Raw genomic sequence first — 113,492 nt, 5'->3', positions numbered from 1 at the left:
CTTCCTCCACGGTCATGAAATAGCGGACCACGTCGGGATGCGTTACCGTGACCGGACCGCCGCGCTCGATCTGGGCGCGGAAGAGCGGAATGACCGACCCGGAGGAGCCCAGCACATTGCCGAAACGAACCGCCATCAGCCGCATGTCCGTTGAGGCTGGGGCCAAGCATTCGGCCTGCAGCAGCCGTTCGGCCAGACGCTTGCTCGCGCCCATGACATTGGTGGGCCGCACGGCCTTGTCCGTGGAGACCAGCAACAGACTCTCCACCCCGCAGCCCCTGGCCGCATCCAGCAGGTGGACCATGCCCAGCACGTTGTTGGTCACGGCCTGCCAGGGGTGCAGCTCCAGCATGGGCACATGCTTGTAGGCTGCGGCATGAAAAATCACCTGCGGCGCATGCGTTTCCAGGGCCCAGCGGGACCAGTCCGCATCGGCCAGGGAGCCCAGCAGAGGACGGCTGCGACGAAACTGGCGGTCGTAGGCCAGTTCCATCTGAATGGCGTAGAGGGCGCTCTCGCTCATGTCCAGAAGCTGCAGCTCGGCCGGGGCAAAGGCTGTCAGCTGGCGGCACAGTTCCGAGCCGATGGACCCGCCGGCGCCAGTAACCAGCACACGCCTGCCGGCCACGGCCTCGCGGATGCTGGCCGGGTCCGGGCGGGCTTCCTCCCGGGGCAGGAGATCGCGATAATCCACATCGCGCAGGGCCTTGACGCTCACCCGGCCCTGGGCCAGCTCCCGCAGGCTGGGAATGGTCCGGCAGGGCAGCCGGGCCTCCTCGCACACGGTCACGATGCGCCGCATGGCCGGCCCCGAGGCCGACGGCATGGCGATGAGCGCCTCCTGCGCGCCGATGCGCCCGCTGGCCACCCAGGTCGGCAAGGTTTCGATGGCGTCCAGCACGGGCACCCCATGCAGGGTCTTGCCGCGCTTGCCGGGGTCGTCGTCAAACATGCCCGTGAGCCGCACGCCGCTTTCGGGGTTGGAGAGGATGTCCCGCACCAGCTTCTCGCCAGCCTCGCCCGCGCCCAGGATGACGCAGTCCCGCACCGGCCCGGCAGGCCCGGCGGCGGCCCGCAGGGAACTCATGCGGAAGGCCGGCCCCTTGTGCAGGCGAATGGCCAGCCGCACCCCGCAAAAGGCCAGCAGCGTGTACAGCCAGTCCAGCAGAAAGACCGAGCGGGAATAGCCCTCGAACCGGTGCGCCACCAGCAGGATGGACATCATGAGCAATGAGGACAAGGTCACCGCGCCGGCAATGCGTCCGACGTCCGGCAGGCTGGTGTAGCGCCACATGCCGCGGTAGCAGTCAAAGGCTGCCATGCAGAGCAGCTTCACGGCCACGGCCCAGGCCACCCAGGCAAAAAAGTTGGCCCACTGCGCCCCGGGCAGCGCGCCTTCAAAGCGGGTCAGATAGGCCAGCAGATGCGCGCCCAGGGCCAGCAGCCCGTCCATGGCCAGCAGCAGCCAGGCGGTGCGGTGGCGGGGAAAACGCGGCAGGCGGAGACGGGCCATCGCTACGCACCCTGCCGGCTAGCCGCGTTCCGGCGTCATGGACGCCAGGGCCAGCTGAAGACACGCGCAGATGCGGTCCTGATCCGTCGGGGTCAGGGCCGTGCCTGAGGGCAGGGCCAGCCCGCGGGCGAAGAGATCATCCCCCACGGCGCCGCCTTCCACCCACTCCGGCCCCAGCAGGCCGGCCAGGGCCGGCTGGCGGTGCAGGGGAGTCCAGAGGGCCCGGGCCTCGATGGCTTCCCGCTCCAGAGCCAGCCGCACCGCCTCGCGCTGGGCGTGCGTGGCAAAGAGCACGCAGGTCAGCCAATGGTTGGACACGCCCCAGGCCGGGTCCGGCTCGGGCAGGAACTCCAGCCCCTCAACCCCCGCCAATCGCTCCCGATACCCCTCCACTACCTGCTTTTTCCGGGCAAGCCGCTCGGGGAGCACCGCCAGCTGGGCCCGGCCCAGGGCGGCCAGGAGGTTGCTCATGCGGTAGCTGTAGCCCAGGAAGGAGTGGGTGTAGAACGGGCCGGGGTCACGGGCCATGGTGGCCAGGGCCAGGGCCTTCTCGGCCTGCGCCGGATCCCTGCACACGAGCATGCCGCCGCCGGAGGTGGTGATGAGTTTGTTGCCGTTGAAGGAAAGAATGCCGTAGTCGCCCATAGTCCCGGTGTGGCGGCCCAGCGCCGTGGCTGCCAGGGACTCGGCGGCGTCCTCGATGAGTGTCAGGCCGAAGCGGTCCCGCAGCGTCAGAAACCGGTCCATGCGCGCCGGGCGGCCGTAGCCGTGCACCACCAGCAGGGCTTTGGCCGGGCGGCCGGCCTTTTCCAGGCGGACCAGCGCGGCCTCGGCCAGGTCGGGATCCATGTTCCAGGTGCTGCGTTCGGCATCCACCACACAGGGTTGCGCGCCCAGCTGGACCACGGGCGCGGCCGAGGCGATGAAGGCAAAATCCGGACAGAGCACCACATCCCCGGCCCCCACCCCCGCCAGCAACAAGGCCAGGTGAATGCCGGCCGCACCGGAATTCAGGGCCAGGAGCCGCCGCCGGCCGTCATCAGGCAATTCCAGCAGTCGAGCCACGGCGGCCTCAAAGGCGTCCAAATCCGGCCCCACGGGGGCAAGGTAGTTGCTCTCCAGGGCCCGTTGCAAAAACTCCAGCTCGTTGCCGGCAAGGTGCGGCGGGGAAAGAAAAATCCGTCCAGCCATAAAAGGCTCCTGTTGCAGAGGGATCCAGGGTGTTGCCGTCAGACCACTTCCCGCGGCGGCAGTTTGCGCACCACCACGGCCGGCACGCCCAGGGCCAGGCTGTCGTCGGCGATGTCCTTGACCACCGCCGCGCCTGCGCCCACCACACAGTGCCCGCCCACGCGCATTTCCTGGATGACGCAGCTGCCAATGCCCAGGTGCGTGCAATCCCCCACATGCACCCCGCCGGCCAGATGGACGCCGGGGGAACAGTGGACGCCATCACCCAGGACACAGTCATGATCAATGCTGGCGGAAGTGTTGACGATGCAGGCCCGGCCCAGGGTCGCGCCGGGCTGGATCGCCGCCATGGCAAAGACCACCGTACCCGCGCCAAGCGCGGCATGGGGCGACACCCAGGCCCGCGGGTGCACCACCGTGGGGACCAGATAGCCTTGGGCGGCCAGGTCAAGCGTCAGGGCCAGCCGGCGATGATTGTCTCCAATGGCCGGCAGCACGGCCACCGCCGGACCGGGTGCGGGCAGGGCCTCATCCCCGCCCAGGACGGGAACGCCCATGATCCGCGTGCCGTGCAGGGTGGCGTTGCCATCCAGAAACACACAGGCGGCGAACTGCCCGCTGGCCTGAGCCGATTCCAGCACCACGCGGCCATGGCCGCCCGCGCCGAGGATGTAACAGGTGGGAAATGTCATTGGGTTCGATCGCTTCCTTGAAACGGCATGCGCGTGGCCTGCCCCGGCTGGCTGACGCCGCGACGCTGCAGCACCAGCCCCACCGTGCGCCACAAGATGCGGATATCCAACAGAAAGGAGCAATTGTCCACATATTCCACATCCAGACGGAACTGCTCCTCCCAGCTGCAGGCATTGCGGCCGCAGATCTGGGCCAGACCGGTCAGTCCTGGTCGGACCAAGTGCCGTCGCCGCTGCGTTGCATCGTACTTGTCCAGATAGTCCATGAGCAAGGGGCGCGGGCCGACCAGACTCATCTCTCCCCGCAGCACCAGCAGCAGCTCGGGCAGTTCATCGAGGCTGGTGGCCCGAAGCCAGCGGCCCAGGGGAGTGAGTCGCGCCGCGTCCGCACCGGGCCCTTCCCGCATGGTCCGGAACTTGCGCAGCAGGAACGGCCGTTCCAGCAACCCCGGCCGCAACTGTCGGAAAAACACCGGGCTGCCCAGCCCCACGCGCACCACCACCCCGACCACCACCAGCAACGGCAGCCACAGCGGCGCGGCCAGCAGGGTCAGCGTCAGGTCCAGCGGGCGTTTCCACCAGAAATATCGCGGTGTTTTCCCAATCATTTCCCTTCAGATAGCCGCTTTCCCGGGTTGCGGCAACACGTCCCCGGGAGTCCTGCCCATTGCCTCGAAACATGACCCGGCGTGGCTTGTCTTTTTGCGCCGGCGTGTTAAGTAGTAGCCAACCCTCTTCGACGTTTTTCTATCACGTCGATAGTATATCTGGAGATAAGGAGATCTGCATGGACCCCAAAACCATATTGTGGCCCACGGACCTGAGCAGCGAATCCATCGCCTCCGCCCCCAAAGTGCTTGCGCTTTCCCAAAAGTATAACGCAGCCATTGTCATGCTCTACGTTGCCGTGGACCTCTGTTCCTACTTCCCGGCCTACGGCAACTTTCCCTCCAACGAGGTGGTGGATCACTTCCGCCTCTGGGAAATCAAGCACGCCAAGGCGCTGATGGAAGACATCTGCGAAAAGGACCTCAAGGCCTGCCCGCACCTGGAAATTGAACTGGCCAACGGCGATCCCGTGGAGGAAATCTTCAAGATGGCCACCAAAAAGAACGCCGACCTCATCGTCATGCACGTCGCCCACGGTCGACACGCCCTGGAAGGCCCCGGCCTGGGCCACGTGGCCGAAGCCGTGGCCGCCCGCGGCGAGCTGCCGGTGCTGTTTTTGAGCGAATAAAAAACGGCGATAAAGAAAACCGGGGGAACTGAGTTCCCCCGGGCCCCTCCGGTGGGTAGTTTTCTGGTGCGGGTGTCGCCACCCGCACCAGAAAACTACCCATCAGGGGGTCCAGGGGGGATTATCCCCCCCCTGGCTCTTCTTTTTTCTTCTCTTTTCCTCTCTCCCTACCCGTCCGCCCAGCGCGGGGCGTGGGGGTCGGGGAGGCCGAGGTGATCCAGCAGCCGGGTGGCCAGATGCCGGGTGAGGTCGTCGATGGTCTTGGGCCGGTGGTAGAAGCCCGGCGCCGCGGCGATGATGGTGGCCCCGGCGTCGTGGGCGGCCAGCATGTTCTGCAGGTGGACACGGTTGAAGGGCGTTTCCCGGACCACGAGCAGCAGCGGCCGGCGCTCCTTGAGCGTCACGTCCGCGGCGCGATGCAGGAGGTTGGAGCCCAGGCCCTGGGCGATGGCGGCCAGGGAAGCCATGGAACAGGGGCAGACGACCATGCCCGCATGTCGCCAGGAGCCCGAGGCCGGGCCGGCGCCGATCTCCTGCTGGCTGTAGCGGCGCTCGCAGCGGGCGTCCAGGTGCGCTTCCACGTCGGCGCGGGCAAGGCCCATCTCCACCTGCAGCACTTCCCAGGCCCCGTCGGAGACGATGCAATGCACGGCCACGTCCGGCCGCGCGGCCAGCAGATCCAGCAGCATCAGCGCATAAGGCATGCCACTGGCCCCGGAGAGGCCGAGGACGATGCGTGTCTTCATGCCGAGGTCACCCCCGTATAATGATTTAGGGGAGGGGGAGCGCGAGGGGGAGCCCCCTTTGTACTGGGTTTCCCCCTCGCATCCTCTTGCTTCTTGTTATTTCTTCGTCAGCGGAATGCCCAGCTTGGGCCAGAGGCCGGCGATTTTGCGTTTGACCGCCGGGTCCATGGTCAGGGAGTCGGGCCATTCGCGGAAGTGGCCGTCGTCCGGGCCTTTCTTGGTGGCGTCTATGCCCATCTTGGCGCCGTAAAAGGCCGTGGGGGAGGAGTGGTCCAGGGCATCCAGGGGGCCTTCCAGGATGACGATGTCCCGCCGCGGATCCACGTTGTTGCCCAGCCGCCAGAGGACTTCCGACGTGTTCTGGACATTCACATCCTTGTCCACAATGACGATGATCTTGGTGAACATCATCTGCCCCAGGCCCCACAGGGCATACATGACCTTGCGGGTCTGGCCGGGGTAGCGCTTGTCGATGGAGACGAAGCAGAGGTTGTGGAACACGCCTTCCAGGGGCAGATTCATGTCCACCACTTCGGGCAGCTGCTTCTTGATCAGCGGCAGGAAGATGCGCTCCGTGGCCTTGCCCATGAAGCAGTCTTCCATGGGCGGCGGGCCCACAAGGGTGGCTGGGTAAATGGCGTCGGTGCGATGGGTCAGGGCCGTGACGTGGAAGACGGGATAGTCGTCGGCCAGGGAGTAATAGCCCGTGTGGTCGCCAAAAGGGCCTTCGCGCCGGCGCTCGCCGGGCTCCACATAGCCTTCCAGCACGAACATGGAATTGGCCGGGACCTCCAGATCCACGGTCTTGCACTTGACGTACTCCACCGGGGACTGCCGCAGGAAGCCGGCAAAGAGGAACTCGTCCATCTCGTCGGGGATGGGCGCGGTGGCGGCATACGTCACGGCCGGATCCGGCCCGATGGCCACGGCCACTTCCAGCCGCTGGCCCTTCTTTTCGGCCAGATGGTAGTGATAAGCCCCGCCCTTGTGGCGGTGCCAGTGCATGCCTGTGGTATTCTTGTCAAACACCTGCATGCGATACATGCCCATATTGCGCATGCCGGTTTCGGGATTCTTGGTGATGACCAGCGGCAGGGTGATGAACGGGCCGGCATCGCCGGGCCAGGTGGTCAGCACGGGAAGGATGCCCAGGTCCACGTCGTCGCCGGTGTACACCACGTCCTGGCAGGCTGCCCTGGTCACTTCCTTGGGGAAGATGTTGGCCATTTTGGCCAGCTTGGGCAGGAGCTTGAGCTTTTTGATGATGGAGTCGGGCTTTTCGATCTCCATGTACTCCTGAATCTGCTCGGCCACGGCGTCCAGGCTCTCCACCTCCAGCGCCATATGCATGCGCTGGTAGGAGCCAAAGGCATTGGTCAGCACGGGGAACTTGGAGCCCTTGACGTTTTCGAAGAGCAGCGCCGGGCCAAAGCCCTTGGAAGTCCGGTCCGTGACCTCGGCGATTTCCAGATACGGGTCCAGCGGCTCCTTGATGCGCACCAGCTCCTTGTGTTCGTCCAGGCGCTTCAGAAAGGCGTGCAGGTCTTTGTAGGCCATGATTCTTCCTGGTGATTCCAGAATGGTTCGGGAGGGAAACATGAATGAAAATGAACAAAGACTCTACCCCGAAGCCCGGCGGGATGCAATCCAGGCTCCTGGGGCCGGACTCAGCCATCCTGCTCCAGCCGGCACCACTGGGCGTAATAGGCAGCCTGGCCGCCGAGATCGGCCTCATGGGGTTCGATTAGGGCGTTCACGCCCCAGCCACGGGAAAGCCAGCCGCCGCGGGGCACGAGCACAGTTTCGGGATGCAGGCCGGGCTTGAGCGCCAGCCGCACGGGCATCGCCCCCAGGGGGGTCGCCAGCCTGGCCGGCCTGGAACAATCCAGCCGGGCGGCCCAGGGCGAATCCGGGGCCATGCGCGCCACGGGCAGGTCGGCCATCTGCTCGGGCGTGCGCCGGGAAAGCAGCACGCCGCGCTCCACAAAGGTCAGCAACCGCAGGGGATAGCCCGGCGCAGGCGAGGGCTCCGGTGTGAGGGTCTGGACCAGATGGAAGCGGCCGTTCCGGGTGGCGAAGGGACCCTCGGCCCAGGGCTCGGGCTGCGGCTGGGCCTGCAGCCAGCCCCGGGCGCGCAGCTGGTCCAGGGAGCCGGCCGGTGTGGCTGTGTGCAGCGCCTCCGTCATGACCTGCTCCGCGTCCGGAAAGTCGATCCCCAGCCGCGCGGCCAACTGCGCCTGAATCTGGAAATTGCTGCGCACCCCGGCCGGCGGCCTGTGCCAATCCGCAGGCAAGGGGCGGCCGTGCATGACAAAATCGTGTCCGGCAGCCCGGGCGAGGTCCTCGCTTTCAAAGAGCAGGGTCGGCGGCAGAATCACCGTGGCGCAGGCGGCGGTGTCGGTCATGAAGGGCTCCACAGCCACGTGGAAACGCGCCTGCAAGGCCTGGCCGATGCGCGCGGCGTCCGGCGCGGTGGCCAAGGGGTTCCAGCCCTCGGTCCATACAAAATCCACTGGCGGCTCAGCCGCTTGCAGCGCCTGCCCCAGGGAGGCAAAGGGCAGCATCCGACGACGAGGCGCACCTGCTGGCGCCTGCGGGGGTTTGGTCCAGCTGTATGAGAGGTGCCCTTTGTCCCCTCCCACAAAGGAAATGCCCCCGCCCACCCGGCCAACCTGCCCGCTGAGCAGGGCCAGGGCATTGATCCAGCGGACATTCTCCCCGCCCAGGGCATAGCGCTGCAGCCCGCGGCCGAGCATGACGTGCGTTGCCCCCGCGGTGCCGGAAGCCATCCAGTCCGCCAGCAGATGGATGCTCTCGGAGGGCACATCGCAGGCTGCCGCCAATGACTCCAGGCTCTGCCCGTCAAGGAGCGCCAGCAGGCCCTCCGCCCCGGTGCTCCGGGCCAGGGCATCCTGATTTATCCTTCCGTCATCCTTCAATATTTTCAGCACCGCGGCAGCCAGGAAGCGATCCGAGCCAGGGCGGACCCGGATGGCCTGGTCGGCAAAGGCGGCGTAGCCGCCATCCCCGGGATGGATGGCCAGGACGGGCGTTCCCTGCTTGCGGGCCTGCTGGACGATCCGCCCGGCGTGCGGGGTTTGCGCGGCCAGATTGCGTCCCCAGAGCACGATCCGCCCGGCCTTGAGAGGGGCGGACCAGTGCGGCTCGCGATGCGTGCCAAAATCCTTGCCAATGGCTGCGCCCATGGCCCGGACACAGGAACCGCCGGCGAGCCCTGCCGCGCCCAGGCGGCCGAAGACATACTCGCTGGCCCGGTGCAGCACACCGAAGGTGGCGTAATCGATATGATGCAGGATGCGCTCCGGCGTCTGCCGCAGGGTCTGGAGCTTCCCGGCAATCAGATCCAGGGCTTCGTCCCAGTCAGCGGGTCTAAACCGGCCGCCTTCCTTGAGTAATGGCGTGGTGATGCGGTCCGGGCGATGCAGGGTGTGCTGGACGTAGTCCTTCATCTTGGCGCAGCAAAAGCCGGCGGTGAAGGGATGGTCCGGATCACCCCGCAGGGTCACGCGGCCATCGTCGGCGCGTTCGGCAAGCAAGGCGCATCCATCGTGGCAATGGGAGAGACAGGCGGTGCGGAAGGCAGTCATCAAGATATCCTCAATGCGGTGATTGCGGGTGGACCAGCCGCGCCGGTGTGCTCAGCGCCTCCAGGCTGCAGGCGGCGGTTTCGTGTCCCGTCACCCGGTCCGGACCGGACAGCACCCTCGCCCCGCTGCGGCGGCCGATTTCCCGGAGCATGCCCTTGAAGATGCGCAGGTGCAATGGAAACGTGGCCCACCAGTACGCCAACCCGGCCAGGCCACGGGGCAGAAACCGCGAGCGCTGCACCAGCTCCGTCCGCTCCCCGCCCGCACCGGCGCCGCCCTGGAGTCGGGACAGCCGAAACTCCAGCAGGGCTTCCCCGGGCAGGCGCATCTCGGCCAGGAGCATCAGCCGGGCCTGCTGCGAGGTGCCGGGCGCCTGGACATCCAGCACGCGCCAGAAATCCAGGGCATCGCCAATGAAGAGCTGCTCAGGATCCCGCCGGCCGCGGCGCAGGCCAGGCCCGCCGGCCAGTGTATCCAGCCATCCTCGCAATCTCCAAAGATAATTATCAAACAACCAGCCATTCTCCCCGCCAATGCGCACCACCTGTTGCCATACCTGCTCCACCGGGGCCTCCAGCACCAGGCGGAAGGTCTCCCCCAGCACCGTGCCGCCGGCATAGGGCGCATCGCCACAGGCCAGCCACTCGGGCACGCGTGCTTCACCGGCATCGCTCCAGCAGGTCTCCACCGTGTGTTGGCGGACCTTGTCCAGGGCCAGCGTCATGGCCTCGCGCACGGGCGTGGGCCTGTGCCCCAGCAGCTCCATCAGCCGGTTGTCCCGGGCCACCACCCGGGTTTTGAGCCCCTGCACCAGCGGTCGGGCCAGGCTGGCCGGGATGGGCGTGACCAGCCCCACCCACAGTGACGACAGGAAGGGCGTCAGCACCGGCACGGGAATGAGCCGCGGCCGCGGCAGGCCGGCCACCTCGCAATACAGCCGGAACAACTGCTTGTAGGTCAGGACGTCCGGCCCGGCGATATCATACTCTTCCCCTGCTGTTTCAGGATGTTCCAGACATCCGGCCAGGCAGTGCAGCACATCCCGCACGGCCACGGGCTGCGCCTGGGTGTACACCCAGCGAGGACAAATCATCAGCGGCAGGCGGTCGGCAAGATACCGGATAATCTCAAAGCTGGCGCTGCCTGAGCCAAGGATCTGGGCTGCCCGCAACACCGTGGCCCTGGGCTCGCCTCCGGCCAGGATGCTCGCGACCTCATTCCGGGATTGCAAATGATGGGACAATCCTCCGTCATCATTTACTATCCCTCCAAGGTACAATACCCGCTCCACCCCCTCGCGCTCACAGGCCCGCATCATGATGTGCGCCGCCAGCCGGTCGGCGGCAGCGTAGTCGCGTTCCTGAGGGTTCATGGAATGGATCAGATAGACCACCGCCCGGCAGCCGGACACGGCGCGACGCACCGCGGGATACGAAAAGACATCCGCCTCGGCTACCTCCAGCTCCGGATGCCCGGCCCAGGGCCGGCAGCCCAGCTTGGCTGCGGAACGGACCATCACCCGCACCCGGTGCCCTCGCTCCAGCAGCAATGGCGCCAGCCGTCCCCCGATATACCCCGTGGCCCCTGTCACCAACACCGGCCGAGTATCGCGCATGGGAACTCCAGGAAAAAGATGAACCAGGAGGAAAATCCCCCCTCCCCCTGTTCGTGCATGCGGAGGGAACGCAGTTCCCCCCGCATGCCTTGCCTCTTATTTCTTCACCCAATACGGGTGCGCCAGATCCTCAAACGCGCTCAGGGCGGCCACGGAGCCTTCCCCGATGGCCGTGACGATCTGTTGCACCCCACCGGTGACGTCACCGGCGGCGTACACGCGGGGGATATTGGTCCGCATGGCCCGATCCACCTTGATGAAGCCCTGTTCGTCCAGCTGCACGCCCAGATCCTGGGCCAGGGAGGTGTTGGGAATGACGCCCACAGCCACGAAGACGGCGTCCACGGCCAGTTCGTTTTCCTCAGCAGTGACGGTATCGCGCAGGCGCAGGCCGGTCACATGGCCGTCCTTGCCCAGAATCTCCAGCACTTCCTTGTTCCAGAGCACGGGGATTCCCTGGCTGGCGACGCTATCCTGCAGGTGCTGCTGGGCGCGGAAGCTGTCCCGCCGGTGGAGGATGGTCACCTTGGCGCCGAGATTCTTCAGATGCAGCGCATCGGTAAGAGCCGAATTCCCCCCGCCGACCACAGCCACGGTGCGGTCGCGGTACAGGTAGCCATCGCAGGAGGAACAATAGCTGACGCCAAAGCCGGCATACAGATCCTCGCCTATGGCCCCGATTTTCTTCCAGGAAGCCCCGGTGCACAAAAGGACGGCCCTGGCCAGGAAAATGCCGCGCTGGGTGTGCACTTCCACCTGTTTGCCGAGCTTGATTTCGGAGACGTCTTCATCCTCGCGGATATCGCAGTAGCTGCGGGCCTGTTCTGCCATGATTTCCATGAGTTTCTTGCCGGGAATATTGGCAAAGCCCGGATAATTCTCCACCACTGGCGTGATGGCCACCGCGCCGCCGAGCACATGCTTTTCCAGAATGACCGCCTTCAGGCCGCTGCGGGCCACGTAAATCCCCGCCGTCAGCCCGGCAGGCCCGGAGCCGATAATCACCACGTCCACAGTTTCCACGGGCACGTGCTCGTGCTGGTGCTCATGGTCGTGCTCGCCCAGAATGTCCTGCGCGCTTTGCAGACTGACCAGCTCGACGATAAATCGCTCCTCCGGCTCCAGGCCCAGCAGGTGCACGGCATCGTTAATAATAGTGTGCGGCACGGAGCCGATGCCGTACTCGTCGGCCAGGACGGTGTGCTGGGCGCTGTCCACGCACTCAGCCTGCACCAGATCCGGCCGCTCCACGGCAGCCTTGAAGGCATTGAAGACCTGGCCCGGGCAATACGGGCAGCTGGGACTGACGAACACCCGCACCTGCCGCGGCTCCTCCAGCTGCTTGAGGAGCTGCCTGGAGGTGGGGGAGAGGTGACTTTCTGCCGTGGAAGCCAGCAGGATGGCCTGGATGAAGCTGCGGCCTTCCTCGCCCAGGGGCGCGCCAAGATAGCGCAGGTGATATTTTTCCGGGGCAATGCACAAGGTGGGCGAAAAATCCACCCCCAGCTCCCGGGCACGTTCGCTGTCCAATGCATGATATACCGGCTTGAGCCTGGCATCCAACCTGGCTACATCCCGAACGAATTTTCGCAAAAAATCGTTGTACTGTTCGTTGACGTCCTTGTTGGTGAAAACTTCCAGCGTCACCTCGTCCTTGAGGGCCTTGAAGGTCTCCTTGAGGGCGATGCGGGCGTCCTCGGGCAAAAACCAGGCGTCTTCTTCAGCCTCGGCAGGCTTCTTGGCAAAAAAGGGGCTCATGGCAGTTCCAGGGTTGAGGGTCGATGCTGCCTGTCCCATATCACACGGCGCGTGACGCATACAAGCACGCGTGGATGACAAGCCAGCCCCCTGCGCGTATAACCCGACGCATGCGTACCTATACTCTGTTTTGTCTGGATTTCGACGGCACCATCATGGACAGCATGCCCGCCTTCATCCACAGCATGCGCGGCGCGGCCGGACGTCTGGGGTATGAACCACCGCCCAATGCCCGCATCGCCCTGGCCATGGGGGTGGGATCATTGGCCAAATGCGTCACCTTTCTCTTTCCGGATATCCCGGAGGACCAGACTGCCCCCTGGGTGGAGGCCTACCGGGACATCTACCGCACCGAAGGCGCAGCCCTGGCCACGCCCTACCCCGGCGTGCCCGATGTCCTGGATACCCTGCTCGCCGCTGGCAAGCGTCTGGCCGTGACCAGCAACAAAGGCGAGACCCTGCTGCGCTCCGGTCTGGCTGACCATGATCTGCTGGACCGTTTTGAGCTGGTCATCGGCGAAAAGCCCGGCGAACCCAAAAAGCCGAATCCAGACACTTGGCAACGCCGCGTGGCGCCACACTTCCCCGGCCTGTCCCTGGAAGAGGTGCTGGTGGTGGGCGACGGCGAGCCGGACATGGCCTTTGCCCAAGCCTTGGGAACCGCAGCCTGCCTTGCGAAGTACGGCTACGGCCCCATGGATCGTCTAGTTGAATATAATCCAAAATTTCAGATAGATGCATTCACCGACATCCTGAATCACCTGTAATAATAATTGCGATTCATGACGAATCGCAATTTAACCTCCGCCTCATCGCAAGGAGCGCGCATGCAATTCCTGCACACGGACAAGGCCCCCAAGGCCATCGGCCCTTACTCTCAGTCGGTCGTTGCTGGTGGCTTTTTGTTCATGTCCGGCCAGATTCCCCTGATCCCCGGCACTACCGAACTGGCCGGCACGGACATTGAAAGCCAGACCCGGCAGGTCCTGGCCAATATCGCCGCCGTGCTGGAATCCGCCGGCTGCACCCCGGCCGATGTGATCCAGTCCCGCGTGTTCCTGGCCGATCTGAAGGATTTCCAGGCCATGAACGCCCTGTATGCCACCTTCTTTGGCGAGCACAAGCCCGTGCGCACCACGGTGCAGGTTGCGGGCCTGCCCATGGGCGCACTGGTGGAAATCGAATGCCTTGCGGAAAAGAAGTAAGAAAACCAGTGGACTGAATGGGGCATCTGCAACTATGGCGCTCCATGCCTTGATGCGATGTTGCGATTCTTATCGCAACATCGCAGTTTACCCCAGCTCAAACGTGGTCACGCCATAAATCCGCTCCAGAGGCAACTGCTGTGGCGGACCCATGTGGATGCGCGCGGTTTCGAAGACAGGCTTGAGGCCATGTCGCGCGGCCAGGGCCAAAGCGGCGGCGTTTGGCGCCGGGGTGTCCAGATACAGCGGGCCGGAACGGGCCTGGGCGGCCAATCCCTGAAAGAGCAGGGCCGCGGCCTCGGGATGCGGGGCAAAGAGCGGACCGATCTTCCAGCCGCGCACACAGGGGCGGACCACACCGTAGCCTGTGAGCCGCCCATCTTCCACCCAGGCCAGCCCTTCGCCATGGCTTGCATCGACCCAGCATCGCAAAAAGGCTTCCCGCCGTGCGCCGAAATGTTCGGCATCCAGATCTGCAAGCGCCTCGAACGGTGCCTCTGTCAGCGGCTGCACCCGGGCATCCCCGGGCATGGAGCCTCCGGCTTCGCCTTCGTGGCGGATATTACCGTAGGCCTTGGTAAAGCCGGCCTGCAGATACTTGGGCACCATGGCCAGCACGCCATCGGCAGCCATGGTGGTCACGCCCAGGTCGGCGAGGCGGGCCCTGATGGCATGGAACAGCTGCAGGCCGTACCCCGCGCCGCGATATTCCGGGCGCACGACATAACATCCCAGAAATGCAAAATTATTTGTGTATTGCACCCCTGAGATGCAGGCCACAGGCACACCGTTCAGAAGGCCCAGCAAAAACCCTTGCGGATCCGCAGCAAGGAAGCACTGCCCATCGTACAGGCCAGGATTCCAGCCTTCCCCGGTGATCATTTCCAGCAGGAAGGGCAGCTCTTCTCTGGCCAGGGTGCGGATTACCAAGTTCGACATGAAGAACCCTCCGGACTTGCGGGAGATTTTGGAGTGCAAGGCGGCCTGGGCCAGGGGTCACGGCCCGGACCAAGCCGGGCGAGGCGGGGCCGGCGCTGTTCCGCACCATACCCGGCTTTGCCGCATCGAACCAGCCTTGCCGGCACAGCAACTGCCCACGGCAACAGGCTCACGCAAAAAAAATGAGCCCTTCGCAAAAAAACACTTGCCAGCCAAAACGAATGAAGCTAGATACGACTTTCTTCAACGCGCCGAGGTAGCTCAGTTGGTAGAGCAGGGGACTGAAAATCCCCGTGTGGGGGGTTCAATTCCCTCCCTCGGCACCAGAAAGTTCAAGGGCTTATGGAGCAATTCCATAGGCCCTTTTTCTGTTTCAACCGGGTGCTCCGCCCTTCAGCAGGGTGAGCCTCGCCGGTGATTTGAGTTTCAGACAACCGCCCGCTTACCCAATCCCCCCCGCCAAGGTCAGTTCTGACGATGCGTGGCACCGCGTCCTGCGAGCGGCCCGTTCAAGGGGAGGATTCTTCCCTCCGCTTGAAAAGCGAGAGACAACATCTCGCCGTTCCCCCTGCCGCACCTCCACGCTGATTTCTCATTGTTATTCGGTTCTCTTCTTGCCTCAACCCTGTTTTACCCGTATAATTCTTTCCACTTTTTCACTCCGTGTCCGGGGCATGTGGCGCCGGACACTGGAAAAACGATGGCCTGCTGGCGCACGGAGCCAATTGGCCGTCTTTTCGGTTGGATTCAGACAAGTTACGGGAGGGGATTTTACCATGCGGCTGCGTTCCATCAAACAGACCATCGCACTCATGGGCGGGGTGTGTCTGTTCATTAGTTCTGCATCCTTGGTGCTCTACGGCGTCATTGCCACGGAGAATACCCAGGAGCATATCACCGGGCAGGTCAACACGATGCTTGAAGACAGCGCCAGGCAAATCCTGGGAGCGCTGGCTTCAAGTCAGGCGGCTGTTGTTCAAAGCGCCTTGCAAGACAACCTGGATACCGCCCGGACCCTGGCCAAAACATTTGAGGTGCTCCGCGAACGCCATCAGGCCGATCCCTCTGGCCTGCGTGATACCTTCAACGCCATCCTGCTGGCCGTGCTGGAGAACAACCCCGAATACCTGGGCACGTATTCCGCCTGGGAGCCCAACGCCCTGGATGGCCTGGATGCGCAGTTTGCCGGCTCCGCCTCTGCCTCGGGCTATGACCCCACGGGCCGTTTTGTCCCCTACTGGAACCGGGACAGCGCAGGCAAAATCGCCAGACAGGCCCTGGTGGAGTTCGAAAGTCAGGACCGCCACCCCAACGGCGTCCGCAAAGGGGGCTGGTACCTGAACCCCAAGGAAACCGGCCGCGAAAATGTCCTCGACCCGTTCCCCTACATTGTGCAGGGCAAACAGGACTGGCTGACCACCTTGTCCGTACCTATTAAAAAAGATGGGAAATTCCTGGGCCTTGCCGGGACGGACCTGCGGCTGGGCTTCCTGCAGGAACTTGCCGTGTCCGTGAATGGCAAACTCTACGGCGGCGAGGGCGAAGTGCTCATCGTCAGCTATGACGGCCTGATTGTCGCCAACAGCCGGGACGCGAACACCATCGGCCAGCCTGGCAAGGCGGTGTTCAAGAATGTTCAGGAAGTGCTGGCCAACGTCCAGGGCGGAAAATCCTCTTCCGGACTCAACAAGGAAACCGGCCTGATGGAAGCCTATGCCCCCATCAAGCTCGGGCGGACGGAAAAACCCTGGTCCGTCCTTATTCGCGTGCCGGCGGACATCGTGCTGGCCGATGTGCACGCGCTCAATGCCGAGCTGACCAACCGCGCCCGCGACAGCGTGTACTGGCAAATCGGCGTGGGCCTGGGCATTACAGCCCTGGCCATCGGGGTGATCTGGTTCTTCACCGGCGGCATTGCCCGCCCCATCCGCAAAGCGGCGGACTTTGCCCAGGCCGTGGCCAGTGGCGACTTCACCCACCAGCTTGATGTGCACCAGCATGATGAAGTGGGCGTCCTGGCCGACTCGTTGCGCACCATGGTGGACAATCTCAAAGCCAAAATCGCTGAGGCAGAAGCCAAGGGATTGGATGCCCAGCGGGAAACGGAAAACGCCCGCACCGCCACTGCCGAGGCTGAGGCCGCCCGCGCCCGCGCAGATCAGGCCAAGACCGAAGGCATGCTCCACGCGGCCGCCCAGCTGGAGGGCGTGGTGGCGGTGGCCTCCGAAGCGGCAGACCGCCTGGGCGCCCAGGTGGAGGTTGCCAGCCGCGGCGCCGAAGAACAGTCCCACCGCGTGAGCGAAACCGCCACCGCCATGGAAGAAATGAACGCCACGGTGCTGGAAGTGGCCCGCAACGCCTCCCATGCCGCGGAAATTTCCGATACGGCCAGCAAAAAGGCCCAGGAAGGCGCCAGCATCGTCGGCCAGGTGGTCAGAGGCATCGGCGATGTGGACCGGCAGTCCCGGGAACTCAAGCAAGACATGGCAGCCCTTGGCCTGCAGGCCGAGAGCATCGGCCAGGTGATGAACGTCATTTCTGACATCGCCGACCAGACCAATCTCCTGGCGCTGAATGCCGCCATCGAGGCCGCCCGCGCCGGCGATGCGGGGCGCGGCTTTGCCGTGGTGGCCGACGAGGTCCGCAAGCTGGCCGAGAAAACCATGCAGGCCACCAAGGAAGTGGGCGCGGCCATCCGCGGCATCCAGGACGGCACCCGCAAAAACATGACCAATGTGGACACCTCGGCCAGGAACATCGAGGAAGCCACCCAGCTGGCCAATCGTTCCGGGGACACCCTCAAGGAAATCGTCTCCCTGGTGAATCAGACCTCCGACCAGGTCCGCTCCATCGCCGCGGCCTCGGAACAGCAGTCCGCGGCCAGCGAGGAGATCAATCACTCCATCGAACAGGTCGCCAGCATTTCAAGCGAAACCGCCCAGGCCATGGGCCTGGCCTCCCGGGCCGTCGCCGAACTGGCCACCCAGAACCAGGTGCTCCAGCGGCTCATCGTGGAGATGAAATCTTCAGGCAAGACCAGCTGATAGCCGGTCCGCCCGTCGGCACCCGACCAACACGCAGGGCGATCCACCACTTGGGGAGGATCGCCCGGCCAGATACGTCATCCGGCCAGATACGTTGCCACATCCCGGAAAGCGCCCTTGCCGCCGAGCAGGGCCCCGGCAAAGCCGCCCCCGGGGTTGCCCCAGGCGCTGGCCAGGAACAGGCCGGGCAGAGCCTGGGCATTGGGCAGGCGGGTCATGAAGGCGTTGTCCACGGTGGGGGCGTAGCCATAGATGCTGCCGTAGGTGTTGCCGGTAAAGCGCAGGTTGGTCAGGGGCGTGGATTCCTCGCGCATGACGATCATCTGCGAGAGCCCCGGCAGGGCCAGCTGTTCCACGCGTTGGATAAGCAGATCGGCCACCCGGCGTTTCTCCTGCAGATACGCCTCCTTGCGATCAGCCAGGTAATCCAGTTCAAAGCGTTGCCACGGATCGTAGCCGGAAAGACACATGATGCAGAGTGTGGAGCAGCCGGGCGGGGAGAAGCCGGGAACGAGGTTGTCATAGACCATCATGGAACAGGAGACGCGCTCGTACTCGCCCTTGAGGCTGGCGGCAAAGCTCTGCTCCGGGTCAAGGCCGGCGTAAAAGGACTGCTCCGGGGTGGGGCAGGTTTTGGTGATGTCCTGATTGAGGCCCAGCCAGACGATGCAGCAGCCCGGGCTGGGCGTGCCGGCTTCCAGGCGGGTCCGGGCCTGGGCCGGCAGACTGCCCTCGGGCAGGAGCGATTCCAGCAGCTGGGGCGCGCTGGCATTGCAGACCACGGCGCGGGCACGATGCTGCTGGCCGTCGCTGGTGGTCACGCCCACGGCCCGGCCCTGTTCCACAAGAATGGAGTCCACCGCCACATGGGTGCGCACCGTGCCGCCCGCAGCCTTGATGGCCGCGCCCAGGGCATTGGACAGGGATTGGGACGTGCCTTTCAGATAGGCCCCACCGAATTCCAGGTACTCGCCGGTGGGCACCAGATAGAAAAAGGCCGAGAGCGTGGAGGGAGGCAGGCCGTAGTAGCCGCAGCTCTGGGTCAGCACGGCCTGGACCCTGGGGTTGGTGATGTGGGCATCCACCAGCTGGCCCACGCTTTTGTCCCGGATGGCCCAGAGTGCAGGATAGGTGGTGGGGAACGCCGCCTGCGAGGCGCCAGACGCCTCCGTCGGACCATGGGCAGCCTGCGCATCCAGCGCGGCCACTTCGCGCATGACCTTTCGCCAGAGGTCAAAATAGGCGGCAATGCCCTGGGCGTCATTGGGGAAGACAGCCGTAAGCTGGTGCTCGAAGCCGTCCAGCCCGGCCTTGTGCGGGATCTCAAAACTGAAGTCCGGAAAGTGGGAACACCAGGCATGCTTGTGGGGGACGAGTTCCAGGGAATCCCACACCCCGAGTTCCTGGAGCATGCTTTTGGTCCCGGGCGCGGCCAGGGCCGAGGCATGCAGGGAAACCTCGCAGGTGAATGCGCCAGCTCCCCCTGCTCCCCCGGCTTCTGCGGCTTTTGCGGCCAGCCCCTCCCCGTGGCGGGGGAAGGACGTCGCATACCCGCCCAGGCGATAGTGCTGCTCCAGGAGCAGCACCTTGAAGCCATTGCGGGCCAGATGCGCCGCGCAGCTCAGGCCACCCAGGCCGGCGCCGATGATGATCACGTCGTGCAGGCCCGGTGCGGCCTGGGCCGGGGCGGGGCCGGCAAAGCGCCAGCGCACCAGCGCCGACGCCGCGGTCATGGCCGCGCACTGCAGGAAAAATCGACGTTCCATGCGCCCCCCCTGGGTTTTGCACAAAATACCCGCGCAACAGGGCCGTTGACAAGGGGATGCCCAGCCCCTGCGACACAATTTCCCTCGCCCGGCAACTTCGAACAACCAGATCCTCTGCACGGCCGGCGCACATTCCCATTGCCCGTGCCGGGTCCTGGATCTATGCTGTGTGGATGCTCACCCGCACCTTCAGCCATGCCCCCGGCCTGGGGCCAGCCCTGGAAGCCAAGCTTTGGGCTGCCGGCATCACCGACTGGGACACCCTGCTCGACGCCCCCCAAAGCGACTGGCTCGTGCCACCGGCCCGGCGTGGCCTGCTGCGCGATACCGTGGAGGAGTCCCGCATCCGCCTGAGGAGCGCCACGCCGGCCGACGCTGCCTGGTTTGCCGACCGTCTGCCCTCCCGCGAACACTGGCGGCTCTGGACCGCCTTTCGCGACCATGCCGCCTATGTGGACATCGAAACCACCGGCCTGGGCATTGAGGAAGACCACATCACCACCATCGCCTGCCGCGATGCCCACGGCCTGCGTACCTACGTGCACGGCCACACCCTGCCCGACTTTCGCGATGCCCTGGACGACTGCCGCCTGCTGGTGACCTTCAACGGCAAGTGCTTCGACGCGCCCTGCATCGAACGCCAGCTGGACATGGCCCTGGACATGGCCCACCTGGATCTGCGGTATCCCCTCAAAAAGGCCGGCCTGCGCGGCGGACTCAAAGCCATCGAAAAGACGCTGGGCCTGGATCGCGGCGAGCTGGACGGCGTGGATGGCTACGCCGCCGTGCTCTTCTGGCAAGGGTACCGGGCCACGCAGGACACGCGCTGGCTGGAAACCCTGCTTTCCTATAATGCCGCCGACGTCCTCTCCCTGGAGCGCCTCTGCGCCCGCACCCACAACCTGCTGGTGGAAGGCACGCCCTTCGACCTCCTGGAGCAGGTGCCCGAACCCGTTCCACCCGAAAACCCCATCCCGGCCCATGCCGAGATCGTCCGCAGTGTGCTGGCGCGCATGGGCAAATGATTGCCTTGCGGCCGGGCTTGCGGTACCCGGAAGGAAGTTGCGCGGAGCCCGAAAGATGACCTGTCGTCACCGGCCTTCTGGCCTTTCTGGAAAAGGGAAAAGGGAGAAACCGTCATGATAGAGTTCGACCGCAATCCCGTGCTTGCCGCGCTCAAGCAGCGGCGCAGCATCCGCGCCTTCACTCCCGAGCCGGTCACCCGCGAGGGAGTGCGGATCATCCTGGAAGCCGGCCGCTGGGCCCCCAGCGGGCGCAACAACCAGCCCTGGCGCTTCCTGGTGGTCATGGCCGAGGATCCCCGGAAAAGAGCCCTGGAATCCTGCACCCAGTATGAGCACCTGATCCGCGACTGCCAGGTCTGCATCTGCGTCTTTCTGGAAAAGTCAAAAAAATACAGCGATCTGAAAGACTACCAGGGCGCAGGCGCCTGCATCCAGAACATGCTGCTGGCTGCGCACGCCCTGGGGCTTGGCGCTGTCTGGATCGGGCAGATTGTCAATGAACCCGAGCCGGTCTTCAAGGCCCTGGGCCTGGATGGCTCCACCTACGAGCTCATGGCCGTGGTGGCTGTGGGCCGGCCGGACGAAACGCCCTCCTCGCGCCGGCTGCCCCTGGAAGCCTTGTGCCTTGAGGAATTGTAAGAGGATCTTCATGGAAGTGCATATGTTCCCCATGGGCCCGCTGGAGGTGAACTGCTACCTCCTCCTGGGCCAGACGGAAAACGGGCTGGAAGCCGTGGCCATCGACCCCGGAGGTAATCCCCACAAGGCCCTGGACTTGCTTGATAAAACAGGCGCAAAGCTGACGCATGTGCTGATCACCCACCTGCATTTTGACCACACCGGCGGCGTCCGCGCCCTGGCCGAGGCCACCGGAGCCACGGTGTATGCCAGCTCCAGGGATGCCTCCCTGCTGGATTCCGAACTGGGCCGCGGTGGCTTTATGGGCCTGCCGGAAATCGAGCTCTTCGAGTTCATGGCCCTGGCTCCGGGTGAGCATCGCTTTGTGGGCGAACGGTGCCTTGTCCTGGCCACGCCTGGACATTCCGCAGGCAGCCTCTCGTTTTACTTTCCCGCGCAACACCGTGTGTTTGTGGGCGATCTGCTCTTCAACCGCTCCGTGGGCCGCACGGATTTTCCCGGCGGGGACTACAACACGCTCATCCGTTCCATCAAGGAGCAGATCTTCACCCTGCCCGGGGACACCATTGTGCACAGCGGCCATGGCGACCCGACCACCGTGCAGGACGAACGCATGCACAATCCATATTTGACTGAATTTTAAGGATATTACCATGATTCCTGACTGCGTGCGCGTGAATCTGCTGGATAAATGTTGACGCCTGACGCTGGAGATCGGGTGGCATCTCCGTCAAGCCGACGCTTCGTGCGTGGAAGTGCTGGTGCACCGCCGGCACCGGGAGGAATGTTATGAGGTTCTGCACCTGGAACCCTACTGGCGGGTGGAGGAGGTTCGTGATGCGAACCTCCCGGACGGAATCCCGGACGACGCAGCCTGCTTCGTGTATCGCCGGCAGACCCGCAGCTGAGCCGCCGGCATGACCCCCCCCTCTTCTCCGCCCGCACCGGCCGAACCGGCCAAACTGGCCAAACTGGCCGAACTGGCCACACCGGCCGCGGCTCTTGCCGGGTATGCCTGCAGCCCGCGCCCCAAGGGCAATAGTGACACCGCCCTCTCCCTGTTCCTGGAGGCTCTGCAGGCTGCCGGGCAGCCCACGGAACGGTTGGCCCTGCGCAATTGCTGCGTGCTGCCCTGCCTGGGCTGTCAGCGTTGCGCCCTGCCGCCGGGCGGGGTGTGCGTGCAATCGCCCAAGGATCAAAGCGCCCTGCTCTTTGCCCCGCTGCTGCAGGCGCGGGCCGTGTGTTTTGCCGCGCCCATCTATTTCTACCACCTGCCCTCAGGCTTCAAGGCCCTCATCGACCGGGCGCAGAGCTTCTACGCCCGCAAGGAACACCAGGACCCGGCCATGCTGGCCCTGCCGCCGCGCAAGGCTTACGTGATCCTCGTGGCCGGACGGGCCAAGGGAGAGCGGCTTTTTGAGGGATCACTGCTGACCCTCAAGTATTTCCTGAAGCCTTTCAACATCACCCTGGCCGAGCCCTGCCTGTTGCGCGGCGTGGATCAGCCGGGCGATGTGTCGCACAAGGCTGCAACCGAGATTGCCGCGTATGCCCAGATGGCCGCGCGAGAACTGCTGACCATCTCGGCCTAGCGAGACCGGGCGGGCTGTATGGACATTTTTCCCGCCTCACTCCACACGGAAGACCCCGGTGCGGCGCTATCCTGGCGGGCGCGCGTGACGCAGGAAGCACTGCGCATGGCCCGGCTGCTGGGCATTGCCCCGGGGCGCTGCCGGCTCTGTGGCCGTGCCCAGGGCGCTGTCCTTTCAGGACACGATGCCGGCCTGGGCCTTTGCCAGGACTGCGCTGCGGCCCTGCCCTTTCGCAGCGCCGGCCATTGCAGCTGTTGCGGCGAGTTGTTCGAGCGGGAAGAGGATCCCCCGCGGCGCTGCGGCGCCTGCCTTGCGCATCCTCCGCCTTATTCCAGCGTGCTGTTTCACGGGGTCTACGATGGCGCATTGCAAGACGCCATCATTCAGTATAAATACCATGGCAGGCACGCCGTGGAGCGGCTCCTGCAAGAGTTGCTGTTGCAGCGCTATACACTGGAACTGGCTGCGTCAGGGACGGCGCTGCATGACTGCATCGTCCCCATGCCCCTGCACCCGGCCAGACTCAGGGAACGCGGATTCAACCAGAGCCTGGAGCTGGCCCGCCCCCTGGCCCGGCGCTGGCGCATTGCCCTGCTGCCTGCGGCGTTGGTCCGCGCCCGGCGCACCACGCCCCAGGCCGGCCTTTCCCGCAACGAGCGGCAGGAAAATGTGCGCCACGCCTTCCTTGCCCCGCGGCCTGAACTGCTGGTCGGGCGCAGGGTGCTCCTGGTGGATGATGTCATGACCACCGGGGCCACGGCCGCCGAAGCCGCGCGCAGCTGTCTCGCGGCCGGCGCACTTAAGGTAGATTGTTGCATGCTGGCCAGGGCTTAGAACCTCCAGCCGGAAGTGGAGATGTTGTCGATGCAAGACGTTGTGCGAGCCCCTGCCCCCTTTCCATTGCGCGCCCTCCTTCCGCGTGGCCGCCGCGCCGCAGGATTTGCCCTGGCCCTGCTGCTCGCCCTGTGCTGCTGCGCCATGGGCTCGCCTGCAGCCGCCGTGACGGTCAAGGGCGCAAACTGGATCGATCCCGTCTGGTTCCCCCTCATGAACCAGCTCACCAAGGACGGCTTCGACCCTCGAGAGGTCCGCGGCTATTTCTCTTCCCATGGCCTGACCTACGGTCCTGAATACATGGGTAAAAAGATGCGGGCCCTGTACATCTCCAAATATTCCCCCAGCCTGCCGGCCAAGCTCACCGCCCTTGACCCCAACCGCCGCAAACGCAGCATCTACGATGTCCATGTCCCGCCGGACCGCCTGGCCAAAATCCGATTCATGTATTGGAAATACCAGGATGTGCTGGCCCGGGCGGAGCGTGAATTCGGCGTCCCGCGGGAAGTTGTCCTGGCCTTCATGGTCATTGAAACCCGCGTGGGTGACTACCTGGGCGAGCAAAATGCCTTCCGGGCCCTGGCCAGCATGGCCGCCACCCGCAGCTACGCGCCCGTGGCCGCGCACTTCAAGCAACTCACCGTCACCCCGACGCAACTGCAATGGGTCGAAGAACGCATGGGTGAAAAGGCCGACTGGGCCTATACCCAGCTCAAAGCCCTGCTGACGTATGCCAAGGCCAATCACATGGACCCACTGCGAATCCCCGGCTCCATCTACGGCGCCTTTGGCCTGTGCCAGTTCATCCCCACCAGCGCCCTGGAACGCGGCGTGGACGGCGACGGTGACGGCCGCTGCAATCTCTTCGTCCCTGCGGACGCCATCATGAGCATCGGTAACTTTTTGAAGATGGTCGGCTGGAAACCCGGCTTAAACCGCGCCGGCAAGCTCGCAGTCATCAAACGGTACAACCAGGACGACGCTTACGCCAGCATGGTCCTCGAAATTGCCGCACGGTTGTAAGCCGCTGTTTCCTCACCGCATGAAATTTCTTCGCTCGCTGTTTCTCATCGGCCTGTTGATTGCTGGCGCGGCCGAGCTGGCGGCCTGGCTCTTCTGCACCCTGTATCAGGACCGCTTCCGCAATGCCGACCTGGCCGCCCTGGTGCCCACCCAGGAGCGCCTGGACATCGAGCGCGATGTGTTCCACCCCGAACTCGGCTGGAAGCGCCGCTTTCCCACCGCCTATGGCCAGCGACCCCAGGCCCGGCTCCATGACCGTGCCCTCCTGGCCACCTATGGCGATTCCTTTACCTACGGCGACGAGGTCCTGGGCTTCGAGACCTGGCAAACGCATCTGGCCGCCCTCCTCGACGCCGACGTGCTCAACTTCGGCAATGGCGGCTATGGACCGGATCAGGCCTATCTGCGTTTTTTACAGGATCAGCCCGCCGCGGGCACCCCGTACGTTGTCCTGAGCCTCATTGGCGAGAACATCGCCCGCGTGGTCAACGTCTACCGCCGTTTCTACCTGCCGGAAGAAGGGAATGCCCTGACCAAGCCGCGGTTTCACCTGGAATCCGGCCGGCTGGTCCTGGAGCCCAACCCCACCCCCACGCGCGAGTCCCGCCAGCGGCTCCTGGATCCGGCGTTCCTGGAGGCCGTGGGCCAGCGCGACTACTGGCACCAGCGCCACAACCAGCGCATGACCTCGTTCCCGTATTCAACGGTGTTTCTACGCGTCAACGCCCTGCAGGAACTCATCAACAATATCCAATGGATGAGCCTGTGGGACGAGCCCGAACCCCGGGAATTGATGCTGGCCATCCTGGACGCCTTCATCCGGGACGCCCGGGCCATGGGCGCCAGACCCATCGTGGCTGTTCTGCCCATGCAGTTCGACCTGCTGCGCATGGCCAAGGGTGGCGGCCTGCCAGATTATGTGCGCCTTGTGGGTGAGCATTGCCGGAGCCAGGGCGTGCCCTGTTTCGACGCCGTGAGCGCCATGGCCTTTCAGGACGGGATTCCCCAAGCCGGAACTGGCACAGCCGGCCTGAGAGACGCCCAGGCCGTGCGCGAGTTGTTTCGCATCACGCATTATTCGCCCCTGGGGAACGAGCGCCTGGCCCTGGCCTGGTTCCACTTTCTCCGCACGGCCATGCCCGGGGACTTTGCCCAACTGCCGCCCATTTCCACCCGGCTGCGCAGCCTGGACACGGCCAAGGCATCCCCGGCATTCCTGCCTCGCACCCGCGGGGTGACACCGCTGTGGGATGCAGTTCCCGCGCCCCCACCCTCCGTGGAGAACGCCACGGCCTTTGCCGCCCGGCTCCTGGCCCTGGGCGGGGAGGATGCGTCCGTCATCACGCCGCAGGCCCTGGAATTTGCCGTGCACTACCTGACGGTGCTGCAGCGCCCGGCCTCGGAACTGGCCGAGAAGATCTTTCTGGACAAGACGTACCTGCAGCGGCCGGGCCAGCGGCCAAAACCGGAGACGGCACAGGGGCAGGAAGGCGTGACGGACGAGTCTTTCGTCGCCCTGACGGACGAACACTTCGTTACCCTGGCGGTCAGGGCGCTCTGGGGCGCCCCGCCCTCACCCGAGGAGGCCGCGCGGCTCGTTGCCCTGCTGCAGCCAGACGAAACCGGGCAGGGAGCTGCTGGCGCGTCCTCCCCCGGAACGCGGGCCACGCGCGCGGATATCTTCTATGAAATCCTCTGGGATGCCCGCTTCCGGGACCGTTGCGCCAGTTCCGGCGTGCCGGCCTATTGATTCTTCGCCAAAGGTGTCACCGTTCCTGCTTGAGGGGCTCCCGCTCGTCGCCCACCACCAGTTCGTAATAGGCCGGGGGCTCCGCGTGCAGGGTGCCGTTTGTGGCCGCCTCCCGCAGGCGTCGTGCGTCCAGAGACAGGGGATACACGCCCGCCACCGCCCAGCTTTGGCCTTGCAAATCCAGCAGGGTGGTGCGCCAGGCGCTGCCGGGGCGGATGAGCAGCCATTCCGTCTCCGGATCGGTATCGGCCTGCAAGGCCGTCAGCATCACCGGCCGCTCCCTGGAATACCGTTCGCCCCGGACCTCGGCAACCGCAAGCTCCAATACGGCTGCCGGCGCGGCGGCGCCTTCGGGCAGCACGGCAATGTCCTCAGCGGTAAGATCCGGCTGCGACCGTGCCGGCTGGGTGCTGTCCAGGGCCGTTTCATACGCTATGCCCAGCTGTGCGACCTGCTCGGCGGTATACACACCCGCGGCTTCCAGTTCGGGCAGTCTGGCCTTGAACGCCATCGCCGCCTCCCGTCCCTCCGGTCCCAATCCGGACAGCAACTCCTGGAACCGATAGCGCGCCACATCCACCCGGCCGGTTTCCAGTAGGGCGATCTGGTTGCGCACCGTCAGTCCGAGGGGGTCAGCCAGGGGCGTATGCAGCAGCACCGAGACGAGCACCGTGGCCAGGGCCACGCCCCAGGCGGCCAAGGACGCTGAAGGGATTGAGGAAGCCGAGAAGGCAAAGGAGGTCCCGGGCGCAGGGGCCGCGCCTCCCAGCCACCTTTCGTCACGCCGCAACACATCCGCCAATGCGGCCAGCCACAGGCCCAAGGTAGCCACCGCCGCCAGGCCGCACAGGGCCGCGGCATGCACGCGCGAGGGGGTCAGCCCATACTGATCGATGCGCAGCCAGAGGGCGTACACAGCCAGCGCCGTGAGGATCGGCAGCACCAGCAGCAGGGCGTCCGCGCTGTAACGGACGAGGGGGGGCACCGCCGGGGCCTGCGTCTCGCCGGCAGATCTGAGGGGCACGGCCAGCATGGTCGCGATCACCACCAGACTCTGCATCCCGAGCAGGATGGAGGTGGCCGCCTGTGTCTTCCACAGTGGCTCCACCCCCTGCACCGCCAGACCGACCAGGAAGATCCCCACCAGCACCGCCATGACCGGCAGCAGCGCCCGGGCCAGCCCGGCTTCCAGTCTGCCGGCAACCCCGGCCACCTGCGACAGGGAGGGCAGCTCCTTGGCCTGTCTCACATTCTGCCGGCGCACTCCGCGCACGCCCAGCCCCCAGGCCAGGGGCAGCAGCACCGCCGTGCCTTCCTTGCTGAACACCAAATCCTGGATATCCACCCCCACCAGATCCAGCAAGGCCACGCCGGCCAGCAGCACCAGATAGACCACCCCGGTCACAGCCAGGGCGGCCAGATTCTGGTGCAGCGTGACGCGCAGCCAGTGCAGCCGCAGGGGGGCCGCGTTCCCTTGCCGGCTCTCCCCCGCCGCCGCAGCCAGGGACACACCGCACCACACCAGCCCCACGCCCCAAAGGGTCAGGCTGAGCAGGCGGTCATCCCGACCCAGGTCTGGCGCATCGCCAAAGCCCTGGTCCGCGACCACCCAGGCGGCGCAGCCAGCCAGGGCCGCCGTGAGGAGGCCCAGCCACAGGAGAAAGCGGGCCGGCCGGGCCGAGGGCCAGGCCTGCTGGAGTCCAATCCCCATGGCCAACACCGCTGCCGCAACCCCGCTAACCAGCGCGGCGCTCAGAGGGGTATCTCTCGGCGCTTCCAGCAGCATCCGGAACACGAAGCCCTGGGCCAGGGCCGTCCACAGCCAGAGCAGGGAAGCTCCCTGCCAGGAGAATTGTCCCGTTTGCTGTGTTGCCATGACGGGTTACCGCCAGCCCACGTCCAGTTGCATATCCCCGGGCGCGGTGAGGGTGACACCGTGGGTGATGACGAACTTCTCGCCCGCCTTGAGCTCCTTGCCCCACACCAGGGTCTGTTCCTCGGACCTGGCTGCCGGAGGGGCGGAGGTGATCTGCACGTCCATGCGCTCGTCGCGCCGCTGGGGAGCTGGCTCTTCCACCCGGACGGTGGCGGGCGTCTTGCCGAGATTCTCCACGGTGAATTTCCAGTTCCAACGATGCGTCTGCTTGCTGCTGAGGAAGCCCTTTTCCCCGGACTCGCGGGCCAGGAGTTCCGTGGAGATCTTGATGAAGGGCGCCTCGCCGAAGAACAAATCCGTCTGATTGCCGGCCAGGGCAAAGTGCTGACGCCCGGCCAGGGCGCCGTCCACCAGGAAGAGCGCCTCGCCCCCGGGAAGATCCTGGGGAGTGGGCAGGGTGGCGTTGGCCGTCAGCCAGGCTTCGGGCCCCTGGGAGGGGCGGATGGTGTACCGGAAGGCGGCCGGCCAGCTCTCGGCGGCCACTTCCAGCCGCGGGGCCTCGCCGGCGGCGATGCTGCGCAGGCCCATATCCCAGGCGGTGTAGGTGGCGCGCTCCTCCTGTACCGGGGAGGCCGCCGCACCGGCGCCGCCAACCATCTCAGGAACCGCCGCATCCAGGGCCTGCATGGCCGGCGCAGGCGCCATGCGCATGGCCTTGGCCATGGGCCGGGGTTCGGGGCGCTGCTGGATGATCCAATCCGGCAGCGGCGAGGGTGCCAATCCGGCTTCGGGCAGCGCCGTGGCCAGGGTCAGGCGAACATCCTTCCAGTCCGTGCCGGTGCGTTGCCAGACCTGCGCCTCGTAGGAGAACTCCACGTCTTTTCTGGCCGGCCGGGCGTTCAACCGATAGGAAGGCTCCCACCCGCAGTCGGCCAGGGGGTAGGTGGCGTTGGCCTGGAAGGCCCGCGTCCCCTTGGGTGCGTCAAAATGGACCGTCACTTCCCAGGCCTGGCGTGTGGGGCCGGTCTGCTGGTTCAGCTGCTCCTGCAAGCGGACCACCTCGCGATCCAGCTGGGCTTTTTCCTCCACCAGCGGCAACTTCTGGGCACCCAGCTCGGCCAGACGGCGGCCCATGTACTCGGCAGCGTCCAGGGCCTCCTTGGCCAGATCCGGCGCAAAGCCCGGCATGGTCTTGAGGAATTCGCTCTGGGCATCGATGGCCATGAGCTGGGCGGCCAGACCGTCGCGGCGCAGGCGGGCGGCGTTCAGTTCCGCACGCAGAGCCGCCACCTGGGCGGCGTCCACCAGGGGCACGCGCTTCCAGGAAAGCGCACCCAGGGACGCCCCAGCCAGCTCGGCCGCCAGGGCCAGGGATTCCGGCGAGGCCGAGGCAGGCAGCAAAAACCGCGCGGTGCCACCTTCCGGAATGGCCACAGCCTCCGTGACCAGACACCGCTGCGGCGATACCGTGACCGCCACCGGCCGGCTCGACGCCAGTGGCGCGTCTGCAAGTGGCGCGGCATGCACGGGATGGGCGATGAGACACACTGTCAGACTCAGCACAGACAGAGAAAGCACTGTCCAGACACGCATGGCAACTCCAGTAAGATCAGGTTGCAGGAACAAACCTTCCAGTACCGTACACCACCTGCTGCCACCGCGTCGAGTCGCGTTGCGCAAAAGTTACGTATCCTGAAGCAGGGTGTCTTCATGGGAATAGGCCGGGCTGCAGCAACAGAGCACGACCAGCGGGACGGCGCCGGTGTTTTCCAGCGCGTGGATGGTGCCCGGCGGTATATGCACCGTCTCGCCAGGAGCAATGGGGAAGGTTTCGTCACCCAGGCGCATCATCCCCTGGCCGGAAACCACGTGATACAGTTCCTCGGATACTGCATGCACATGCGCAAACGTGTTCGTACCAGGAGGCACGGTGGCCTCGGCCAGACTCTGGTTGCGGTTGCCATGCACAGCAGGGTGCATAAGCTCTCGAATCTCAGAGCCATCCTTGGTGACATATGCCGGGACGGCGTCTCGTTTGGTGTGTTGCATGGAGCGCCCCTGCAGGATCACGCCGGGTTCTCAAGCCAGTTCTGCCAGGCCGGGAGGCGCAGTCCGGGCAACGCCCTGGACTCCAGCACCTCGCCTGGGGCGGCGCTTTGGTAGAGCTTGAGCTTGTGTTCATGGTTCAGCCGGAAGGCATGCACCAGAAGGCCTGCGGCGTCCACAATCCAGTACTCCTGAACCCGCAACACCTCGTAGAGATGCAGGTGGCGGGTCGTATCCCGCAACAGGGTTTCCGGCTCCAGGATCTCCACCACCAGCGTCGGCACACGCGGATCCCTGCCGCAGACCACGGCGATGTCCGGCGCAATGCCGTCGTGCTCCTCTGCGTCCAGCATGGTGCAGAAAGCGTCCCCATGCAGCATGGGGCATGGCGCGGGCAGGATGCGACAATCCGTGTCGGCCAGGGCCTCGCCCAGTGCGCCATGCAGGACATGGCGAAGGTGGTCGTGCGTCTCTTTGGACCGGGAGCCGGCCAGCCGGACCTGCTCATTGCCAAAACGGTGCATGTGCGTCCCCTGTTTCGGTTTTCCACGGGTGTACCATGGTCTGCCGGTCGGGGGAACAGATTCCTGCACAATTTCTGTTCCGCATCACCACTGAATGCCGCCGCGCCGGAATCGCTCCCGATAAATACGACGCGTCTCTTCCAAAACCATTTTTAAGTAATTGATATTTTTGAAAATAGCTTCCTCATATGGGTCTGTATCCAGACCCCAGCGGGCCCGAAAGTGGCTGCGCATGTACCGGCTCACGCCATCAAGATCGCGGGCCAGGCGCACCTTGACGGTGCGTTCATAAAAGCCCTCGGTCTTTTCCAGCAACATGAATTCCGAATCGCACCCGCCCACACCGGCTTCCTCGAATTCGCGGTACAGCAAAAAGAGCTTTTCCAGATAGGCGCGGTCGGCCATCTGGGCATAAATGTTGGCCACGCCCAGCATGCGGCCCAGGGTGGCGAGCTCCGGGGTGCGGAAGGGGATATCCGCCACAGGCTTGTCCATGATGGTGCAGGCAATCAGGTCGGCGCTGTCTCGCCAGTCTTCTTCCGGCGCCCCGCGCTCGGCAAAATAGTCCTCCAGCAGGCGGATGGAGCGGGCCTCGTGTCCCACGGTGTATTTGGCCCCGGTGCCCACGGTATCGTCCACGGTCTGGATCAGTCCGGCGTCGTGAAACAGGGCGCAGGTAAGCAGCAGCCGCACCCCCCGGGAGCTCAGCACCACGGCCTCGACTGTTGCGCCATGAGCCAGACGGGCTGCCGCCAGAAACACGGCATTGACATGCTCCAGATTGTGGTACCCCGTGTTGCTGGCCCGGTAGCCTGGATACTGACCATTATACAGACGAATGACATCCTGCTGCACCACCACAAGGTGCTCCTTGATATCATCCATGTGCATGGCATTCATCAGGGTTAGCACTTCCATGCGCACGGCCGCAGAATCGGCCGCATCCACAGTGGGGCACTGCGCATGGGGGTCATGCACTGCATGCGTTGTGTGTGTTTGGGGATGATGTGTCGCCACCGGCTGCCACCTCGCTGGGCGTTCAAGAGTCATTGAATCCCATTTTTATATTGCTGTAAAAGGAATGGCCGTGGAAGACAAGGGCTGTGACCAGCACCGCAGGAGAATGCCGGAAAAAATCCACACGCTTCTTGCCCCTTGCCCCTGGCCGCCAAAGGACGTACATATCTCATGGAAGCCCAGCCACATCCCCGTACAGCATGAGGGCCTGTTTGCATGAACCGGCATTTTCTCGTCACCGTCAGCGATGATCCCCAGGCGATGTTTGCCATCCGCTTCCTGGGGCATTTCTTCGCGCACAAGGAAGGCCTGGAGTGCACGCTGTTTTATGTGGCCCCGCGCGATCAGGACAGCCCCACCGCCATGATCAAGCCTGACGCCCGCGAGCTGGCCAAGGGCACCGCCTCCCTGCAGGAGGCCCGGGACAAGCTGCAGCACCTGGGCTGGCCTGCGGCACACATCCACCTGAAAACACACACGCAACGGCACTCCACGGCCATGGAGATCGTGGACGAGGCCAATCGCGGCCGTTACGACGCCGTGGTGCTCGGCCGCCGGGGCATCACTAGCTTTGAGGCCTTCATGGGCTCTTCCATCAGCCATGAGCTCCTGGAAGAACGCATCGGCTTCCCCGTCTGGCTGTGTCGCATGCCCGAAGCCTCCCGCAAGGGGGTGCTCTGCTGCGTGGACGGCTCTGAGCAGGCGTTTCGCATTGTGGACCATGCCGGCTTTATCCTTGCGGGCCGGCGCGAGCACCACATCACGCTCTGCTGTGTGGAAAACGGCCAGCGGCCCGAAGTGGACGGCATTTTTGCCCGCTGCCGGGAAATTCTGGCGGGAAACGGGGTATTGCCAGAAATGATCCGCACCAAACGGCTTTCCGGCGAATCCCCGGCCAAGGCCCTGCGTACCGAGTTGCACGCCGGCGGGTACGCCGTCATTGCCATGGGACGTACAGGGGCAGGTGGCGGCGCGCTGCGAAAACTGTTCTTCGGCTCCGTGTCCAGCGACCTCATCCAGACCGCCCCACCGGCCACAGTCTGGATCTCCCGTTAACCTCCGTTGCGCTTTCGCATCACGAGTATGTCCAGCGAACCTGCCTCCCCCTGCTCCCTCTCTCGCCTCCCGTCTGCCGCCCTGCTGCGCGCGGGCTGCCTTGCCGCCTGCCTGGCTGTGCTGATGCTGCTGCCCGGCTGCGCCAGGTTCCAGAAAGTGGATGTGGAGCGCGAGTTCAAGAACTTCATTGCCTTGTACAAAGAGCTGACCACCTTTACCGAAGCCATCTTTCTGATGGAGCACAGCCAGGTGATCAGCAAGGATGTCTCCGATTTCCTGCAGCAGCGTACCTTTGAGACCAAGCTGCAGCTGGAGACGGTCATCGACATCATCTTTTTCTACAAGTACTCGGATTTTCGAAACTACGAGAATTACATGGTGGTCTACCGCTATGTGAACCAGCGGCTGGACACGGTGCTCCAGGGCTTTACCGCCCAGGAGAAATTCATCGCCGTGGTGGCGGAAAGCCACAGCCATTCCCCAACCATGACCCGGTTTGCCAGGGAGTACCGGCAGTACCTGACGCGCATCATCGCCCAGATCCACGAGCTCAAGGAGAAGACCAAATGATCCCCGCCCCTCAGGTCAACACCATCATCGCCGCCGTGGACATGAGCCCGGTGACCGCCCGGGTGGTGGGTTGGGCGCTGGCCCAGGCCAAGGCCTTCAATGCCCGGCTGGAACTCCTCTATGTCACCGCGCCCGAACCCGACTTCATTGGCTACACTCCCGGCCCCCAGCATGAGCGTCAGGCCGTGGCCTGCCGCATTCAGGAAGAACAGCGCGCCCTGGCCGCCCTCAAGGCCCAGGTGGCCGAGGCGGATCTTGCGGTGACCGAGCACGTCTTCCCGGGCGTACCCGAGGAGAAAATCCTCCAGGAAGCCGAACGCCTGCAGGCTGATCTGATCATCTGCGGCCGCCACAGCCACGACTTTTTCTACCGGCTCTTCGTGGGCAGCGTGGGTGAGGAACTGCTCAAGCGTTCCCCCTGCCCCATTCTGTTTGTGCCCGCCGATGAAGGCGCGGAGCAACAGGCCGCCACGGCATGACCCGCCGCCTGATTCAGGCGATCCTCCTGCTCTGCATCGTGCTCGCCGCCGCCACCCAGGCGGCGGCCGAGTCCTGGCTGGTGTATGAACCAGCGCGGCAGGCGATGCTCCTCGAATCCCGGGCCGACGAGCGTCGCGCTCCGGCGTCCCTGGTCAAATGCATGACCGCCCTGCTGGTCTGCGAGGCCGTGGCCAATGGCACCTTCGCCATGACCGACCTCGTGGCCGCGCCGCCGGAGGTGGCCCATGCCACCGGTGCGCGCCTTGGCCTTGTCCCCGGCCAGACGCTCTCCGTCAGCGAGCTCCTGACAGCCATGCTTCTTGGCTCGGCCAACGACGCCGCCCTGGCCCTGGCTGCCCACCTTGCCCCGCACGCAGGCGGCGTTCCGGCCTTTGTGGAAGTCATGAACGCCAAGGCCGCAGCCCTGGGGCTGGCCAACACCCGCTTTGCCACGCCTCATGGCCTGCCCGCGCCCAATCAATACAGCACAGCCCGCGATCTTGCGATCCTGACTGCGAATATTCTTGCGACTCATCCACAACTTCTTGCAATCACGTCTGAACGGACTGCGATTGTCCTTGGCAGAACTCTGCATAATCGCAACGAGCTGCTCGGCCTTCCCGGGGTGGACGGGCTCAAGACCGGCTCCACCGCCGCGGCCGGGGCCTGCATCATCGTCACAGCCCGGCGCGAGGGCCGACGGCTCATCGTCGTGCTCCTGGGTGCTGCGGACCCCGCCACCCGTGCCCAGCGCGCCGCCGCGCTGCTGGAGCAGGGCTTTGCGGTGGCACCGTAACCGGCGCCCGCCCGCCAGGTTTCGCATTATCCTTCCGCAGCCTGGGCGGCTTGTTGCTGCGCCTTTTGCCGCGCCGCCGAAGAAGCGGCTGCGGCTTCCGCCTCGCCTTCCCCGCCCTTGGCCGTGGTGTACACCGTGACGCCGGGCGCGGCGAAGGTCAGGCCGTGTTTCTTGAATTCCTTGTACAACCGGGAGAAGACCTCCCGCCGGATGGCGAACTGCTTGCCGGGTTTGGTCATGTATTTGATGCCAAAGATGAGCGTGGAATCCTCGATACGCTTGACGCCCTGGCTCTTGATCGGCTCCACCAGATCGTCCTTGAATTCCTCGTCGGCCATGATGCTTTCATTGACCTTCTTGCAGATTTTCTTGAAGATTTTGGGATCTGTCTCCAGAGGCATGGGGATTTTGATCTTCATGACGATGGGATTGCGCGAATAGTTCACCACATCCTTGATCTGGCCAAAGGGCAGAATCTGCACGTATCCCAGGGTGTGCTGCAGGGTGATGTTGCGCACGCTCATCTTGATGACATAGCCCTCGGTCTTGCCCATCTGGATGTAATCGCCCACGCGGAAGGCATCATCCAGCAGGAAAAACACGCCGGCCACCACGTCCTTGACCAGGGTCTGGGATCCCATGCCAATGGCCAGGCCAAACACCCCGGCGCTGGCCAGCAACGGGCCGATCTGCACGCCAAGCTGCGAGAGGATCATGAGCACGGTGCTCAGGAGCAGGAACACACCCAGCACTTTTTGCAGCAACGGCAGCAGGGTGTTCAGCCGCGGATTGTCCAGTTCCGAAGCGGTCTTTGGCAGGAGCGACCGTTGGATGCCGGTTTTGGCGGCCTCCCAGATTCCCAGGCCCGCCGCCAGAATGAGCAATATGCCAAAGCCGTGCACCGTGATGGCCTGCGTCCAGGCCGTGCCCATGCCCCAGACCTCGCACATGGCCGCGAGCACAAACAGCAGCAGCCCGGCCCGCATCCAGGCGCGCGCCGGACCGAACAGGCGCATGGTTTCCACATCCGGCGGCGGCGCGGCCTTGATTACCGTGGCCGCGCCCATGGGTTGGCCATCCTCGTCCAGCTTGGGCGGCGTGGCCGTATCCACGGGCCGGCGCTGGAACATGGAAAAAATGCGCTTGAGCAACAGCCGGCCGCCGCGGTCCAGCAGCACGAAAGTCGGAATGGCCAGAAGCGCCCCGCCCAGGACCCCGCGAGGCCCCTCGTAGCCCTCCAGCAGCAGGAGCGCATACCAGACCACGGCCACGCATCCCAGGTACAGCAGCGCCAGCAGGTGCCAGATTGCCGCGAATTGCCTGCGCAGGGGCCCCGGAGTCTCCCCACCAAACGAAAGGATCCAGCCCGCCACCCGGCTGCGCTGGGTCAGGATCACCCCTGTCATGAAGACCAGGCCGGCCAGACCCACCAGCCCCCGCAGCAGGATCAGACTCGCGGCGTCCAGGCCTGCCGCAGCCAGGGCGTGCAACACATGCAGCCGCATCACCGTCAGCCCGAGAATCACGGCCAGAATGCGATACCAGGTCCTGGCGGCGGCGTCCCCCATAGGCACAGGGCGGAGCCGGCCCTGACCAGGGGCAAACAGCCAGTCCAGCAGCGCCAGGGCCACGCGCAGGCTTCCGCCCGCGGCCAGAAGGCCCGTGGTGAGCGGCCGGGAGGGCCAGGCAGGGTCAAAGCACAAGGCATACCCGGCAAGGGCCACGAGGGCAAAAATCGTCAGGCCGGTCAACCTGCCGGCCAAGGCAACGAGGTGTTGCCGGAACCGCGACAGGCCGGACGCCAGCTCCTCGGCCGTGGCAGCGCGGTGGCGGAGCAGCTGCAGCCGCCGCGCCGCCAGCCGCTCCACACGCCAGGCCAGCACCAGCAGCAGCAGCACTCCCAGGGCGTCCGGCACCAGCCAGGAGGTTCCTTGCGTGCCACCCAGCGCGGCCAGCGCCTGGCCCAGCGCGGCGGGCAGGCCAGGAAAGGCGCGAGCCATGGCGTGCAGCCGTTCCTTGCTGGTGGCCGCCACCGCCACCAGCCGTTCTTCCAAAGAGGGTGGCGTCGTGGCGGACGAAGCCACCTTGGCCTGGGCCTGACGCCGCAGATCCTCCCGCAGCACGGCGCGCACCTGGGCGTCGGTAAGCTTGGCCAGCAGATCGTCCACCGTGTCCGGCGCCATGGGCGCTTCCAGTATGGCTGCCGGAGTGGCGGCCGCATCGTGCGCGCCTTTGTCCTTGGCCTGCGACTTTGACAGTTCCTTGGCCAGCAAGGATGAGGAAGCCGCCGCCGCGCTGGGGATGGCCAGCGCGAGCAGGAGGCAACACACCAGCAACCCGCCAAACACCCCTCTCCCGTGCATGCTTCCCCCCATGAATTCCCAGGGTTCCCGGATTTCTCGTCATCTGCCCCTGCTGTTGAGTCTAGCCTAATTCCCCACCGCAGGACAGAGAAAGCACCAACGCGGCGTGGACAATATCCAAAAAACGCGCTTGATCTTCCCTTGGGATTGGGTAGAACTGTGAGAATCCTGCCATGGGGGGCACGAACCTGAGCGAGTGTATGGCCAATTTATCCAAACAATACCGGCTGCTGCTGGTAGAAGATGACGTTGTTTCCGCAAAGACCATTGCCTTTATGCTTAAACGGTTAGGGCATGATCTTGTGGAGGTGGCTTCCTCCGGACAACAGGCGCTGGCTGCCGCTGACACGCATACCCCGGACATGGTCCTTCTGGATATCCGCCTGGATGGCGACATGGACGGTCTGGAAGTGGCGAACCTCTTGCGGGCCAATCCGGCCACCCGGCACATAGGCATCATGTTCCTCACGGGGATGGAACCTTATGAGCAGATGGAGAACGCCCTCACCATTGCGGACTGCTTTATTCAAAAACCTGTGAAGTTTGCCGACCTTTCGGCAAACCTGCACATCTGCATCCAGCGCCGGCGTCTGGAAAGCCGTCTGGCCGCCAGCGAACGCCGGTATCAGGAACTGGTACAGGATGCGCCCGTAGGGATTTACCAGAGCCGCCTGGATGGCTCGCTGGTTACCGTCAATCCGGCCTTTGCCAACATGCTTGGCTTCGCTTCGCCCGAGGAGGCGCTGGCCTCCAATATCCTGCACGCGGGCATGCCCTATGTGGATGAAACCCGGCGGGAAGCCTTTATGACCCTGCTGGCACGCGAAGGTGCTGTGCGGGATTTCGAGTCCGAGGTCTACGGCCGGGATGGGGATATCTTCTGGATTCAGGAACAGGCCGCCCGCACGGTGCATGCCGCCGGGGAAACGCTGGTGGAAGGCTTTGTCACGGACATCACCGCCCGCAAGGACGCCGAGCTGGAACGCGACATCACCATGCACCTGCTGCGGCAAACCCTGGATGCCCTGCCCGACCCCCTGGCCCTGCTGGACGAGCAACAGCACCTCATTCTGGGCAACAGCGCCCTGCGCAAGGCCATTGGCCCGGCCCGGGCGCGGGAACTGGCCAGCCTGCGCTTTGCCGACCTCCTGGCCCCGCGCAGCCGCAAGGCCTGGGCCACCGTGTTCTCCCGCTTTGCCGAGGATGGCCACATGCGGCAGGTGCGTCTCTTGCTGGCGGACAGCGCCGGCTGGTATGTTTTCACCATCTCGCCCTATGGCAACCCCTCGGGCGAACGCATCGGGGCCGTCTGCCAGGGCCGGTTCGTGGCCCCGGAAGTCATGCCGGCATCGGTGGAACACGCCTGCTGAGCCATCCAACGCAGGCCACAGCCCACTCCATGCGCAAACATCAGTTTATCAAAGAAAAATGCGAGTGCTCCCGCCGGGCCACCCGCTTTATCTGCCGTTATTGCAAGGCGCTGGAATATCTGAGCAGTCGGGAAATCCGCCAGCTCACTCTGCAACAGGCCCGGTGCGACCACCCCGAGGCGCCGGAGATACCGTCCACGGAACTCTTCCGGGCCCGGCTGGGTGGCCCGGTCAACTGCCTGGCCCCGGACTGGGAGACGCACAACGAAAGCCACGATACCGGGGAATGCCCGCAGTGTTGAACGTCTCCAAGTCTGGTCCGCCCAAGCAGGCGGCGGGGCCGGACACCACCGCTACTGGGTGCCGCCACGGCGCGAGCGGCGCAGCTCCTTCACTTGTTCCATGCGGGCGACCAGTTCTTCCTGGGTCAGGACACCGTCCTTGTTGGCATCGGTCTGTTCGAACCGCTGCTGCATGGCGGCATGGTACTCCTGCTGGTCCACCTTGCCATCGCCGTTGGCGTCCATTCTCTGGAACAGAAAGTCCCGGACCGCGCCACCGCCGGGCTGGGCCGCGACCGGGGCGGCGATGATCATGGCGGCCAGTACAATCAGAATTATCAGTGTGTTGCTCATGGGACATTCTCCTTTGGAGCAGTCGATGCACTATGCGGCAGGTTAGCAAGTGGCGTTCCAAATTGTCATCCACCTGATATCCTGGAATAATCTTCCACATCTCCCGCCTCGCGGGCATGTTCCGGTGCAAGCAGCTGCACATCCGCGCGCTTGTGCAACCCCCAGTGCAGGAGCCGTGGAGCCGACAGGTCCGGCGGCAGGAAAACGGCTTTTCCATCGCGCGGGGCTGGGGTAGGGTCTGGCCATGGCTCAATTCGATCTGATGCGGCACCTTGCGGAGTCCACCCTGGTGGTCCAGCTGGAATACCTGTTACTGCTGGGCATGAGCGCGGGCTCCTGGGCAACGATATTTTGGAAAATCCTGCAATACCGGTGGGCTGGCCGGATGATCCGCCGGGATCTCCACAGTTTTCGCCGCGCAGGCCGGCTGCCCGAGGCCGTGCAGGCCGTGGGGCGGGAGAAGGATTCGCCTTCCCTGGCCGTGGTCCGCGAAGGCGTTCATGAGTACAAGCAGCTGGAGAAACTGGAGGCCACCCCCGGCGAGGTGGCCCGCATTGTGCTGGAAAACGTCCGCTGGGGCCTGCGGGACGAGCAGGCCGCCCAGACCAGCCGGCTGGCCGTGGCCCTGAGCTTTCTGGCCATGTGCACCAGTGCCGCGCCCCTGCTGGGGCTTTTTGGCACAGTTTGGGGTATTTTTAATTCCTTTCAGGGATTTGCCGAACTCACTCCCGGCACGCTGCAGATTGTGGGCAAGGGACTGGCCGAGGCCCTGGGCACCACCATTGCGGGCATGCTCGTGGCCATTCCCGCGGCCATCGGGCACAACATGCTGGCCAGCTGGCTCGCTGATCTGGACGCCGACCTGGGAGATCTGGGCACTCGGTTTCTTTTCCTGTTACGCCAGGAGCTTGGCGGGTCCAAAGAAACTGGCGAGGCAGAAGCGCACCCGGTGCCATCGCCGGGCAAGTCCCGGCATCCCCTGTTCCGCCTGCCGGGCATGGCTCGCGCCGCCCGGGGCAGTCAGGATGATTTTCCCGAATAAGTCATTCATCTTAGAGGAAACGCATGCACGTCAGCCCCACCCTGCATACCGGCCAGCGCCAGACCTTCAACGCCCAGGGCGAGCCATTGGCAGAACTCGACCCTGTCCAGGACGGCCCGCATGCGCCGGGCAGGCAGCTGGAGACGGGCCGTTTCGTCGTGCAGGGCGATGTGGTGGAGGATCGCCTGACCGGCCTGCACTGGCCGCAGCAGGCCCAGCCGTTCGGGACCTCCCTGCGCTGGGCCGAGGCTGCCGCACGCATTACCGACTGGAATGCCGAGGCCCGCTTCGGCCATGCGGACTGGCGACTGCCAACCCGCCGCGAGCTGCGCACCCTCATTGATCACAGTCGCGCCCGGCCAGCCCTCCCGGCGCAACACCCCTTTCTCCATGTCTTTCCCGGCTGGCACTGGACCGCCACCACCTGGGCCGATGACCCGCGCTATGCCTGGCGGCTGCAGCTGGAAGGCGGGCGGCTTTTCTTCGGCCAGAAAGAGGAGGAGGCCATCGCCCTGCCCGTGCGTGGCCGCTGCGAGTTTCTGCCGGCCACGGGCGATCCGGCCGATGTGCCCTTCGGCACGCCCTGGCCGGAGCCACGCTTTACTCTGGAAGACGGCCTCGTGCGCGACCATCTGACCAACCTGCTCTGGGACCGCGACGCCGGCGGCATGCGCATGACCACCTGGAACATGGCCCTTTCCCTGGCCCATGCCCGGCGGCAGGCCACGGGCCAGCCCTGGCGGCTGCCAACCATCAATGAGCTGGAAACCCTGGTGGACGCCTCCCGGGCCTACCCGGCCCTGCCCACCGGCCACCCCTTCGGCCGCGTGGCCGATGCCTGCTGGTCCGGCACCAGCAGCGGCCTGGATCCGGCCTGGGCCTACTGCCTGTACACGGGCAAGGGCGCTGTGGGCGTGGGCTACAAGCCGCATCCGGAATTCACCGTCTGGCTGGTGTGCTGAGCCGCTGTGCGCTGGCGGCCAGGGGCCGGCCTCCGGTGCGTTGCCACCCCTGCGGCCGGCGTGATACGGGGCGGAATGTGGCTGACATGAACCACCAGGAGTGCCCATGCCTTCCGCCCCTGCCAGCCTGGCCCAGGACAGCGCGCTGTCCTTGTTGATGCTGACTCTGGAGAGCGAGTCCGCCGAATTGCTGCTGCTGGACGACGCCGGCGTTGTCCTGGCTGCCTGGCCCGAGACATCCCTGGCGGCGTCCTTCGTGCCATCAGGAAGCCTGTCCCTGCCCCAGCGCCTGCCCCAGGCCGAGGCCGCCATCCTTGCCAATGCCCTGGCCAGCCGGCAGCCCTTCACCGCCACCTGCATGGTGGAGCAGGTGCCGGTCCTGATTCATGGCCGTCCGCTGCCGGCCGGACTGGCGCCGCCGGCCTGTTACGCCTGCTGGCTGCGTCCTAATCCCCTGGCCGACGCCCGGGCCGAGCTCCAGGCGCGCGAGGCCCTGCTGGAGGCCGAACGCCAGACCTTGCGGCAGGAGCAGGCCCACTGCAAGAGCGCCAAGGAAGTGCTGACCCTGGCCAAGGTCATTGTGGAAAAGAGCCCGGTGGTGCTTTTCCGCCGGCTCAATGATGCGCAGTCCACCCTGGTCTATGTCTCGGAAAACATCCAGCGCTTCGGCTATGCCGCCCGCGAGTTTCTGGAAGGCCGGCGCGAGTTTGCCGACATCGTCCACCCCGACGACCGCGAGCGTCTGCATGCCGAGATTCAAGCCTATGCCGACGCGGGCCAGCTCGAATACACCCAGGAATACCGGCTGCTCAGCCCGGACGGCACCGTGTTCTGGGTCCATGACGAAACCCTGGCCGAACGCGACGGGGCTGGCCACATCACCCATTATCAGGGTATCCTTATGGACGTCACGGCCCGCCGGCAGGCCGAGGAAGCCCTGCGGCAGGCCAATTTCATCGTGGAGCGCAGTCCGGTCATCCTCTTCAAGCGCCGCGCCGGCGCGGCAGGCCTGACCTACGTCTCCCAGAACGTTTCCCGGTATGGCTACGATCCCGAGGCCTTGCGCACTGGCGCGCTGGCCTTCATGGATATCGTCCACCCCGACGACCGCGAAGACCTGCAGCGCCAGGTCCGGGAAGCCGCCGCCGAACACAAGGACGAGTATCGCATGCGCTACCGCGTCCGCACGGCTGCCGGCGAGGAGCGCTGGATTGACGACGTGACCACCGTGGACCGCGACGAGCACGGCGCCCCGCGGCATTACCAGGGCGTGCTGGCCGACGTCACCGAACAGGTCCGCGCCGAGGAGGCCCTGCGGCAGGCCAACGTCATTGTGGAACAGAGCCCTATCATCCTGTTCAAATTCACCTTCGGCTCACCAGGGCTGGACTACGTTTCCCAGAACGTCTCCCGCTACGGCTACGATCCCGAAGATCTGCGCACCGGCCGGCTCACCTTTGCCGATCTCGTCCATCCCGACGACCGCGCCGAGCTGGACCGCCAGGTGCAAACCGCCCTTGCCGCACGGCAGACTGTCTATTCCAAACGATACCGGATTCTTACCTCCAGAGGGGAAGAGCGCTGGATTGAAGGCGCCACCACCGTGGATTACGATGATGAAGGCGCTCCCAGGCACTATCAGGGCGTGCTGGCCGACATCACCGAACGCGTCCGGGCCAAGGAGGCCCTGCACAAGAGCGAGGAAAAATACCGCCGCATCCTGGAAACCGCTGCCGAAGGCTTCATCATGATGGATGAAGACCTGCACCTGACGTATTGCAACGATGCCTACGCCTCCATGATCGGCTACGCGCCCGAAGATCTCATCGGTCGCCGGCCGCATGAGTGGTCCACCCCGGAATTTCGCTCGTTTCTCACTGCCAACCGCGAGCGCCTGCTGGCCCAGGAACGCCGGTCTTTCGAGGGCGCGCTGGTGGCCAGGGACGGCACCGTGGTGCCTGTGCTGGTCCATGGTAACTCGCTGCGCGACGCGCACGGCGCGTTCCTGCACAATATCGCCTTTGTCGCCGACATCACGGAGCAGAAAAAGGCCCTGGCCCTGGCCGAGGAGGTGCAGCGCAGCCTGCTCCCCGCCGCACCTCCCGTGCGCCGCGGCCTGGAGGTGGCCGGCCGCATGACCCCCAGCGAGAGCATCGGCGGGGATTATTACGACTACTTCGACCTCCCCAGCAGCTATCCCGGCTGGCTGGGTGTGGTGGTGGGGGATATTGCCGGCCATGGCGTGGATGCGGCCCTGCTTATGACCACGGCCCGGGCCTTTTTGCGCCAGCGCGTCCAACGTCCCGGTGAACTGGCCGAGATGATGATGGATCTGAATCGCGCCCTGGTGGAAGACATGGCCGACAGCGGCCGGTTCATGACCTGCTTCCAACTGCTCATCGACTGCTGCGAACACGAGCCGGACACCATGGGCCGGCTGCACTGGGTCCGCGCCGGGCATGACCCCGCCCTGCTCTACGATCCGCAAGCCGACTGCTTCGCCGAACTGGACGGCCCCGGCCTGCCCCTGGGTATCCTGGACGATTTTCCCTTTGAATCGCGGGCCCTCGACGTCGTGAAGCCCGGCATGCTCATTGCCGTGGGCACGGACGGCATCTGGGAAGCCATGGACACCCAGGGCCGGCTGTATGGCAAGGAACGCTTCAAGGACGTGCTGCGCAGGCACCACAACCAGCCCGCCACCGACATTGTGGAAGCGGTCTTCCAGGATCTCGGCGCGTTCTGCCAGGGAGTGCGCTTTCAGGACGATGTGACCCTGGTGATCATCAAACTGGTGGGAGAACCAGACCATGACTGACCCGGCATCACCCGCTTCCTCCTTTCCAATTCATCTGACCGATTCAGCCAAAGCCATGCTGACCCGGTATTTCCAGGAACACCCTGCCACGCCCATTCGCCTGGAATATGCCGAAGGCGGTTGTGCCGGCCCCCGGCTGCAGCTCCGGCTGGCCAGCACCGCCGCCCAGCTCAACGACCTGCGCCTGGAGTGCGACGGGTTTGCATTTATCGTGGATGCCGCGCTGCTGCAGGCGGCCGCGCCCGTCACCATCGATGCCGGCCGGCTGACCTTTGCCATCACCTCCCGCCTGCAACTGGAAGGCGCGGCCTGCGGCTCCTGCAAGGGGTGCTCCTAGGTGCGGCTCACGCGGCTGGCCCTGCTGCTTCTCCTACTCGCACCGCTCGCTGGCGGTGTGCCCGGCACAGTCAGCACAGTCGCAGCTGAGGAGATCCCCGGCATCCTCAGGCCCGTACTCATTGGTGGCGACCGCGACTATCCGCCCTATGAATTCCTGGACAAGGACGGGCATCCGGCCGGCTTCAACGTGGACATCAGCCGCGCCGTGGCCGAGGCCATGGGACTCAAGGTGGAGTTCCACCTCGGCACCTGGTCGGACATGCGCTCCGGCCTCATGCATGGCACAATCGACATTCTGCAGGGCATGTCCTACTCCGAAGAACGCAGCCAGGAAGTGGACTTCGCCCCGCACACCATCGTCAACCACGCCATTTTCGCCCGCCGGGGCTTTGCACCCGTTTCCAACCTGGATGAACTGGCCGGCAAAAAGGTCATCGTCCACCGCAGCGGCATCATGCACGACACCCTGCGCGGCAAGGGGTTCGAGCAGGATCTCATCCTCACGGATACCCCGGCCGACGGCTTGCGGCTCCTGGCCTCGGGCCAGGGGGACTTTGCGGTGGTGGCCATGCTGCCGGGGATCTACATCATCCGGGAACACAAGCTGGACAACGTGCAGATTGTCGCCAGAACGGTCTTCACCGTGCGCTACGGCTATGCCGTCAAAAAGGGCAACGAGGCGCTGCTGGCCCGCTTTAGCGAGGGGCTGGCCATTCTGCGGGAAACAGGCCGGTACCAGGCCATCCACGACAAATGGCTGGGCGTGCTGGAGAGCCGGCGCTTTCCCTGGGGAACGGTGGGCGGGGCTGTGGGCGTGGTGGTGGCGCCGCTGCTCCTGCTGCTGGTGGGGTCCATGATCTGGACGCGCAGCCTGCGCCGCCAGGTGGCCCAGCGCACGGAATCCCTGACCCAGGCCATGGAGGAACTCTCGCGCAACCAGCGTCAGCTGGTCCAGGCAGACAAGATGGCCGCCCTGGGGATTCTCGTTTCCGGGGTGGCGCATGAAATCAACAATCCCAATGGGCTGATTCTTTTGAATATCCCCATTCTGCGCAAAGCCCAGGCCGATGCCGGCCGGCTCTTGGACGAACGCTATGCACAGGATGGCGACTTCACCCTGGGCGGCATCCCGTACAGCCGCATGCGCCACGAGCTGCCCCGCATGCTGGAGGAGATGCAGGAAGGCGCCCAGCGCATCAAGCGTATTGTCAATGATTTAAAGGATTTTGCCCGTCTGGAAGAAGGCGCGGGCCGCTCGCTCATCGACGTCAACGACGCCTCGGCCAAGGCTGTGCGGCTGGTGGAACCGACGATCCGCAAGTGCACGGAACACTTCACCACCCACTATCTGGCCGATCTGCCCCTGGTCTGGGGCAATTCCCAGCGCATTGAGCAGGTTATTGTCAATCTGGTGCTCAATGCCTGCCAGGCCCTGCCGGACCGCAGCAAGAGCATTGCACTCTATACCAAACACCACGCTGCGGCGGGCAAGGTCGTCCTGTGTGTGCGGGACCAGGGCGTGGGCATTGCCCCGGAGCACCTGCCGCACCTGACCGACCCGTTTTTCACCACCAAACGCGACACCGGCGGCACCGGGCTGGGGCTTTCTGTCTCTGCCGGAATCCTCAAGGAATACGGCGGGCAACTGACGTTTGAATCTGTCCCTGGCCATGGGACCACGGCCTGCATCGAACTTCCCGCTGCCCGTGAAGACGCCGGCGAGCCCCTGCCGAGTAAGGACGGGGCAACGGATCCCGACCTGGAGCGCTCGTCATGACCTCCACCCCCTTTCCCAGCTTCGGCATCCTGCTGGTGGACGATGAGCCGGCCTGGCTCCGCTCCCTTTCCCTGACCCTGGAGTCTTCCGCCGGCATCACCAACACCTTCCTCTGCCAGAACAGCGCCGACGTGCCGGCCCTGCTGGACAAGGGCGGCATCGGCCTGGTGCTGCTGGACCTGACCATGCCCGGCCCTTCTGGCGAAGAGCTGCTGGAACACATCGCCGAGCGCCATCCCGAGATTGCCTGTATCATCATCAGCGGCGTCAGCCAGTTGGACACCGCCGTGCGCTGCATGAAGCTCGGGGCCTTTGATTACTTCGTCAAAACCGACGAGGAAGACCGCATCGTCAGCGGCGTCCTGCGGGCCGTACGCATGCTGGAGCTGCGCGAGGAAAACCGGGCCGTTTCCAGCCGGCTGGCCGCCGGCGGGCCGGCGCATCCCGAAGCCTTTGCCTCCATTGTCACCTGCTCCCGGACCATGCTGGCCGCCTTTGCCTACATCGAAGCCGTGGCCAAAAGCAGCCAGCCCCTGCTGGTGACGGGCGAGTCCGGCGTGGGTAAGGAGAACATCGTCCGCGCGGCGCACACCCTGAGCGGCCGGCAAGGTCGTTTTGTGGCCGTGAACGTGGCCGGGCTGGACGACACCATGTTCGCCGACACCCTCTTTGGCCATGTGCGCGGGGCCTACACCGGCGCGGACACGGCCCGGAAGGGCATGGTGGAGGAAGCCGCCGGGGGCACGCTCTTTCTGGATGAAATCGGGGATCTGAGTCCGGCCTCGCAGGTCAAGCTGCTGCGGTTGTTGCAGGAGGGCGAGTTCTATCCCCTGGGCAGCGACCAGCCCAAGCGGCTCAGGGCGCGGGTCATCGTGGCCACGCACCGCAATCTGCCCGCCGCCGAAGCCGCAGGGACGTTGCGACGGGATCTGTATTACCGCTTACGCACCCATCACGTGCACATCCCGGCCCTGCGCGAGCGCAAGGAAGATATCGAGCCGCTGCTGCATCATTTCCTGCGCGAGGCCGCGGCCGAGATGGGCAAGCCCAAGCCCACCCCGCCGCGGGAGCTGGCCGCCTGTCTGGCAGCCTACGGGTTTCCTGGCAATATCCGCGAGTTGCGGGCCATGGTCTACGACGCGGTGAGCCTGCACAAGGGCCGCGTGCTGTCCATGGCCAGCTTCCTGGACGCCATGGGACTGAACGGCCAGACCCAGCTCTGTGCGCACCAGCCGCCGCCCAACCCCTTCCAGCACTGCGACCGCCTGCCCACCTTTGGCGAGGCCGCGGAACTGCTGGTGGCCGAAGCCATGACCCGCGCCGGCGGCAACCAGACCATGGCCGCGCGCCTGTTGGGCATCTCCCAGCCGGCCCTGAGCAAGCGGCTCAAGCAGATGCAAGGCGGCGCCTGAAGCCGCCAAGCCCCAACCCCCATAACCCGTTGAAGGGCCATAACCGGGGCTGGATTTTATATTCCCCTGAAATAATGCCACCTTTCACGTCGCAGCAGGCCCTTCCATAAGAATAGTTATGCCTGTTTGCACAGATTCAGCTCGGCTTTGATTTGTCAATCCATGCAATCAAGCTCTGTTAGGTATTTGGTTCTTCTTGGCACCATTGCTGCTTTTGTCAGGACGTCGGCGGCTCGCGCGGCCTGTTTGCGTCCCCAAGCACCACGTCCCAAAGGAGAACACCATGCAACGCGCCATGAAACTGCTGGCCCCGGTCCTGCTGGGCCTGGCCCTCTGGCTCATCCCGGCCCCTGAGGGCCTCACCCCCGATGCCTGGGCCTACTTCGCCCTCTTTGCCGGCGTGGTGCTGGCCCTGGTGCTGGAACCCATTCCTCCGGCCCTGGCCGGGTTGATCGGCGTCACCCTGGCCACCATCTTCCGCCTGGTGCCCGCCGCGCCGGACAAGGCCGCTTCCGCCGGCGACGCCATCAAATGGGGCCTCTCCGGCTTTTCCAACGGCACGGTCTGGCTCATCTTTGCGGCCTTCATGTTCGCCCTGGGCTACGAAAAGACCGGCCTGGGCAAGCGGCTGGGCCTGACGCTCATCAAGCGCATGGGCAAGAAGACCCTGGGCCTGGGCTATGCCGTGGCCCTGGCCGACCTCATCCTCGCGCCCTTCATGCCCTCCAACACCGCGCGCAGCGGCGGAACCATCTTCCCCATCATCAAGAACATTCCGCCCCTCTACGGCTCCACCCCCGAAAACAACCCCCGCGGCATGGGCGCCTACCTGATGTGGACCGCCCTGGCCACCACCTGCGTCACCTCCTCCATGTTCCTCACCAGCCTGGCCCCCAACGTGCTGGCGCAATCCCTGGTGGAGAAGACGGCCAAGATCACCCTGAACTGGAACCAGTGGTTCGTGAGCGTGCTGCCCGTGGGCGTGATTCTCTTTCTGGCCACCCCGCTGCTCACCTACATCCTCTATCCGCCCAAGCAGAAGACCTCCGAAAACGCCCCCATCTGGGCCGGTGAAGAGCTGGACAAGCTGGGACCGATCAGCGGCCGCGAGATCATCATGGCCCTTCTGGCCGTGGGCGCTCTGTTGGGGTGGATCTTTTTGAAAGGCTACGTGGATGCCACCGCCGTGGCCCTGGTGGCCATCTGCATCATGGTGGTGGTCAAGGTCGTTTCCTGGGACGACGTGCTCGGCTACAAGCAGGCCTGGAACGTGCTGGTCTGGTTCGCCACCCTGGTGACCCTGGCCGACGGGCTGGGCAAGACCGGCTTCCTCAAGTGGTTTGCGGCGATGGCCTCGGCGCACATGCAAGGCTTTTCGCCCACGGCCACGCTCCTGGGCCTGACCGTGCTCTTCTTCGTCAGCCATTACATGTTTGCCAGCGTCACGGCGCATGTGGCCGCGCTGCTGCCGGTGATGCTGGCCACGGCCATGGCCGTGCCCGGCCTGGACATGAATGTGGCGGCCATGGTCCTGTGCGCCACCCTGGGCATCATGGGCATCCTCACGCCGTACGGCACCGGCCCCTCGCCCATCTACTTCGGCTCCGGCTACATCAAGAGCAAGGATTTCTGGGTGCTGGGCTTCATCTTCGGCACCATTTATCTGGCGGTCTTCCTGCTCGTGGGCTTCCCCTGGATTCTCATGCGCGGGTAAACAATCATGGCGGCGGGGTGCGCTTCAGCAGGAAACGCGCCCCGCGCCCTTTGCCGCAAGATGGCAGGAGAGCGCCCTTCAGGCGCTCTCTTGCTTTTTTGGAGGACCAACTTTACGATTGGCCATGCTTGGCATACACGATCTTCCGCTCTTCATCGCCTCGGGCCTGCTCCTGAACATCACCCCCGGGCCGGACATGCTGTACATCATCGGTCGCAGCTCGACCCAGGGTGCGCGGGCCGGCATGGTGGCCGCCCTGGGCGTGGGCGCAGGCTGCCTGGTGCACATCACTGCGGCCGCCCTGGGCCTTTCCGCCCTGCTGGCGGCCTCGGCCACAGCCTTCACCGGGCTCAAACTCGTTGGCGCGGCCTATCTGGTGTATGTGGGAATGGGGATGTTGCTGGCCAGATCCCAGGCCAAAACCACGCACCCTTCGGCCGACAGCTCGCCGGCCCGACCGGCCATGCCCCTGGGCCGGGTCTTTGCGCAGGGCTTTTGCACCAACGCCCTCAACCCCAAGGTGGCCTTGTTCTTTTTGGCTTTTCTGCCACAGTTCATCGACCCTGGCAGTCCGCGTACCGCCCTGGCCTTTCTGGTTCTGGGGCTCCTGTTCACCCTCAACGGCACGGGCGTAAATCTTGTTGTGGGCTGGAGCGCGGCGCGAGTGGCCACGCGGCTTGCGCGCACCGGGCAGGGTTCGTCTTCTGGCGGACTGGTCCGGTGGTGCAACCGCGCCGTGGGAGGTGTCTTCCTGTATTTTGGAATCAGGCTGGCCCTGGACAAAGCCTAGGCAAAGCCTCCAAGGGCTAGGGACACTGCCCGTTAGCGCGAAGAGAATACTTCCTTCACCACTTCCAGATATTGGGTGCCGTGCCGTTCGTCCGGCTCCAAATGGCAGCCCTCGCCCCATTCGTTCCAGGCATTGATGAAGACATACTGGAGCGATTGCGGCAGGTGCACCTCGGTGAACTTTCTGGCAAACTCGCAGTGCAGCTTGAAGGCCCCGATGGAGGTGTTGGTAAAAACCACACTGGCCTTTTTGTACCGCGGCGTATTGTCCCAGGAAGGAAAGACGCAGCGCATGCGAGGGTATGGCGACCGAGGCTTCAGGATCATCTGCTTCACGGTGTGCTGGTAGTCGAACTGGCGGGGGCCTGCCTGTTTTTTTAACATCCCGCCCGTACAAAGCCAGTCTGGCGCAAACTCCACTGCAGCCTGAAACCCGTACACTGCAGGGTCCTGCCCCTGTTCCAGCGCTTCCACGGCAACAAGATACACTCCGTCAAAGCCATTCCCCCTGGCCACCATATTCCAGATACGGCTGTATTCCTTGATGATGGGGATGCGCTCTGGCTCATACACCAGTAACAGCGGCCGGTTTTCTATCTTGATATATCGCGGATCCTGCAAATAGTGCAGCACGTGCTCCATAAAGCGCTGGGCATGTGCCGCGGAATACTCCTGTTCAATGAGCACTTCCTTGTTCTGCCCATACCAGGCCCGGGTCCAGGGCGCATTGGCCCAGCACAAACAGTACTCATTGGGGATATCCGGAGTGGACCGAATGATCCTCAGCGGCTTTTCGAGGAGGGTTGTATCCTTGAAGTGGTAGAAATAATAACAAAACGCCGAAACCTGGTGGCGCAGGGCCATGTGATGCTGCCGGACAAGCACCCTGGGGTCGGACAAATCGTAATACCCCAGCCCCGGCAGGGGGACATGGGGCTGGTAATGCCCGGGAAACAAGGGCGTTGCCGATTGCACGTTCCTCCATTCCGTAAATCCCTCGCCCCACCAGCGGTCATTCTCCGGAATACGATGGAACTGGGGCAGATAGAAGGCGATTGCTTTAGGCGGCATGGCGTGCGCTCGGCCATCCGAAGGCCGCTAGAAATCTTCCGGCAACATGTCCGGGTCCACGGGCACATGTTCGTGCGTGGGAGATTCCAGCGGGTCGGTGTGGCCGTAGACCGTGAGGCTCAGGGCATCCAGGAGGCGGATGCGGGTCATGGCATCCTGTTCGGTCATCACCGGCGGGGTCACGCCGCGGGAGAGCAGGGCTTCCATGGGCAGGCCGCGGGCGGTTTCCTTGAACTGCCGGGCCTTTTCCAGGGCGGCGTGGTAGAAACGCTTGCGGTCCATGAGCGCGGTATAGGAGGCGCAGCCCATCGGGGCTTCATCCATGAAGGCCAGGGCAGCCTGGAACAGCTCTGTGTAGCGGGCCTCCTGGCCGGGTGCCAGGCTGGCGCGCCGCAGGAAGGTTTGGAAAAACAGGATGTTCTCCTCGCTCCAGGCGCAGCGGGAGTTCCGCAAAAGCGTCCGGTACGGCAGGGCCCGCTGCTCGCCAAGGGCGTCATTCAGCTGCTCCAGAATGACCTCCGGCACCTGCCGGGTGAGCCGCAGCCGGGAGAGCAGGCGTTCCAGCACCCAGGTTGGCGGAATAAGCTCCAGCACCCCGCCATCGGGAAAACGCAGGGGCACGGCCTGCTGGTCCGCGTCCAGCAAGGCGAGCAGGGCCTCGTTTTCCAGAGCACTCAACCCCGCTCCCAAAAGCGGCTCCAGCCGGTTGCGTAGGGGGCGCTCGGGAAAAAACACCAGATCCAGCACGCTTTCGCCGGTGGCATCGCCCGAATCCAGCAGTTCGCGCAGGGCCTGGGCCGAGATTTCCCCGGCCATGCCCTCCACAAAGGCCAGCACGTCTCCCGGCAGGTCGATGCCCGCGGACAGGGATTCATTGATGGTGGCGGACAGGGCCTGTATGCGTGCGGCGGGTGCGTCCATTGTCTTCTCGTGCGGCCTCAATGCAAAAGGCGGTGGGGATTATCCCCACCGCCTTTTTTAGTACGACAATCCTACGAGTTAGGCAACAGCCTTAGGCCACGTCGCAGGGGGTGCCTTCTTCAGGCCGGGCGTGTTCCGCAGTCTCGGAGAGGGTGCAGAACTCGGGAGCCGGCAGGGCAGGCATGCTGACCTTGGCCAGATCGCAGGCTTCTTCCAGCACCGGGGCTTCGGCCATGGCCTTGAGGCGGGCGAAGCGGGCCTTGACCTGGGCTTCGATTTCGCAGCGCAGGCGCTTGGACTCTTCGGGGTGGCTGCGCTCCAGCATGCTGAAGCGGCTTTCCCCGCCCAGGAATTCCTGGATGGTGCCGTCCGGGGCCTTGGAATCCAGCTGGAAGGGATTCTTGCCTTCGGCCAGCAGCAAGGGGTTGTAGCGGAAGAGGGGCCAGTAGCCGGAAAGCGTGGCCTGCTTGCCTTCTTCCTGGGTCTTGCCCATGCCCCTGCGCAGGCCCTGGTTGATGCAGGGGGCGTAGCACAGGATGAGGGAGGGGCCGGGGTAGGCTTCGGCTTCCAGGAAGGCCTTCAGGGTCTGCTGCTTGTTGGCGCCCATGGAGACGGAGGCCACGTAGACGTAGCCGTAGGTCATGGCCATCAGGGCCATGTCCTTCTTGGCGGTCTTTTTGCCGGAGGCGGTGAACTTGGCCACGGCGCCGGTGGGGGTCGCCTTGGAGCTCTGGCCGCCGGTGTTGGAGTACACTTCGGTATCCACCACGAGGATGTTCACATCGCGGCCGGCAGCGATGACGTGATCCAGGCCGCCGTAACCGATGTCATAGGCAAAGCCGTCGCCGCCGAAGACCCAGAAGCTCTTCTTGGTCAGCAGGTCGCGACGGTCCCAGATGGGCTGCAGGGTGGGGCAGAGCTTGCCCATCTTGCCGAGCAGGAACTTGATGCGGTCGCCCCAGCTCTTGGAGGCTTCGGCATGGTTCATGTTGCGCAGCCAGCCGTCAAAGGCGTCCTTGAGGCCCTGGGGAATGTCCATGGCCATGGCGGCGCGCATCTGCAGAGCCAGGGTTTCGCGGCCCTGGGAGACGGCCATTTCCATGCCGTAGCCGTATTCGGCGGCGTCCTCGAACAGGGAGTTGCCCCAGGTCGGGCCAAAGCCTTCGGTGTTCGTCGTGTAGGGGAAGGACGGTGCCGAGGCGCCCCAGATGGAGGTGCAACCCGTGGCGTTGGCCACGAACATGCGCTCGCCGAACAGCTGGGTGAGCAGCTTGACGTACGGGGTTTCGCCGCAACCCGAGCAAGCGCCGGAGAATTCCATCATGGACTTGATGAACTGGGAGCCCTTGAGGGATTCGCGCTTGAGGAGGTTTTCCTTGTAGCTGATGGAGGCTTCGGCGTAGTTGTAGTTGGGCACCTGGGCAGCGGTCTGGGTGTCGATGGGCTTCATCACCAGGGCCTTTTCCTTGGCCGGGCAGATGTCTGCGCAGTTGCCGCAGCCCATGCAGTCCAGGGTGTTCACCTGCATGCGGTACTTCAGGCCCTTGAGCTCCTTGCCGGTGGCGTCCAGGGTGCCGAAGCCTTCGGGAGCGCCTTCCAGTTCGGCTTCCGTGGCCAGCACGGGGCGCAGGGCGCTGTGCGGGCAGACAAAGGAGCACTGGTTGCACTGGATGCAGTTCTCGGACAGCCATTCGGGCACCAGGATGGCCACGCCGCGCTTTTCGTACTGGGACGTGCCCACGGGGAAGCGGCCGTCGGGCTCGAAGGCGGAGACGGGCAGGGTATCGCCCTTCTGGGCCAGGATGGGCTTCATCACCTTGGCGATGAACTCGGGCTCGTCGCTGGCAGCGGCAGGATGATCCACGGCGTCAGCCCAGGTCGCGGGGTAAGCCACTTCCTGCAGGGCGTCCACGGACTTGTCCACGGCGTCCCAGTTCATCTGGACGATCTTGTCGCCCTTCTTGCCGTAGGTCTTCTTGATGGAGGTCTTCAGCAGATCGATGGCCTGCTCGAAAGGCAGCACGCCGGCGAGCTTGAAGAAGGCCGTCTGCATGATCATGTTGATGCGGCCGCCCAGGCCCACTTCACCGGCGATCTTCACGGCGTCGATGTTGAAGAACTTGAGCTTCTTGCGGGCAATGGCGCGCTTGATGGACGCGGGCAGTTCGCGTTCCATGTCTTCCAGGCTCCAGGCAGAGTTCAGCACAAAGGTGCCACCGGCCTTGATGTCGCCCAGAATGTCATAGATCTTGACGTAGGTGTCCTTGTGGCAGGCCACGTAGTCCGCGCTTTCCACCAGATAGGTGGACTTGATGGGCGAGGAGCCGAAGCGCAGGTGGGAGACGGTGATGCCGCCGGACTTCTTGGAGTCGTACGCAAAGTAGCCCTGGGCGTACATGTCGGTGTTGTCACCGATGATCTTGATGGCAGTCTTGTTCGCGCCCACGGTGCCGTCGGCGCCCAGGCCCCAGAACTTGCACTGCACGGTGCCCTTGGGGGTGGTGTCGAAAGCCGGACCCAGGGGCAGGGAGTTGAAGGACACGTCGTCCACGATGCCCACGGTGAAGTGCGTCTTGGGCTGGGCGGCGCGCATGTTCTCGTACACGGAAAGCACCATGGAGGGGGTGAACTCCTTGGAGCCCAGGCCATAGCGGCCAGCCACCACGCGGGGCTGGATGTCCTTTTCCAGGAAGGTGGCGCAGACGTCCAGGTACAGCGGGTCGCCGGTGGCCTGCACTTCGCGGGTGCGGTCCAGCACGGTGACGCAGGCGGCGGTGGCGGGCAGGGCCTTCAGGAACTCGTCCTGCAGGAAGGGCCGGTACAGCCGGACCTTGATCAGGCCCACGGCCTGGCCTTCGTCATTGAGGCGGTTGACCACTTCTTCAATGGTTTCGCAGGCGGAACCCATGGCCACGATGACGCGGTCGGCTTCCGGATGACCCACGTAATCGAAGGGCTTGTAAGAGCGGCCGGTGATGGAGGCGACCTTTTCCATGCACATGGGCACGATGTGCGCCAGGGCCTTGTGGTAGGGATTGGACGCTTCGGCAGCCTGGAAGTAAATGTCCGGGTTCTGGGCGGTGCCGCGGATGTGCGGATGCTCGGGGTTCATGGCCCGGTCCTTGAAGGCCTTGACCTTGTCCCAGTTCACCAGCTTCTTCATGTCGTCATATTCAATGACGTTGATCTTCTGGATTTCGTGGGAGGTCCGGAAGCCGTCAAAGAAGTGCAGGAACGGCACGCTGGACTCGATGGCGGCCAGGTGGGCCACCAGGGCCAGGTCCATGACTTCCTGCACGGAAGAGGAGCACAGCTGGGCAAACCCGGTCTGCCGGCAGGCCATGACGTCCTGATGGTCCCCAAAGATCGACAGCGCGTGGGAGGCCAGCGCGCGGGCAGACACATGGAAGACACCGGGCAGCAGTTCGCCGGCGATCTTGTACATGTTGGGGATCATCAGCAGCAGGCCCTGGGAGGCGGTGAACGTGGTGGTCAGCGCCCCGGCAACCAGGGAGCCATGAACCGCGCCGGCCGCGCCAGCCTCGGACTGCATGGTCCGCACGTCCAGCACCTGGCCGAAAATGTTCTTGCGGCCGGTGACGGCGATTTCATCCGCCAGTTCGGCCATCGTGGAAGAAGGGGTGATGGGGTAGATGGCGGCCGCCTCGCTCATCGCATAAGCGACGTGCGTTGCGGCAGTGTTGCCGTCCATGGTCTGGGTGCGCTGGGCCATCGAACGCTCCTGTGTGAGGTTGAGTGGTGCGGGGTGAAATTCGTTGGTACTTACACGACACTGTTTGATTCATCAATCAGAATCTTGTTTGATGAATCAATTTTTTTGAACATGCCCCTTGACCATCTCCAGGCCGTGAAGCATACCCCAAGGGCGTCCCTTTTGTGAAGACGCGTCCCGCTCCGTTTCAAATGAGGCTCCTCATGTCTTCAAAAATCTTGCCCTGTTGCGTTCAAGCCATTTTCATAGTTCTTTTTTGCACATGCGCTGTACTGCAGGCAGGCCCGGGCCAGGCCTTCTCCGCGGCCAGCCGGCCGCGCACTGTGGCCATTCTGGCCTTTGAATTTCTGGGTGAAGGGGCGCGCGTTTCGGCCAACGCCACCACCCACCGCGGCCGGATGGTCACGGAAATTTTCACCACCGAGGCTGTGCGCAGCGGGGTGTTTCAGGTGGTGGAACGCAGCGTGCTGGAAGGCGTGCTGGCGGAAATGGAATTCGGGGATACCGGCCTTTCTGGCTCGGCAGCCCAGAAGATCGGCCGCATGGTCAATGCCGATGCCGTGCTTTCCGGCGCTGTGTCCGAATATCGTGGAGACCTCCGCCTCGACGCCCGGCTGATCAACGTGGCCGATGGTCGGGTTATCCTGGCGGACAAGGCCTTTGCCAAGGACACCCTGCCCTCCATTTCCGAGGCGGTGGAAGAGGTGCTGGAAAAAATGGCCGAAGCCCTGGCCGTGACCGCCACTCCCGACGCCCGCTCCCTGCTCAACGCCACCGTCAGCAACCCGGCCAGACCCGCCCCGGCACAGGAGACCGCGCCAGAGCCCACACCTGAGCCCGGGCATACCGCGCCCCAGCCCGGTCCGCCCGCGGAACCGCAGGCGGCCGCGCCGCTTGCGGCCGCTGCCGTGGCGTCCGCCCAGGAGGCCCGGCCCCTGCCCGCAGCGGGCTTGGCGGTGTCGGCCTCGTCGTTCGAGGCGCCCACCCAGGAGGCCAGCTTCGAGCCCGGCAATGTCATTGACGGCGACCCCACCACAGCCTGGATGGAAGGTGGCAGCGAGGGCGGACCCGGCGAATGGCTGCAGCTCTCCTTCGGCAAGCCTACCTTTGTGACCGAGGTGCAGTGCGTCAATGGCCTGGCCGCGCCGCTGCTTTTTCAACAGTATAGCCGCATCAAGGAGCTGGATGTGGAGCTCTCCACAGGCCGCACCCTCCGCACCAGCCTGACCGATTCCTTCCTCTGGCAGCCCGTGGTGCGGGTGGATGCACAGGTGGAGTGGATCAAGCTGCACATCGTGTCCGTGCACCCCGGCCGGCGCTGGAAGCGGGCGGCGCTGTCCGAACTGGAAGTCACCGCCCGTCAGTAAGGAGGCGGCTAGGCCACTTCCGCCACCACCCGGCAGGGCAGGCCGGTGCCATGGACGTGCGCCTTCCCGACACATTTCGGACTACAGCGGTGCAGAATTTTGACCAAGACGCTGTACAGATTCTGCCTGCTCTGCTAGGTAGATGGGAAGTGAGGCAATGCGCCGTCCACGCGGCCGGCCGTTGCTGGCTATATTACCGTCACGTCATCCTCATTGCGCGCTGCCTGAGCATGCTCCGGCAAGGAGGCCCCATGCGCCCCATACCCCTGATGCCCCTGTTCCGCACCGCACCTGCCCTGAAGACGCTGACGGCCGCGCTGCTGTTGCTGGCGGTCCTGACTGGTTGTACTGCCGTGGTGGTGGATGAACCGTATGTGTATCGGCCAGCCCCGCCCCCACCGGCGGTCATTGTCCTGCCTGGCGAGACGTATGGCGCCCCCCCGCCCCCGAGCCGCAGGCAATACAACAATCGCATCAATGTCTGCAATGCCAACTACAATACCTGCATGGCCTCTTGCAACAACTTCATCAACCCCTCGCAAAAGGCCCTGTGCATCAACCAGTGCAATGCAGCGCTGCAGCAATGCCAGAGACAATCCCGCTATTAGCATCGCTCAATATCCGTTGCCGGAGTCGGACATGACGTCAAAGCCTTCCTCGCCTGTCGCCCAGCCCAGCTCCCAGGGCTCACCCGCCGGCCCGTCCACTGGCGCTTTGCCGCGCCGGCGGCTGGGGGAACTGCTGGTCACCGCCAGACTTATCAGTCCGGAAGTGCGCAATCAGGCCCTGGACGAGGCCCGCCGCCAGAACATGCGGCTGGGGCAATACCTGGTGCTGCAGAAGGTCATCAAGGAAATCCACCTGGTCAAAGCCATCAGCTACCAGCTCAAGGTGGAGATGTTCAATCCGCAGCGGCACATTCCGGATACCCGGCTGCGCGAGCTGCTGCCCCGCGAGCTGCTGGTGCAGCGCCAGCTGTGCCCGGTCACCCGTCAGGGAGAGATCCTGTACGTGGCCATGCTGGACCCCACGGACATGCAGGCGGTGGATGACATCGTCTTTGCCACCGGCCTGGATGTGGAGCCACTCATCTGCACCAAATCCCAGCTTGCCGCGGTGCAGGAGCAACTTTTAGGGCAGGCCCTGATCCATCTTGACCAGCCGGCCGAATCCGCCACGCCCGCTCCTGGGCCTGACGTTCAAACAACGCCGGCCATGCCCTCTGGCGAGCTGACCCTGAGCCTGCCCATCGACATGGACGCCATCCAGGCCCCCGGCGCCTATGCCTCACCCCAGGGCTTGGCGGCAGGACAAAATGGCAGTCTGATGGACAAAGCCGGCCGCACCCCGGCCGCGCCCCACCATGCCGCAGGCTCCACGGCCCTGCCGCTGGATCTGGATGCCTATTCCGTCTCCATGTCCGGCCTGCTGCAGGAAATGGCCGTCAACACCGGCGCGGCCCTGGCTCCTGGCGAGTCTGGCCAGCCGGAACTGACCCTCATCGACACGCTGGACGCCATCCCCGAAGTGGAAGCCCTGCCCGTGGAGGTGGTGGACGCTGCCGCCACGGCGCCATCCGCCACCGCTGCGGAGCAGACGCCGGACATCCGTCTGCAGGATGCGGCCATTGCCCGGCGCATCCAGGCCGTGGCCGGCGTGAGCTACGAGCGGGAAGAGGTCATCCGCGCGGCCCTGATGCTCGGGCTGGCCGTGCTGGAGGAAGAACCCCGGCTGGTGACGGCCCTGAACATCCAAACGCGGGACCCCTGGCGCTAGCCGGCGCGCGTGGCGATTTTCATGGACCAGAAACACCCCTCCGGCACCAGTCCCGGCTCCGGGCGTTCCGGCCCGGCTGGTTCTTCCGGCCCGGCGAAATCCACGGCCAGGGCCGAGAGGCGGCTGCAGGAGATGCTTACCCGTCTCAAATCCATCGGCCACCGCCTCACCCCGCAGCGCATGGCCATTCTGCGCGAGCTGGCGGCGCGCCACGACCACCCCTCCGTGGAGCAGCTGCATCAGCGTGTCCTGGAACAGTATCCCAACACCAGCCTGGCCACGGTCTACAAAACCGTCACCCTGCTCAAACAGGCCGGCGAGGTCCTGGAGCTTGGGTTCAGCGAGCAGGACAACCGCTATGACGGCGTGCATCCCCTGCCGCATCCGCATCTCATCTGCACCCGCTGCGGGACCATCCTGGATCCAGAGTCCCCAGACACCCAGCGCGCCGCCCTGGAACGCATGGCCAGCCAGCTGGCAGCGGAAACCGGCTTTGCCGTGGCCACCTTCCGGCTGGATTTTTACGGCCTGTGCCCGGCCTGCCAGGCGCAAGCCCCCCAGCTTTCCAAGCATTCCAAAGAATAACGCCCGCCCTCGACAGGGTCTTGCATCTGGCGTACTGGAGGGGCAACAAGGAGCCTTTTTTCATTATGACCATGCCTCGCCCTTTGCCCGCCGAACGCCTGCGCGCCTGGCTTGATCCGGCCAAGCTCCCCTGTGACGACTCCACCGTGATTGCCCTCAACGGCAAGCCGTCCGACACCCAGCCCAAGGCCCAGCCGCGAGCGTTGGACGCCATGCAGCTCGGCCTGGCCATCAACGACCGCGGGTACAACATTTACCTCTGCGGCGAGGCCAACCTCGGCCGTACTTATCTGGTCCGGGATTTCCTCACCCCGCACGCCAAAAAGCGGCCCACCCCGCCGGATCTCATCTACGTCACCAATTTTGACGACGTGGACAAGCCCAGGCTCATCAGCCTGCCCCCCGGCGGCGGCAAACTGCTCAAGCAGGAGCTGGCCCAGGCCTTCACGCGCATCAAGCGTGATATTCCGGCCAAGTTCGAGCACGAGACCTACTTCAACCGCCGCAAGGCCATCACCGACGGCCTGCAGATCGCCCGCGACGAACTCCTGGAGCAAATGGCCCAGGACGCCTCGTCCCAGGGCTTCAACCTGGATATCGACGATGAAGGCGGCTACACCATCTACCCCCTGATGGAAGGCAAAGTCCTTTCCCAGGACGAATACCAGCGCCTGGACCCCACCACCCGCAAGGCCATCAAGCAGCGCAGTGACACCCTCATGCACGCCATGAACGGCCACATGCGCAAAATGTTCCTGGAAGAACGCGATGTGCGCGAACAGGAACGCACCCTGGACGAGGACACCCTGCGCGAGGTGCTGGCCGAGCACCTCCACCCCCTGCGCGACCGCCTGAAAAAAGAGTGGAAAAACAAAGAGCTGGACGATTTTTTTGAGGGCATTGAGCGTGATGTGATCGAGAACCTGGATCTGGTGGCCCCGCGGGACAGCGCAGCCCAGGAGCGCCCCCCGCAGGCCGGGGGCGTGGCCGGCAGCCTGGGGTTCGATGGCCTGCCGCCTTCCCTGGAAGACTTCTTCCTGCGCTATGAAATCAACGTCTTCGTGGACAATGCCGACACCCAGGGCGCGCCCGTGATCATCGAGGATCACCCCACCCTCTCCAACCTCCTGGGGTGCGTGGAGCGCGAGGCCGAGATGGGCGCGCTGGTGGCCGACTTCTCCCTGATCAAATCCGGCGCCATTCACAAGGCCCAGGGCGGCTTTCTTGTCCTGCATGTGGAAGATATCCTCCAGCATGCCGGCGCCTGGGAAGGCCTCTTGCGCGCCCTGCGTTCCGGCCTGGCCAAAATCGAGGACCCCGCGGAGCAGCACGAAACCACCCGCACCAAGACCATCGAGCCCGAGCCTCTGGTCCTGGACGTCAAGGTCGTGCTCATTGGCGGCGACGAAGCCTACGAGGCCCTGCTGCATCACGACGACCGCTTCCACAAATTCTTCAAGGTCAAGGCCCACCTGCAGGAACGCATCCCCCGCGACGGCAAGTCCATCAAGCAGTATCTGGCCAGTCTGGCCCGCATCATTCACGAGGCGAACCTGCTGCCCTTCGACCGGCATGCCCTGGCCCAGCTGGTGGATTACGGCTCGGTGCTGGCCGAAGATCAGCGAAAACTCTCCCTCAAGCTGCCGCTCCTGCGCGAGCGCATGCTCGAAGCCTCGGCCCTGGCCCGCATGGACGGCGCACGCATGGTGGATGGCGCCATCCTGGCCCGGGCCATCCAGGCCAAGGAATACCGCTCCAACCTCTACGAAGAAGAATTCATGGAGGAATACGACCGGGAGCTGATCAAGGTCTCCACCTCTGGCTCCCGTGTGGGCACTGTGAACGGGCTCTCCGTCACCTGGTACGGCGACTATGAGATCGGCCTGCCGCATCAGATCAGCGCCACCGTGGGCGTGGGGCATGGCGGCATTGTGGACCTGGAGCGCGAGGCCGAACTGGGCGGGCCCATCCACACCAAGGCCATGATGATCCTCAAGAGCTACCTTGTCTCCCTCTTTGCCCAGGACAAGCCCCTGGTGCTCACGGGCAGCCTCTGTTTCGAACAGAGCTACGCCCATGTGGAGGGGGATTCGGCCTCGGGCGCGGAGCTGGCCGCCCTGCTCTCGGCCCTTTCCGGCGCGCCGCTGAATCTCTCTTTGGCGTTCACCGGCGCAGTCAGCCAGTCCGGCGGCATCCTGGCTGTGGGCGGCGTCACCCGCAAGGTGGAGGGATTCTTCAAGGTCTGCAAACGCCGGGGGCTGACCGGCGAGCAGGGCGTGCTCCTGCCGGCGGACAACATCGTCCACCTGATGCTGTCGGAAGAGGTCCTGGAGGCCGTGCGCGCCGGGGCCTTCCATGTCTACCCCGTTTCCAGCATCGAGGACGCCCTGGAGCTGCTCACCGGCATCCCCGCCGGCAAGCCCCGCAAGGACGGCGGCTTCACCAGGGACAGCCTCTACGACCGCGTGGACAAACGCCTCGCCGCCCTGGCCAAGATGGCCAGGGAATACGAAAGCCGCCGGTAAGCACCGCGCGTCTCACACAAACGCCGAGGGCGCCTTTCTTACGGAAAGGCGCCCTCGTTTTTTGCTAAAACAGCTGCTTGAACAGTTCCTCGCCCGAGGCTTTGGGGCGGGGGGTGGGAGGCGGGGCTTCCTCGTCATCCGCGCTGTCCGAGACATTGCCCCCGGCAGTGTTGGCCACAGGCTGGCCGGAAAAGTCGGCGTAGTTCGTGTCGTAGTCCGTGTCGTCTGGTGCTACCTGCGGTTCGGTACCGGCGATGAAGGGCAGGATGAGGCTGTCCGGCGCGGTGCTGGGCACGGGCATGCCCGTGCTTTCCGACACGCTGGCCATGACCACCCCCTCGGGCATGGGAAAATCTGCCGCAGGGTACTGATTCTCCACAGCCAGGCGGTAGGAGACGAAGATGGGCAGGGCGGCCCGGCCGCCGGTTTCCAGCCGGCCCATGGCCGCAACCTGATCAAACCCCACCCAGACCCCGGTCAGCAGCGAGGGCGAGAACCCCATGAACCAGGCATCTTTTTCGTCATTGGCCGTGCCGGTCTTGCCCGCGATGGGCCGCCCCAGGGCCGTGGCCTTGCGGCCGGTGCCATACTGGACCACGTCCTTGAGCATGGAGGCCATGACATAGGCATTTTGTGGGGAAATGGCCGGAGTGATGCGGGGTTGCGGCACCATGAGGTTGCGCCCCCAGGCGTCGCGCACCACCAGCACCAGCCGGGGGGCGATGGTGGCTCCGTCCGGACGGGCAAAGGCCGTGTAGGCCTGGCAGAGGTTGATGGGCCGCACCGCCGTGGCCCCCAGGGAGACGGCCAGATTATTCGGAAAATCTCCCTCCAGCCCCAGGGCCTTGGCGCGTTTGATGACCGTATCGATGCCGATGCGCTCGGCCACGCGGATGGTCACCAGATTGCGGGACTTGACCAGCGCCGTGCGCAACAGGGTGGGGCCGAAGAATTTGCCCTCGAAGTTCCCTGGCCGCCAGACCTGATTGCCAAAGCGGTATTCCGCCGGCGAGTCCAGCACGATGGAAGCCGGGGTGAAGCCGTTGTCCAACGCGGCGGAATAGACGATGGGCTTGAAGGACGAACCTGGCTGCCGGATGGCCTGGGTGGCGCGGTTGAAGTGGCTTTCCTCAAAGGAATAGCCGCCCACCAGCGCCCGGACCTCGCCGTTTTTCGGCTCCAGGGAAACGAGGGCCCCCTGTACCTTGGGCCGTTGTTCCAGGGCCAGGGTCAGGCCCTGTCTGGCGTCCACGGGCGGCGTGGCGGCACGGGGTGCGGCCGAACCTTCCACGTGCATTTCCACAGCCTTGGCCGGCTGTTTGGGATCCACCACCGAGGCCCAGACCACGTCGCCCACGGCCAGCACGCGCGTGGCGTCCTTGATCTGGCCGGCGGCCTCGAAATTCACTTCCGGATTGGGCTTGCGACACCAGGCCATGGTCTTCACGCTGATGCGTCCCTGAAACGGCCCCACGCGGACGGTGGCCCCATCCGGCGCGACCTTGGTCACCAGGGCCAGGACCCATGCGCCATGCACCAGGGATTCCGGCCTGATGTGTTGGTCCTGCAGGAATCCTTCATACTCCTGCGGCGCCAGCTGCCTGACCGGCCCCTGCCAGCCGCGGCGCTTGGAAGACGCCTCCAGCCCGCGGCGCATGGCCTCCTCGGCGGCGCGCTGGTGGGTCATATCCAGGCCCACCACCACCTGCAGGCCGGATTCGTACACCGCGTCCTCGCCGTACTTGGGCTGGGTCACACCCTGGCGGGAAAGGTTCTTTTCCGAAAGCGCATCCACCAGCCAGCGGCGGACTTCTTCCAGATAATACGGCCCGACCTTCCAGGAGGGGTCTTCCATGCGGTGGTAGTTCAGGGGCTGGGCCATGGCCTCGTCGTATTCGGCCTGGGTCACCCAGCCCAGCTCCAGGAGCCGGCCGAGGACGTATTCCTGCCGCGTGCGCGCCTTGTCCGGATTGCGGTAAGGATCGTACTCTGACGGCGCCTTGGGCAGGCCGGCGAGGATGGCGGATTCCGCCAGGGTCAGCTCGCCCACATGCTTGCCGAAGTAGGCCCGCGCCGCGGCCTCCACCCCATAGGCTCCCGCGCCGAGATAAATATGATTCATGTAAATGGAAAGCAGATCGTCCTTGCTCAGGTATTTCTCCAGGCGATAGGCGATGATGGCTTCCTTGATCTTGCGCTCAAAGCTCTTCTCCGGCGACAGGACCAGCTGTTTGATGACCTGCTGGGTGATGGTGGAACCGCCCTGGCGGATCTCGCCGGCCATGAGGTTGCGGATCATGGCCCGGAGGATGGCCGACAGATCCACGCCGGGGTGCTGGTAAAAACTCTGGTCCTCCGCAGCCAGAAAGGCCCGGGGCAGATGCACAGGGCAGTCCGAAAGCTGCACCAGAAAGCGTTTTTCCCGATAGAAATATCCCAGCACCTCACCCTGGCGGGTGTACACGGTGGTGGCCTGGGGCGGGCTGTAGTCCGTGAGCGTCGTGAAAGGCGGCAGGTCGTGCGAGGCCCACAGATACAGCCCCGCAATACCGGTCAGCCCGAACAGCATGGCCACCACGACCAGAACGAGCAGGAACTTGAGAACGCGATTCATGGCAGGAAACTTCCTCCTGAAGGAACACGGGCTATGCCGCGCTCCATGGGGACAAAATGCGGGCTTGGGTCGCCTATGGCGTCATGATTGCGGCCGGGTCCGGGCAAAGGACGGCGGCGGCACGGGCTGGCCGGGTTTGGGAGGCAGCCCCCAGGCCAGCCGCAGCCGGCCGTGCAGGGTGCGCACCTCGCTTTCACGCATGTGCAGCAGGGCCATCACCTCCTCCCGCGTCCCTCCTTCCCGGAGAGCCTGGCAGCCGGTGGCCTGAAGCATGGTGATGCGTTCGCCCTGCATCCAGAACGGGAACAGCCGACAATAATACGGCCGCGCCTCCGTGGGCAGGGCACACCCCCTGCTGCCCAGGAACACGCAATCCCCGGACGCCGTGGTGGCCAGCCGCAGATGAAACTTGTGCGGTGGAAAAAGCCCCTCCACCACGCGGCCCTCGCCCGGAAACAGACGGCGCAGGGCATCCACAAATGGCGCGGTGTTCGGCTCCTGCACAAAGGCCCCACGCATGCCGCCCACCACATCCAGAATGCGCTCCCACTCCATCACCGACACGGGAAAGCACAGCCCGGAGCCGCCGGGATCCAGGCGGCAGCAGGTGGCCCCATGGCCGGCGCAACGGGTGCAGACGGTATCGCGGGTGAAACGGGCAGGAGAAATGGCGGAGTCGGATGCGTTGGGCAAGACTGGTCCTGTCGCGGCTGCGGGACGGGCCTGAGACGGCCTGACGCGAATGTGCTTCGGGGAAGAGGCCATCCCGTCCCTGTTCATCCCCCCATGATATGTGCTTGGCCCGCGCCTGTCCAGAACGGCAACCCGCCGGGCAGGATAAGGTTAGGTAAATTTCATTCCCAGCAGCAGGGAATCCCTGTACAGAAACACCCCATGAACACGGCTTCCCTCCCGCAGCGCTCTTGTGCAGAGGCACCGCAGGTCCGCCGTCGCCTGATCGTCGGCGGTCAGGTGCAGGGCGTGGGCTTTCGCCCGTATCTGTACCGGCTGGCCCGGGCGCATGGGCTGGTCGGTTGCACCCTGAACGCGCCCGAAGGCGTGGTGGTGGAAGTCCAGGGACCACCGGATGCCGTGCGGGCCTTCTGCCGGGCGCTCGTCCCCCAGGCCCCGCCCCTGGCCCGGATCACAGCCTGCTGCGGGGAGGATATCGACCCGCTGCCCGGCGAGGACACCTTCCTCATCCGCAAAAGCACGGCCGGCAAGGGGCATGCGGTGCTGGTCAGCCCGGACGTGGCCACCTGCGACGACTGCCTGGCCGAGCTCTTCGACCCTGCCGACCGCCGCCACCTGCACCCCTTCATCAACTGCACCAACTGCGGGCCGCGCTACACCATCACCCGCGACATCCCTTACGATCGGCCGGCTACCACCATGGCCTGCTTCCCCTTCTGCCCCACCTGCCGCCGCGAATACGATGACCCCGCGGACCGCCGCTTTCACGCCCAGCCCGTGGCCTGCTCCGACTGCGGCCCCACGGTCTGGCTGCAGGAAACTTCGGATGCCCCTCGACTGGCCGAAGGGGATGCGGCCATCCGCACTGCCGCCGAAGCCCTGGCCGCGGGCAGGATCGTGGCCATGAAGGGCCTGGGCGGCTTCCACCTGGCCTGCGATGCCCGCAATGAAACGGTGGTGGCCCTCCTGCGCACCCGCAAGCATCGGCCACACAAACCCCTGGCCGTGATGGTCGCGGATCTGGCCGCAGCCCGGCAGCTGGTGACCGTGTCCGACGCCGAGGCCGCCCTGCTGACGGCCCTTGAACGGCCCATCGTGCTCTGCCGCCTGCGACCAGACGCGCGAATCGCCCCGTCCCTCGCCCCGGGGCTGGACACCCTGGGGCTCATGCTGCCCTGCGCGCCGCTGCAATATGTTCTGTTCCATCATCTTGAAAAAATGACCGATTCTACCCCGGCCCTGGTCATGACCTCCGGCAACCCCGGCGGCGAGCCCATCTGCCTGGGGAACCGGGAAGCCCTGGAGCGGCTCTCGGACATGGCCGACCTGTTTTTGCTCCACGACCGGGATATCCTCGTCCGCGTGGACGATTCCGTCGTGCGCGTGCCCCCGGAGGATGCCTGGCCGGTGCCGCAGGTCATGCCCGAGACATCCTGCGATCCGGACACGCCCCCGCCGCCCGAGCCGCCGCGGCGGCTGCTCTTCCTGCGCCGGGCCCGCGGCTTCACGCCCTCGCCCATCCAGCTGGATGCACACGGCCCCGCCGCGCCCTGCGTGCTGGGCGTCGGCCCGGAGCTCAAGGCCACCCTCTGCCTGACCAAGGGCGATCAGGCCTTTGTCTCCCAGCACCTGGGCGACCTGGAGAATCTGGAAACCTTCCATTTTTTCGAGGAGATGGCCGCGCACCTGCAGCGGCTGCTGCGCGTCTCCCCTGTGGCCATCGTCCATGACCTGCACCCGGACTTCCTGACCTCCCGCTGGGCTCGCGACACCGGCGCACGCCTTGCGCTGCCTGTGCTGGCCCTGCAACACCACGCGGCCCACGCCTTCAGCGTCCTGGCCGAGCACGCCTTCCACGGCCGGGCGTTGGTACTGGCCCTGGACGGTACCGGCCTTGGCGCAGCCGGGACCGGCCTTGGCGCAGCCGGGACCGGCCTGGGCGAAGCCGGGACCGGCCTGGGCGAAGCCGGGACCGGCCTGGGCGAAGCCGGCGCGGTCTGGGGCGGCGAAGCCATCCTGGCCGACACCACCAACGGCGACTGGACCCGTCTGGCCCACCTGCGGCCCGTGCGCCTGCCCGGCGGCGAGGCCGCGGCCCGCGAGCCCTGGCGCATGGCCATGAGCTACGCCTGGGAACTCGGCCTGCAGCGCCCCGACGACCTGCCCGTGCCCCTGCCGCCAGACCTCCAGCCCGCCGCAGCCTTCCTGCCCCAGCTCCTGCGCACCGGCCTGAACTCCCCTTCCAGCTCCAGCTGCGGCCGGCTCTTCGATGCCCTGGCCGGGCTCCTGGGCCTCTGCCATCGCGCCACTTACGAGGGCCAGGCCGCCGTACTCCTGGAACAATGCCAGGACCACGCCGCCGCCGGGGCCTACCCCTGCCCCGTCCTCGACGGCATCACACCCTGGCAGCTCGACACCCACGCCCTCTTCGCCGCGGCCCTGGAGGATCTGCGCCGCCACACACACGTCAGTATCATCGCCCGGCGCTTCCACCGTGGCCTGATTGCCGGACTGGCCGACCTTGCGGCCCGTCTGTCCGCCCTGCACGGTGTGACCCACGTGGGCCTCTCCGGCGGCTGCCTGTTGAACCTGACCCTGCACCGCGAATTGCCCGCCGCCCTGGCCACCGCCCTGGCCGGCCGGGGGCTCACCCCCCTGCTGCACCGTCAGCTCCCCCCCGGCGACGCCTGCATCGCCCTGGGGCAGGCGGCGTGGGGCAGAAGGCAGGTGGGAAGAATGGCCTGAAAAAAACCAAGGGGATAATCCCCCCTGGACCCCCTGATAATATTCGAGCGGCTGGTCCCTTCGTCTGCGAAGGGACCAGCCGCTCAAACTAATTGGAGGGGGCCCGGGGGAACTCAGTTCCCCCGCTTCCTTCCTGCCGTTCTCTTCTCTTACTCGCCCAGATACGCCTTTCGGATATCCGCGTTGTGCAGCAGGGCCTGGGCGTCGTCTTCCAGCACCACGCGGCCGGTTTCCAGCACGTAGCCGCGGTGGGCCATTTGCAGGGCGATGTTGGCGTTTTGCTCCACCAGCAGGATGGCCATGCCGCGCTCGGCGTTCACGGTGCGGATGATCTGGAAGATGTGCTTGGCGAAGAGGGGTGAGAGGCCCAGGGAGGGTTCGTCCAGCAGCAACAGGGTCGGCCGGCCCATGAGCGCCCGGGCGATGGCCAGCATCTGCTGCTCCCCGCCGGAGAGGGTGCCGCCGTGCTGATGGGCGCGCTCCTTGAGCTTGGGGAAGAGCTCGAAGACCATTTCCTGATCGGCACGGATCTGGTCGGTATCACTGCGCAGGTAGGCCCCCATGTCCAGATTTTCCAGGACGGTGAGGCGCGGGAAAATCCGCCGGCCCTCGGGCACCTGAATCAGCCCCCGTTTGGGCAGCCTGTGCGGGGGCACGCCGCGGATGGCCTGGCCATCGTAGACAATGGTTCCGGCCGTGGCCTTGACCACGCCGCAAATGGTCATCAACGTGGTGGATTTGCCGGCCCCGTTGGCTCCGATGATGGTCACGATCTCGCCGGGAAAAATCTTCAGGGAAACGCCCTTCAGGGCCTGGATACGGCCGTAGCTGGCATCCACCCCGGAGAGTTCCAGCAGGGGCGCGCGCGCGGCGGGGCTGGCAGACGCAGGACTTGCTGACACGGGGCTGGTCATCATCACGCCTCATCCTCCCCGCGTTTGCCCATGCGCGAGGCCGGGATGAGCCCCTGCGGCCGGACGAGCATCATCACCGCCATGGCCCCCCCAAAAACAAGCATTCGGTATTGTTCAAACTCGCGGAACACTTCCGGCAGGGCCACCAGGGCCAGGGCCCCGAGGACGATGCCGGGGATGGAGCCCAGCCCGCCCAGCACCACCATGGCCAGTACCAGGGCGGATTCGATGAAGGAGAAGCTGTTCGGGGCCACGGACTTCATCCGCGCGGCAAAGAAGGCCCCGGCCAGCCCGCCAAAGAGCGCGCCCATGGCATAGGCCAGGAGTTTGAAGCGGAAGGTGTCCACCCCCATGAGCTCGGCCGCGGTTTCGTCTTCGCGGATGGCTTCCCAGGCCCGGCCGATGCGCGAGAAATTCAGGCGTTTCACGGCCAGAATCGTCACCGTGGCCAGGACCAGGACCACATAGTACATGGCGTCCAGCTTGCGCAACAGGATGTGCTCAAAGGACAGGCCACCGTCAAAGACCGGGAGATAAAAGCCGGGCGGGGGGATGCTGATGATGCCGTTGGGACCGTTGGTCAGGCTCATCCAGTTGTTGATGACAATGCGGATGATCTCGCCAAACCCCAGGGTGACGATGGCCAGATAGTCCCCGCGCATGCGCAGGGTGGGGTAGCCGATGCAGGCCCCGGCCAGGGCGGCCAGCACGGCGGCGATGGGCAGGCAGATCCAGAACGAGACGCCAAACTGCGTGGCCAGGATGGCATACGTGTACGCGCCCACGCCGTAGAAGGCGATGTAGCCCAAATCCAGCAGGCCGCACAGGCCCACAACCACATTCAGCCCCAGGCCCAGGCAGACGTACACCAGCACGTTCACGGCCACGTCCACGCCATAGCGGCCCACGAACTGCGGGTACACGGCCAGACCGGCGGCCAGAAGGGCGATCCAGACCGCGGTGGGCACCCGGGACAGGCCGGCAAGCAGCGAGGCACGCGCCACGCCGGCGGTCTGGCGCACCCCGGCAGCCGCCTTGAGCCGGGCCAGGGCCACCAGCCCCACAATGCCCACCCCGGCGGCGGCAACAGGGCCGAGCACCTTCAGGGTGCTCTCGAACCGCAAGCCTTCGGGGGTGATGCCCAGCAGGGGGAAGAGCAGCAGCGCGAACCAGCCCAGGCCCACGGCCAGGCCCAGCCAGAGCCGCAGGTGCGGCGAGCGGGTGTTGCCAGACTGATCAGACCCGGGCGTCATTAACGTTCTCTCCCATGATGCCCGTGGGGCGGAAATAGAGCACGGCGATAAGGATGATGAAGGCGAAGACGTCCTTGTATTCCCCGCCGTGGGGGATGTAGGCCGCGGCCAGAATCTCCACCATGCCGATAAGGAAACCGCCGAGCATGGCGCCGTACAGGTTGCCGATGCCACCGAGCACGGCGGCGGAAAAGGCCTTGATGCCGGGGACAAAGCCCATGTCGTACCGCACGGAGCCATAGTACAGACCCACAAGAATGCCCGCCGCCGCAGCCAGGGCCGCGCCAATGGCGAAGGTGACGCTGATGATACGGTCGGCGTCAATGCCCGAAAGCGCGCTCATGGTCTTGTCCATGGAGGTGGCGCGCATGGCCTTGCCGAGCTTGGTCTTGAAGACGACGAAATTCAGGGTCAGCAGCAGGGCCACGGTCAGGCCGAGGATCAGCACCTGCATCAGGCTGACAGTCACCGGCCCCAGACTGATGGAACCATGGGTGAACTCTGTGGGGTAGGCCTTGTCGTACACGCCCTGGGTAAGCATGAGACCGTTCTGCAGAAAAATGCTCATGCCCAGGGCCGAGAGCAGCACGGAGAGGCGGGTGGAGCTGCGCAGGGGCTTGTAGGCCACCTTTTCCACGGCCATGGCCAGCATGGCGCAATAGCCCATGGAAAGGAAGAGGGCCACGCCCAGGCAGAGCCAGGGATGCGTCTCCATGTAGCCCTGGGAGGCCAGGAAGGAGAGCAGAATCACGCCCATGTACCCGCCGGCGGCAAAGAACTCGCCGTGGGCAAAGTTAATGAGCTGGATGATGCCGTAGACCATGGTATAGCCCAACGCCACCAGGGCGTAGACGCCGCCGAGGGTCAGGCCGTTGATGAATTGCTGGAGAAAGTAGTCCATGGATCCTGGCTGTTGCAAGGGTGGGCGGAGGTCGAAGGGGATGCCGCGGCCGGGCGGCATCCCCTTCGCGATGCAGCAGGCCTAGTAGTTCTTGCCGGTGGAGGGATCCCAGTAGTTGATGAACTGGCCGCCCTTGACCTGACGGATGACGTAGTTGGAGCCGGAGTCACCATTTTCGGTGAACTTGATCTTCTTGGTGGCGCCCTGGAAGTCGAGCTTCAGGATTTCGGCGCGCAGCTTGGCGGGGTCGGTGCCGCCGGCGGCCTTGATGGCCTTGAAGAGGGTGGTGGCAGAGTCATAGGCATAGCCGGAGTAGGCGCCGGGGGTGCCGAACTCTTCGTAGGCCGCCAGGAATTTCTTGTAGGACTCGGATTTGTCATCAATGAACCCGAAGGTCAGATACATGCCTTCGGCAGCGTCCTTGGCGATTTCCATGAGCTGCGGATGGTACACGGCGTCCTGGCCGATGATGGCCGCTTCGATGCCGGCGCGCTTGGCCTGGATGAGCATGAGGGCCCCGGAGGCGCTGTTCTGCAGGCTCATGTAAAAGACGTCTGGCTTGGCGGCCTTGATCTTGGTCAGCACGGCGCTGAAGTCCTTGTCGCCTTCATTCACGTGGTCGCGGGAGACCTTGAGGCCGGCGGCTTCGGCCAACTTGGCCACGTTGTCGGCCAGGCCCTGGGAGTAGGTGGTCTTGTCGTCCACGATAAACACGGTCTTGGCCTTCAGGTTGTCCTGAATGAACTTCATGGCGGCCTTGGATTGGTCATCGTCACGACCGCACACGCGCCACATGTGCTTGAGGCCGCGTTCGGTCACTTTTTCGCTGGTGGAGGCCGGGGTCAGCATGGGGATGTCCTCTTCGGCCAGCACCTCGGAGGCGGGGATGGTGGCAGAAGAGCAGTACGCACCAATGACACCCACCACCTTGGAGTTGATCAGCTTGTTGGCGGCGGCCACGGCCTGGCGGGGGTCGCAGGCGCTGTCTTCGGCCATCAGCTCGATCTTGTCGAAGCCGGGCAGGCCGCCATCGGCCATGACCACCTTGATGGCGGCGCGCACGCCATTGGCAATGTCATTGCCATCGGCGGCATAGGGGCCGGTCAGGGGCGAGAGGGAGCCGACCTTGAGGGTTTCGGCCCAGGCCAGCTGGGCCGTGCCCAGGCACAGGGCCATGGCCAGCACGACGAGACGGGAAATGCGCATGGAACACATCCTCCTGCAAAGAAATGTTAATGATGCCACACGCCTGATCCGGTCGCCGTGTCGTCAGACGGTCGCGCCCAGATAGGCTTCCACCACTCGTTGGTCGCGCTGGACTTCTTCAGGAAGGCCGGCGCAGATGATTTCGCCGTGGTCCAGCACCACCACGCGGTGCGAAAGGTTCATAACCACGCTCATGTCGTGCTCCACCAGCAGCACGTTCACGCCCGTGGCGGCGATACGGCGGATGGTTTCCATCAAATCCTTTGACTCTGATGGGTTAAGACCGGCCGCAGGCTCGTCAAGCAGGATGGTCCGCGGCTCGCTGCCCAGGGCCCGGGCAATTTCCAGCCGGCGCTGCAGGCCGTATGGGAGATTGCGGGCCACCTCGTCGGCGTACTGGTCCATGCCCACAAAAGCCAGGGCGGCCAAGGCCTTGTCCCGGATGCGGCGCTCTTCCCGGCGCTGGCCGGGCAGGCGCAGGATGGCCCCCAGCACCCCGGACGAGGCCCGGCAGTGCTGGGCCACCATGACGTTCTCCAGGGCCGTCATGGCCGTGAACAGGCGGATGTTCTGAAAGGTCCGCGCAATGCCCTTGGCCAGCCGCTGGTAGGGCCGCAGCCCCAGCAGGCTTTGCCCGGCGTAGCGCACGTCGCCGTCGGAAGGCTTGTAGACGCCGGTGACGACATTGAAAATGGTCGTTTTCCCCGCGCCGTTGGGGCCGATGAGCCCGAGAATCTCCCCTTCCTCCAACGAAAAAGATGCCCGGCTGAGGGCTTGCAGCCCGCCGAAGCGGACGCTCACATCGTGTAGTTGCAGGAGTGCCATGGAAGGCCGAACATACACAATCGTCACCCGAGAAGGCAAGTCGCAACAATGACAATATTGTGAAAACAGGCAAAATGTTCTGTGTTTATTTCCCAAGCCGTTGCAGGCCCAATCCCCCCAGCACCAGCCCCAACCCGAGGAAGGTGCTCTCATGGATCGTTTCCCCCAGGAAAACGTGAATCAACAGCAGGGAAACAGGTGGGGAAAGGAAGATCAACAACGAGACCTGCGCCGCACTGCTTGCCAGCCGCAGGGCCGTGACCCAGAGCGCGAAGGTCAGCCCCATTTCCAGGCAGCCGATGTAGGCCGCGCCGGCGATCCCCTGCCAACCCTCGGGACTTGGCGAGGAGAGGATGATACAGGCCAGCAGGCAGCCCGGCAGGCTCATGCAGAAGTTCGCCGCCAGGGCAGCCACGGGGTCGCGCTTGTCTGACGCCGCCAGAATCCAGTACCCGGCCCAGATCAGCGTGGAGCCCAGGGCCAGGGCCAGTCCCAACGGGTCCACGCGCCCCCAGCCGTCCCAGCCGCCCTGCATGGACAGCACCACCACGCCGGCGTAGGCCACGGCCGCGGCCAGCAGGTCCTGCCTGCGCAGCCGCTGTCCGAGAAATACCGCGGCGAGAATCGAAAGAGTGATAGCCCAGGTGTAATTCACGGGCTGGGCCACCTGGGCCGGCAAGCGCGCATACGCCTCAAACAACACCAGATAATAGAGAAGCGGGTTGATGCTTCCAAGCGCCAGCGAGCGCCAGGGGTGTCGGGCAAGCGCCTCCACGAACACGCGCCAGCGCCCCTGGACCGCCAACAGCGCCAGCAGGGAGACGGTGGAAAAAAACGCTGCGTACAAGAGCAGTTGCGGCGGGTCCAGCACTTTGAGCGTCAATTTGAAGGCCGTGGCCACCGTGGACCAGCACAGGACCGTGGCCAGCCCGAAGGCCATGGCCCGGCGTGGATTTTTCCCGTCGATTTCCTGCATGATCCATGCGGTCTATTCCCTCTGGTGCCGCCTTGGCAAGCGGCGGCGCGGGTGGTAGGGTCGCCTCCTCCCAGCCACCTCCCACCAAGGATGACATCGTGGAGCAGCCGTTCTTCGATTTCTCCAAGGCCTTCAGCGATCCGGCCCTGGCCCGCTCCCTGGTTCAGGCCATTGAACGCGAATGCGCCGAGCCCCTGACCTTCATGGAAGTCTGCGGCACGCACACCGTATCGATTTTCCGCAGCGGCATTCATTCCATCCTGCCCGAGACGGTCATTCACCTTTCCGGGCCGGGCTGCCCGGTTTGTGTGACCCACGAGCAGGAAGTGGAGTTGTTTCTGCAAATTGCCGCCCGGCCCGACGCCATTGTGGCCACGTTTGGGGATCTGATGCGCGTGCCCGGCCTGCAGGGCCGCAGCCTCAAGACCGCCCAGGCCGAGGGCGCGCGGGTGGAGGTGGTCTACGCCCCCTTTGATGCCCTGGATCTCGCCCGCGCCAATCCGGACAAGCAGGTCGTCTTCCTCGGCGTGGGGTTCGAGACCACAGCCCCGGCCATCGCCGCCACCATGCAGATGGCCAAGGCCCAGGGGCTCAGGAATTTTCTGGTTCTGTCCATGCACAAGCTCGTCCCGCCGGCCCTCAAAGCCCTGCTGGATGACAACAGCGCCCGCGTGGATGCCTTCATGCTCCCCGGCCATGTTTCCCTGGTGCTGGGCTTGGCGCCGTATCAGTTCATTGCGCGGGAGTACCACATCCCCGCCGTGGTGGCTGGCTTCGAGCCGCTGGACATCCTGGCGGCCCTGCTGACCCTGGCCCGCCAGCGCAACGCCATCCGCCAGGGCGGGGTTGCCGAAATTGTCAACGACTACCCCCGCGCAGTGAGCGAAGAGGGCAACCCCAAGGCCCGGGCGGTCATGGACGAGGTCTTTACCGTGGTGGACGCCCGCTGGCGGGGGCTGGGCGTCATCCCCCGGTCCGGCCTGGCCATTGCCGAGGCTTACGCCGACCAGGACGCCATGCGCGTCCTTGGCCTGACCATGCCCGAACCCCGCACCCTGCCCGGCTGCAAATGCGGTGATGTGCTCAAGGGCAAAATCCGTCCGGACCAGTGCCCGCTTTTCAAGAAGGCCTGCACCCCGGCCAACCCCGTGGGGCCCTGCATGGTCTCCACCGAGGGCAGCTGCGCGGCGTATTTCAAGTATCATGCGGACGTGTAAGCGCTGGGGGGAGCACCTTTCTGGAGAAAGGTGCTCCCCCCACAGGCCCCCCTTTCCAAAGACTTTTGTCAGGGGGTGTTACCAGAATGATTTGTGTAACGAAGAAGAGCAATAAAAAAGTTCAGAAAAGGGGAGCGCGAGGGGAGAACCCTTTCCCAAAGGGCTTCCTCCTCGCCCCTTCTTTCAAAAGGATTCCCTCATGACCGCTTCTTCCCGTCTGCTCCTCGATGCCGGCTCTGGCGGCCGGGCCTCGCAACGACTGGTGGCCGACCTGTTTCTGAAGCATTTTGACAATCCTGTCCTGGCCGTGATGGACGACGCCGCCCGGCTGCAGCTCTCCGGCCCGGTGGCCATGTCCACGGACGGGTTCATCGTCGATCCCATCATCTTCCCCGGAGGCAACATCGGCTCCCTGGCCGTGCACGGCACGGTGAATGACGTGGCCATGCTCGGCGCGCGCCCGCGGTACCTGACGGCCGGCTTCATCCTGGAGGAAGGGCTGGAGATGGACGTGCTGGAAACCATCGTCGCGGCCATGGGCCAGGCCGCGCGCGAGGCCGGCGTGCAAATTGTGGCCGGAGATACCAAGGTCGCCCCAAGGGCGCGTTGGACAAGATCTTCATCACCACCACGGGCATCGGCGAAATCCTGGTGGACCCCGCCCCCTCTGGCCATCGCGCCCGGCCCGGCGACGTGGTGCTGCTTTCCGGGACCATGGGCGACCATGGCCTGGCCATCCTCTCCACCCGCCAGGGGCTGGCCTTTGAGACGCCCATCGTCAGTGACTGCGCCTCCCTGAACGGCGTGATCGAATCCCTCGTCACCAGCCTGCCCGATGTGCATACCCTGCGCGACCCCACCCGCGGCGGCCTGGCTACCACGCTCAATGAAATCGCCAGCCAGTCCGGCGTGGTGGTGGAGGTGGAAGAGGCGGCCATCCCCGTGCACCCGGCCGTGGCCGCAGGCTGCAGCTTTCTGGGCCTGGATCCGCTGTATCTGGCCAATGAGGGCAAGCTGTTGTGCGTGGTGCCCGAGGCGGACGCCGAACAGGCCCTGGCCCTGCTCAAGGCCCATCCCCTGGGGGGCAATGCCGCGCGCATCGGGACCATCCAGGCCCCCACGCAGGACACTGGCGGCAAAACCCGCGCCGGGCAGGTCCTGCTGCGCACGCCCCTTGGCGGCCGTCGCCTGCTGGGCATGCTGGAAGGCGAGCAGCTGCCGCGTATTTGCTGATCCTGCACACAGCGCGGGGGAGAGGTGTTTCCGGAAACATCCCTCCCCCGCGATTGCAAGACTCATTTCACTGGTCAGACTTGCCTGATGGGCCAGACTCGCACGGCGCAGCAGGCATACAGCCTGCCCCGCGCCAGGGCAGGGTTACGACCTTTCCAGGGCGGCAAGGGCCTGATGAGCCAGAACGCCGACGGTGGTCTGCGTCATTACACCATCCAGGGCCAAGGCCACGGGTGCGGTGCTGGCGGCAAGCGCCTCCAGTGCCGGACGGGCTTCCTGCAGACCCAGGCAGCCCAGCCCCCAGGCGGCCAGGCCGGGAATTTCGGCGTCTTCCGTGTCCTGCAACGCGGCCAGCAGGGGCGCGCCGGCGCGGGCCATGAGTTCGGGCCGGGCGCAGCACAACCGGGCCACGCCCCAGACCGCACCACGGCGCAGCAGGGGCAATTCCAGCCACAGGCCGTGGTCGATGGTGTCATCAATGTAAGATATGAGGATGTTGTGGAATTCCTCGGCCAGCTTTTGGTGCTGCACGAGGCATTCGGCCATGGCCTCGGGCGCGCCCCAGGCCACGTTGCCGCTCTCCTCGTTCAGGTTCCACATCAGCCGGCGCAGGATGTCCCGCGCGGCCTCGATGCCGCCGGCAGACTTGTCCTCGCAGAGCCGGGCCACCGCCATGCCAACAGCCATGGCCGCCCGCCAGCGGATGACGCCATCCAGCAGCAGAAAAGAGAAAAGCGGCCCCAGGCAACTTTTGGCTGGCGATTCCGAACCTCCGGAGTCGCCGCGCAGCTGTGCCTGGAGCCGCTCGTGCCAGTCGTCCTGCTGGAGCAGCGCCTTGAGTTCGGCCTTCAGGCGACGGCCGGCCATGCCTAGGCCGCCGTGCGGTGCGGTTCCAGCTCCTTGAGCAGCTCGGGCCGGACATCAAAGCCGGTTTCCAGGGCCTTGTCCGCATATTCCACGGCCTTGGCCGGCTGGCCGGCTTCCAGCATGACCAGGGCCAGATTGTTCCAGGCCGGGCCAAAGAGAGGTTCCTTTTCCAGGGCCTGCCGCAGGACCTTTTCGGCGCGCTCCAGGTCGCCTTCCATCAGGTAGGCGTTGCCCAGGGTGGCCAGGGCCTGAATGAAGTTGGGGTCCAGCTTCACGGCGCGTTCCAGGGCCCGGGCGGCCTTGGAGGGCTGGCCCATCTGCATGTACACAAAGCCGATGTTCCCCTGGGGAGTGGCGAACATGGGCCGGCCTTCGGCCGCCATTTTGTTATAGTTGAGGCAGCCTTCCAGATCGCCGCTGCGCATGGCCAGCCCGCCGAGCTGGACATAGGCTTCCACCAGGGTGGGGGAATGGGTCACGGCTTCACGGAATTCGCGCTCGGCTTCCAGGTAATCCCCGCGGGAAAGCAGGGCCACGCCCAGGTTGTAGTGGGTCACGCCGCACTGGGGGTTGGCCTCCAGACGGGCTTTCTGCTCGGCGATGTAGCCTTCGAGGGTCTGCTGGGGGGCGTCAGTCGTCATAGGTTTTGCCTTCCTTGTCCAGGAGCGCCTGGTACCATTGGGAGTAATAGAACATGCCCAGGTAGCGCGGGTCGCGCCGCAACAGCCCCACGGCCATTTCCAGCGCGCCGGAGGCGTACTGCTCGCCGTAAGTTTCATGATCCTCGCGCGAACGCAGGAACATGGTCGCCAGCTCCTGGGGGGTGCGGTTGGTGATGTCCTTGCGGATATCGATGGGATCCTTGGGTGTCTGGAATGGATCCCACTTGTCAAAGCCGATTTTATCGATCCACTTGCGCCGGCGCGGGCTCATTTTGTCGTAAATGGCCCGTTTCTGCTCCAGTTCCTCTTCCGGGGAGAGGCGGACGACTTCAGCCTTGGCCATCATCTTCTCCCTTGCCCGGAGCAGGGGCCGCGCCAAAGGCGTCCGCCGCGGCCGCACCGCGCTGGCCGGCGCCCAGGGTCCAGTTGTAGGAGTCGCAGCCATCGCCGCAGCCCTGTTGCGCCTTGATGCCCAGGTACTCGTTATCATAGGTGTTCATCAACACCATGGAGACCGGGGCCAGGATTTCGGCCAGACGGGCGAACTTGGTATCCATGGCGTCCACCAACTCCTGGCTGAGCATGAGCAGGCGCTCCTGGAGGCGGTCCATATTCACGGTGGGGTAGCTGCCGCCCTTCTGAAAGCCGGATTTGCCGCAGCTGGAGGCCTGGCCGCCGATGGCCACGGGGGCGCCATAAACGCGGCAGGTGACGGGACGGAAGGCATAGAGATCGCAGCGGTCTTCCTCATTGAGGAGCGGACAGCGGATGCGCTGGCGGGCCACCTCGTTCAGGATGTCCATGGCCGAGGCGCCATCTTCGGAGGCCTTGAAAATCTTGCGCTTGAAGAGATGGTTTTCCCGGTCGGCCTTGTCCGCGCGTTCCAGAATCCTGGAGCGGGCCGCGCCCTGGAACAGGCGATTGAAGTGATGATTGAGATACATCGCCTCGATGAGCGTCAGGTCGAACAAGGCGTGGCAGCAGTCCGAGCAGCCCTCGCCGCACTGCACGGCCTCGGGCTCGCGCTGGGCCACAGCCCGGAAGGCCGCGTCCGCCTCGGCCACCAACGCCTCATACTTTGCAAAAAACGGAGTAAAATCCATCAATTGTCCCTGTTCGTTATAGTTCCTCGATGACGATGGCCCCGGACTCGCACAGCTCCACACACGATTCGCAGCCCAGGCATTCTTCCGGATGCTCGGCCACGGCGTGTTCGTCTTGCAACGAAAAAACACCCACCGGGCAGACCTCCACGCATTCGCCGCTGCCCTCGCAACGTTCCAGATCAACCAGCACGCGATAGCCCATGAATTGCAGTCCGCCCTTGTGGAATACGACTTTTAGCCAGGAATGTTGTACCTAGTCACTGGCAAAGAGCCTGTCAAGGTGACACATCTCCTCGACAATGCTGTACAAATTGAAACATGCCCCGGGAGCCCACCGGAACTGTTTGCCTTTGCCTAACTTCTGGACTAGGAATGTCCCCCAGCAGCAACGGGGCTCGTCGGCTCAATGCGCATGGTGCAGGGCCGGCATCGATACCCCCAGGAGGGAAGCCGTGCCGCAAGGCTCCGATTCCAGCATCCACCCACACGAGATGGCCCCCCGGGCCGGCACGCGATGTGCGCGCCAGGAACGCCCCGCCTCCTCGCCCCCCCTGCGCCCCGATTCCCAGGACGATGCCCGCGACTCCCAGCTGCACGAGCATCTGCGTGCTCTGGAACGCTTCCGCTGTCTGCTTGATCAGGTGCAGGACGCCATCTTCCTGCTGGATCCGGAAACCATGGCCGTCATCGACTGCAACCAGGCAGCCTGCGCCATGACCGGGCTGGACAAACACAACCTGTTGCAACGCGGGCTTTGCGAGCTCATGGCCCCGGAAGACGGCGCCCAGCTCCTGGGCATGCCCCAGAACCGCCAGACCTCCATGCTCTGCCGGGTGTCCTGCGACACCGTGCCGCCGCTGCCTGTGGACGTGCGGTTTCAGCTCCAGACCTTTGAAGGCCGCCCCTACGGCGTGGCCATCGCCCGGGACGCCTCCGAGCGCATGGCTGTGGAAACCAAGCTCAATGCCTCACTCAAAGAAAAAGAACTGCTGCTGCGCGAGGTGCATCACCGGGTCAAGAACAATCTGCAGGTCGTTTCCAGCTTCCTGTCTGTGCAATCACACTTTTTCAAAGATCCTGACGACGTAGCCCTGCTCAAGGAAAGCCAGAACCGCATCCGGACCATCGCCTCGGTGCACGAGCGGCTCTATGGTTCCGACGACCTGGCCACGGTGAACTTCTGCGAATACATGGAAGATCTGGCCACCCATCTGGCCCAGGTCTATCGCGTGCGCGGCCGGACACTGAACGTCAAGGTGACCCACTGCGCCATCGGCCTGACCATCGAAAAGGCCATTCCCTGCGGGCTGATCATCAACGAGCTGGTCACCAACGCCATGATCCACGCCTTTGCCGGTCGCGATCATGGCACGGTGCTGCTCTCCTTCCTGCCCAGCGATGTGGGCACCGCTCTGCTCACGGTCACCGACGACGGCGTGGGCCTGCCCACCAGCCTGGATATCACCCAGACCGATTCCCTGGGCTTCGTCATCGTCCGGCTGCTGACCTGCCAGCTCAAAGGCACCCTGCGGGTGACCACCCGTCCCATTGCCCCGGGCACGCGATTCGAAATCGAACTTCCTGCCGGGGTGGCCTCTGCCCTGCAATACAGTTAACCCGCCGGTTAATCCGCAAGCGTGCTCTCGTTGTCGGGCTGCCGGGGCATGGCTTCGGGGCAGTCGCGGCACGCGTGGCGCACCCGGGGGGTCCGGTCCAGCCAGTACATGACGACAAGCATGCCCACCGTGGCCACCAGCAGCATGGCCGAGCCCCACAGCCAGAACAAGAGGGGCATCATGAAGTAATAGGCCCGCAGCCCGTTGTGAAAGTGCCGGGCGGCCCGGTTCAGCTCCAGGGCGGCAAACTCCATGGCCGCGGGCAGGGTCCGGTCCTCATTGGGAATGTTCACCAGGAATCCCAAATGATTGTACAACCGGACAGACATGGAAAAGCTGAAGAAGGCTCCGAACAAATCCACAATCAGCAACAGCAGCTTGAAGCCGAAGAGGCTCTGGTCCGTGGTGTCTATGGTGGTGAGGAAGTGCCAGGTCTGGACCAGACGGCCGGACTGGCTGGCCATGGACAGCACGCCCACGGCCATGAGGATGGCTGTGGAGGCCAGAAACGTGGCGGCCATGGTGGAGTTACGCAGGGTCTGCACGGCCAGGATGTCCTTGCCGCCGCGCATGATGTTGGCCACCCAGACCTTGCGGGCCATTTCCGTGTAGGCCTGCATGGTGTAGAGCGGGTCACCCTTGAGCTTTCTGCGCAAAAAGCCGCGGTAGCCTGCGTACAGGGCCACCGCGACGACAAGGCACGCCAGATCCGGCAAGTGGGCGGCAAGGATGGGGTGCATCGGGGCCTCATGCGGCAGGCAGGTTGAGGGTGATGGTCAGCCCGTGGCCCTCCCGGCTGCGGATGCCCACGGAGCCGCCAAAATCCTCCACGGTTTTTTTGACCATGGCCAGCCCCAGGCCGGCGCCCCCCTCCTTGGTGGTGAAAAAGGGGCTGAAGGCCTTCTGGATGGCCTCATCGCTCATTCCCTGGCCCTGGTCCGACACTTCCAGCGCCACCATGCCGCTGTGTTCGGCGCTCATGCCCAGCCGCACCAGCACCTGCCCGCCGCCGGGCATGGCCTCCACGGCATTTTTGATGCAGTTGACCAGACACTGGGAAAGCCGGGAGGCCTCGCCCTTGACGCTCGGCAGGGCCGCGGCGCCGTTGCGCAGCTCAAAACGGATATCGAACCCCTGCGCGGCATAGCCCAGGTGCATGAAGGCCGCGGTATCCTTGGCAATGCGGGCGATATCCACCATGCCGGTTTCATCGGCCGAAGGCTTGGCGAAGTCCAGGATGCTCTTGAGCATGGATTCCAGGCGCTTGGACTCCTGCACGATGATTTCCAGCTTCTCGCGCTGGGGCTCATTGAGGTTCTCGGCCTGGCGCAGGCGGTTGGCAAATCCGGCGATGGCAAAGAGCGGATTACGGATTTCGTGGGCCAGATACATGCTCATCTCGCCGACCACAGCCAGCTTTTCCTGCTGCTGCTGGGCGCGCTCACGCCGGGTGCGCTCGGTGATATCCCGCCGGATCAGCAGAATGTTCGCCAGGTTGCCCTGGGGGCTCAGGATCGGGTAGCTGTAGAGCCGGTAGTAGCGCAGCTCGCCGCCTTCGGATTCTGTTCCCCGCTCGCTGCTATCGGTCACGCGGGTCATCAGCGCTTCGGCCGGCTCCCCTGTGCGCAGGGTCACGTGGAAGGGGCAGGCCTCATTGTGGGATTCGCAAAACAGCTGTCCCGGCTCCACATGCTCCACCAGCCAGCAGGGTTTGCCAATGAGCTCCTCGCGCGGCACTCCCGAGTGCGCGGCGGCGTGGCGATTCAGGTCCACCACCCGGGCCTCACGGTCCAGGAGCATGATGTCCTCGCGCATCTCGTCCATAATGGTCTGCATCAGGGCCTGCTGCCGGTCCAGGCGCTGGCGGCAGTGGCGGGAGGTCTGCAGCATGTTGTGCAGGCCGCAAAAGAAGATGGCCGCAGGCTGGTCCACCAGGGACACCGTGGCCGGCAGGCATTCGCGCAGGGCTTTGGTTTTGAGGGGATTGCAGGTCAGCTCGATGACCAGGGTGATGTCCGGCCGGGCGGCGTACAGCGCAGCCCAGCTGTCAAACACGGGGATGCCGTGCTGCTCCAGATACTGCCGCTTGGCCGCGGAATCCCCGATCTCCGCCGCGCCGGCCAGCACCATTTCCGGCACGAAATCGTGGTATTCCGTGTTGTGGACGAGTTCCATGATGGACATGAAGCCCGGCCCGGCTCCCACCAGGCCCACCACAATCCGGGACTCGTCCGACTCCAGCAGACACTGGCCGTCTGACGTTGGCAGGGAGCCGGTGTCCATGCAGGCCTCCACTGAGGCTGCAGCGTCGCCACCCCCCCCGCCCATTGGGTCATATACCGACTGAATGTCGTGTTCCGCCATCCGCGGCTCCCGGCATGGCTGCGCATTGCCTGTTGCGTGTGAGTTGGCCTGCTCTACTCTCGTTCCACTCTAGCCGTGGCAGCGGGTTCGTGCAACCGGCCTGAGCCAGGGATGTGTTTTTCCATGACGCCCAATGCGGTTGGTGCTATATGCAAGAGCATGAAGCGTGTTGCATTCCATCTCCTGCTCGCTGGCATGGCGGGGCTCTTGTGTCTGGCCGCCCGGCCCGGTCTGGCGCAGCAGGCGGCTGAGACCCGGCCCATGGTCCTTTGTTCCACCACCCAGGTTGCCGATTTTGCTCGTGAAATAGCCGGGGACGACCTGGAGATCCGCTGTATTCTGGCCCCCGGCGCGGACCCCCACACCTACTCCCCCACCCCGGCCGATGCGGCCCTGGCTGCCCGGGCCGCCCTGTGCCTCCAGAACGGCCTGCACCTGGAAGGGGCCAACTGGATGGCCACCCTGGCCAGGGATGCCGGCAAGCCCGTGGTCACCTGTGCCGCGCAGGTGGCCCCCCTGCAGCTGGAATACGGGGGCCAGGCCATGCCCGACCCTCACGCCTGGTTCTCCCCGGCCAATGCCGCGGCGTACGTGCGGGCCATCCGCGAGGCCTTCATCCAGCTGGACCCGCCCCGCGCCCGGACCTATGCCGCCCGGGCCGACCTCTATCTGGCCCAGTTGAGCGTGCTGGATGGCTGGATCCGCCAGCAGGTCGGCCGCATCCCGCCAGCGCGGCGCGTGCTCGTCACCAGTCACGATGCCTTCAATTACTTCTGCCGCGAATATCGCTTCAATCCCCAAAACCACTACCTTTCCCTGGCACCTATAGGCTGGTCCACGGGCGGGGAGGTCGGCGGTGGCATGACACCTTCGCGCCGGGCCGAGGTGGTCACGTCCCTGAAGGCCTCGGGCGCACGGGCCGTGTTCGTGGAAACCAGCGTCAACCCGAAGCTCTTGCGGGAAATCGCCAGCGAAGCCGGGGTGGTCATCGGCGGTTCGCTCTATTCAGACTCCATGGGCGTGGCCGGTTCGGCTGGCGAGCGGTACCTGGGCATGATGCGCGAGAATGTCCTGACCATCATCAACGCCCTCACGGAGCAATAGCGTGCGCGTATTGCTGGCCATGGCGCTGTGTGTTGCCATTCTTGGCGGTGTGGGTCTGTACATGCGCAGGACAGCCCCGCCCAGCCCCGCGACTCTGGCCCCGGGCGCTCCCGCTGCGGTATCGGGGCAGGTTCCTTCCACCTTCACCGCCATGCAGGGGGTGACGCTGGTTCTGCACGCCACTGCGCCCCTGGCGCCCAGCCCCTTTGCCGCCCAGGCGGACACGCCGGCCCTGGAAGTGTTGCTCCATGGCGAACGGGTGGCCTCGCTGCCAGCGCTGCCGGCATTCGAGATCCATTCCTTGCCGCTCCTGGTGCCAGCAGGAGCATCAGAGGCACCGGGTGAACTGGGTGAACTGGGCGAGCCGGGCGAGCCGGGCGAACTCGTCATCCGGGCCGCCATGGCCCCGGCCGATCCGCACCAGCCCCACGCCCTGCGGGCGGAACTCCAGTTCAACGGCTCCCCCCTGGGCGAGGCCACGGCCTGGAGCCTGCCGGACCGGCCCGGACTGCCCCTGACCCTGGTGCTGCCCTTCGACCTGCGCCACCTGCAGCGGATTCCCCATGTCCAATAATACCTACGCCATAGAGGTGGAACACCTCACCGTGAGTTACGGCCCCTCGCCGGCGCTGCTGGACGTCACCGTGCGCATTGAGCCTGGCCTCCTGGCCGGAGTCATCGGCCCCAACGGCGGCGGCAAATCCACCTTCATCAAGGCGGTGCTTGGCTTCGTCAAACCGGACCTCGGGCAGGTGCGCATCCTGGGCCAGCCCGTGGAAAAGACCAAGGGGCTGGTGGCGTACGTGCCCCAGCGAGGCGCCGTGGACTGGGACTTTCCCGTCACCGTGGCCCAGGTGGCCATGATGGGCCGCTACGGGCACGTCCCCTGGTGGAAGGACCCCGGCAAGGAAGACCAGGCCATTGTGGAGGAAGCCCTGGCCATGGTCCGCATGGAAAATTTCCGCCACCGCCAGATTGGCCAGCTTTCCGGGGGGCAGCAGCAGCGCGTGTTCATGGCCCGGGCCCTGGCCCAGGGCGCGGAGGTGCTCCTGCTGGACGAGCCCTTTGCCGGCGTGGACGCCGCCACCGAACGGGCCATCCTGGACGTGCTCTCACGCGCCAAGGCCGCCGGCAAGACGCTGGTGGTGGTCCATCACGATCTGGCCACCGCGGCCGAGTATTTCGACCGGCTGATCCTCATCAAGCAACGCTGCTTCGGCTACGGCCCGCCCGAAGCCGTGCTCCAGGAAGAGCTGCTTTCCGAGGTTTACGAAGGCAAACTCCGGCTCTTCGGCCTGCCATAAACAACAAAGGCTGGACCCGCCGTATGATGGACACGCTCCTGCACCATCTCATCGCCCCCTGGCACGAGGGCTACTTCGTCAAGGCCATGCTCGGCGGCTGCCTCATCGCCATGGTCAGCGGCGTGGTGGGATGTCTGGTGGTTCTGCGGCGGATGGCCTTCCTGGGTGACGCCCTCTCCCACGCCATGATCGCCGGCGTGGCCGGGGGCTACCTGTTCATGAAGCTGTTCTTCGGTGTGGAGGCCTATGCCCCGGCCATGCTCATCGGCTCGCTCCTCGCCGCGGTGCTCACGGTGATGTGCATCGGCTTCGTCTCCCGCGTGGCCCGGGTCAAGGAAGACACGGCCATCGGCGTCATGTACACCGGCGTCTTTGCCGGCGGTGTGGTGCTGGTGTCCGTCTTCAAACACGCCATCCACATCGACCTCATGCACTTCATCATGGGCGACGTGCTGGCCATCGCCAATGCCGACCTCTGGGCCGCCGCCGTGGCGGCCAGTGTGGTCATTGCGGCCATCATCCTGTTTTTCCGAGCCTTTCAGATCACCAGCTTCGATCCGGTCATGGCCGCGGCCATCGGCTTTCCCGTGGTGCTCATCGACTATGCCCTCACGGTCTGCGTCAGTCTGGTGGTGGTCAGCGCCGTGTCCATGGTCGGGGTCATTCTGGTGGTTGGCTTGCTGATCACCCCGGCGGCCACGGCCTATCTGCTCTCGGACCGGCTGGAACGGATGATGGTTCTGGCGGCCATCTTCGGCGTCTCCAGCGTGGTGCTGGGGCTGTATCTGTCCGTCTGGCTGGACACGGCCGGGGGCGGGGCGGTAATGCTCGTCTGCACCCTGCAGTTCATGCTGGTGCTCATCTTCGCACCCAAATACGGCATCCTGGCCAGACGGCTGCGGCTGGCGCGGATGGTCCCGCAGCAGCTGGCCGAAGACATCCTCATCGAAGTCCTGCGCAGCGAGGAAGCCCCGCTTTCCCAGGAACAGCTCCTCGCCACCATTGCCGCGCATCCGCGGGATTCGCATGTGCGCAAACTCCCCCCGCGCACCGCCATGCGGCGCATGGCCTCGCAGGGCTTGCTGCACTTGACCGACAGCACGGTCCGCCTGACCGATGCCGGGCGCACCGAGGCCACCCGCATCCGCCGCGCACACCGGCTCTGGGAAAGCTGGCTCAATCATCTGGGTGAACCCGCTGCATCCCTGCATGAAAAAGCCCAGAGCCTGGAACACCTGCATGCGCCGGAAACCCTGGAATATCTGGATGATATGCTTCTGCATCCAGATATCGACCCCCACGGCGAACCCATCCCCCGCGACCCGGCCCTCACGCAGCCCGACGCCCTGGTCCCCCTGAGCAAGCTGCGCCAGGGCGATTGCGGCGTGGTCCGCTGCGCGGGCAAGGCCTGCCCCGCGGGATTGGCCCCTGGCACCTGCCTGGAAATGCTGCCCCGCCTGGATGCGGGCCGCACCTGGCAGGTCCGGCTGCACGATGGCAGCGTCCGCCAGCTTGACCATACCCAGGCCGACGCGGTGATTCTGGAACGGGTGACCCTGGCAGAATGCGGCTGCGCCGCCTCACCCTAGCACGCGTGAGGGCGTGGCATGAAACCTGTTCCCCCTGTTTCGAAAAGAGTTCGCTCCTGGATCGCACGGCATCGCATCCTGTTCGCCGTGCTCATTTTGCTGGGGTATGTTGGATATAAGCCAATAGCTATTACTGGAGGCTTGCTGCGCATTGGGTTCTGGAATTTTTTTGGGGTGTTGCCACCGGACCGAGAGAGTATTGTCCGACGACGAGCAGATCGCCCGCGTGGTGACTGAAATTCTGCGCGACTATCCAAAAACAAAATAAGCATTTGATGCACTTCCTCCGGCGGGGGATGGAATATTTCTTTTTGAAAGCCCCGACCCCAAATTTGCCCCCCACCGAGTGCCCACAGAACGACTGGTGCCGTATCGCGATGTTGATGATTTTTTGAGAAACAATCCCGATTGTTGTAACTTTTCCTCCAAATGGCTTTATAATGATTCGATAATTGAGCGAACAACACTCGATAGATTTTTTGGGGATGGCGCTGGATATGTAAATATTAACTACAAAATTCGCTTTATCGATGAAAACGGTACAATAATAGAAAAGTGGTCGGGGCTTTCGGTAAAAATGTCTAATTGTGGCAAGCCACTTTGGCCGTAGGCTCCTTCATTTGGGCTCGCTCGTCTGCCGCGCCCACTGCCAACAAGTCATGGACAGTATAGCAGGCCGGGGGAGAGAAAGGCAGGCGCGGCGAAAGGTCGGAGCGAAGGCGCAGTGGGGGGGAGCACGACAGCGACTACAACGCCGCGCACTGCTGCAGCAAAGTTTCCAACGCCTTGAAGTCCAGGGGCTTGGAGAGATAGTCCGTCATCCCTGCTTCCAGAAAGCGTTCCCGGTCGCCCTGCATGGCAAAGGCGGTGATGGCCACAATGGGCGTGCGGATGCCCTGCTCGCGCAGCCGGCGGGCCACATCCAGGCCGCTCAGCACGGGCAGCTGAATATCCAGCAGGATCAGGTCGAAGGGCTCGCCGAGCGCGGCGTGCAAGGCCTTCTCGCCATCGGCAACCATGGAAACCCGGTGCCCCCGCCGGCTCAGGAACGTCTCCATGGTAAAGCGGTTCGTCGGCTCGTCCTCGGCCACCAGGATTCGCAATGTGTCAACACGCGGGTCCTGAGGTACTGGCTGCGATTTTGCTTGCGGTTTTGCTTGCGATTCTGATTGCGGTCCTGCGGCTGAATCCTCAGCGTTGTCTGCTTTCCCAGCAGGTTCCGGAGCCGTTGGCGGCACGATCGGATCAGCCTGCCCGCCCTGCTTGTTTTGGGTGTTCTGATCGCGCAGGAAGGTGTCCGTCTCTGGCACGGTGCAGGGAATGGTCACGGTGAATTCCGAGCCCTCGCCCGGCACGCTGGCCACCAGCACGGTGCCGCCCATGAGTTTGACCAGCCGCGCCACCACAGCCAGGCCCAGCCCGAGGCCCTTCTTGCGCCGGCGATGTGCGCCCGAGCCTATGGGTTGCTGCACAAACGCCTCGAATAGCCGCGGGATATCCTGCTGGGCAATGCCCGGCCCGGTATCGGTAATCTGGAAGACCAGCGCGCCGCTGCCGTGCTGCTCTGCCTGCAGGGGACCTGGCGTGCCTGGGGCCACGGCCACCACTTCCAGCATGATTTCACCGGCGTCCGTGAACTTTACCGCATTTCCCAGAAGATTGAACAGCACCTGACGCAACCGGCTGGCATCGGCCATAATGGTGTCCGGCGCGGCCGGATCCACCCAGACGCGGAAGGCCAGCCCCTTCTCCTGGGCCTCGGCACGGAACAGCCAGGCCACTTCATCCACCAACGCGCGCAGCTGCATGGGCCGCTCTTCCAACGACAGGCGCCCCGACTCCACCCGGGAAAGATCCAGGATATCGGTAAGAATGGTCACCAGACCGCGGCCGGAAGTCAGTCCCGTGTCCACATATTCCCGCTGTTCCTCTGTCAGCTCTGTCAGGGAAAGCAACTGGAGCATGCCTAGCAACCCATTGAGCGGCGTGCGGATTTCGTGGCTCATATGGTCCAGGAATTCACTTTTGACCTGGGAAGCGGCCTGGGCGGCGCGGGTGGCGGCCTTGAGCTCGGCCTCCATTTCCATGCGCCGGCTCAAGTCGCGGCAGATGGTGGAAAGATGCCGCACCGTCCCGTCGGGATCCTTGTGGGCGATGATGGCCTGGGAAACGGGCAATTCCTGGCCTTGCAGGTTGCGCAGCACGGTTTCGCCCATCCACATGCCCTCCCGGATGGCCGTGGGAATGGCATCATTCAGGATGCGCCGGTTGGCGTCCAGGGGATGAAACATGGGAATGAGCAGCCTGGAGCCCTCCGGCTCGCCCATCTCAAAGAACGCCCGGCCGGCGGTGTTGAGATACATGACCTTGCCGGCGGCATCGGCCATTGAAACGATGTCCGGTGTGCTTTCGATGAGCGCCAGCAGCCGCGCGCGCACCTGCTCGGCCTGCAGCATGGCCGTGGTGTCCAGGGCGAACGCCGTGCGGCAGCCGTCGTCATCCTGAAAGGCGTATGTTTCCAGCTGCCAGGGCGAGTCTTTGGTAACCCCCTGTACTTCAAAGGAAATTGGCTCGCCACCCCGGGCATCCTGCAACCGGCGGGCAATGTCCGGGAACACGAGATCCAGCCGGCGGCCCACCAGGGCGTCGTCCTCCACACCCAGCCGGCGCAGCCCCTGGCCGCGGCAAAACAGGATTTCCTGCGCGGCATTCACCCGGAACAACAGCACGGGTAGCTGGCGCAACATGCTCTCCAGCAGCCTGCCTGTTTCCCTGGCCGTGGCCTCGGCCGCTTTTCGCCGCCGGATCTCCCGTGACATGTGCCGGTTGATCACCAGCAAGGCCGCCACACAGGTCATGGCCAACAAGGCAATGCCCACCACCACCGCCAGAAACCGCCAACTCTCTTGCGTGCGCAACTCCCCGGGCGTATGAATGAACCCGTCAACCAGCGCGATATCCCCGGCATATCCCAGGGCCAGCAACTCCTCAGCCATGGCCCGCCAGCGCACAAGCTCGGATGCCCCGACAGGCGCCCGCTCCGGGGCGATGAGCCGCCGCACGGCCTCTGCCTCCCTGAGCAGGGCTGCGCGGTCCGCCTCTGGCGTGTAGTGTTCCAGAATCAAATCCACGGTCCGATCGGGATGCGCCAGGGCGTATTCCCAGCCCTTGAGGGTGGCACGGACGAAATGCTCCACCTCCTCTCGACGCGCCTGCAACACAGCCTTGGAAGTGAACAGGGAATCGCCATAAAATTCAATATCGTAGGTGGATGGACGCAGCACCACCGGGTCCATGCCGCGCTCCTGGAGCTGGGGGGCCTGGGTAGACAGGTAGCCGGAGATGGCATCCACGGTACCAGCCAGCAAATCGCGGACCCGGTTGGGTGGATCATCGGCAATGACCACATCCTGCTCCCGCACACCCGCCAGGCGCAGCATGGCCCACAGCTCCAGATCGCTGTGCCGGGTGATGCTCAGACGCCTGCCGGCCAGATCCTGCGGCGTGGCAATTCCCGACGGCTTGAGCGCCAGCAAGGCCAGGGGAGACCGCTGGAAGATGGACGCCAGCAGCACGACAGGCTGGCCCTGCAACCGGGCCTGCAGAATGTCCGCCGCACCCACGGCCACGTCCGCCCGGCCGGCCAGCACTTCTTCCACCGGGCTTTGAGGGCCGGTCCATTCCTTCAGTTCCACCTGCAGGCCGGCGTCACGGTAATACCCTTGCGCCAGTGCTGCATAATACCCCGCAAACTGGAACTGATGCCGCCATTTGAGCTGCACGGTTAACGGCGCGGCAGCGGCGGTCGAAACCATGCTCATTGCAACAACCAACGCGCTGGCCAACAGCGCCAGCCCCCCCAAGGCGATTCGTTGCAACTGTGCAGGTTTGTGCCTCATGGCCATGCCCTAGCATGAAACCAGGAGTTTGACAAAAAATCAGTCGTTCCCCCCTTTTTTTGGCGGAACGAAATACGCCCACCACAGAATGCCCACCCCCGCAAGAATCATGGGCACGGAAAGCAGCTGCCCCATGGTCAGCCACCCGAAGGCCAGGTAGCCCAGCTGGGCGTCCGGCTCGCGCACCAGTTCCACCAGGCCGCGGAACAGCCCGTAGCACAGCAAAAAGAGGCCCGTGACCGCCCCCCTGGGTCTGGGGGTTCGAGAAAAGAACCAGAGCGTTACGAACAGCACCACGCCTTCCAGCAGGGCTTCATACAACTGCGAAGGATGGCGCGGCACGCCGCCGGCAGCCGGGTCCGGAAAGAGCATGCCCCAGGGCAGATCCGTGGGCCGGCCCCAGAGTTCGCCATTGATGAAATTTCCCATGCGGCCGGCAAACAGACCAGGAGGGGCCAGAGGGCAAACGAAATCAGCAATGGTGAAGAATGGTTTCTTCCGCAGTCTGCTGAAGAGCATGGCGGCCAGGACAATGCCGAGGAGTCCGCCATGAAAACTCATGCCGCCTTGCCAGATGCGCACCACGTCCAGCGGGTTATGCGCAAAGTGGCTGAAATCGTAAAAGAGCGTGTAGCCAAGCCGCGCCCCGAGGATGAGCCCGGCCACGCACCAGGTAATCAGGTCATCCACGTCCGCGGGGGTCCACCCGGCGTCGGACCAGGGCTTGCGGGCCGCGCGCCAACGGCCCAGGCCCCAGGCCAGGCCAAACCCCAGCAAATACATGAGGCCATACCAGCGGATGGCCAATGGACCGAGTTGAATGGCTACGGGATCGAAGGCTGGATGCAGCAACATGTGGAATTCCTTGGCAGGAGCATGGAGACGAGGACCCGGATTCCGTGTGGGAGCCCGTCTGATGAGGGGGCAGACGTGCGTCTTTCCGCACGATTGATACAAGTGTATCTCCCAGGCAAATCAACTGCAACTCACTATACTTAACATTTACAAAAAAATTATTGCATTCCAATCACACTGTGATATTTCTGCAACTACCTGTTGACGCATGCATGTAAAAGAGGAGTTCGTCATGAACAAACTGTTGCTCGCCATTGTCGCCGTCCTGGGGCTCGTGATGACCACCAGCGCCATGGCCCAGGCGTTCAGCCTGCATGTCGGAGATAATGGCGTCTCCGTGAGCACGGGCCCGGTCGTCGTGGCCCCCGCGCCTGCGCCGGTGGTGGTGGCTCCTGCCCCTGTGGTGGTCGCTCCCGCCCCTGTGGTGGTGGCGCCGCCGGCTCCGGTGTATGTGGCTCCCCCGCCGCCCGCCGTGGTGGTTGCGCCAGCCCCTGTGGTGGTGCGCCCCGCCCCCGTGTATCGCCCTGGTCCTCGCGTGGTGGTGATGCCGTAGTTCAGGAAGCTCACGCGCCTTCTGTTCGTGTGCAAGGCCCCGGCCGCAAGCGCAACGCGCGTGCAACCGGGGCCTTTCTTCGGGAATACTTCAGGGGGGCAGGTTGTCCGCTCAGGGCGTATGCTGCTTGTCGGCGGCAGATTCCCTGCCCTTGCGCCAGCTCTTTTCCTCGCCCCGCAGCAGGCGGCCGATGTTTTCCCGGTGCCGCCAGAACACCAGTCCCGCCACTGCCAGCGAGAGCAGCAAATAATCCCCGGAGCCGCCGACTCCATCCACGCCGCCCGCCCCAGTGGTGGCCAGCAGGATCGGCAAGGCAACCACCAGCGCCAGCGAGCCCAGGGACACGTATCCCGACACCGCGATGGCTGCCAGACAGATTGCCGCCGCGCCCAGGCACTGCCAGGGCGCCAGAGCCGCGAAAATGCCCAGGGTGGTGGCCACGGCCTTGCCGCCCCTGAAGCGCAGAAACACCGAATACACATGCCCCAGCAGGGCGGCCAGGGCGATGCACGCCGTCAGGCCCGGACCTGCCCCGAGCTGGTCGGCCATGAGCGCGGGCAAAAAGCCCTTGGCCATGTCCAGCAACATGGCGGTCACGCCCCATTGCATGCCGCAAAGCCGGGCCACATTGGTGGCGCCGATGTTCCTGCTGCCTTCGGTGCGTGGGTCCACACCGCAAAAGGCCTTGGCGATAAGCAGGCCGAAAGGGATGGAACCAAGCACGTATGCCGCAAGAATCATAAGCATCCACATGGGGCAGAACCTCCCGGAGGGGCGGGTCAGAACGTGCGCCCGGCCTGGGCGGCCATGGCGTGTTCCAGGGTGGAATCCAGATCGCCGCCAGCATTGTCGTAATCCACGGCGGTTTCAATGATGTGCATTTCATTGTGCAGGGGATCAATGCGCCCGAGCGTCAGCTGCACGCGCTGGCCCACATGGCAATCATCTCCAAACAGCCGGCGCGGCCCGCGGATATACAACTGGGCCTCGGGCATGGCGCAGGTGACCAGGGTGGCATTCACCTCCACCACCACGCCGGGGAAGGTTGCCTGCGCGGCGGCCTGCCGCAGGGCCTCCATTTTCCAGTACCGCGTCCGGAAGCGCTGGACCCGGCCCGTGGTCTCGGCCCCGGTCTGGATGGCCGGCAGCAGGCCTTCCAGCTGCTCGCGCGAAAACGCCGGCGCACCTTGCAGCATGCCGACCAGCTGGGCCTGGTTGATCAGATCCACATAGCGTCTGAGCGGTGAGCTGACCGGCGCGTACATGGATTCGCCCAGGGTGGCGTGGCGGCGCGGCGCCAGCTCCAGGCCTGTGGCGCCAATGCCGCGCATGGCCCGGTATATATCCTGAGGCCTGGACCATATTCCTTGTGCTTCCGCAGTGATGGGCACATCCTGCGTCCGGTGCAGCAGGGGCAGCTCCTGCGCCGAAGCCCAACGGGCCGCCGCGGCGTTCACCAGAATCATCAACTCGCTGACCAAAAGCTGCGTCCCCGGGGTGGACGGCTTGTTGACCAACCGCGCCAGGATATCGCGGCCCAGGCGTTCCGGGGCGTCGCCTTCCAGCACCAGCTCCGGCTCGCTCCGCTCCACCTGCAAGGCGCCACGGTCCAGACGGCGCTGCCGGCGCAACACCGCCAGGGCATGGCCCGGCGCAAGGCCGCAGGGGTCCTCGCTGTGCTCGTTCCGGGCGGCCGAGAGCATCGCCTCGGCCCGCTGATAGGACAGGTTTTGCGTCACGCTCACCCGCGCCAGCTGCAAGGCCGTGTCCACAAGCATGCCCTGCGAATCCAGGCGCATGTCCAGGACCAAGGCCGGGCGAGAGGCGTCAGCGAACAGGGAAAACTCCGCAATGCCTATGCATTCCGGCAGCATGTGCAGCACGGCTTCGGGCAGATACAATGAGGAGGCCCGCCGGCGCACAGCCTCGTCCAATGGCCCGCCAAAGGGATAGCCCAAGGCCGGGCAAGCCAAGGCCACGATGCAGCGGAAGCCGTCGTCCAGACGCTGGATGTGAAAGGCATCATCAATGTCCCGCGTGGTCTCGCCATCCACGCTGAGCAAGGGCAGATCCAGCAGGGACAGCGTCGCCGACGCGGCCGTATCCCGCCAGATCTCCAGCTCGGACCGGTACGCATCGGCCCAGTCGGAGTCGGCTTCGTATCCGGCCTGGTCCAGCGGAATGTTGTGATGAAACGCCACCACCCCCCAGGCCCGGGCCAGCAGCAGGGGCAGCTGCGACTCCTCTGGCGGCAGACCCTTCTTGAGATGCTGCCAGAGGGGCGCGGTGTCCTGATCTTCCGGGTGGGTGATGCGCGTGCGCAGGAGGTCGGCCAGGGCCAGTTCCTCCGCACTAGCCGGGGGCGGGGGCGGAACAGCCTTGCCCAGGTGCACGCTCCAGAGCAGGGGAAAGAGCTTCTCGCCAGCAGTCTGCAGGGCCTCGCGGGCCGCGCGCTGCTCCTGCTCTGCCAGCCGGGCCTCCACCATGGCCTGGGGATGGATTTCAAAGTGCGGCGGCTGAAAGCGGAAGTGCGTCTTGCACGCCAGCAGCACCCGCCCCACTGCGGCGCGGCGGTCGGCGTCCCGGGCGTCCTCCTTGGGCCAGAGCAGTTCGGCGAACCAGTCCAGACTGGCCTTTTCCAGCTCGCCCTGGGCCAGCTCCCAGATTTCCATGGGGTCTATGGCCGCTTCCAGGGCCGCACGGGCCTGGTGTCGCTCTTCCAGAAGCGATTCCAGCTCATTGCGCGAAAGCGCCGCCCCGTGCTGCGGCCCGATCCAGGGCAGGACCCGGGCCGCAGGCAGCAGCGTCTCGCGCTTGTTCTGGGTGAACAGGCGCAAGCGACCGCCGCTCTCGCCCACGACAATGGCCAGCTGCGGTTTGTTGCTGTGGAGAAACTCCACCACGCATCCCGGGCCGGGATGCTGCACGGCAGGAAGAATCAAGAGGCCGCCTTGGTGGATTAGTGTTTGAAGGAACGCTGGCCGGTAAAGACCATGGCCGCCTGCGGCTTGGACTCGTTGACCGCCTGGATGACCTCGAAATCGCGCATGGAGCCGCCGGGTTGGGCAATGGCCGCGATGCCGTGTTCCAGGGCGGCGTCCACGCCGTCGCGGAAGGGGAAGAACCCGTCGGACACCATGGCCGTGCCGATGAGCCCGCCCTTGGCGGCCTGGGTCCGGGTCTGGATGTCGTCCAGAATCGCCTGGAACGCGCCATCCTCGCGGGCCTTGGCCTTGAGTTCGTAGAAGGAAAGCCCCTGCTCCTTGAAGGCCAGCACATCAGCATACTTGGTGTAGGCCTTGAACACGGCCAGCTGCACGCAGCCCACGCGGTCCTGTTCGCCAGCGCCGATGGCCACGGTAGCGCCGTCCTTGGCAAAGAGCACGGAATTGGAGGACACACCGGCTTCCACGGCCCAGGCAAAGAGCAGGTCTTCGGCTTCCTGCCGGGTGGGTTTGCGGGCCAGGATGGTCACGCCATCCTTTTCGGCCGTGGCAGGGATGAAATCCTCCACGCTGCGGATGCGATTGAGGAAACTGGTCTGCAGGATGATCCCGCCGTCAGTCAGGCACTTGATTTCCAGGACCGGCTGATCGGCCAGGGCGCCGAGCTCGGCCAGGCCGGGCAGTTCGAGAATGCGCAGGTTTTTGCGGGACTTGAGCACCTCCACCGCGCCGGGCTCAAAGGCCGGAGCAGCCACCACCTCGAAATACTGGGTGCTCAGGAAGGCGGCGGCGTCCTTGTCCAGGGGGCGATTGACCACCACTGCACCGCCAAAGGCGGCAATGCGGTCACCCCAGAAGGCCTTGGCAATGGCGTCGGCCAGGCCGGCGTCGCTCCAGGCGGCGCCGCAGGGATTGTTGTGCTTGAGGATCACCGCGGCGGGCTTGGCGGTCAGATATTGCAGAATGTTGACGCCGTTATCCACGTCCGTCAGGTTGGTCTTGCCGGGATGCTTGCCGGCCTGGAGCATCTGGGCTTCAGTCATGGTGGAAACAAGACCAGGGGCGGCGGAGCGCAGGTCCACGCCGCCGGGTTGCAGCTGGCCGGAAACGCAGGCGTACAGGGCGGCGGACTGGCCAGGGTTCTCGCCGTAGCGCAGGCCTTTTTCCTGGCTGTCGATAACCCAGCTGCGCTTGGCGAAGAGCAGCTCCTGCTCGCCCAGGCGCAGGGTCAGCTTTTGCGGAAAGATGTCCTTTTCCAGGTTCTTGTACATGCGCTTGAGGTCTTGCATGGATGGCGCTCGCTTGGATGTGTCGCAGTGAGTGATTGGTGATTGACCGCGCCCTGACCACAGCAGCGACGCGGACCTTGTCATCTACCACATGCCTTCCGCATGGGCAAATTCCCTGTCCGCCGGGAAAACGGGGGGGCGGCCCCTTGGATTTGCCAACAAGATGGCGTACGGTGCGGGAATACTGCCGTCGCGTTGCGTCGGCGCCCCAGGAGTCGATGCAGGTTATGGAAAAAGTGTTGCTCAGGCTGGCCCGGCAGCTGAACGCCTTCGACGAGGCCTCCCTCATGGCCTTGTGGGATTCGTACGCCCAAAAAGTTCAGGAATTCGAACCAACCAAACGCTGGGAAGAATCCGCGCTGGTCTTTTGTCTGCTCCAGTCCATGCGCTGGAAAAACCAGCTCTTCAATTACAATTGGGCCGCGGGCGTGAAGCCCACGGGCCGCAATATGGACCAGCTCTCCACCCTTGCGCCGGATGATCCGCTGGGCTCCTTTCTTTCCCCCGCGGGCGAGCAGGCCTCAGGCGGAGGCCAGGGAGCGGCGCAGGGCATGCACGGCCCCAGGCTGGCCGCCGTGGATGCGCAGGAGCGCAAACAAAAAGCCAAGGTGCTGCAGTTCAAGCCAAAACCCGTAGAGCTTGAACATGATTCCACCGAACCGCCCTTCCTTGACGAGGACGACTGAGCCCCTGCGGCGCGTTGCCGTCTTCAGCAGAAACTGGCCCTGGCGCGTTTTGGCGTGACCTGACACGGACTGGCGCGTCCTGGCGCGTCCTGGCGGGCCTTCCAGCGCTGCATGCTTCAAGTTTTTTTATTTGACTTTGCCGTGTGCGCCCAGTAATGGCTAAATCCTTTGGCTGTCAAAAAGCCAGGGGGATGCAGACCTTTTCTGACGCGTCGAAAGCGGCCCGCACCGGTCGCCCATGCCCTTGCCGGGCGCGACGCAGCAGCCAGTGCAAGGAGTGAAGCCATGGCGAATATCGTGGTCCTGGGTTTTCAGTGGGGCGATGAAGGCAAAGGCAAGATCGTCGATCTGCTGACCCGCGAGGTCCAGACTATCGTCCGGTTCCAGGGCGGGAACAACGCCGGCCACACCCTCGTGGTTTCCGGCCGCAAGTTCATCCTGCACCTCATTCCTTCCGGCATCCTGCACGAACAGACCCGCTGCTGCATTGGCAATGGCGTGGTGCTTGACCCGTTCGTCTTCCTCAAGGAAGTGGACGCCCTGGTGCAGCAAGGCGTGGATACCAGCCCGGCCCGCCTGACCATCAGCCCCAAAGCCCACTGCATCCTGCCGTATCACCAGGCCCTGGATGCTGCCCGCGAAGGGGCGCAGACCGGCACCAAAATCGGCACCACCAAGCGTGGCATCGGCCCCTGCTATGAGGACAAGGCCGCCCGCATCGGCGTACGCGCCGGTGATTTTGCCGACCTGGAACTCCTGCGCGACAAGATCTTCCGTTCCATGCTGGAAAAGAACGCCCTGCTCGTGCACTGCTATGACCAGGAACCCCTGGATCCCGAGCAGATCTATGAGCAGGCTGCGGCCATTGCCCCGCGCATCGTGCCCCACCTGGCCGACGTCTCCTCCATCATCCAGGCCACCCTGGCCGAAGAGGGTTCCGTGCTCTTCGAAGGCGCCCAGGGCACGCATCTGGATATCGACCATGGCACCTATCCTTTTGTGACCTCCTCCACCACCGTGGCCGGCAATGCCGCCTCGGGCAGCGGCTGCGCGCCGTCCACCCTGGATCGCGTGGTGGGTGTGGTCAAGGCCTACACCACCCGCGTGGGCGCCGGACCGTTCCCCACGGAACTGGACGACGCCGTGGGCGAACATCTGCAGCAGACCGGTGCCGAATTTGGCGCCACCACGGGCCGCAAGCGCCGCTGCGGCTGGCTGGATCTCTGCGTGCTCAAGGAAGCCGCCCGCCTGAACGGCCCCACGGAACTGGCCATCACCAAGCTGGATGTGCTCACCGGCCTCAAGGAACTCAAGGTCTGCGTGGCCTACGAGTACAATGGCGCGTGTGTGGCCTATCCGCCCCAGGTGGAAAATGGCCTGGCCTACGTGACCCCGGTGTACGAAACCCTCCCCGGCTGGGAGGAGGACATCTCCCATGCCACCTCCTGGGTCTCCCTGCCCAAGGAGGCCAAGGAGTACATCAAGTACATCGAGACGGCCATGAAGGCTCCGGCGTCCATCATTTCCGTGGGCCCGGACCGCGACCAGACCATCATCCGCAAGTAATCCGGCCCAAGGGTCAGGATCGCTTCGCTCATGGCCGCGCCCCGCGCCTCCTCCCGTCCCGCCACCAAGGGACAGGACTCGCCGTTTGATGACCTCCGCCTCCCCGAGGCGGAGGCGCTCATGGCGCGTGCCCGGAATCCGCAACAGGAGCGCCTGCGCGGCTACCTGCGCCGGCTTGCGGCCAATCCGCCCCAGGTGCTGCTGCTGGAAGGCGGAGACGCCATCTCCCGACTGGCCATGGGCCTGTGGTGGATGGCCCTCGTCCATTGCCGCGGTCCCGAACCGGTCCGGCCCACCCCGCAGCAGACCGCCAGCCTGCTGCCCGGCCTCCTCCCTGCCGCCCCCGCATCCGCACCGGTCCCAAGCCCGGAAGCACCACCCTCCGACACCGAACGTCCCTGCCTGGAGTGCGCCGGGTGCCGGCAGATCTTCACCGGCGTGCATTACGATCTGGCGCTGCTGGATGGGGCAAGCGGGCTCATCAAAATTGAACAGGTCCGCGAAATCCTGCTCAAACTTGCCGAAAAACCGCATCACGGCGTCCTGCGCTGCATCCTCCTGCACGAGGCCCACAACTGCCGCACCGAGACGGCCAATGCCCTGCTCAAATCCCTGGAAGACCCTCGTCCGGGAAACTGTTTTCTGCTGCTCACCCCCCAGCGCGAGCGCCTGCTGCCAACCTTGGTCTCGCGCAGTCTGGTGCTCAGCCTGGCCTGGCCCGATCCCAATCACCCTCCACAACATTTCAAGGAAGACACGACGTTGCAACAGACCGTTGAGGCGTGGATCGCCCGTCTCGATTCCCTTGTCGCCGACGGCCGTGGCTGGTTCGGCGCCACGCTCGCCAAGGATGCCCTCGACAAACCCACCGCCCAGGCCCTGGTGCTGGAGTTTCAGCGCCGTTTGGCGCGCACGCTGCTTGGCGAGCCGGAAGGTTGCTTTGGCATCTTGGACGCAGAAGCCCTGCACCGGCTCGATACCATCCTTGCCGAGGCGCACGCGTCCCTGGAATACAACGTCACCCCGGCGCTGGTGCTGGACTGGGTGGCCACGCGCATCTTCCTGGCCGCGCAACGGGCCCGCGCCCTGGCCACTTCCTGAAAAGGGAAGACCTGCCTATGGTCATGCCGCATGCCGTCGACCCTCGCCGGGTGCAGGCGCTCACGTCGCACCCGGCCACTGCGTCCGCTTCGCGGCCTGTGGTGTATTGGATGCACCGGGACCAGCGGGTTGAGGACAACTTCGGCCTGCTGCTGGCCCAGGAGCTGGCCTTGCGAGGCGGGGCGCCCCTGGTGGTGGTATTCGGCCTCTCCTCACGGTTTCTGCATGCCTCCTGGCGGCAATATGCCTTCATGCTCGAAGGGTTGCGCGAGGTTGCCAGCAGTCTGGAACAGTTGCGCATCCCCTTTATCCTGCTCCAGGGAGATCCGGGTGAGGAAGTGCCGGCCTGGTGCCGTGCCGTGCAGGCCGGCGCGGTGGTGACGGATTTCGACCCCCTGCGCCCCAAGCGCCACTGGCTGGCCCAGGCGGCCGGCTCCCTGCAGGAAGCCGGCATCGCCCTCCTGGAGGTGGATTCCCGCAATATTGTCCCGTGCCGCGCCACATCGGACAAGCGGGAATACGCGGCCCGGACTATCCGCCCGCGCATCCACCGGCTGCTGCCGGAGTTTTTGCACGCCCCGCCATCGCCAGTCGCGCATCCCCATGCCTTTGCCGGCCCGGCTCCGCTTGTCGATTGGGCTGCCGTGGCTGCGGGTGTGCAGGTCAATCGCAATATAAAACCAGTCTCCTGGTTGCGATCAGGCCCCGCCACCGCGCTGGAAATGCTCGATGTCTTTATTGCGAACCGGTTGCGATTCTATGCCGAAAAACGCAATGACCCCGTAGCGGGCGCGCAGTCGCGCCTGTCTCCATACTTGCATTTTGGCCAGCTGAGCGCCCTGCGTGTGGCCCTGACCGTGCAGGCAGCAGAGGCCCCACGCGAAAGCAAGGAAGCCTTTCTGGAAGAGCTGGTGGTCCGCCGCGAATTGTCCGACAATTTTTGCCTGCACACGCCCCACTATGACACCCTCGAAGGGTGCCCGGCCTGGGCGCGCCAGACCCTGGACGAGCATCGGGCGGATGTTCGCAGTCATTTGTATTCATTCGACGAATTTGAGAATGCCCGCACGCACGATGCCCTGTGGAACGCCGCGCAGCTGGAGCTGCGCAAAACGGGTTCCATGCACGGCTACCTGCGCATGTACTGGGCCAAGAAAATTCTGGAATGGAGCGAAACGCCCGAACTGGCCATGGACACCGCCATCCGGCTCAATGACACCTGGCAGCTGGATGGCCGGGACGCGAACGGCTACACCGGCGTCGCCTGGTCCATCGGCGGTCTGCACGACCGGCCCTGGCAAACCCGGCCGGTATTCGGGACCATCCGCACCATGACCGAGGGCGGGTGCCGCCGCAAGTTCGATGTGCCTGGCTACATTGCCCGGGCAACCGCACTGCCGGAGCAATGCTAGTGTTGCGTCCTCTAAAATGATCCATACAAAATAGACGCAACACCGGGCCGCTGGCACAGCGGCCCCGGAGCAGCATGCTCCGATCGTCAGCCGAATGCCGCGCATCTCGGCTGACGATCTTCCACGAAATCTGATGACATTCTTATCACCTTATTTCGTGGACATCACACTAGGATGATATGCGCATAAGAAGCGCGTTGTGAAACTAATCGCCCCGCAGGCAAACCCGGTTGATGATGCGTTCCAGTGCGGCAATCTCCACCGGCTTGGCCAGATGGTCGTCCATGCCCGCGGCCAGGGCCTGATCCCGATTCACTTCCAACGCAAATGCCGTGACAGCCACGATGGGGATATCCGGATTCTGCCGGGCAGGCGGCTTGAGGCGAATGAGTCTGGTGGCCTCAAGTCCATTCATATCAGGCAGTTGAATATCCATGAGAATGAGGTCGAAACGTTCTTCCTCAAGATGCCGAAACGCTTCGGCCGCATCGCCGGCCAGGCACGGCGAATGGCCCATCTTCTCCAGCAGTCTTCTGAGAAACAGCTGGTTAACGGGTTCGTCCTCCACGACGAGGATTCGTAGCATGGTACTCGCCTTGGAAATTTGGCGTTCTTTTACAGGCCCTTTTGTCTTTTCACATGCCTCTCCCTCCGCCCCCTGGGGGAGCAAGGAAGGCGCCACCGGCACCCAGGCAGGAGTGTGGCCGCAAGCGGCATGACACAAGGTCAGCATCGTGGTATTTTCATATCACCGGGGGGGGGACACTGCAAGAACTACCTCAGCATCACGTGTCCGCTGTCTTCCCGGAGGCCGGCACTCTTCCGGCCTTCACTTTGGTGCAAACGGTGGACATGTCTTGTCCATATTGTATATGACCAATTTGGCAATTGTACAGCCCATACATTAAACTGTGGAGATGCATTGTGGAAATTTTCACTTTGCCGGATGCAGTACATCAATTCTGCACCGCGCAACGCATGCAACAGCAAACCATCGCCCTGGTCCCCACCATGGGCTTTTTTCATGCCGGCCATGAATCCCTGATGCATTGGGCCAGAGCGCATGCGGATATTGTGGTTTGCAGTCTGTTCGTGAATCCGACCCAATTTGGTCCGAATGAGGATTTATCTGCGTATCCGCGGGATGTTGAACGCGACACCCGCATTGCCGCTGCCGCCGGGGTGGATGCGCTGTTCTGCCCCACACCAGAATCAGTCTATGCGCCAGATCACGGCACCTGGATCGAGGTTCCGGAACTTGCGGCCCCCCTTTGCGGGGCTACCCGGCCGGTACATTTTCGTGGGGTTTGCACCATTGTGGCCAAACTGTTCAACATGGTGCAGCCGCACGTGGCCGTCTTTGGCGAAAAGGACTGGCAGCAGCTGGCCATCATCCGGCGCATGGTGCGCGACCTGAATTTTGACGTGCACATTGAAGGCCGGCCCATTGTTCGGGAGTCAGACGGACTGGCCATGAGCTCCCGCAACAAATACCTCACCGAGGAGGAACGCCGCCGCGCGCCGCAGCTGCAGGCCGGGCTTCGCCAACTCCAGCACTGGCTGGACACTGGCGAGCGTGACGCCGCCTCTCTTGCAATGCTGTTACGAGCGTGGTATGCGGAAAATCTTGCGATTGGTTCAGAGGACTACATATCCCTTGTTCATCCTGAGACGCTTGCTCCAGTGGCCCGCCTTGAAGGCCCCACCCTTGCCGCGGTGGCGTGGCGGCTCGGCAAGGCTCGTCTTATCGACAACCTTGTCCTGCATCCTCACCCTTAACGCATTTTTGTGACATCACCCGCCGTGCAAAACTTCTTTCGCCGCCAAATCCTGGAGACCAAGAACGTCTTCCGCGCCAACATACTGGCCGGCCTGTTGTTCCTGCTCCCCATTGTGGCCACGTTGTTTCTGATCAATCTGCTGATCACCTGGGTGGACATGTCCCTGCTGTTGCTGCCCCCCCAGTACCGTCCTGAAAACTACCTCTCTGTGCGCATTCCCGGCCTTGGGTTGTTGCTGGTGGTGCTGATTCTCTTTGTCACCGGCATGTTCGTGCGCAATTTTCTGGGTCGCAAACTGGTGGAGATTGGCGAACGGCTGATGCGCTACATCCCGTTTGTCAGCAAGGTGTATGGCTGGATCAAGCAGATGGTGGACACCTTGTTCCTGTCAGCAGGCAAGGAGTTCAAGCGGGTGGTGCTCATTGAATACCCCCGCAAGGGCATCTGGGCCATGGCTTTTGTCACAGGTGTGGCCGAGGGCGAGGTGCAGGACAAGACCAACCATCGCGTCATCAACCTGTTTTTACCCACCACACCGAACCCGACGTCCGGATTCTATCTGCTGGTGCCGGAAACCGATGTGATCCCGCTTGAAATGAGCGTGGAAGATTCCATGAAACTGATTATGTCCGGGGGGATCCTCGTCCCGGAATCTTACGCCAAAGCAACTGCACGCCCGGCAGGCGCCCCTGCCGCCGGGCCGTCCATGGAGGAACAGGCATGATTCCCGTTAAAGGCAAATATTTCTTTACGTCCGAGTCCGTGACCGAAGGGCACCCTGACAAGGTTGCCGACCAGATTTCCGACGCCATCCTGGACACGCTGCTCGCCCAGGACAAGCACTCCCGCGTGGCTTGCGAAACCCTGGTGACCACTGGCCTGGCCTTCATCGCCGGCGAAATCACCACCTCCGGCTACTGCGACTTTGCCCAGACCGTGCGCAATACCATCAAGGAAATCGGCTATAATTCCTCGGACATGGGCTTTGACTGGGAAACCTGCGGCGTGATTTCCTCCGTGGGCAAGCAGTCTGTGGACATCGCCCAGGGCGTGGACCGTGACGACCCCGAAAACCAGGGCGCCGGCGACCAGGGCATGATGTTCGGCTTTGCCTGCGATGAAACCCCCACCCTCATGCCCGCCCCCATCTTCTGGGCTCACAAGCTGGCCCGCCGCCTGACTTTTGTGCGCAAGGAAGGCATCCTCGATTTCCTGCGCCCTGACGGCAAGACCGAAGTGTGCTTCGAATACGTGGACGGCAAGCCTGCCCGCATCGACACCGTGGTCATCGCCACGCAGCACAGCCCCAACGTGGGCTACCAGGATCTCTGCGACGCCGTGAAGGCCGAGGTTATCCTGAAGACGCTGCCTGCCGAATATATCGACAAGAACACCCGCATCTTCATCAACACCACCGGCCGCTTCGTCATCGGCGGCCCCATGGGCGACTGCGGGCTGACCGGCCGCAAGATCATCCAGGACACCTACGGCGGCATGGGCAACCATGGCGGCGGCGCCTTCTCCGGCAAGGATCCCTCCAAGGTGGACCGCTCCGGCGCGTACATGGCCCGCTACATTGCCAAGAACGTTGTGGCCGCCGGCCTGGCCCCGCGCTGCGAAGTGCAGATTGCCTACGTCATCGGCGTGGCTGACCCCATCTCCGTGCTGGTCACCTCCATGGGCTCCAGCGACCTGCCCGACGAGCTGCTGACCAAGGCCGTGCGCGAAGTCTTCGACATGCGGCCCTTCCACATCACCAAGCGCCTGGACCTGCTGCGCCCCGTGTACAAGGACAGCGCCTGCTACGGCCACTTTGGCCGTGAGGACGTGGCCTTCACCTGGGAAAAGACCGACGCCGTGGCCGACCTGAAGACTGCCGCCAAAGTCTAGTTTCGGCAACTTGCTGTATGCACAACGCCGGCCAGGGAGCAATCCCGGGCCGGCGTTTTTTTGTGACGCTATTAATGCTTCGCGCTACTGCTTTTGCAACAGGGAATTCAGCTCCTCTTGCAACTCGAGTTTTTTCTTCAGGTACTCCAGTTGCTCCACCTCTTCCTTGAGCTTGGCTGCCTCACTGGAACTGGCTTTGATGGTGGAAATGGCCTCCCCGATCGAACTCGCAGCCTCGCCCACGGCCTTGGTCTGTTCCAGCATGGTGGCCTTGGTTCCGACTTTCACCTTTTGAATGGCGCCGGTTTGCTCATAGAGTTCCATTAACAATGTGGTATCGGAGCTCTTGAAATCTTCTGGGAGCGACGCGACCATCCCAAATTGTGCAATCTGCATTTTGGTGTTGGCCAAGATATCCTTGTTGTACTTGACGTTGAGCTCAGCCCACCCCGGGATGCGATACCTATACCCTTTCATTAATGCGACATCTTCCACCTTCGCAAAGGGTACTTTCGAAGGCGTCACCTCAAGTGCGAGCGAGGCAATCGTTCCGGCTGGCGGCCCTGGATCTTTTACGAAGGAGATCATTTTTGACAAAGCCGGTGGCACTCTCTCCTGTTGTTTCAGCGCAACAGCCAAGGTTTGATTGCCCTGTTGTTCCACCACGTGCATCAATGGATAACTTTGCACCGAATCCTCAGGATCGACGTACAAGGTCACTACCATCTCGTTCTTGCCGTAGCCGGACAGGAGCTCTCTGATTTTACTGATTCGTGACTCAATGTTTTGCTGTTGGAATTTCAAGGTGTCTGCCGAGGCCCGGTTGAATTTTTCCGTGTTCAGTGCATCCAATTTATCGCTGTAGTCCTTCAATAGATTGAGGAGCACAGTTATGGCACTCGAGCTAACGGACTTATCTTCTCTCAATAATGAGCCAAAATCTTGACTCATCGGTTTGGGTTCCGTGGCGATGGCTTTATTACTCAACAGAGTGTTGGCACCGCCCATGAGCACGGTTCCTGCTATGCCCGCTGCAACCTTTATGACCTGCACGGCGGTTTCCAGTTTTTTGTCCGCCACAGCAGCATCGGCTTTGGTCAACACACCCATCGCATTCAGCGTAATGTCTACGGAGACGTCCTGGGTTCGACTTTTGGGGAGCTTAATGGCGTACCAGTGGTTGTTATCTGGCTGAGTCTCCAGGGAGAGTTTTGGGGTGCCGAACGAGACCCGCTGCCCCTTTTCCTTGAGCTCCTTGCAAGAGACAAGCTTAACCCCAAGGAGAACGAGCTCGCCCGCTATCTTGTATGTATCTGGATTTGTGACACAAAATCCATTGGCCGTGGAAACCACCACCGGCACTTCCACCTTGATCAGATTCTTCGGCAGCACATACGCCACCCCGTCCGCGGGCGGACCGTTGCCGGGTTCCAGTTTCACTACGGTATGTTTCGCCGAGCAGGCGCTCACCACCACCGCCACAGCCAGCAAAATCGACATCCTGATCGCTCGCATGACGCTCCCCCGAGAAAGTGGTTAGTTGCAGCCACCATGCACGATACGTACACACAGTCAAGCACTATTTATCTAAAGTTTGATAATACACTGCCATTGAACCAAATTTTTCCATCAACATAGTGCAGCTGGTATATTAGTCCCATTTGAAGGTTATTTCCTGCATAGTTCGATGCCACCGCCGGGATATTTTACATTTTTGCGGACAATGACTATATTCCGGCCATGACACTCGTCGCCGACCTTGAACTGAAAGTCCTGTACGACATCAGCCGCAGCATCGGGCAGACCCTGGACCTTGATCAGACTCTCAAGGCCATTCTGGCCGTGCTGGGAGAGACCTTGTCCATGCACCGGGCCACCGTCACCTTGCAGGATGACGACACCGGCGCCCTTGTCATCGCCGCGGCGTACGGCTTGTCCGAGGAGGAGGTCGCCCGCGGGGTCTACCGGCTGGATGAGGGCGTCACCGGCCGCATCTTCCGCACGGCCCAGCCCTTCGTGGTGCCCGATGTGCACAAGGAACCGCTTTTCCTGGATAAAACCCAGTCCCGCCGCCTCACCAAGGATGCGCTCAGCTTCATCGGCGTGCCCATCGTGCTGCAGAATGCCTGCGTGGGCGTGCTCTCCGTAGACCGGCTCTTCGAAGAACACGTCTCCTTTGAAGAGGACGTGCGCTTCCTGACCATCGTGGCCACCCTCATCGCCCAGCTGGTCAGCATCCATCGCCAGGTCCGCGCCAGAGAAGAAGACCTGCGCCGCGAGAACCTCAGCCTGCGAGCCAAGCTCTCCAAAAATTACCACCGCTTTTTCATCGTTGGCAAAAGTGCGCCCATGGGCCGCGTGCAACAGCTCATCGAGAAGGTCGCCCCCACCAAAGCCACGGTGTTGCTCCTTGGCGAATCCGGCACAGGCAAGAGCCTGACGGCCCGCATGATCCACGAACTCTCCGACCGCGCCCGGTTCACCTTCACCAAGGTCAACTGCGCCTCCCTGCCGGAAAATCTCCTGGAATCCGAGCTGTTCGGGCACGAGAGAGGCGCCTTCACCGGGGCCACGGAAACCAAGATCGGCCGGTTCGAAGAGGCGGACAAGGGGACGGTGTTTCTGGATGAAATCGGGGAGATTTCCTCAAACATCCAGCTGAAACTTTTACGATTTCTTCAGGAGCGCGAGTTTGAGCGCCTGGGGTCGACCAAAACCCGCAAGGTGGACGTGCGCATCGTGGCCGCCACCAATAAACACCTGGAACAGGCGGTGCAACAGGGCCATTTCCGGGAAGATTTGTATTACCGGCTCAATGTCTTCCCCATCACCGTGCCCCCCCTGCGCGAGCGCAAGGAAGATATCCCGGCCCTGATCAATCACTTCCTGGACAAGCTGGCCAAGGAGTACCACCGCCGGCTCTACCTCTCCCCCGACGCCCTGGACGCCATGATGGGCTACGACTGGCCGGGCAACGTGCGGGAGATGGAGAACCTGATGGAACGACTGGCTATTATGGTTGAGGGCGGGACCATCCACTGCAAGGATATCCCCCTGCCCGCTGCCGCCACGCCCATCGCCCGCCCCGCGCCCGTCGCCGGCCTGCCGGCCACAAGCGCCGAGCCGCCCCTGACGCCCAACATCTACGGCACCCAGCTCAAGTCCCTGGAAAGCATGGAGCGCGACCAGCTCCTGGCCGCCTTGGAGCGCACTCGCTGGAACCAGACCCGCGCCGCGCAAGAACTGGGCATCACCCCGCGGCAAATGGGCTATCGGATGAAAAAGTATGGGATCGGGCGGGAGTAGCGCAACACGCAACCCGGAGAGTAATTGCGTAACCGTTCCTCTTGGAGCGGTTTTTTTGTATTGCTGCGGGTGAAGGCGGCCCGAAGGCAACAAAAAAGCGCTCTCGTTCAGGGCGAGAGCGCTGGAGCGACCTGAGGTGGTGCCGAAGGGGAGAGTCGAACTCCCACGGCCTTGCGACCACTAGACCCTGAATCCGTTTCTTGCCTTCCTTTGAGCTACTCTTGGTAGTATTTGCAAGGTATTGCAGCGTTGGCTTTCCCCCACGGAAGCCCTTGACGCCCCCCATTCGTGGGGGCATGGTGGGGGTATGGGACAGCAGAAAATCAAAACCCCGTTCCCTGGCGTGCGCTACTATGAGCACCCTACCCGGAAGATGAAGAACGGCCAGCCGGACCGCTACTTTTCCATCCGTTACCGCAAGGACGGCGTGGGCGTGGAAGAAGCCCTGGGATGGGCCTCCGAGGGCTGGACGGCGGAGAAGGCGCACCATGTGCGCTCCCAGGTCCGCACGGGCCAGCGCGTGGGCAGCGGGCCGGCCTCGGTGGCGGAGATGCGCGCCGAAGCTGACGCCCGGCGCAAGGCCGCCCAGGAAGCCGCCCGGCAGGACGCCCTGGCCGGCCTCACCCTGGGCGCGTTCCTGGAGCAGCACTACCTCCCCCACGCCAGGAAGACCAAGCGCAGCTGGCGCACGGACGCCCAGCGCATCGCCAAGCACATCGTCCCGGCCCTGGGCCTCCTGCCCCTGACCGCCGTCACCAAAGACCACCTCCAGGCCCTTGTTGACGATCTGGTCGAAAGCGGCGCCGCTCCGGCCACGGTCAAGCAATACTACGGCATTGTCCGCAACGCCTTCAACGTCGCCCGCGAGCTGACCCTGGACGGCCGCCCCCTCTTTGACGGGCCCAACCCGGCCCAGGGCGTCAAGCTGCCCACCGTCCGCAACGACCGCGAGCGCTTTCTCACGGCCGAAGAAGCCGCCCGGCTCATCGAGGGCGCCCGGCACCGCCGCAGCCCGGACCTGCACGACGCCATTGTCCTTTCCCTGAACACCGGCCTGCGCCTGGGCGAGCTGCGCCGCCTGCTCTGGCCCGATGTGGACCTGGCCCACGGCATCCTCACCGTGCGCGAGGAGGACCGCCGCAAGCCCGGCGGCAAAATCCCCCTGAATCAGGCCGCCACGGCCATCTTCCAGGCGCGCCTGGACCGGCATCAGGCCGGTTCGCTCCTGGTCTTCCCGCCCAGCTACGGGGACGGGCTGCGGGAGAATCTGACCAACGATTTTCACGACCTTGCCGAGTCCCTTGGCCTGAACGCCGGGCTGGACCCCAAGGACCGCGCCCGCCGCATCGTCTTTCACAGCCTTCGCCACACCTTTGCCAGCTGGCTGGCCCTGGCCGGCACGGACATTTACCGCATCAAGACCCTGATGCGGCACAAGAACATTGCCATGACCATGCGCTACGCGCACCTGCTGCCGGACGCCACACGGGATGCCGTGCATAATCTCAAGCCTCCTTCCGCCGTTGCCTACAACAGTTGATCCAGGGACGCCCCGATGCGCTGCACCCCCAGCCGCACCACCAGCCACATGGCCAGCGCGTCCGTGCGATAGGCCACAGCCCGACCCACGCGGTACGCCACTGCCGGCCCGTTCCCGGCCGCGTCGGCATTGGCCAGGGTCTTGGCCGCCACCAGCCCGCCCAGGAATTTGGGCGCCTCATGGCGCGAAATCACCGGCGGCAGCTTGGCCGTCAACGTGTCCACAAACTCGCGTTCCTCTGCGGTCAGTTCCCGATGCATGCTCATTCCACCTCTGCTGTCTTGTTGGATTCCAGTACGGCACACCGCCGCTCCGCCTCTGCCAGCGCCACCTGCAGTCCGGCCTTTTCCGCCTCCAGCCGGGCGATCTTGCGTTTGAACCCCTGCTGCGGCCTGCGACGCGGGGGGAGAGGAGAAGAGGGCAAGGAAGGAGAAAAGGACTGGGGGAACACTGTCCCCCCAGACCCCCCGAATTGGGGAAGTTGGGATAGTTGAGGAAGTTTGGGAAGTTGGGATTCTGGGGCAGGTATGGCTTGCGCGGACATCGGCGCTGTTCCAGAGGCGCAGACCTGCTGCAACACCCAGGCCCTTGCCGGCGGGGTCAGGGTGGCCAGCAGCGCCTGCAGCGCCGTGGCGATCTCCTGACGCATCTGCCCGGCATTGCCCGTGACCACGCCGTCAAAGGCCCGGTCCAGGGACAGGCAGTCCGCGCAGACGCGCCAGACCCACGGCCCGGAGACCGCGTCCCGTGAGGTCATGAGCTGGTAGGCCTCCCCCACGGCGATGGACCGGCCACACTCGTTGCAGGCCCGCTGCCGCCGGGCGGTCACGGAGTGCACGCAAAAATGCGCCTCGCCACTGTATTCAGCACCCATTCTGCACCTCCTTTGCTTCGCTCTCGCCTGCCGCCCCCCCCACTGGAGGGGGCGCGGGGGAACTCAGTTCCCCCGTTCGTTGTTCCTGTGCTTCCTCCTCTCCCAAGGCCGGCCCTGGCACTCCGTCCAGGACGCAGTCGCCCAGCGGCGTCCAGGGGTAGCCCGCCGGCTTCACGCACAGGCGGCCGTCCACCACCAGCGCCGCTCGGGCCAGGGTGGTCCGGGCGTAGCGTCCTGGCTCCAGGCGCACGGCCACCACGTCCCCGGGCCGGGCCCGGTCCCACGGCGCCGGCACGGCCAGCGGCGCCTGCATAATGGGCGGCCCAAGCTGCCGCCTCACAACGCCTCCCCGCCAAAGGAAGAGGGAGAGGAAGAGGAGGAGGAAAACGAAGGGGAAGAGGGAGGGGAAGAACAAACCTGTGAGAACACCTTCCCGCCCGGCACGCTTGCCAACACAACTGGAGGGGGTTCGGGGGAACTCAGTTCCCCCGATTCCACTTCCTCCCTTTCCTCCACTTCCCCCACTCCTCCCACCGTTCCCGCCAGCGGGCGAATGGTGGCCAGGGTGTCTGCCAGGCGCAGGATGGTGCGGCCGTGGGCGCCCCAGGCGGCCACCTTGCGGTCGAAGTCTGCCTCGGGAAAGCCATGGGGCACGCGGCGGTCCCGGCACTGCTGCACCGGCGTATCCAGGTAGACCATGGCCACGCCGGCCTCGTGTTCACGGGCGATGTCCACCAGCGCGGCGGCCAGGGACGGGTCGGTGATGCTCTCGTCCAGCACCACGGTGTGCCCCATGGAGAGCCCCACGCGGGCCATGGTGCAGGCCAGGAACTCCACGGCCGGCTCCACGCTGCGGTGGTACTCGTGCCCCATGGCCCGGCGCAGCAGGTCAAAGCAGATCACGCTCACCCCGCCCCGGTTGGCAAAATGCTGCTCCACATACCGGCTCTTGCCCGCACCGGGCAGGCCAAGGACGAAAATCATCTGGCGTTTCATGCAGGACTCCTTTCCAAGGTCTGGCTTGTGTTGAGATGCTGTGTGGTGCTGTCCATGGTGCTGCCTATGGTGCTGCCCATGGTGCTGCCCATGGTGCTGCCCATGGTGCTGCCCATGGTGCTGGCGCTCCTGGTAATGGTCACGACGCAGCCGGGCAGCCGCTCCAGCACCTCGGCCAGCAGGGCGTCCATGGGCGCGTGCTGCAGATCCGCCCCCAGGGGCACGAGGTACGGCGCGCCGTCGGCAGGGTGCAGATGCTGGCAGCCCTGGCCTGTGAGCACCCAGAGGGGGTTCACGGCCTTGTGCGTCAGGGCGGCCAGCAGCCAGCCGTCGGGGATGCGCCCGCGCCGCAGGGCATCGGAAACGCTGGCCTGCCGGATGCCCAGGCAGGCCGCCAGCCGGGCCTGGGTGGTGACGCCAAAGACCTGCAGCAACCGCTGGTAGGCCGCGGCAAACCCGCACGGGGTCACTGCGGGCTTGGCGGCGGGGGCGAGGTCCGGACGGGCCGGACGGGCCGGGTGATCCGCGTGATCTGGGTGATCCGGGTGATCCGCGTGATCCGCTTGATCTGCGTGATCTGGGCGTCTCATGCCCCGCTCCCCAAGTGCCCGGAACGGCCAGAGGAGCCGTATTGGGCCTCATGGGTGGTCCGGGCCAGGCGCATCATGGCCATGATGGCCTCCACGGCCTCCTGACCCTCCTTGAGGATGCGGTCCAGCTGGGTGCGGGGCAGGTCGCCATCGGCAATGTCCGTGGCCGCTTCTGCCGCAAATTCGCCAAATTCCTTGATGCTGCGGGACAGGCTTTGCAGCAGCTCACCGCCTCCGCAGGCCGGTTCGGGCAGGGGCAGAAACACCCCGCCGCGCTGGCGGGCCAGGAACTCCAGGGGCGCGTTGGACTGCGCCGCGTCCATGAGCGGCAGGAGCATGTCCGCCCCGAGCTTGTGCCCCTGCTGCCGGGAGAGCTCGCTCATCATGGTGTTGTAATGCCGGTATCCGGCCACTTCGGCGATGATCCGGGCGTCCAGCCCCGACGGCGCGCGCAGCACCGCCTGATGCACCACCGCGGTTATGGACGGGTAGGAAATGGATGCGAAATTCCCGGACATGCGATTGCGCCTCCTGAAATTGCGTGGGCAATGCGGATAAACTGTGCTGTGCTGGATGGGTGGAACCCTAGGCCTCCGGAGGGGAGGACGGGGGAGACGAAGTCTTTGGAGAAGGCAAAGCTTTTGGAGAAGGCGGAGCCGTCGGAGAAGGCGAAGCCGTGGCGGCAGAGGGGGCAGCAGGAGGGGTGGCGCTTTTGGGGGGACGCCCCAGCGGCACATCCTCGGGAACGGGCAGCAGCTCCTTCGGCAGGGAGGGGTACGCCTCCCGCAGGGCCTGCCAGTTGGCAATGGGCATCCGGACGCGGGAAACGGCCTGATACACAGCCGATCCGCTCACGGGCCGGCCCGTGACGCCGGTCATCTGCCGGCCCATGTCCGCCCAGGTGACCCCGTGCTCCAGCTGCCAGACCCGCAGCCGCCGCAGCCGGGCGGAAATATCCTCCCCTGCTTGTGGTCCTGTCGGGAATCGGTTACGGCTATAAGCGGTTTCCATAGCTGCCCTCGGATACGAGTTGGGGTCATGGTGGACAGAGTTAAGTTTTCCATCACTTTTTAGGCTTGATATGCCGAAAAACTAAATCTTGCAACCGAAATTCTTAACATGAACTTGGCAGACTCAAAAATATTACATTTTCATGTTAGATTGCAGGCTATTATAGACAGCTTGCAGATTAACAAAAAGGATGCTGCGCGAATTGGCAACATCAGTCCTTCTTCTTTGTCCCAATACCTGAAGGGGATTAGCGCGCCATCACAGGAGA

98 protein-coding genes, 1 tRNA gene and 1 pseudogene (2 of these 100 only partly in view) are annotated in these 113,492 nt (G+C 64.4%); 50 read left to right on the top strand and 50 right to left on the bottom strand.

Annotated features, from left to right (window positions below; genetic code table 11):
• The 4 genes in view from ACYQ00_RS13580 to ACYQ00_RS13565 are tightly spaced (at most 38 nt apart) and all read right to left on the bottom strand, a layout consistent with a single transcriptional unit that may run on beyond the window.
• On the bottom strand, nt 1-1,513 hold the 5' portion of the coding sequence (locus ACYQ00_RS13580; protein WP_460032681.1) for a polysaccharide biosynthesis protein. It extends 404 nt beyond the left edge of the window; 1,513 of the gene's 1,917 nt are visible here — the first part of the coding sequence; the start codon lies at nt 1,511-1,513; its stop codon lies off the left edge, out of view.
• A gap of 18 nt (nt 1,514-1,531) precedes the next feature.
• Nucleotides 1,532-2,704 carry a DegT/DnrJ/EryC1/StrS family aminotransferase gene (locus ACYQ00_RS13575; protein WP_460032680.1) on the bottom strand — a complete coding sequence of 391 codons (1,173 nt, stop codon included), beginning with the start codon at nt 2,702-2,704 and terminating at the stop codon, nt 1,532-1,534.
• Nucleotides 2,705-2,742: 38 nt separating this feature from the next.
• A complete protein-coding gene (locus ACYQ00_RS13570; RefSeq protein WP_460032679.1) occupies nt 2,743-3,396 on the bottom strand; it encodes an acetyltransferase in 654 nt (217 codons plus the stop codon).
• A complete protein-coding gene (locus tag ACYQ00_RS13565) occupies nt 3,393-4,004 on the bottom strand; it encodes a sugar transferase (protein WP_460032678.1) in 612 nt (203 codons plus the stop codon). The genes ACYQ00_RS13570 and ACYQ00_RS13565 overlap by 4 nt, the downstream gene beginning before the upstream one ends.
• Before the next feature lie 179 nt (nt 4,005-4,183).
• On the opposite strand from ACYQ00_RS13565, the gene ACYQ00_RS13560 reads away from it, so the two are divergent.
• Nucleotides 4,184-4,633, top strand: a complete 450-nt coding sequence (locus tag ACYQ00_RS13560; protein WP_460032677.1) for a universal stress protein — start codon at nt 4,184-4,186, stop codon at nt 4,631-4,633.
• A 167-nt stretch (nt 4,634-4,800) separates the two neighbouring features.
• On the opposite strand, the gene ACYQ00_RS13555 is transcribed toward ACYQ00_RS13560, so the two are convergent.
• The 5 genes from ACYQ00_RS13555 to ACYQ00_RS13535 form a co-directional block, all read right to left on the bottom strand.
• Entirely contained in the window at nt 4,801-5,379 is a 579-nt protein-coding gene (locus ACYQ00_RS13555; RefSeq protein WP_460032676.1) for a UbiX family flavin prenyltransferase, read from the bottom strand.
• Nucleotides 5,380-5,475: 96 nt separating this feature from the next.
• Nucleotides 5,476-6,936, bottom strand: coding sequence for a menaquinone biosynthesis decarboxylase (locus ACYQ00_RS13550; protein WP_460032675.1), 1,461 nt, complete (start codon nt 6,934-6,936; stop codon nt 5,476-5,478).
• 110 nt (nt 6,937-7,046) lie between these two features.
• On the bottom strand, nt 7,047-8,987 hold the full coding sequence (locus ACYQ00_RS13545; protein ID WP_460032674.1) for a molybdopterin-dependent oxidoreductase: 1,941 nt from the start codon (nt 8,985-8,987) through the stop codon (nt 7,047-7,049).
• Between the two features lie 10 nt (nt 8,988-8,997).
• A complete protein-coding gene (locus ACYQ00_RS13540) occupies nt 8,998-10,602 on the bottom strand; it encodes an SDR family oxidoreductase (protein WP_460032673.1) in 1,605 nt (534 codons plus the stop codon).
• 96 nt (nt 10,603-10,698) lie between these two features.
• The gene (locus ACYQ00_RS13535) at nt 10,699-12,360 is read right to left on the bottom strand and encodes an FAD-dependent oxidoreductase (protein ID WP_460032672.1); all 1,662 of its coding nucleotides are present in this window, start codon (nt 12,358-12,360) and stop codon (nt 10,699-10,701) included.
• Between the two features lie 110 nt (nt 12,361-12,470).
• Between ACYQ00_RS13535 and ACYQ00_RS13530 the strand changes: the two genes are divergently transcribed.
• Nucleotides 12,471-13,127 carry an HAD family hydrolase gene (locus ACYQ00_RS13530; RefSeq protein WP_460032671.1) on the top strand — a complete coding sequence of 219 codons (657 nt, stop codon included), beginning with the start codon at nt 12,471-12,473 and terminating at the stop codon, nt 13,125-13,127.
• A gap of 60 nt (nt 13,128-13,187) precedes the next feature.
• On the top strand, nt 13,188-13,565 hold the full coding sequence (locus ACYQ00_RS13525; protein ID WP_460032670.1) for a RidA family protein: 378 nt from the start codon (nt 13,188-13,190) through the stop codon (nt 13,563-13,565).
• 87 nt (nt 13,566-13,652) lie between these two features.
• On the opposite strand, the gene ACYQ00_RS13520 is transcribed toward ACYQ00_RS13525, so the two are convergent.
• On the bottom strand, nt 13,653-14,504 hold the full coding sequence (locus ACYQ00_RS13520) for a GNAT family N-acetyltransferase (RefSeq protein ID WP_460032669.1): 852 nt from the start codon (nt 14,502-14,504) through the stop codon (nt 13,653-13,655).
• Between the two features lie 250 nt (nt 14,505-14,754).
• Here ACYQ00_RS13520 and ACYQ00_RS13515 point away from each other — a divergent pair.
• Together ACYQ00_RS13515 and ACYQ00_RS13510 are read left to right on the top strand one after the other, a co-directional pair.
• A tRNA-Phe gene (locus ACYQ00_RS13515) sits at nt 14,755-14,830 on the top strand.
• A gap of 450 nt (nt 14,831-15,280) precedes the next feature.
• A complete protein-coding gene (locus tag ACYQ00_RS13510; protein ID WP_460032668.1) occupies nt 15,281-17,548 on the top strand; it encodes a methyl-accepting chemotaxis protein in 2,268 nt (755 codons plus the stop codon).
• A gap of 77 nt (nt 17,549-17,625) precedes the next feature.
• Here the strand turns inward: ACYQ00_RS13510 and ACYQ00_RS13505 are convergent, their stop codons facing one another.
• Nucleotides 17,626-19,314, bottom strand: a complete 1,689-nt coding sequence (locus ACYQ00_RS13505; RefSeq protein WP_460032667.1) for a phytoene desaturase family protein — start codon at nt 19,312-19,314, stop codon at nt 17,626-17,628.
• A 173-nt stretch (nt 19,315-19,487) separates the two neighbouring features.
• Here ACYQ00_RS13505 and ACYQ00_RS13500 point away from each other — a divergent pair, with 173 nt between their 5' ends.
• From ACYQ00_RS13500 to ACYQ00_RS13470, 7 genes are all read left to right on the top strand, one after another.
• On the top strand, nt 19,488-20,339 hold the full coding sequence (locus tag ACYQ00_RS13500) for a ribonuclease H-like domain-containing protein (protein ID WP_460032666.1): 852 nt from the start codon (nt 19,488-19,490) through the stop codon (nt 20,337-20,339).
• 114 nt (nt 20,340-20,453) lie between these two features.
• Nucleotides 20,454-20,978 carry a nitroreductase family protein gene (locus tag ACYQ00_RS13495; protein ID WP_460032665.1) on the top strand — a complete coding sequence of 175 codons (525 nt, stop codon included), beginning with the start codon at nt 20,454-20,456 and terminating at the stop codon, nt 20,976-20,978.
• A gap of 10 nt (nt 20,979-20,988) precedes the next feature.
• Nucleotides 20,989-21,621, top strand: coding sequence for an MBL fold metallo-hydrolase (locus tag ACYQ00_RS13490; RefSeq protein ID WP_460032664.1), 633 nt, complete (start codon nt 20,989-20,991; stop codon nt 21,619-21,621).
• 274 nt (nt 21,622-21,895) lie between these two features.
• Nucleotides 21,896-22,570, top strand: coding sequence for a flavodoxin family protein (locus ACYQ00_RS13485; protein ID WP_460032663.1), 675 nt, complete (start codon nt 21,896-21,898; stop codon nt 22,568-22,570).
• Nucleotides 22,571-22,588: 18 nt separating this feature from the next.
• Nucleotides 22,589-23,404: a ComFC family protein gene (locus ACYQ00_RS13480; protein WP_460032662.1), complete on the top strand. Its 816-nt coding sequence runs from the start codon at nt 22,589-22,591 to the stop codon at nt 23,402-23,404.
• Nucleotides 23,405-23,434: 30 nt separating this feature from the next.
• Nucleotides 23,435-24,427 carry a lytic murein transglycosylase gene (locus ACYQ00_RS13475; protein ID WP_460032661.1) on the top strand — a complete coding sequence of 331 codons (993 nt, stop codon included), beginning with the start codon at nt 23,435-23,437 and terminating at the stop codon, nt 24,425-24,427.
• A gap of 19 nt (nt 24,428-24,446) precedes the next feature.
• Nucleotides 24,447-26,177 carry a hypothetical protein gene (locus ACYQ00_RS13470; protein ID WP_460032660.1) on the top strand — a complete coding sequence of 577 codons (1,731 nt, stop codon included), beginning with the start codon at nt 24,447-24,449 and terminating at the stop codon, nt 26,175-26,177.
• Between the two features lie 16 nt (nt 26,178-26,193).
• Here ACYQ00_RS13470 and ACYQ00_RS13465 read toward each other — a convergent pair whose 3' ends face one another.
• From ACYQ00_RS13465 to ACYQ00_RS13445, 5 genes are all read right to left on the bottom strand, one after another.
• On the bottom strand, nt 26,194-28,053 hold the full coding sequence (locus ACYQ00_RS13465; RefSeq protein ID WP_460032659.1) for a DUF4153 domain-containing protein: 1,860 nt from the start codon (nt 28,051-28,053) through the stop codon (nt 26,194-26,196).
• Nucleotides 28,054-28,059: 6 nt separating this feature from the next.
• Nucleotides 28,060-29,646, bottom strand: a complete 1,587-nt coding sequence (locus ACYQ00_RS13460; RefSeq protein ID WP_460032658.1) for a DUF4139 domain-containing protein — start codon at nt 29,644-29,646, stop codon at nt 28,060-28,062.
• A gap of 90 nt (nt 29,647-29,736) precedes the next feature.
• Nucleotides 29,737-30,102, bottom strand: a complete 366-nt coding sequence (locus ACYQ00_RS13455; RefSeq protein ID WP_460032657.1) for a cupin domain-containing protein — start codon at nt 30,100-30,102, stop codon at nt 29,737-29,739.
• Nucleotides 30,103-30,119: 17 nt separating this feature from the next.
• The gene (locus ACYQ00_RS13450) at nt 30,120-30,623 is read right to left on the bottom strand and encodes a Uma2 family endonuclease (RefSeq protein ID WP_460032656.1); all 504 of its coding nucleotides are present in this window, start codon (nt 30,621-30,623) and stop codon (nt 30,120-30,122) included.
• 84 nt (nt 30,624-30,707) lie between these two features.
• Nucleotides 30,708-31,541, bottom strand: coding sequence for a hypothetical protein (locus tag ACYQ00_RS13445; protein WP_460032655.1), 834 nt, complete (start codon nt 31,539-31,541; stop codon nt 30,708-30,710).
• Between the two features lie 315 nt (nt 31,542-31,856).
• On the opposite strand from ACYQ00_RS13445, the gene ACYQ00_RS13440 reads away from it, so the two are divergent.
• Genes ACYQ00_RS13440 through ACYQ00_RS13425 form a run of 4 tightly spaced genes read left to right on the top strand, consistent with a single transcriptional unit; the run spans nt 31,857 to nt 34,542 of the window.
• Nucleotides 31,857-32,696 carry a universal stress protein gene (locus ACYQ00_RS13440; protein WP_460032654.1) on the top strand — a complete coding sequence of 280 codons (840 nt, stop codon included), beginning with the start codon at nt 31,857-31,859 and terminating at the stop codon, nt 32,694-32,696.
• A 27-nt stretch (nt 32,697-32,723) separates the two neighbouring features.
• Complete coding sequence (locus ACYQ00_RS13435) at nt 32,724-33,266, top strand: hypothetical protein (protein ID WP_460032653.1); 543 nt, start codon at nt 32,724-32,726, stop codon at nt 33,264-33,266.
• On the top strand, nt 33,263-33,745 hold the full coding sequence (locus ACYQ00_RS13430; RefSeq protein ID WP_460032652.1) for a universal stress protein: 483 nt from the start codon (nt 33,263-33,265) through the stop codon (nt 33,743-33,745). The genes ACYQ00_RS13435 and ACYQ00_RS13430 overlap by 4 nt, the downstream gene beginning before the upstream one ends.
• On the top strand, nt 33,742-34,542 hold the full coding sequence (locus ACYQ00_RS13425) for a D-alanyl-D-alanine carboxypeptidase family protein (protein ID WP_460032651.1): 801 nt from the start codon (nt 33,742-33,744) through the stop codon (nt 34,540-34,542). The genes ACYQ00_RS13430 and ACYQ00_RS13425 overlap by 4 nt, the downstream gene beginning before the upstream one ends.
• Nucleotides 34,543-34,568: 26 nt before the next feature.
• On the opposite strand, the gene ACYQ00_RS13420 is transcribed toward ACYQ00_RS13425, so the two are convergent.
• Nucleotides 34,569-36,905, bottom strand: a complete 2,337-nt coding sequence (locus tag ACYQ00_RS13420) for a mechanosensitive ion channel family protein (protein WP_460032650.1) — start codon at nt 36,903-36,905, stop codon at nt 34,569-34,571.
• Between the two features lie 200 nt (nt 36,906-37,105).
• On the opposite strand from ACYQ00_RS13420, the gene ACYQ00_RS13415 reads away from it, so the two are divergent.
• Both ACYQ00_RS13415 and ACYQ00_RS13410 read left to right on the top strand, forming a co-directional pair.
• Nucleotides 37,106-38,275, top strand: a complete 1,170-nt coding sequence (locus ACYQ00_RS13415; protein ID WP_460032649.1) for a PAS domain S-box protein — start codon at nt 37,106-37,108, stop codon at nt 38,273-38,275.
• 29 nt (nt 38,276-38,304) lie between these two features.
• Nucleotides 38,305-38,577: a hypothetical protein gene (locus ACYQ00_RS13410; RefSeq protein ID WP_460032648.1), complete on the top strand. Its 273-nt coding sequence runs from the start codon at nt 38,305-38,307 to the stop codon at nt 38,575-38,577.
• A gap of 51 nt (nt 38,578-38,628) precedes the next feature.
• Here ACYQ00_RS13410 and ACYQ00_RS13405 read toward each other — a convergent pair whose 3' ends face one another.
• Nucleotides 38,629-38,910 (bottom strand): hypothetical protein, encoded by a 282-nt coding sequence (locus ACYQ00_RS13405; RefSeq protein ID WP_460032647.1) that lies wholly within the window; start codon nt 38,908-38,910, stop codon nt 38,629-38,631.
• A gap of 244 nt (nt 38,911-39,154) precedes the next feature.
• Between ACYQ00_RS13405 and ACYQ00_RS13400 the strand changes: the two genes are divergently transcribed.
• From ACYQ00_RS13400 to ACYQ00_RS13365, 8 genes are all read left to right on the top strand, one after another.
• Entirely contained in the window at nt 39,155-39,952 is a 798-nt protein-coding gene (locus ACYQ00_RS13400) for a MotA/TolQ/ExbB proton channel family protein (RefSeq protein ID WP_460032646.1), read from the top strand.
• 23 nt (nt 39,953-39,975) lie between these two features.
• Nucleotides 39,976-40,914 (top strand): Lcl C-terminal domain-containing protein, encoded by a 939-nt coding sequence (locus tag ACYQ00_RS13395; RefSeq protein ID WP_460032645.1) that lies wholly within the window; start codon nt 39,976-39,978, stop codon nt 40,912-40,914.
• 106 nt (nt 40,915-41,020) lie between these two features.
• A complete protein-coding gene (locus tag ACYQ00_RS13390) occupies nt 41,021-43,732 on the top strand; it encodes a PP2C family protein-serine/threonine phosphatase (RefSeq protein WP_460032644.1) in 2,712 nt (903 codons plus the stop codon).
• On the top strand, nt 43,725-44,069 hold the full coding sequence (locus tag ACYQ00_RS13385) for an iron-sulfur cluster biosynthesis family protein (RefSeq protein ID WP_460032643.1): 345 nt from the start codon (nt 43,725-43,727) through the stop codon (nt 44,067-44,069). The genes ACYQ00_RS13390 and ACYQ00_RS13385 overlap by 8 nt, the downstream gene beginning before the upstream one ends.
• Entirely contained in the window at nt 44,070-45,848 is a 1,779-nt protein-coding gene (locus ACYQ00_RS13380) for a transporter substrate-binding domain-containing protein (protein WP_460032642.1), read from the top strand.
• Nucleotides 45,845-47,260 (top strand): sigma-54-dependent transcriptional regulator, encoded by a 1,416-nt coding sequence (locus ACYQ00_RS13375; protein ID WP_460032641.1) that lies wholly within the window; start codon nt 45,845-45,847, stop codon nt 47,258-47,260. Before ACYQ00_RS13380 ends, ACYQ00_RS13375 begins: the two co-directional genes overlap by 4 nt.
• A 283-nt stretch (nt 47,261-47,543) precedes the next feature.
• Entirely contained in the window at nt 47,544-48,974 is a 1,431-nt protein-coding gene (locus tag ACYQ00_RS13370; protein ID WP_460032640.1) for an anion permease, read from the top strand.
• Nucleotides 48,975-49,098: 124 nt separating this feature from the next.
• Nucleotides 49,099-49,764 carry a LysE family translocator gene (locus tag ACYQ00_RS13365; RefSeq protein ID WP_460032639.1) on the top strand — a complete coding sequence of 222 codons (666 nt, stop codon included), beginning with the start codon at nt 49,099-49,101 and terminating at the stop codon, nt 49,762-49,764.
• 32 nt (nt 49,765-49,796) lie between these two features.
• Here the strand turns inward: ACYQ00_RS13365 and ACYQ00_RS13360 are convergent, their stop codons facing one another.
• From ACYQ00_RS13360 to nifJ, 3 genes are all read right to left on the bottom strand, one after another.
• Nucleotides 49,797-50,834: a glycosyltransferase WbsX family protein gene (locus ACYQ00_RS13360; RefSeq protein ID WP_460032638.1), complete on the bottom strand. Its 1,038-nt coding sequence runs from the start codon at nt 50,832-50,834 to the stop codon at nt 49,797-49,799.
• 27 nt (nt 50,835-50,861) lie between these two features.
• A complete protein-coding gene (locus ACYQ00_RS13355) occupies nt 50,862-51,755 on the bottom strand; it encodes a hypothetical protein (protein WP_460032637.1) in 894 nt (297 codons plus the stop codon).
• Between the two features lie 91 nt (nt 51,756-51,846).
• A complete protein-coding gene (gene nifJ / locus ACYQ00_RS13350; protein WP_460032636.1) occupies nt 51,847-55,488 on the bottom strand; it encodes a pyruvate:ferredoxin (flavodoxin) oxidoreductase in 3,642 nt (1,213 codons plus the stop codon).
• Between the two features lie 323 nt (nt 55,489-55,811).
• Here nifJ and ACYQ00_RS13345 point away from each other — a divergent pair, with 323 nt between their 5' ends.
• From ACYQ00_RS13345 to ACYQ00_RS13325, 5 genes are all read left to right on the top strand, one after another.
• A complete protein-coding gene (locus tag ACYQ00_RS13345) occupies nt 55,812-56,855 on the top strand; it encodes a FlgO family outer membrane protein (RefSeq protein WP_460032635.1) in 1,044 nt (347 codons plus the stop codon).
• Between the two features lie 251 nt (nt 56,856-57,106).
• A complete protein-coding gene (locus ACYQ00_RS13340; protein ID WP_460032634.1) occupies nt 57,107-57,463 on the top strand; it encodes a hypothetical protein in 357 nt (118 codons plus the stop codon).
• A 31-nt stretch (nt 57,464-57,494) separates the two neighbouring features.
• Entirely contained in the window at nt 57,495-58,631 is a 1,137-nt protein-coding gene (locus tag ACYQ00_RS13335) for a GspE/PulE/PilB domain-containing protein (protein ID WP_460032633.1), read from the top strand.
• Nucleotides 58,632-58,652: 21 nt separating this feature from the next.
• Nucleotides 58,653-59,216, top strand: coding sequence for a Fur family transcriptional regulator (locus ACYQ00_RS13330; RefSeq protein ID WP_460032632.1), 564 nt, complete (start codon nt 58,653-58,655; stop codon nt 59,214-59,216).
• A gap of 65 nt (nt 59,217-59,281) precedes the next feature.
• The gene (locus tag ACYQ00_RS13325; RefSeq protein WP_460032631.1) at nt 59,282-61,741 is read left to right on the top strand and encodes a Lon protease family protein; all 2,460 of its coding nucleotides are present in this window, start codon (nt 59,282-59,284) and stop codon (nt 61,739-61,741) included.
• A 64-nt stretch (nt 61,742-61,805) separates the two neighbouring features.
• Here ACYQ00_RS13325 and ACYQ00_RS13320 read toward each other — a convergent pair whose 3' ends face one another.
• Both ACYQ00_RS13320 and ACYQ00_RS13315 read right to left on the bottom strand, forming a co-directional pair.
• The gene (locus tag ACYQ00_RS13320; protein WP_460032630.1) at nt 61,806-64,355 is read right to left on the bottom strand and encodes a penicillin-binding protein 1A; all 2,550 of its coding nucleotides are present in this window, start codon (nt 64,353-64,355) and stop codon (nt 61,806-61,808) included.
• 81 nt (nt 64,356-64,436) lie between these two features.
• Nucleotides 64,437-65,048 (bottom strand): YkgJ family cysteine cluster protein, encoded by a 612-nt coding sequence (locus tag ACYQ00_RS13315; RefSeq protein ID WP_460032629.1) that lies wholly within the window; start codon nt 65,046-65,048, stop codon nt 64,437-64,439.
• Between the two features lie 201 nt (nt 65,049-65,249).
• On the opposite strand from ACYQ00_RS13315, the gene ACYQ00_RS13310 reads away from it, so the two are divergent.
• Complete coding sequence (locus tag ACYQ00_RS13310; RefSeq protein WP_460032628.1) at nt 65,250-67,793, top strand: carbamoyltransferase HypF; 2,544 nt, start codon at nt 65,250-65,252, stop codon at nt 67,791-67,793.
• Nucleotides 67,794-67,942: 149 nt separating this feature from the next.
• Here ACYQ00_RS13310 and ACYQ00_RS13305 read toward each other — a convergent pair whose 3' ends face one another.
• From ACYQ00_RS13305 to ACYQ00_RS13280, 6 genes are all read right to left on the bottom strand, one after another.
• Nucleotides 67,943-68,710, bottom strand: a complete 768-nt coding sequence (locus tag ACYQ00_RS13305; RefSeq protein WP_460032627.1) for an ABC transporter ATP-binding protein — start codon at nt 68,708-68,710, stop codon at nt 67,943-67,945.
• A complete protein-coding gene (locus tag ACYQ00_RS13300) occupies nt 68,710-69,960 on the bottom strand; it encodes an ABC transporter permease subunit (protein WP_460032626.1) in 1,251 nt (416 codons plus the stop codon). Before ACYQ00_RS13300 ends, ACYQ00_RS13305 begins: the two co-directional genes overlap by 1 nt.
• On the bottom strand, nt 69,944-70,861 hold the full coding sequence (locus tag ACYQ00_RS13295; RefSeq protein ID WP_460032625.1) for a branched-chain amino acid ABC transporter permease: 918 nt from the start codon (nt 70,859-70,861) through the stop codon (nt 69,944-69,946). Before ACYQ00_RS13295 ends, ACYQ00_RS13300 begins: the two co-directional genes overlap by 17 nt.
• An 81-nt stretch (nt 70,862-70,942) precedes the next feature.
• Complete coding sequence (locus ACYQ00_RS13290; protein WP_460032624.1) at nt 70,943-72,067, bottom strand: branched-chain amino acid ABC transporter substrate-binding protein; 1,125 nt, start codon at nt 72,065-72,067, stop codon at nt 70,943-70,945.
• Nucleotides 72,068-72,130: 63 nt separating this feature from the next.
• Nucleotides 72,131-72,892 carry an ABC transporter ATP-binding protein gene (locus ACYQ00_RS13285; protein WP_460032623.1) on the bottom strand — a complete coding sequence of 254 codons (762 nt, stop codon included), beginning with the start codon at nt 72,890-72,892 and terminating at the stop codon, nt 72,131-72,133.
• A gap of 85 nt (nt 72,893-72,977) precedes the next feature.
• Nucleotides 72,978-73,868 (bottom strand): DMT family transporter, encoded by an 891-nt coding sequence (locus ACYQ00_RS13280; protein WP_460032622.1) that lies wholly within the window; start codon nt 73,866-73,868, stop codon nt 72,978-72,980.
• Nucleotides 73,869-73,966: 98 nt separating this feature from the next.
• On the opposite strand from ACYQ00_RS13280, the gene hypD reads away from it, so the two are divergent.
• Together hypD and hypE are read left to right on the top strand one after the other, a co-directional pair.
• Nucleotides 73,967-75,085, top strand: a complete 1,119-nt coding sequence (hypD, locus tag ACYQ00_RS13275; RefSeq protein ID WP_460032621.1) for a hydrogenase formation protein HypD — start codon at nt 73,967-73,969, stop codon at nt 75,083-75,085.
• Between the two features lie 199 nt (nt 75,086-75,284).
• Nucleotides 75,285-76,318, top strand: a pseudogene (gene hypE, locus ACYQ00_RS13270) (hydrogenase expression/formation protein HypE).
• Between the two features lie 144 nt (nt 76,319-76,462).
• Here hypE and ACYQ00_RS13265 read toward each other — a convergent pair.
• The 5 genes from ACYQ00_RS13265 to ACYQ00_RS13245 are packed head-to-tail and all read right to left on the bottom strand — an operon-like array spanning nt 76,463 to nt 79,155.
• The gene (locus tag ACYQ00_RS13265) at nt 76,463-77,185 is read right to left on the bottom strand and encodes a DVU0298 family protein (RefSeq protein WP_460032620.1); all 723 of its coding nucleotides are present in this window, start codon (nt 77,183-77,185) and stop codon (nt 76,463-76,465) included.
• A 2-nt stretch (nt 77,186-77,187) separates the two neighbouring features.
• Nucleotides 77,188-77,826, bottom strand: a complete 639-nt coding sequence (locus ACYQ00_RS13260; protein WP_460032619.1) for a tetratricopeptide repeat protein — start codon at nt 77,824-77,826, stop codon at nt 77,188-77,190.
• Nucleotides 77,816-78,193 carry a hypothetical protein gene (locus tag ACYQ00_RS13255; protein ID WP_460032618.1) on the bottom strand — a complete coding sequence of 126 codons (378 nt, stop codon included), beginning with the start codon at nt 78,191-78,193 and terminating at the stop codon, nt 77,816-77,818. Before ACYQ00_RS13255 ends, ACYQ00_RS13260 begins: the two co-directional genes overlap by 11 nt.
• Entirely contained in the window at nt 78,177-78,950 is a 774-nt protein-coding gene (locus tag ACYQ00_RS13250; RefSeq protein WP_460032617.1) for a YkgJ family cysteine cluster protein, read from the bottom strand. The genes ACYQ00_RS13255 and ACYQ00_RS13250 overlap by 17 nt, the downstream gene beginning before the upstream one ends.
• 16 nt (nt 78,951-78,966) lie before the next feature.
• A complete protein-coding gene (locus ACYQ00_RS13245; protein ID WP_460032616.1) occupies nt 78,967-79,155 on the bottom strand; it encodes a ferredoxin family protein in 189 nt (62 codons plus the stop codon).
• A 250-nt stretch (nt 79,156-79,405) separates the two neighbouring features.
• On the opposite strand from ACYQ00_RS13245, the gene ACYQ00_RS13240 reads away from it, so the two are divergent.
• Nucleotides 79,406-80,569, top strand: coding sequence for a PAS domain-containing sensor histidine kinase (locus ACYQ00_RS13240; protein WP_460032615.1), 1,164 nt, complete (start codon nt 79,406-79,408; stop codon nt 80,567-80,569).
• Nucleotides 80,570-80,577: 8 nt separating this feature from the next.
• Here the strand turns inward: ACYQ00_RS13240 and ACYQ00_RS13235 are convergent, their stop codons facing one another.
• Nucleotides 80,578-81,309 carry a DUF599 domain-containing protein gene (locus ACYQ00_RS13235; protein WP_460032614.1) on the bottom strand — a complete coding sequence of 244 codons (732 nt, stop codon included), beginning with the start codon at nt 81,307-81,309 and terminating at the stop codon, nt 80,578-80,580.
• 7 nt (nt 81,310-81,316) lie between these two features.
• Complete coding sequence (locus ACYQ00_RS13230) at nt 81,317-82,852, bottom strand: two-component system sensor histidine kinase NtrB (protein WP_460032613.1); 1,536 nt, start codon at nt 82,850-82,852, stop codon at nt 81,317-81,319.
• A 240-nt stretch (nt 82,853-83,092) separates the two neighbouring features.
• Between ACYQ00_RS13230 and ACYQ00_RS13225 the strand changes: the two genes are divergently transcribed.
• The 4 genes from ACYQ00_RS13225 to ACYQ00_RS13210 are packed head-to-tail and all read left to right on the top strand — an operon-like array spanning nt 83,093 to nt 86,930.
• A complete protein-coding gene (locus ACYQ00_RS13225) occupies nt 83,093-84,037 on the top strand; it encodes a metal ABC transporter solute-binding protein, Zn/Mn family (RefSeq protein WP_460032612.1) in 945 nt (314 codons plus the stop codon).
• A gap of 1 nt (nt 84,038) precedes the next feature.
• On the top strand, nt 84,039-84,611 hold the full coding sequence (locus ACYQ00_RS13220) for a hypothetical protein (RefSeq protein ID WP_460032611.1): 573 nt from the start codon (nt 84,039-84,041) through the stop codon (nt 84,609-84,611).
• Nucleotides 84,601-85,341: a metal ABC transporter ATP-binding protein gene (locus ACYQ00_RS13215; protein WP_460032610.1), complete on the top strand. Its 741-nt coding sequence runs from the start codon at nt 84,601-84,603 to the stop codon at nt 85,339-85,341. The genes ACYQ00_RS13220 and ACYQ00_RS13215 overlap by 11 nt, the downstream gene beginning before the upstream one ends.
• A gap of 23 nt (nt 85,342-85,364) precedes the next feature.
• Complete coding sequence (locus tag ACYQ00_RS13210) at nt 85,365-86,930, top strand: metal ABC transporter permease (protein WP_460032609.1); 1,566 nt, start codon at nt 85,365-85,367, stop codon at nt 86,928-86,930.
• Between the two features lie 746 nt (nt 86,931-87,676).
• Here the strand turns inward: ACYQ00_RS13210 and ACYQ00_RS13205 are convergent.
• Together ACYQ00_RS13205 and lgt are read right to left on the bottom strand one after the other, a co-directional pair.
• Nucleotides 87,677-90,751, bottom strand: a complete 3,075-nt coding sequence (locus tag ACYQ00_RS13205) for an ABC transporter substrate-binding protein (protein ID WP_460032608.1) — start codon at nt 90,749-90,751, stop codon at nt 87,677-87,679.
• 117 nt (nt 90,752-90,868) lie between these two features.
• Nucleotides 90,869-91,684, bottom strand: coding sequence for a prolipoprotein diacylglyceryl transferase (gene lgt, locus ACYQ00_RS13200; protein WP_460032607.1), 816 nt, complete (start codon nt 91,682-91,684; stop codon nt 90,869-90,871).
• 232 nt (nt 91,685-91,916) lie between these two features.
• On the opposite strand from lgt, the gene ACYQ00_RS13195 reads away from it, so the two are divergent.
• Nucleotides 91,917-92,237 (top strand): hypothetical protein, encoded by a 321-nt coding sequence (locus tag ACYQ00_RS13195; RefSeq protein WP_460032606.1) that lies wholly within the window; start codon nt 91,917-91,919, stop codon nt 92,235-92,237.
• 111 nt (nt 92,238-92,348) lie between these two features.
• On the opposite strand, the gene plsY is transcribed toward ACYQ00_RS13195, so the two are convergent.
• From plsY to ACYQ00_RS13180, 3 genes are read right to left on the bottom strand one after another with little or no spacing between them, the layout of a single operon-like run.
• Complete coding sequence (gene plsY / locus ACYQ00_RS13190) at nt 92,349-92,990, bottom strand: glycerol-3-phosphate 1-O-acyltransferase PlsY (protein ID WP_460032605.1); 642 nt, start codon at nt 92,988-92,990, stop codon at nt 92,349-92,351.
• Between the two features lie 26 nt (nt 92,991-93,016).
• The gene (locus ACYQ00_RS13185) at nt 93,017-95,179 is read right to left on the bottom strand and encodes an RNB domain-containing ribonuclease (RefSeq protein WP_460032604.1); all 2,163 of its coding nucleotides are present in this window, start codon (nt 95,177-95,179) and stop codon (nt 93,017-93,019) included.
• Between the two features lie 17 nt (nt 95,180-95,196).
• Complete coding sequence (locus tag ACYQ00_RS13180) at nt 95,197-96,471, bottom strand: IMP cyclohydrolase (RefSeq protein WP_460032603.1); 1,275 nt, start codon at nt 96,469-96,471, stop codon at nt 95,197-95,199.
• Between the two features lie 227 nt (nt 96,472-96,698).
• On the opposite strand from ACYQ00_RS13180, the gene ACYQ00_RS13175 reads away from it, so the two are divergent.
• The 4 genes from ACYQ00_RS13175 to ACYQ00_RS13160 all read left to right on the top strand — a co-directional run bounded on the left by ACYQ00_RS13175 (nt 96,699) and on the right by ACYQ00_RS13160 (nt 101,236).
• On the top strand, nt 96,699-97,157 hold the full coding sequence (locus ACYQ00_RS13175) for a hypothetical protein (protein ID WP_460032602.1): 459 nt from the start codon (nt 96,699-96,701) through the stop codon (nt 97,155-97,157).
• A gap of 285 nt (nt 97,158-97,442) precedes the next feature.
• Nucleotides 97,443-98,723 carry an adenylosuccinate synthase gene (locus ACYQ00_RS13170; RefSeq protein WP_460032601.1) on the top strand — a complete coding sequence of 427 codons (1,281 nt, stop codon included), beginning with the start codon at nt 97,443-97,445 and terminating at the stop codon, nt 98,721-98,723.
• Between the two features lie 30 nt (nt 98,724-98,753).
• The gene (locus ACYQ00_RS13165; protein WP_460032600.1) at nt 98,754-99,824 is read left to right on the top strand and encodes a DNA polymerase III subunit delta'; all 1,071 of its coding nucleotides are present in this window, start codon (nt 98,754-98,756) and stop codon (nt 99,822-99,824) included.
• A gap of 17 nt (nt 99,825-99,841) precedes the next feature.
• Nucleotides 99,842-101,236, top strand: a complete 1,395-nt coding sequence (locus ACYQ00_RS13160) for a deoxyribodipyrimidine photo-lyase (protein WP_460032599.1) — start codon at nt 99,842-99,844, stop codon at nt 101,234-101,236.
• A 205-nt stretch (nt 101,237-101,441) separates the two neighbouring features.
• On the opposite strand, the gene ACYQ00_RS13155 is transcribed toward ACYQ00_RS13160, so the two are convergent.
• Nucleotides 101,442-101,822: a response regulator gene (locus ACYQ00_RS13155; protein WP_460032598.1), complete on the bottom strand. Its 381-nt coding sequence runs from the start codon at nt 101,820-101,822 to the stop codon at nt 101,442-101,444.
• A 338-nt stretch (nt 101,823-102,160) separates the two neighbouring features.
• On the opposite strand from ACYQ00_RS13155, the gene panC reads away from it, so the two are divergent.
• The 3 genes from panC to metK are packed head-to-tail and all read left to right on the top strand — an operon-like array spanning nt 102,161 to nt 104,907.
• Entirely contained in the window at nt 102,161-103,015 is an 855-nt protein-coding gene (gene panC, locus ACYQ00_RS13150; protein WP_460032597.1) for a pantoate--beta-alanine ligase, read from the top strand.
• Between the two features lie 24 nt (nt 103,016-103,039).
• Nucleotides 103,040-103,741 carry a DUF502 domain-containing protein gene (locus tag ACYQ00_RS13145; RefSeq protein WP_460032596.1) on the top strand — a complete coding sequence of 234 codons (702 nt, stop codon included), beginning with the start codon at nt 103,040-103,042 and terminating at the stop codon, nt 103,739-103,741.
• A complete protein-coding gene (metK, locus tag ACYQ00_RS13140; protein ID WP_460032595.1) occupies nt 103,738-104,907 on the top strand; it encodes a methionine adenosyltransferase in 1,170 nt (389 codons plus the stop codon). Before ACYQ00_RS13145 ends, metK begins: the two co-directional genes overlap by 4 nt.
• 84 nt (nt 104,908-104,991) lie before the next feature.
• Here metK and ACYQ00_RS13135 read toward each other — a convergent pair whose 3' ends face one another.
• Nucleotides 104,992-106,407, bottom strand: coding sequence for a DUF4831 family protein (locus tag ACYQ00_RS13135; RefSeq protein ID WP_460032594.1), 1,416 nt, complete (start codon nt 106,405-106,407; stop codon nt 104,992-104,994).
• 240 nt (nt 106,408-106,647) lie between these two features.
• On the opposite strand from ACYQ00_RS13135, the gene nifA reads away from it, so the two are divergent.
• Both nifA and ACYQ00_RS13125 read left to right on the top strand, forming a co-directional pair.
• Nucleotides 106,648-108,213, top strand: a complete 1,566-nt coding sequence (gene nifA, locus ACYQ00_RS13130) for a nif-specific transcriptional activator NifA (RefSeq protein WP_460032593.1) — start codon at nt 106,648-106,650, stop codon at nt 108,211-108,213.
• A 307-nt stretch (nt 108,214-108,520) separates the two neighbouring features.
• Entirely contained in the window at nt 108,521-109,753 is a 1,233-nt protein-coding gene (locus tag ACYQ00_RS13125; RefSeq protein WP_460032592.1) for a tyrosine-type recombinase/integrase, read from the top strand.
• Here the strand turns inward: ACYQ00_RS13125 and ACYQ00_RS13120 are convergent.
• The 7 genes from ACYQ00_RS13120 to ACYQ00_RS13090 all read right to left on the bottom strand — a co-directional run bounded on the left by ACYQ00_RS13120 (nt 109,741) and on the right by ACYQ00_RS13090 (nt 113,224).
• Nucleotides 109,741-110,019 carry a hypothetical protein gene (locus tag ACYQ00_RS13120; protein WP_460032591.1) on the bottom strand — a complete coding sequence of 93 codons (279 nt, stop codon included), beginning with the start codon at nt 110,017-110,019 and terminating at the stop codon, nt 109,741-109,743. The genes ACYQ00_RS13125 and ACYQ00_RS13120 overlap by 13 nt on opposite strands.
• Nucleotides 110,016-110,627, bottom strand: coding sequence for a hypothetical protein (locus ACYQ00_RS13115; RefSeq protein ID WP_460032590.1), 612 nt, complete (start codon nt 110,625-110,627; stop codon nt 110,016-110,018). Before ACYQ00_RS13115 ends, ACYQ00_RS13120 begins: the two co-directional genes overlap by 4 nt.
• Entirely contained in the window at nt 110,617-110,922 is a 306-nt protein-coding gene (locus tag ACYQ00_RS13110) for a hypothetical protein (RefSeq protein WP_460032589.1), read from the bottom strand. The genes ACYQ00_RS13115 and ACYQ00_RS13110 overlap by 11 nt, the downstream gene beginning before the upstream one ends.
• Before the next feature lie 41 nt (nt 110,923-110,963).
• Nucleotides 110,964-111,623 (bottom strand): AAA family ATPase, encoded by a 660-nt coding sequence (locus ACYQ00_RS13105; RefSeq protein WP_460032588.1) that lies wholly within the window; start codon nt 111,621-111,623, stop codon nt 110,964-110,966.
• Complete coding sequence (locus tag ACYQ00_RS13100) at nt 111,620-112,213, bottom strand: helix-turn-helix domain-containing protein (RefSeq protein WP_460032587.1); 594 nt, start codon at nt 112,211-112,213, stop codon at nt 111,620-111,622. The genes ACYQ00_RS13105 and ACYQ00_RS13100 overlap by 4 nt, the downstream gene beginning before the upstream one ends.
• Nucleotides 112,210-112,731: a phage regulatory CII family protein gene (locus ACYQ00_RS13095; RefSeq protein WP_460032586.1), complete on the bottom strand. Its 522-nt coding sequence runs from the start codon at nt 112,729-112,731 to the stop codon at nt 112,210-112,212. Before ACYQ00_RS13095 ends, ACYQ00_RS13100 begins: the two co-directional genes overlap by 4 nt.
• 67 nt (nt 112,732-112,798) lie before the next feature.
• A complete protein-coding gene (locus tag ACYQ00_RS13090; RefSeq protein WP_460032585.1) occupies nt 112,799-113,224 on the bottom strand; it encodes a hypothetical protein in 426 nt (141 codons plus the stop codon).
• A 108-nt stretch (nt 113,225-113,332) separates the two neighbouring features.
• Between ACYQ00_RS13090 and ACYQ00_RS13085 the strand changes: the two genes are divergently transcribed.
• On the top strand, nt 113,333-113,492 hold the 5' end (the start) of the coding sequence (locus ACYQ00_RS13085) for a helix-turn-helix domain-containing protein (RefSeq protein WP_460032584.1). 302 nt of this gene lie beyond the right edge of the window; the window shows 160 of its 462 coding nt (coding positions 1-160); it begins with the start codon at nt 113,333-113,335; its stop codon lies off the right edge, out of view.

It is taken from the genome of Megalodesulfovibrio paquesii (assembly GCF_054653055.1).
This window is presented reverse-complemented; position numbering and strand designations above follow the sequence as displayed.

Excerpts from the sequence above, each read along its gene's own strand:
- ACYQ00_RS13355 (WP_460032637.1), bottom strand. The coding sequence starts at position 51,755 with ATGGACGCACCCGCCGCACGCATACAGGCCCTGTCCGCCACCATCAAT.
- ACYQ00_RS13540 (WP_460032673.1), bottom strand. The coding sequence starts at position 10,602 with ATGCGCGATACTCGGCCGGTGTTGGTGACAGGGGCCACGGGGTATATC.
- ACYQ00_RS13565 (WP_460032678.1), bottom strand. The coding sequence starts at position 4,004 with ATGATTGGGAAAACACCGCGATATTTCTGGTGGAAACGCCCGCTGGAC.
- ACYQ00_RS13255 (WP_460032618.1), bottom strand. The coding sequence starts at position 78,193 with ATGATGGCCAAGGCTGAAGTCGTCCGCCTCTCCCCGGAAGAGGAACTG.
- ACYQ00_RS13175 (WP_460032602.1), top strand. The coding sequence starts at position 96,699 with ATGGAAAAAGTGTTGCTCAGGCTGGCCCGGCAGCTGAACGCCTTCGAC.
- ACYQ00_RS13375 (WP_460032641.1), top strand. The coding sequence starts at position 45,845 with ATGACCTCCACCCCCTTTCCCAGCTTCGGCATCCTGCTGGTGGACGAT.
- ACYQ00_RS13420 (WP_460032650.1), bottom strand. The coding sequence starts at position 36,905 with ATGCACGGGAGAGGGGTGTTTGGCGGGTTGCTGGTGTGTTGCCTCCTG.
- ACYQ00_RS13090 (WP_460032585.1), bottom strand. The coding sequence starts at position 113,224 with ATGGAAACCGCTTATAGCCGTAACCGATTCCCGACAGGACCACAAGCA.
- ACYQ00_RS13210 (WP_460032609.1), top strand. The coding sequence starts at position 85,365 with ATGATGGACACGCTCCTGCACCATCTCATCGCCCCCTGGCACGAGGGC.
- ACYQ00_RS13340 (WP_460032634.1), top strand. The coding sequence starts at position 57,107 with ATGCGCCCCATACCCCTGATGCCCCTGTTCCGCACCGCACCTGCCCTG.
- ACYQ00_RS13460 (WP_460032658.1), bottom strand. The coding sequence starts at position 29,646 with ATGCGTGTCTGGACAGTGCTTTCTCTGTCTGTGCTGAGTCTGACAGTG.
- ACYQ00_RS13245 (WP_460032616.1), bottom strand. The coding sequence starts at position 79,155 with ATGGGCTATCGCGTGCTGGTTGATCTGGAACGTTGCGAGGGCAGCGGC.
- ACYQ00_RS13370 (WP_460032640.1), top strand. The coding sequence starts at position 47,544 with ATGCAACGCGCCATGAAACTGCTGGCCCCGGTCCTGCTGGGCCTGGCC.
- metK (WP_460032595.1), top strand. The coding sequence starts at position 103,738 with ATGATTCCCGTTAAAGGCAAATATTTCTTTACGTCCGAGTCCGTGACC.
- ACYQ00_RS13305 (WP_460032627.1), bottom strand. The coding sequence starts at position 68,710 with ATGATGACCAGCCCCGTGTCAGCAAGTCCTGCGTCTGCCAGCCCCGCC.
- ACYQ00_RS13520 (WP_460032669.1), bottom strand. The coding sequence starts at position 14,504 with ATGTCGAACTTGGTAATCCGCACCCTGGCCAGAGAAGAGCTGCCCTTC.
- ACYQ00_RS13475 (WP_460032661.1), top strand. The coding sequence starts at position 23,435 with ATGCAAGACGTTGTGCGAGCCCCTGCCCCCTTTCCATTGCGCGCCCTC.
- ACYQ00_RS13545 (WP_460032674.1), bottom strand. The coding sequence starts at position 8,987 with ATGACTGCCTTCCGCACCGCCTGTCTCTCCCATTGCCACGATGGATGC.
- ACYQ00_RS13260 (WP_460032619.1), bottom strand. The coding sequence starts at position 77,826 with ATGACGACTGACGCCCCCCAGCAGACCCTCGAAGGCTACATCGCCGAG.
- ACYQ00_RS13095 (WP_460032586.1), bottom strand. The coding sequence starts at position 112,731 with ATGTCCGGGAATTTCGCATCCATTTCCTACCCGTCCATAACCGCGGTG.
- ACYQ00_RS13215 (WP_460032610.1), top strand. The coding sequence starts at position 84,601 with ATGTCCAATAATACCTACGCCATAGAGGTGGAACACCTCACCGTGAGT.
- ACYQ00_RS13195 (WP_460032606.1), top strand. The coding sequence starts at position 91,917 with ATGAACAAACTGTTGCTCGCCATTGTCGCCGTCCTGGGGCTCGTGATG.
- ACYQ00_RS13525 (WP_460032670.1), top strand. The coding sequence starts at position 13,188 with ATGCAATTCCTGCACACGGACAAGGCCCCCAAGGCCATCGGCCCTTAC.
- ACYQ00_RS13280 (WP_460032622.1), bottom strand. The coding sequence starts at position 73,868 with ATGCAGGAAATCGACGGGAAAAATCCACGCCGGGCCATGGCCTTCGGG.
- ACYQ00_RS13180 (WP_460032603.1), bottom strand. The coding sequence starts at position 96,471 with ATGCAAGACCTCAAGCGCATGTACAAGAACCTGGAAAAGGACATCTTT.
- ACYQ00_RS13450 (WP_460032656.1), bottom strand. The coding sequence starts at position 30,623 with ATGCACCGTTTTGGCAATGAGCAGGTCCGGCTGGCCGGCTCCCGGTCC.
- ACYQ00_RS13265 (WP_460032620.1), bottom strand. The coding sequence starts at position 77,185 with ATGGCCGGCCGTCGCCTGAAGGCCGAACTCAAGGCGCTGCTCCAGCAG.
- ACYQ00_RS13400 (WP_460032646.1), top strand. The coding sequence starts at position 39,155 with ATGGCTCAATTCGATCTGATGCGGCACCTTGCGGAGTCCACCCTGGTG.
- ACYQ00_RS13100 (WP_460032587.1), bottom strand. The coding sequence starts at position 112,213 with ATGAGACGCCCAGATCACGCAGATCAAGCGGATCACGCGGATCACCCG.
- ACYQ00_RS13575 (WP_460032680.1), bottom strand. The coding sequence starts at position 2,704 with ATGGCTGGACGGATTTTTCTTTCCCCGCCGCACCTTGCCGGCAACGAG.
- ACYQ00_RS13230 (WP_460032613.1), bottom strand. The coding sequence starts at position 82,852 with ATGGACACCGGCTCCCTGCCAACGTCAGACGGCCAGTGTCTGCTGGAG.
- ACYQ00_RS13465 (WP_460032659.1), bottom strand. The coding sequence starts at position 28,053 with ATGGCAACACAGCAAACGGGACAATTCTCCTGGCAGGGAGCTTCCCTG.
- ACYQ00_RS13395 (WP_460032645.1), top strand. The coding sequence starts at position 39,976 with ATGCACGTCAGCCCCACCCTGCATACCGGCCAGCGCCAGACCTTCAAC.
- ACYQ00_RS13335 (WP_460032633.1), top strand. The coding sequence starts at position 57,495 with ATGACGTCAAAGCCTTCCTCGCCTGTCGCCCAGCCCAGCTCCCAGGGC.
- ACYQ00_RS13290 (WP_460032624.1), bottom strand. The coding sequence starts at position 72,067 with ATGCGCATTTCCCGTCTCGTCGTGCTGGCCATGGCCCTGTGCCTGGGC.
- ACYQ00_RS13105 (WP_460032588.1), bottom strand. The coding sequence starts at position 111,623 with ATGAAACGCCAGATGATTTTCGTCCTTGGCCTGCCCGGTGCGGGCAAG.
- lgt (WP_460032607.1), bottom strand. The coding sequence starts at position 91,684 with ATGTTGCTGCATCCAGCCTTCGATCCCGTAGCCATTCAACTCGGTCCA.
- ACYQ00_RS13405 (WP_460032647.1), bottom strand. The coding sequence starts at position 38,910 with ATGAGCAACACACTGATAATTCTGATTGTACTGGCCGCCATGATCATC.
- ACYQ00_RS13445 (WP_460032655.1), bottom strand. The coding sequence starts at position 31,541 with ATGGAAGTGCTAACCCTGATGAATGCCATGCACATGGATGATATCAAG.
- ACYQ00_RS13530 (WP_460032671.1), top strand. The coding sequence starts at position 12,471 with ATGCGTACCTATACTCTGTTTTGTCTGGATTTCGACGGCACCATCATG.
- ACYQ00_RS13300 (WP_460032626.1), bottom strand. The coding sequence starts at position 69,960 with ATGACGCCCGGGTCTGATCAGTCTGGCAACACCCGCTCGCCGCACCTG.
- ACYQ00_RS13115 (WP_460032590.1), bottom strand. The coding sequence starts at position 110,627 with ATGGGTGCTGAATACAGTGGCGAGGCGCATTTTTGCGTGCACTCCGTG.
- ACYQ00_RS13235 (WP_460032614.1), bottom strand. The coding sequence starts at position 81,309 with ATGCACCCCATCCTTGCCGCCCACTTGCCGGATCTGGCGTGCCTTGTC.
- ACYQ00_RS13125 (WP_460032592.1), top strand. The coding sequence starts at position 108,521 with ATGGGACAGCAGAAAATCAAAACCCCGTTCCCTGGCGTGCGCTACTAT.
- ACYQ00_RS13430 (WP_460032652.1), top strand. The coding sequence starts at position 33,263 with ATGATCCCCGCCCCTCAGGTCAACACCATCATCGCCGCCGTGGACATG.
- ACYQ00_RS13500 (WP_460032666.1), top strand. The coding sequence starts at position 19,488 with ATGCTCACCCGCACCTTCAGCCATGCCCCCGGCCTGGGGCCAGCCCTG.
- ACYQ00_RS13155 (WP_460032598.1), bottom strand. The coding sequence starts at position 101,822 with ATGCTACGAATCCTCGTCGTGGAGGACGAACCCGTTAACCAGCTGTTT.
- ACYQ00_RS13470 (WP_460032660.1), top strand. The coding sequence starts at position 24,447 with ATGAAATTTCTTCGCTCGCTGTTTCTCATCGGCCTGTTGATTGCTGGC.
- ACYQ00_RS13510 (WP_460032668.1), top strand. The coding sequence starts at position 15,281 with ATGCGGCTGCGTTCCATCAAACAGACCATCGCACTCATGGGCGGGGTG.
- ACYQ00_RS13535 (WP_460032672.1), bottom strand. The coding sequence starts at position 12,360 with ATGAGCCCCTTTTTTGCCAAGAAGCCTGCCGAGGCTGAAGAAGACGCC.
- ACYQ00_RS13435 (WP_460032653.1), top strand. The coding sequence starts at position 32,724 with ATGTCCAGCGAACCTGCCTCCCCCTGCTCCCTCTCTCGCCTCCCGTCT.
- ACYQ00_RS13330 (WP_460032632.1), top strand. The coding sequence starts at position 58,653 with ATGGACCAGAAACACCCCTCCGGCACCAGTCCCGGCTCCGGGCGTTCC.
- ACYQ00_RS13360 (WP_460032638.1), bottom strand. The coding sequence starts at position 50,834 with ATGCCGCCTAAAGCAATCGCCTTCTATCTGCCCCAGTTCCATCGTATT.
- ACYQ00_RS13505 (WP_460032667.1), bottom strand. The coding sequence starts at position 19,314 with ATGGAACGTCGATTTTTCCTGCAGTGCGCGGCCATGACCGCGGCGTCG.
- ACYQ00_RS13455 (WP_460032657.1), bottom strand. The coding sequence starts at position 30,102 with ATGCAACACACCAAACGAGACGCCGTCCCGGCATATGTCACCAAGGAT.
- ACYQ00_RS13120 (WP_460032591.1), bottom strand. The coding sequence starts at position 110,019 with ATGAGCATGCATCGGGAACTGACCGCAGAGGAACGCGAGTTTGTGGAC.
- ACYQ00_RS13485 (WP_460032663.1), top strand. The coding sequence starts at position 21,896 with ATGACCCCCCCCTCTTCTCCGCCCGCACCGGCCGAACCGGCCAAACTG.
- ACYQ00_RS13170 (WP_460032601.1), top strand. The coding sequence starts at position 97,443 with ATGGCGAATATCGTGGTCCTGGGTTTTCAGTGGGGCGATGAAGGCAAA.
- ACYQ00_RS13165 (WP_460032600.1), top strand. The coding sequence starts at position 98,754 with ATGGCCGCGCCCCGCGCCTCCTCCCGTCCCGCCACCAAGGGACAGGAC.
- ACYQ00_RS13205 (WP_460032608.1), bottom strand. The coding sequence starts at position 90,751 with ATGAGCATGGTTTCGACCGCCGCTGCCGCGCCGTTAACCGTGCAGCTC.
- ACYQ00_RS13250 (WP_460032617.1), bottom strand. The coding sequence starts at position 78,950 with ATGGATTTTACTCCGTTTTTTGCAAAGTATGAGGCGTTGGTGGCCGAG.
- ACYQ00_RS13570 (WP_460032679.1), bottom strand. The coding sequence starts at position 3,396 with ATGACATTTCCCACCTGTTACATCCTCGGCGCGGGCGGCCATGGCCGC.
- ACYQ00_RS13310 (WP_460032628.1), top strand. The coding sequence starts at position 65,250 with ATGAACACGGCTTCCCTCCCGCAGCGCTCTTGTGCAGAGGCACCGCAG.
- ACYQ00_RS13365 (WP_460032639.1), top strand. The coding sequence starts at position 49,099 with ATGCTTGGCATACACGATCTTCCGCTCTTCATCGCCTCGGGCCTGCTC.
- ACYQ00_RS13385 (WP_460032643.1), top strand. The coding sequence starts at position 43,725 with ATGACTGACCCGGCATCACCCGCTTCCTCCTTTCCAATTCATCTGACC.
- ACYQ00_RS13555 (WP_460032676.1), bottom strand. The coding sequence starts at position 5,379 with ATGAAGACACGCATCGTCCTCGGCCTCTCCGGGGCCAGTGGCATGCCT.
- ACYQ00_RS13285 (WP_460032623.1), bottom strand. The coding sequence starts at position 72,892 with ATGGCACTCCTGCAACTACACGATGTGAGCGTCCGCTTCGGCGGGCTG.
- ACYQ00_RS13495 (WP_460032665.1), top strand. The coding sequence starts at position 20,454 with ATGATAGAGTTCGACCGCAATCCCGTGCTTGCCGCGCTCAAGCAGCGG.
- ACYQ00_RS13160 (WP_460032599.1), top strand. The coding sequence starts at position 99,842 with ATGGTCATGCCGCATGCCGTCGACCCTCGCCGGGTGCAGGCGCTCACG.
- nifJ (WP_460032636.1), bottom strand. The coding sequence starts at position 55,488 with ATGGCCCAGCGCACCCAGACCATGGACGGCAACACTGCCGCAACGCAC.
- ACYQ00_RS13325 (WP_460032631.1), top strand. The coding sequence starts at position 59,282 with ATGACCATGCCTCGCCCTTTGCCCGCCGAACGCCTGCGCGCCTGGCTT.
- plsY (WP_460032605.1), bottom strand. The coding sequence starts at position 92,990 with ATGTGGATGCTTATGATTCTTGCGGCATACGTGCTTGGTTCCATCCCT.
- ACYQ00_RS13550 (WP_460032675.1), bottom strand. The coding sequence starts at position 6,936 with ATGGCCTACAAAGACCTGCACGCCTTTCTGAAGCGCCTGGACGAACAC.
- ACYQ00_RS13480 (WP_460032662.1), top strand. The coding sequence starts at position 22,589 with ATGGACATTTTTCCCGCCTCACTCCACACGGAAGACCCCGGTGCGGCG.
- ACYQ00_RS13390 (WP_460032644.1), top strand. The coding sequence starts at position 41,021 with ATGCCTTCCGCCCCTGCCAGCCTGGCCCAGGACAGCGCGCTGTCCTTG.
- ACYQ00_RS13135 (WP_460032594.1), bottom strand. The coding sequence starts at position 106,407 with ATGTCGATTTTGCTGGCTGTGGCGGTGGTGGTGAGCGCCTGCTCGGCG.
- ACYQ00_RS13425 (WP_460032651.1), top strand. The coding sequence starts at position 33,742 with ATGACCCGCCGCCTGATTCAGGCGATCCTCCTGCTCTGCATCGTGCTC.
- ACYQ00_RS13440 (WP_460032654.1), top strand. The coding sequence starts at position 31,857 with ATGAACCGGCATTTTCTCGTCACCGTCAGCGATGATCCCCAGGCGATG.
- ACYQ00_RS13415 (WP_460032649.1), top strand. The coding sequence starts at position 37,106 with ATGGCCAATTTATCCAAACAATACCGGCTGCTGCTGGTAGAAGATGAC.
- ACYQ00_RS13225 (WP_460032612.1), top strand. The coding sequence starts at position 83,093 with ATGAAGCGTGTTGCATTCCATCTCCTGCTCGCTGGCATGGCGGGGCTC.
- ACYQ00_RS13295 (WP_460032625.1), bottom strand. The coding sequence starts at position 70,861 with ATGGACTACTTTCTCCAGCAATTCATCAACGGCCTGACCCTCGGCGGC.
- nifA (WP_460032593.1), top strand. The coding sequence starts at position 106,648 with ATGACACTCGTCGCCGACCTTGAACTGAAAGTCCTGTACGACATCAGC.
- ACYQ00_RS13410 (WP_460032648.1), top strand. The coding sequence starts at position 38,305 with ATGCGCAAACATCAGTTTATCAAAGAAAAATGCGAGTGCTCCCGCCGG.
- ACYQ00_RS13490 (WP_460032664.1), top strand. The coding sequence starts at position 20,989 with ATGGAAGTGCATATGTTCCCCATGGGCCCGCTGGAGGTGAACTGCTAC.
- ACYQ00_RS13320 (WP_460032630.1), bottom strand. The coding sequence starts at position 64,355 with ATGAATCGCGTTCTCAAGTTCCTGCTCGTTCTGGTCGTGGTGGCCATG.
- ACYQ00_RS13560 (WP_460032677.1), top strand. The coding sequence starts at position 4,184 with ATGGACCCCAAAACCATATTGTGGCCCACGGACCTGAGCAGCGAATCC.